The following is a 112655-nucleotide window of genomic DNA, read 5'->3' as shown; positions in this document are numbered from 1 at the left end:
GTCGCGTCGAGGGGGTGCGCCCCGGGTGCGCCGTCGCGGTGCGTCTGGACGCGGGCCACTCACGCGAGACGTTCGCCGTCGCCGTCGAGTCCAACGCCTGGCAGGACCCGGTGGAGGTGCGCCGCATCGAGCACCAGGTCGCCCGTGAGGTGGTGGCCGAGGTCGACATGCGGCCGCGCAACGTGGTGGTCCTCGGGCCGGGCACCATCCCGAAGACGCCGTCGGGCAAGCTGCGCCGGTCGCACTCCGCCACGCTCGTCACGTAGGCCTTGCCGCGTCGGTCTCGCCGCGTTGAGTGTGCGGCCAGGGCGGCGACACGCCGTGGCAGTCCGCCCTGAGCGCGCACCCGTGGGTGTTCACCAGGCGTGGACGCGGTTCTGCGCCGGCTCCAGCCCGAGTTCGATGAGCAACTCGGTCGCGTCCGCGGCCTGCTCGCAAATGGTGGGCACCTCGCCGCGCTCGGCGGGGGAGAAGTTCTCCAACACGAACGCCGCCGGGTCCTTGCGTCCCGGCGGGCGGCCGATCCCGATGCGGACCCGCTGAAACTCCTTGGTGCCGAGCGCGGCCGCCACCGAGCGCAGCCCGTTGTGGCCGCCCTCGCCGCCGCCGATCTTGAGCCGGATGCGGCCGAAGTCAAGGTCGAGGTCGTCGTGGATGACGACGATGTCCTCCGGGGCCACCGAGTAGAACTTTGCCAGCGGCCCGACCTGGCGGCCGGATTCATTCATGTAGCAGCGCGGCTTGGCCACCAACACCGGATGCCCGGCCAGCCGGCCGCTGACCACCTCGGCGCCGGAACGCTTGTGCACCTTGAACTTTGAGCCGAGCCGGTCGGCGAGCAGGTCGGCGACCATGAACCCGATGTTGTGCCGGGTCCGGGCGTAGTTGTCTCCGGGGTTGCCCAGGCCGACCACCAGCAACGGCTCGGCCACGTTTCGATCCGCCTACTCGGACTCGCCCGCGGCGGCCTCGGCCTCGCCGGCTTCCTCTTCCGCCGGGGCTTCTTCGCGCTCGGCGACCTCGCCCGCGCCCTCTTCCTCGAGTTCCTCGGCGGTCGGCGCCATCACCACGTTGACCACCAGCATTTCCGGGTCGGAGATCAGGTTGACGCCCCGCGGCAGGGTGATCCGGCCGGCGGTGAACTGGGTGCCCGGTTCGGCGTCCTCGACCGACACGGTGACGTGCTCGGGAATCGACAAGGCCTCGGCCTCGATCTCGATGGTGTTGGTTTCCTGGGTGACCAGGGTGCCGGGTGCGGCGTCGCCCTCGACGACGACGGTGACCTCCACGACGACCTTCTCGCCGCGGCGCACGACCAGCAGGTCGGCGTGCTGAATGGTGCGACGGATCGGGTGGATGTCGAGCGCCTTGGTCAGGGCCAGCTGTTCCTTGCCGTCGATGTCCAGGGTCAGCACCGCGTTGGTGCCCGCGTGCCGCAGCACCGCGGCGAAGTCGTGGCCGGGCAATTCCAGGTGTTGCGGGGCGGCGCCGTGGCCGTAGAGGACGGCGGGAATCTTGCCTTCGCGGCGGGCCCGGCGGGACGCGCCCTTGCCGGTCTCGGTTCGTACCGTGGCGGTGAGTTGGTTGCCTGCGGACTTGGCCATCGTGTCGCTCCTGTGTGCTCTTCAGTGTGGGGCACGGCCAGGATCGCGACAGTTCGTCGGTCTCCGTCGATAACGGTGCTGGCTGGCCAGCCACCCTCGCCGTGACGCCCGGTCAGGTTAGCGCATCCGCACCTCAGAGCGGAAATTTGGCGCCGGCGAGCTGCTCGGACAGCTCCCACAGCGCCGCCGCCATCCCCGGGTCCTGCGCCCGCCGGCTGCGCGCCACGGGTTGGCTGCGGCCGAACTGGCCGAATCGCGGCCCGACGAACGTGTTGCCGGGCAGGTCCTGCGACGCCGCGTATAGCGTCTGCCGCGCGCCGAAGTCGGCGTTGGTGGCGACCACCCGGGTGATCGCCGACATCATCGCGTCGCCCAGCTTGCGCCCGGAGGCCCCCTGCAGGTTGGTGTGCGAGTAGCCGGGGTGGGCGGCCAGCGCGCGCAGCCTGGAACCGGCCGAATCCAGGCGTCGCTGCAGCTCGCTGGTGAACAGCAGGTTGGCGAGCTTGGACTGGCTGTATGCCAGCCAGGGCGAGTAGCGCCGCGTCTTCCAGTTCAGGTCATCGAGACTGATCCGGCCCGCCCAGTGCGCCATCGACGACACGGTGACCACCCGATCGGTGAGTTTGGGCAGCAACAGGTTGGTGAGCGCGAAATGCCCGAGGTGGTTGGTGCCGATCTGGCTCTCGAAGCCGTCGACCGTCTGCGCGTAGGGGGCGGCCATGATGCCCGCGTTGTTGATCAGCACGTCGACCTTGTCGACGCCCTCGGCGAATTCGCGCACCGACGACAGATCCTGCAAATCGAGTGAGCGCACCTCGACCGGGCCGGTCTGGGAGCCCCTGATCTGCAGCGCGGCCTTCTCACCCTTGCGGATGTCGCGGACCGCCATGACGAGCGTGGCGCCCCGCCGCGCCAACTCTCGGGCGGTCACCGCGCCCAGGCCGCTGTTGGCCCCGGTGACGATGACGGTGCGCCCGGCGAACGAGGGCAGGTCTGCGGCGGTCCAGTTCGTCATGGCTGACGAGCCTATCGGCACGCTCCCAGCACGCCGAGATTGCCGCCAGGGCTGCGGTTCGGCCGCCGACTACGACCATGACGGCAATCTCGCTGAACACGAACCGCCGCTACTTCGCGGCGACGACGAACCCTCGCATGATCGCCTCGATGTCGGAGGACTGCTCGACCGCCTGGTTGGCCAGGCCGGTGATGGTGAGCTGAACCAGGTATCGCTGGCGGGCGGGCGGCGAGCCGGTGGCGATGACGATCCGGTTGAAGCTGTGCAGCCGCGTGCCATCCAAGTCGTAGCTGCCCTGGATCATCGACGAGGGGAAGCCGTTGTACGGCGTCGTCGAGGCGTCGAGCTGCTTGAAATTTTCGAACAGCTGGGCGTCGTCGTTGCCGTGCTGGATCACCTGGGCGGGATCGAAATCACCGTTCAGCTTGAACACCACAAGCCTGGCCGTCGGATACTTGCCGCCCTTGGACAGCATCAGCGTCTCCGGGGCGATGTGCGGATTGCTCGCCGCCGACCACCCCGGGGGCGTCGGGATCGACACCGTCAGGTCGGGCAGGTTGCCGGGCGCCACTTGCTGGCCGGTGACGCCGATGTTCTGCAGATACTGCGACAGGGGCACCGGTTTTGCGACCCTCGTCGTGGTGGTCGTGGTTGCCGACGTCGTCGACCAGATCGATTGGTAGTCAGGCGTTTTCGGGCCGCATGCCACCGCGGGCAGTGTCAGCGCAATGGCCGCGGCCGCACACGCACGTCTCACAGAATCTCGCGGACGGCGTCGACCGGGCGAGCCAGCCGGGCGCCCTTCGGCGTGACGACGAACGGCCGCTCGATCAGGATCGGATGTTCGACCATGGCGTCGAGTAGCTGGTCGTCGGTCGCGTCGGCGAGGTTGAGTTCGGCGTACAGCGGTTCCCGCTTGCGCACAGCGGTCCGCACGTCGATCCCGGCGTCGTTGATCATCTGCACAAGTTTTTCGCGCGATGGCGGGTTCTTCAGGTACTCGATAATCGTCGGCTCAAACCCGTTGTCCCGCAACAAGTCCAGCGTCTTGCGGGAGGTGCTGCACTTGGGGTTGTGGTAGATGACGGTATCGGCCATCTACGCGTCCCCGTCGAACAGCCCCGTCACCGAACCGTTTTCGAAGACGGCGCGAATGGTGCTGGCCAGTAGCGGCGCGATGGACAAGACCGTGAGCTGGGGGAAACGCTTCTCCTCGCCGATCGGCAGCGTATTCGTGACGATCACCTCGCGGGCGCCGCAGGCGGCCAGCCGCTCGGCCGCCGGATCGGACAGCACGCCGTGGGTGGCCGCGATGACCACGTCGGCGGCCCCGTCTTCGCGCAACAGATTCACAGCGCCGGCGATGGTGCCGCCGGTGTCGATCATGTCGTCGATCAGCACACACGTGCGGCCTTCGACTTCGCCGACGACGCGGTTGGACACCACCTGGTTGGGCACCCGTGGGTCGCGGGTCTTGTGGATGAAGGCCAGCGGGACGCCGCCCAACGCGTCGGCCCATTTCTCGGCGATGCGCACCCGGCCGGAGTCGGGGGAGACCACCACCATGTTGCCGTCCGGATAGTTGTCCTTGATGTAGCCGGTCAGCAGGTTCTGGGCGCGCATGTGGTCGACGGGCCCGTCGAAGAAGCCCTGGATCTGATCGGTGTGCAGGTCGACCGTCACGATCCGGTCGGCGCCGGCGGTCTTGAGCAGGTCGGCGACCAGCCGCGCCGAAATCGGTTCGCGGCCGCGGTGCTTCTTGTCCTGCCGGGCGTAGGGATAGAAGGGGATGACCGCGGTGATCCGCTTGGCGCTGCCCCGCTTGAGGGCGTCGATCATGATCAGCTGTTCCATCAGCCAGTTGTTGACCGGCGCCGGATTGGATTGCAGGACGAAGGCGTCACAGCCGCGCACCGACTCCTGGAACCGCACGAAGATCTCGCCGTTGGCGAACTCCCGCGCCGTCTGAGCTGTGACGTGGACGTCGAGCTCCTTTGCCACCTGCTCGGCCAACTCCGGGTGCGCGCGGCCCGAGAACAGCATCAGGTTTTTTCGGTTGTCGGTCCAGTCGTGGCTCACCGCACTGCCCTCGTTTGGGATCGAAATGGAAGCCTCATCGTACGTAGCGAATCGTACGGAAACGCGGCCGGGTTACCAGGGACCAAATTCACGGTGTCTGTCCGGGCCCGGGTTGGTCTTCGGTCTTTTCGAGAGCCTTTTCGGCGGCTTCCGCGGCCGCGCTGCCCGGCCGTTTGCGCTGCACCCAGCCTTCGATGTTGCGTTGCGGACCCGCGGATACCGCCAGCGCGCCCGGCGGGACGTCTTCGCGGACCACGGTGCCCGCGCCGGTGTACGCCCCGTCGCCGACCGTCACCGGGGCGACGAACATGGTGTCCGACCCGGTGCGCACGTGCGAGCCGACCGTGGTGCGCGACTTGTTGGCGCCGTCGTAGTTGACGAAGACGCTGGACGCCCCGATGTTGCTGTGTTCGCCGATGTCGGCGTCGCCGACGTAGGTCAGGTGCGGGACCTTGGTGCCGGTGCCGATCGTGGAGTTCTTGGTCTCGACGAACGCCCCGAGCTTGCCGTCGTCGCCCAGCACCGTGCCGGGCCGCAGGTAGGTGTAGGGGCCGACCGTGGCGCCCGCACCGATGGACGACGACGTGCCGTGGGTGCGGATCACCGATGCGCCGTCGCCGACGGTGACGTCGGTCAGCGTGGTGTCCGGGCCGACGACGCAGTGGCCGCCGAGTTGGGTGCGCCCGAGCAACTGGGTGCCGGGGTGGATGACGGTGTCGCGGCCGATCGTGACGTCGATGTCGATCCAGGTGGTTGCGGGGTCGACGATGGTCACCCCGGCCAGCTGATGGGCGGCGATGATCCGGCGGTTGAGTTCGGCGCCCAGTTGTGCCAGCTGGACGCGGTTGTTCACGCCGGTCACCAGGGCGCTGTCGTCGACGTGCCGGGCGTGGATGGCCTCCCCGTCCCCGCGCAGGATGGCGATGACGTCGGTCAGGTAGAACTCCTGCTGAGCGTTGTTGGAGCTCAACCGGCTCAGCGCCGAGCGCAGCGCGTCGACGTCGAAGGCGTAGACCCCGGCGTTGACCTCACAAATTCCCCGCTGAGAGGGCGTCGCGTCGGCATGTTCCACGATCGCGGTGACCTCGTTGTCCTGGGTGCGCAGGATGCGGCCGTAGCCGGTGGGGTCGGCGAGCGTCGTGGTGAGCACGGTCGCGGCCGCCGACCCCGCGTTGTGCGTCGCGATCAGGTCGGCCACGGTGTCGGCGTCAAGCAGTGGCGTATCGCCGGAGGTGACGACGACCACGCCGGCGTAGTCCTCGGGCAACGCGGACAGGCCGCACCGGACGGCGTGGCCGGTGCCCAGCGGCCGGTCCTGAAGGGCGACGCCGATGGGACGTCCCAGAGCGTCGGCCGATTCGGCGACCACCGGCGCGATGCGCTGGTGATCATGGCCGAGCACCACGACCAGGTGTTGCGGCGCGACCTTGGTGATCGCGTGCAGCAGGTGGGACAACATGCTGCGGCCGGCGATCGTGTGCAGCACCTTGGGGGTGTCCGACCGCATCCGGGTGCCGGGCCCGGCCGCGAGCACCAGGACCGCGGTATCACCACGAGACGCCACGAGATCTCCTTTCGGCGCGAGCGACCGTGTCGGTACGCCGACACGCCGTCAAGCGTGTCATTCTGCGGACGCTCGCGGCAAAGGGCCACGCTTTCTGGGGCCCATTTTTGGGGCTCCGTCGCCAGGACTCGAACCTGAACTCTCAGAACCAAAATCTGATGTGCTGCCGATTACACCACGACGGATCGCAAGCCCCGTCGGCCCGCGCCACCAAGAGACTTTAGACGGTCTGCGGGGCGATCGCGGCGCCGTGGGAAAGACGGGCGGTTCGGTGCCGGCGAAGCTATACGCTGATTGACGTGGCTGTTCTCGATAAGGAGCCGGACAAGGAGGTCCGCGCGCCGCGCGCGCGGATGACCGGCAGCGAACGCCGACAACAACTCATCGGCATCGCGCGCTCGCTGTTCGCCGAACGCGGTTACGAGGGCACCTCGATCGAAGAGATCGCGCTGCGCGCCAACGTGTCCAAACCCGTCGTCTACGAGCATTTCGGGGGCAAGGAGGGCCTGTATGCCGTCGTCGTCGACCGGGAGATGTCGGCGTTGTTGGACGGCATCACGTCGTCGCTGACCAACAACCGGTCCCGGGTGCGGGTCGAGCGGGTCGCGTTGGCGTTGCTCACCTACGTCGAGGAACGCACCGATGGCTTTCGGATCATGATCCGGGACTCGCCGGCCGCGATCAGCTCGGGCACCTACTCAAGCCTGCTCAACGACGCCGTCAGCCAGGTCAGCTCGATCCTGGCCGGCGACTTCGCTCGTCGGGGCCTGGATCCGGACCTGGCGCCGCTCTACGCCCAGGCGCTGGTGGGCTCGGTGTCGATGACGGCGCAGTGGTGGCTCGACACCCGCGAGCCCAAGAAGGAAGTGGTCGCTGCGCACCTGGTCAACCTGATGTGGAACGGCCTGACCCACCTGGAGGCCGACCCCCGGCTGCAGGACGAGTAGCCCGGGGTGTGCTCGCGAGCGTAATCACACTGCGAAATCTGGCGAGATTTTTCGCAGTGCGGTTACGCTCGGCGCCGCGCCGTTAGCCGGTATCGCGGGCCAGCAGGTCGGCGATCGTCTCGCGGCGCACCAGTTCGCGGGTGCGGCCGTCCCTGACGCCGACCACGGCCGGCCGGCCGATCATGTTGTAGTTCGACGCCATGCTGTGGTGGTAGGCGCCGGTGCACGCCACGGCCAGCAGGTCGCCGGGGTGCAGGTCGGCGGGCAGGTCGATGTCGCGGGCGATCTCGTCGCCGGATTCGCAGTGCCGGCCGGCCACGGTGACGCGCTGCTTGAGGCCCAGCGCATGCCGGTTCGCCAACGCGACGGTGTAGCGGGCGCCGTATAGCGATACCCGAGGGTTGTCGCTCATTCCGCCATCGACGGCGACGAAGGTGCGGCCGCCGCATTGCGTCTTCACCGAGCACACGCGATACAGGGTGACGCCGGCCCGGCCGCTGATGGCCCTGCCGGGCTCGACCACGACCTTGGGTCGCGGGAAATGCTCGGCGGCGCAGGCCTCGTCCAGCGCGTCGTCGATGACGCGGGCGAGTTCGTCGAGGTCGAGCTCGGGATCGCCGGGAACGTAGGGGATGGCGTGCCCACCACCGAGGTTGAGCTCGGTGAGGATGACGCCGTGCCGGGCCCGGATGTCGGCCATGGCGGCGACCAGCCGGTGAGTCGCTTCGCCGTAGAGGGCGGGGTCGGTGACCTGCGAGCCGATGTGGCAATGCAGGCCGACCAGGTCGAGGATGGGATGCGCCAGCACCCGATTCACCGCCTCGGCGGTCTGGTCACCGGCGAGGGTGAACCCGAACTTCTGGTCGCTGATGCCGGTGGTGACCGCGCGGTGCCCGTGGATGTCGATGTCCGGTGTGACGCGGACGAGCACGGGCTGGCGCCGGCGGGCCAGGCCCGCGAGGTAGGCGATCTCCATGCACGAATCCACCACGATCCGACCGACCCCGACGCGCAACGCAGCGCGCAACTCCTCGGGCGACTTCGCGTTACCGTGCATGATGATCCGCGCCGGGTCGACCCCCCCGGCAAGGGCGACGGCCAGCTCACCGCCCGAGCAGACGTCGATACCGAGACCCTCTTCGCGGGCCCAGCGGGCGACCGCGGTGGTCAGCAGCGACTTTCCGGCGTAGACCACCTGAACGTCGCGCAGCGCCTTGCGATAGCGGCGGGCGCGGCGCCGGAAGTCGGTTTCGTCGACGACGTAGGCCGGCGTGCCGAACTCGTCGGCGATGTCGGCCAGTGGTACACCGCCGACGCGGAGCCGGCCCTCCTCGTCGGGGTGGGCGGTGATGGGCCAGATCGCGGGGTCGAACCGCGGGGGCGCCGCGTGGCCCAGGGACGGCAGGATGTCCAGCAATGTCATGAAACCAACGTGCGCCCGCAGCGGGTCGGGTGCCGCTTTCCTTACGAAGCCTTGACGTCTCCGGGCTCAATATTGACGAATCTTGGCGCCCCTAGAATGGATTCATCATGACCGCACCGGGGCCTGCTCGCCCAGAATCCCCGATCGCGGGGCTCGTTGAATTGGCGCTCACCGCGCCGACCTTCCAGCAACTGATCGACGACGCGGCCGAGCGCCCGGCCGAGCTTCACCTGGTGGGTCCAGCCGGCGCGCGGCTTTTCGTCGCCGGCGCGCTGGCGCGGTTGGGCCCTCTGCTGGTAGTCACCGCGACCGGGCGTGAAGCCGATGACCTGACCGCTGAACTGCGCGGCGTCTTCGGCGATGCCGTGGCGGCCTTTCCGTCCTGGGAGACGCTGCCGCACGAGCGGCTCTCGCCGGGCGTCGACACCGTCGGCGCCCGGTTGACCGTGCTGCGCAGGCTGGCTAATCCCGACGATGCACGGCTGGGCCCGCCGCTGCGGGTGGTGGTGACCGCGGTGCGCTCGCTGCTGCAGCCGATGACGCCGCAGCTGGGCCTGATCGAGCCGATCACGTTGAGCGTCGGCCGGGAGATCGCCTTCTCCGACGTCGTCGCCAGGCTGGTCGAGCTGGCCTACACCCGGGTCGACATGGTGGGCCGGCGCGGCGAGTTCGCCGTGCGCGGGGGCATCCTCGACGTCTTCCCGCCGACCGCCGAGCACCCGGTGCGCGTCGAGTTCTGGGGCGACGAGGTCAGCGAGATGCGGATGTTCGCCGTCGCCGACCAGCGCTCGATACCCGAGATCGAGATACAGACGGTGATCGCGGTGCCCTGCCGCGAGCTGCTGCTCACCGACGACGTGCGGGAGCGGGCCGCCGCCCTGGCCGCCCGGCATTCCACGGGCGAGCCCGCCATCACCGGCAGCGTCACCGACATGCTGGCCAAGCTGGCCGAGGGCATCGCGGTCGACGGCATGGAGGCGCTGCTGCCGGTGCTGCGGCCCGGCGAACACGTGCTGCTGACCGACCAGCTGGCCGAGGGCACGCCCGTGCTGCTGTGTGACCCCGAAAAGGTGCGCACCCGGGCCGCCGACCTGATCAAGACGGGCAGCGAATTCCTGGAGGCGTCGTGGTCAGTCGCCGCGCTGGGCACCGACGCGCCCGTCGACGTCGCGCAGTTCGGCGGATCGGGGTTCGCCGAACTCGACGACGTGCGCGCCGCGGCGGCCCGCGGCGGTCACCCGTGGTGGACGCTGAGTCAGCTCTCCGACGAGTCGGCCGTGGAACTGGACGTGCGGGCGGCGCCGTCGGCCCGCGGGCACCAACACGACATCGACGGCATCTTCGCGATGCTGCGTGCGCACGTCTCGACCGGTGGTTGCGCCGCGGTGGTCGCCCCCGGCGCCGGGACCGCCCACCGGGTCGTCGAGCGGCTCGCCGACTCCGACACCCCCGCCGCCATGCTGGAACCGGGCGCGACTCCGAAACCGGGTGTGGTCGGGGTGCTCAAGGGCCCGCTGCACGACGGTGTCATCGTCCCCGGCGCCAACCTGGTCGTCATCACCGAGACCGACCTGACCGGGAGCCGGGCCACGGCCGTCGAAGGCAAGCGGCTGGCGGCCAAGCGGCGCAACACCGTCGATCCGCTGGCGCTGACGGCCGGCGACCTGGTGGTGCACGACCAGCACGGCATCGGGCGGTTCGTCGAGATGACCGAGCGCACCGTCGGCGGCGCCCGGCGCGAATACCTGGTGCTGGAGTACGCGTCCAGCAAGCGCGGCGGCGGTTCGGACAAGCTGTACGTCCCGATGGACTCGCTCGACCAGCTGTCCCGCTACGTCGGCGGGCAGGCGCCGGCGCTGAGCAAGCTCGGCGGCAGCGACTGGGCCAACACCAAGACCAAGGCCCGCCGCGCCGTCCGCGAGATCGCCGGCGAACTCGTCGCGCTGTATGCAAAACGGCAGGCGAGCGCCGGGCACGCCTTCGCGCCGGACACCCCGTGGCAGGCCGAAATGGAGGACGCCTTCGGCTTCACCGAGACCGTCGACCAGCTCACCGCGATCCAAGAGGTCAAGGCCGACATGGAGAAACCGATCCCGATGGACAGGGTGATCTGCGGCGACGTGGGGTACGGCAAGACCGAGATCGCGGTGCGGGCGGCGTTCAAGGCGGTCCAGGACGGCAAGCAGGTCGCCGTGCTGGTGCCCACCACGCTGCTGGCCGACCAACACCTGCAGACGTTCACCGACCGGATGGCCGGCTTCCCGGTGACCGTCAAGGGGCTCTCCCGGTTCACCGACAACGCCGAGTCGCGCGCCGTGATCGAGGGCCTGGCCGACGGGTCGGTGGACATCGTGATCGGCACGCACCGGCTGCTGCAGACCGGGGTGCGCTGGAAGGACCTGGGCCTGGTGGTGGTCGACGAGGAGCAGCGCTTCGGCGTCGAGCACAAGGAGCACATCAAGTCGCTGCGCACCCACGTCGACGTGCTGACCATGAGCGCCACCCCCATCCCGCGCACCCTGGAGATGAGCCTGGCCGGGATCCGCGAGATGTCGACGATCCTAACGCCGCCCGAGGAGCGGTATCCCGTGCTGACCTACGTCGGACCGCACGACGACAAGCAGGTCGCGGCGGCCCTGCGGCGCGAGCTGCTGCGCGACGGGCAGGCCTTCTACGTGCACAACCGGGTCAGCTCCATCGACCGGGCGGCGGCCCGCGTCCGCGAGCTGGTGCCCGAGGCGCGGGTGGTCGTCGCGCACGGCCAGATGCCCGAGGAGCGGCTGGAACGCACCGTGCAGGGGTTCTGGAACCGCGAATACGACATCCTGGTGTGCACCACGATCGTGGAGACCGGGCTGGACATCTCCAACGCCAACACGCTGATCGTCGAGCGCGCCGACACCTTCGGCCTGTCCCAGCTGCACCAGCTGCGGGGCCGGGTCGGGCGCAGCCGCGAGCGCGGTTACGCCTACTTCCTGTATCCGCCGCACGCCCCGCTGACCGAGACGGCCTACGACCGGCTGGCGACCATCGCGCAGAACAACGAGCTGGGCGCGGGGATGGCGGTCGCGCTGAAGGACCTGGAGATCCGCGGCGCCGGCAACGTGTTGGGCGTCGAGCAGTCCGGGCACGTCGCCGGCGTCGGGTTCGACCTGTACGTGCGGCTGGTGGGCGAGGCCGTCGAGGCCTACCGCGCGGCCGCCGACGGCCAAACCGTGACCACGCCCGAGGAGCCCAAGGACGTGCGCATCGACCTGCCGGTGGACGCGCACCTGCCGCCGGACTACATCGGCAGCGACCGGCTGCGGCTGGAGGCCTACCGGCGGCTGGCGGCGGCGGCGGACGATGCGGCCGTCGACGCCGTGGTGGAGGAACTCGTCGACCGCTACGGCGCGCTGCCCGAACCGGCGCTGCGCCTGGTGGCGGTGGCGCGGTTGCGGCTGCTGTGCCGCGCCGCCGGCATCACCGAGGTATCGGCCCCGTCGGCGGCGACCGTGCGGCTCTCGCCGATGACGCTGCCCGACTCGGCGCAGGTGCGGCTCAAGCGGATGTATCCGGCCGCGAGCTACCGCGCCACCACCTCGACCGTGCAGGTTCCCATCCCGCGGGCCGGCGGCGTCGGGGCGGCGCGCATCCGCGATGTCGAGTTGGTGCAGATGGTGGCCAATCTGGTGACGGCGCTGCAAGGTAAGCCCCAGACCGATATTGGTATAACGGGGTCGTCACCCGCACCGATGGCCAGTGAGGAGCGGCAAGCGCGATGATCCGCGCCGGCGACGATGCAGTGGGGGCACGCCCCCAAAGGGAGGGACCCCCACCCGCTTGCGGGGGACGAAGCGATGAGAAGGAGCGACGCCTATGATCGTCGTCTTGTTCGACCCGCGTCGCCCGTCGCTGGTGCCGGTGGAGGCCATCGAACACTTGGCCGGAGAGGTGCAGTACACCGAGGAGATGCCCGTCGCGGTGCCGTGGTCGCTGCCCGCGGCGCGTCCGGTGCACTCCGGCGACGACGCGCCGGTGCTGCTGTCGTCGGATCCCGACCATCCGGCCGTCACCGCCCGGCTGGCTGCGGGCGCCCGGTTGATCTCCGCGCCGGAGACGCCGCGCGGCGAACGACTGGTCGACGTGGTCGCGATGATGGACAAACTGCGCACCGCCGGACCGTGGGAGAGCGAGCAAACCCACGACTCGTTGCGCAGGTTCCTGCTGGAGGAAACGTACGAGCTGTTGGACGCGGTCCGCAGCGGCAGCGCCGACCAGCTGCGTGAAGAACTCGGCGACGTGCTGCTGCAGGTGCTCTTCCACGCGCGCATCGCAGAGGACGCCCCGCAGCTGCCCTTCACCATCGACGACGTCGCCGTCACGCTGATGCGGAAGCTGGGCAATCGGGTCCCCGGTGTGCTTGCGGGCCAGACCATTTCGCTTCAGGAGCAGTTAGCGCAATGGGAAGAACGCAAGGCGGCCGAGAAGTCGCGAAAGTCGGTGATGGACGACGTGCACACCGGACAGCCGGCATTGGCGTTGGCGCAGAAGGTGATTCAGCGCGCCGAGAAGGCGGGCCTGCCCGCCGACCTCATCCCCGGCGAGATCACCTCCATCTCCGTGGCGGCCGACGGTGACGCGGAAGGCGCGTTGCGCTCGGCGGTTCTGGAGTTCGTGGACACGGTCCGCGAAGTCGAGCGGGCGATCGCCGCGACGCGCCGCGGCGTCGGTGTCCCGGAGGAGTTCGACGTGGCCCCCCTCGGGGAGATCACGGAAGACGAGTGGCGTGAGCACTGGCCATCGGGCGAGGCGCCCGATGCGTCCTCGGCGGGCGCCGTGGCCGACGACGCCTGAGCGCCAACGCGCGCAGCTAATGAAAATCAACTGAATACCTGCGTCGGGGCCCCGATGCGACCGGGCTGCTGCGCAACCCATGGGACGATGGTTGCGGAAGTTGGTGCAGGGGAGTTTGAGGAGCTTTAACCAGCATGGTGTCGCCGAGGCGTTGGCTGCGCGCGGGCGCCGTGATCGGCGCGACCGCGATGCTGATGGCCTCCAGTTGCACGTGGCAGCTCAGCCTCTTCATCCCGGAGGGTGTCCCGCCGCCGGCGGGGGCCCCGGTGCCGCCGGTGGACACGCACGCCAGCGGCCGCCCCGCGGACCAGCTGCGGGCCTGGGCCGAAGAGCGGTCGGCGGGGTTGGAGATTCCGGTCATCGCGCTGGAGGCGTACGCGTACGCGGCCCGGGTCGCCGAGGTCGAGAACCCCAAGTGCCATATCGCGTGGACCACGTTGGCGGGCATCGGGCAGGTCGAAAGCCACCACGGCACCTACCGCGGCGCGCGGCTGTCGCCCAACGGGGACGTGAGCCCCCCGATTCGCGGTGTTCGCCTGGACGGTAGCGGCGGCACCCTGCGCATCGTCGACAGCGAGGAACAGGCGACGGACGACGACGGGGTGGTGCGGGCCATGGGGCCGATGCAGTTCATCCCGGAGACGTGGCGGTTGTACGGTGTCGACGCCCACAACGACGGCCGCCTCAGCCCGGACAACATCGACGATGCGGCGCTCGCGGCGGCGGGTTACCTGTGTTGGCGGGGAAAGGATCTGGCGACACCTCGCGGGTGGATCACCGCGCTGCGGGCCTACAACAACTCGGGCGTGTACGCGCGGGCGGTGCGCGACTGGGCGACCGCTTATGCGGCGGGTCACCCGCTGTAGCAGGATGTATCAGGCTTTACGCTAACGGCGGCCCGAGGCCCAGCCAGGAACACAAGGAGAGACTCAGTGCCGATTATCGAGCAGGTCGGGGCCCGCGAGATCCTCGATTCCCGCGGTAACCCGACGGTCGAGGTCGAGATCGCCCTGATCGACGGGACGTTTGCCCGGGCGGCGGTGCCTTCCGGCGCGTCGACCGGTGAGCACGAGGCCGTCGAGTTGCGCGACGGCGGTGAGCGTTACGGCGGCAAAGGCGTACACAAGGCCGTGCAGGCGGTCCTCGACGAGATCGGCCCGGCGGTGATCGGCCTGGCCGCCGACGACCAGCGATTGGTGGACCAGGCGCTGGTGGACCTGGACGGCACCCCCGACAAGTCCCGGCTGGGCGGCAACGCGATCCTGGGCGTGTCGCTGGCCGTCGCCAAGGCCGCCGCCGATTCCGCCGAGCTGCCGCTGTTCCGCTACATCGGCGGGCCGAACGCGCACATCCTGCCGGTGCCGATGATGAACATCCTCAATGGCGGAGCCCATGCCGACACCGCCGTCGACATCCAGGAATTCATGGTGGCGCCGATCGGCGCCCCCAGCTTCAGCGAGGCGCTGCGCTGGGGCGCCGAGGTGTACCACTCGCTCAAGTCGGTGCTGAAGAAGCAGGGTCTCTCCACCGGCCTGGGGGATGAGGGCGGTTTCGCGCCCGACGTGGCCGGCACCACCGCGGCCCTGGACCTGATCGGCCAGGCCATCGAGTCGGCCGGTTTCAAGCTCGGCGTTGACGTGGCGCTGGCCCTGGATGCGGCGGCCACCGAGTTCTATAAAGACGGCACCGGATACACCTTCGAGGGCAGCACCCGCACGGCCGAGCAGATGGCGGAGTTCTATGCCGGACTGCTCGGCTCCTACCCGCTGGTGTCCATCGAAGACCCGCTGTCCGAGGACGATTGGGACGGCTGGGCGGCACTGACGGCGTCGATCGGCGACCGCGTGCAGATCGTCGGCGACGACATCTTCGTCACCAATCCCGAGCGCCTCGAAGAGGGCATCGAGAAGGGCGTCGCAAACGCGTTGCTGGTCAAGGTGAATCAGATCGGCACGCTGACCGAGACGCTCGACGCCGTCGCGCTCGCCCACCACAGCGGGTACCGCACGATGATGAGCCATCGCAGCGGCGAGACCGAGGACACCACGATCGCCGACCTGGCAGTGGCCGTCGGCAGCGGGCAGATCAAGACCGGCGCGCCGGCCCGCAGCGAGCGCGTCGCCAAGTACAACCAGCTGCTGCGCATCGAGGAGGCGCTCGGCGACGCCGCCCGTTACGCCGGCGATCTGGCGTTCCCGCGCTATACGCCGGAGGCCAAATAGCTTGCCCGCCAAGCCGGATCCGAAACGGCGCACCCCGGCATCGCGTCCGGGGAAGGCCGGTGATCCGGTTCGGCGCCGCCGCACGGCCAAGCCCTCTTCCAAGCCGTCTGGCACCGCGAAGAAGGCCGGCCCCCGGTCGGCTGCCGAGCATGTCGTCGAGCCCATCACGCGGCAGGCGGCCGAATCGCTCGAACAGCGGTCGGAGCAGCGGTTGGGTTTCACCGCGCGGCGGGCGGCGGTGCTGGCCGCGGTTGTCTGCGTGCTGACGCTGACCATCGCCGGCCCGGTACGCACCTACTTTGCGCAGCGCACCGAGATGAATCAGTTGATGGCAAGCGAGGCCGCCCTACGCCGTCAGATCGCCGACCTCGAGCAGAGGAAGGCCAAACTCGCTGACCCGGCCTACATCGCGGCGCAGGCCCGCGAGCGGCTCGGCTTCGTGAAGCCGGGCGACATCCCGTTCCAGGTTCAGCTTCCGGCCACGGCGGCGACTCCGTCCGAGCCGGGGGGCCAGGCGGCGAAGCCCGCCAGCACCGATCCGTGGTACACGTCGCTGTGGCACACCATCGCCGACGCGCCGCACCTGCCGCCGGCCAATGTGCCCCCGCCCGAACCTGGGCCCGCCGGCCCCGTTCCGCCGCCGAGCCCCACGGCGCCCGGTGGTTGATCGTGCCGACCTGGAGGCCGTGGCGCGTCAGCTCGGCCGTGAGCCGCGCGGCGTGCTCGAGATCGCCTACCGCTGCCCCAACGGTGAGCCGGGCGTGGTGAAGACCGCGCCGAGACTTCCTGACGGAACGCCGTTTCCGACGTTGTACTACCTGACACATCCGGTGCTGACCGCGGCCGCCAGCAGGCTGGAAGCGACCGGATTGATGCGCGAGATGTCCGAGCGGTTGCGGCATGACCCCGAATTGGCGGCCGCGTATCGGCGCGCCCATGAGTCGTACCTAGCCGAACGGGACGCGATCGAGCCGCTGGGGACGACGTTTTCCGGTGGCGGAATGCCGGACCGGGTGAAGTGTCTGCACGTGCTGATCGCGCATTCGCTGGCCAAGGGGCCGGGCTGCAACCCCCTCGGCGATGAGGCGCTGGCGATCCTGGCCCCCGAGCCCGCAATGGCCGGCATTCTGGTGGCCGGGCAATGGTGAGCCGGCTCGCCGGAATCGACTGCGGGACAAACTCGATTCGCTTGCTGATCGCCGACGTGCGCGACGGTCGGCTGCGCGACGTGCATCGGGAGACGCGGATCGTGCGGCTGGGCCAGGGTGTGGATGCGGCGGGTGAGTTCGCGCCGGAGGCGATCGCCCGGACCCGCGATGCGCTTGCCGACTACTCCGTCTTGCTGAAGCGGCACGGCGTCGAGCGGGTGCGGATGGTGGCCACGTCGGCGGCTCGTGACGTCGCCAACCGTGATGTCTTCTTTGCGATGACGGCCGAGGTGCTGGGCGCGGTGTTGCCCGGCGCGGTGGCGGAGGTGATCACCGGCGCAGAGGAGGCCTCGCTTTCGTTTCGTGGAGCCGTCGGCGAATTAGATTCCGCGGTGGGGCCTTTCGTCGTCGTTGACCTGGGTGGCGGCTCTACGGAGATCGTTGTCGGTGCGGATGCGGTGGTGGCGAGCTATTCGGCCGACATCGGCTGCGTGCGGCTGACCGAGCGTTGCCTGCACTCGGACCCGCCGACGCCCGACGAAGTGGAGGCGGCCCGCGGGGTGGTCCGCGAGCGCCTCGGCGTCGCGCTGGGCGTGGTGCCCGTGGAGGCGGCGCGAACCTGGGTCGGGCTGGCCGGAACGATGACGACGCTGTCCGCGCTGGCCCACAACATGACGGCGTATGACTCTGCGGCCATTCACCTTTCGCGCGTTTCCTGCAGCGACCTGCTGGCGGTGTGTGAGCGGCTGATCGCCATGCCGCGATCCGAGCGCGCGGCGCTGCCGCCGATGCACGAGGGGCGAGCCGACGTGATCGGCGGCGGCGCGATCGTGGTCGAGGAGTTGGCACGCGAGCTGCGTGCCCGGGCCGGTATCGATGAGTTGACGGTCAGCGAACACGACATCCTGGACGGCATCGTGCTGTCGATCGCCGGTTAAGTCACAGGGGTCACACCCGTCTCCGCGCCGGAGGAATCGACGATGTGCCCGCCTCACAGCGACAAGTGCGGGTGTCGGACCGGTATGCGATGGTGCGGCAATGAACCTTCAGGGAATCGAGCTGCGTTACGTGCTGACGATGCACCTTGCCCACAATGGGCCGGCGACCATTGCCGAAATGATCGAAGCCCTTACCGAACAGGGCTTTCAGATCCGCGGCAGGGCATCGAAGGTCATCTCGGACGCCCTGCGTTGGGAGATCGGCCGAGAGAGGGTGCGCCGCGTTGGCCGCGGCCGATACGGGCCAAGGGGCATCCCGCGCTCCACCGAGCACCGAATCCATCAGCGCGTGCTGGCGCTGCGTGAGGCGGCGCGTTGTCGCTGTGAGGCGGGCACATCGTCGATTCCTCGGGCGCAGGGGCGCAAGTGACAGATGTGACTATGCCCGTAGCCGCCCGCCGCGCGCCGCTGACTGGCGCCACCGCCGCGCACGACTGTGCGCTCAGGGCTTCCGGTGTGCAGTGAGGGCGGGGATTCGGCGGCCGGCGGGCAAAATTCGCGTCGTGGCCGCACACTCGAGGCGTTCCGCGCCGGAGAAACTCACGCCTCGAAGCGATAACCCATGCCCGATTCGGTCAACAAGTGCTTGGGGTGTGACGGGTCGTCCTCGAGCTTGCGTCGCAGCTGCGCCAAATACACGCGCAGATAATGCGTTTCGGTGGCATACGCCGGGCCCCATACCTCCTTGAGCAGCTCTTCGCGGCCGACCAGCTTTCCGCGATTGCGGACCAGCATTTCGAGCATCCCCCACTCCGTCGGGGTGAGGTGGACTTCGGCACCGTTCTTGGTGACCTTCTTCGCGGCCAGATCGACGGTGAAGGCATCCGTCTCGATCACCGGATGCTCCAGCTCGGACGCCGCGGTATTGCGGCGCACCGCCGCCCGCAGCCGGGCCAGAAACTCGTCCATGCCAAAGGGTTTCGTGACATAGTCGTCGGCCCCGGCGTCGAGCGCCTCGACCTTGTCCGACGAATCGGTGCGCGCCGACAACACGATCACCGGCGCGGTGAGCCAACCCCGCAACCCGGCCAGCACCTCGATGCCCGAGATGTCGGGCAGGCCCAGGTCGAGGATCACCACGTCGGGTTTGTGCTCGGCGGCGGCGCGCAGCGCGCCGGCCCCGCTCGACGCGGTGATCACCTCGTAGCCCCGCACGGACAGGTTGATGCGCAGCGCCCGCAGGATCTGCGGCTCGTCGTCGATCACCAACACCCGTGTCATTGCGCACCATTCGGTTCTGGCGCAGCCAATTCCACCACCACGGTGAGTCCACCGCCCGGGGTGTCACCGGCCGAGATGGCGCCGCCCATGGCTTCGACGAAGCCGCGCGCTACCGACATGCCCAGGCCCACCCCCGTGGTGTTGTCCTGATCGCCGAGGCGCTGAAACGCTTCGAAGATCTGCTCCTCGGTGCCGTGCGGGATTCCGGGTCCCTCGTCGATGACGTTGATCAGGACGCGATCACCCACGCGTCCCGCGTTGACCCGAACGACACAGTCGGGCGCGTACCGCAGCGCGTTGTCGATCAGATTGGCCAGGACCCGTTCCAGTAGCCCGGCGTCGGCCAGCACCACGGCGTCACCGACATCAACCTTGACCCGGTCGATGGCGGACCGGTAGAAGCCGGTGGCGCCCTTGCCGATGCTGATCAGCGCCCGTTGCACCGTCTCCTCCAGATACACCCGGCGCAGGTCCGGGCGCACCACACCGGCGGCCAGCCTCGACGAGTCGAGCAGGTTACCCACCAGCGCGGTCAGCTGGTCTATCGACTCCTCGATGGTCGCCAGCAACTCCGCCGTGTCGGCGGCGGAAAAGGCGACGTCCTCGGCACGCAGGCTCGACACCGCGACCTTGGCCGCCGCCAGCGGGGTACGCAGGTCGTGGCTGACCGCTGACAACAGCGAACGCCGCAGCTCGTCGGCCCGCACGATCGCCTCGGCCCGGCCGGCTTCCTCGGCCAGCTCGCGCTGCCGGATCAGGCCCGCGGCCTGCTTGGCCACCGCACTGAGCACCCGCCGGTCGCGCGCCGAAAGCTTCCTGCCCGCCAACAGCATCCAGAACTCGTCGTCACCGACCTCGATCGCGGTGTCGGCGGAATCGACGGCGACACAGGGGTTTCTGCCCACGCAGGCGACGACCTCGCCCTTGTTGCCCACGGCGCGATCCTCCTCGCTGGGCTCGCGCAGCATGCTGACCGCGCGCTGCGAGTAGGTCTCGCGCACCCGCTCGAGCAGCGTCTCGGGGTCGGCGCCGCGCAGCACCGAGCCGGCGAACAGCGTCAGCAGCTCGGCCTCCTGGGAGGCGCGCCGGGCCTCCCGGGTGCGCTTGGCCGCGCCGTCGACCAGCACCGCGACCGCGACCGCGACGATGAGCAGCACCAGTTCGGTGATGGCGCTGCTGGGTTCGGCGATGGTGAAGCTGTGCCGCGGGTCGGTAAGGAAGTAGTTCAGCAGCAGCCCGGACAGCACCGCCGAAAGCGCCGCCGGGGCTACGCCTCCGAGCAGACCCACCAGCAGCACCCCGACGAAGAACAAGGCGCTCTCGCCGCCGGTATCCAAATACGGGTCCAGCAAGGCGACCGTGAGCCCGCAGATGGCCGACGGGACGATGAACGCCGCCAGCCAGGACGCCACCCGTCGCTCGTTGGGCGCCAGTGACGCCGCGCGAAAACCGCGTTTGGATTCCTCGTGGGTCACCAGGTGCACGTCGATCTTGCCCGACTGTTCGACGATCCTCGCGCCGATGCCCTCCTCGAAGACCCGCGCCCACCGCGAGTGCCGCGAGGTACCGATCACCAGCTGGGTGGCGTTCATCTCACGGGCGAAATCCAGTAGGGCAGTGGGCACGTCGTCACCGACCACGGTATGCAAGGACGCGTCGAGGCTGCTTGCCAACTCGCGGATCTTCGCCATCCGCGCCTCCGAAAGGCCGGCCAGCCCGTCACCGCGGATGACGTGCACCACCATCAGCTCGGCGCTGGACTTCGACGCGATACGGGATGCCCGCCGCACCAACGTCTCCGACTCCGGCCCGCCGGTGACCGCCACCACGACCCGCTCGCGGGCCTCCCACATGTCGGTGATCTTGTTCTCGGCGCGGTACTTGGCCAGCGCGGTATCGACCTGATCGGCCAGCCAAAGCAGCGCCAGTTCCCTTAGCGCGGTAAGGTTTCCGCGGCGGAAGTAATTCGACAGCGCGGCGTCGATGCGCTCGGCGGCATAGACGTTGCCGTGGGAAAGCCTGCGGCGCAACGCCTCCGGCGTGATGTCGATCAGCTCGACCTGCGAAGCCTGCCGGACGATGGAATCCGGAATCGTCTCCCTTTGTTCGATGCCCGTGATCTGGGCAACGACGTCATTGAGGCTTTCCAGGTGCTGGACGTTGACGGTCGAGATCACCGTGATCCCGGCGTCGAGCAATTCCTCGACGTCCTGCCAGCGCTTGGCGTTCTTGCTGCCCGGTGTGTTGGTGTGCGCGAGTTCGTCGACCAAGACGACCTGCGGCCGACGCGCGAGGACGGCCGGCACATCGAGTTCGGGAAAGGTGCCGCCGCGATATTCGATGTAGCGCGGCGGAATGAACTCGATGCCCTCAAGCAGCTCAGCGGTTTTCGCCCTGCCGTGGGTCTCGATCACGCCGGCCACGAGGTCGGTACCGCGTTCCAGCCGGCGATGCGCCTCGCCGAGCATCGCGTATGTCTTGCCCACCCCGGGAGCCGCGCCGAGGTAGATCCGCAGCTCGCCGCGTTTGGGACGGTGGTCGATGACGCTCACGTCAACCATCATCCCCCTATCGCGCTAGCTCGAGACTGGATATTTGTGGTCGAGTTGCAAGTTCAGTTGCAACACGTTCACGCACGGCTCCCCGAAAAACCCGAGGGTGCGGCCGCTCGTGTACTGAGCTACCACCGCACGTATCTGATCGGGGCTGACGTGGCGGGCCTTGGCCACCCTGGGGACCTGGATCGCGGCATAGGCAGGCGAGATATTCGGGTCCAGGCCGCTGCCGCTGGCGGTGACGGCGTCGGCGGGCACGGCGGGGTCGGTTGGTGCCGCGCCGCGGATTGGCACGATCTGGCCTATCGAGTAATCCTCGCCGTACTTGGCGCACTGGACCCGCACCCCCTCGTAGAGGGTGAGGAACGGCGCCGGTGTCGTCTGGCACGGCTCGTTGACGCTGACCACCCGGGTGGGATGGATGACGTTTCCGCGCGCGTCGCGCGGTCCGATCACCGACAGCACCGCACCCACACCGCCGCCGGTGCAGAATGGTCGCGACCCGTCCACACCCTCCAGCTGGCCGATTGCTGCGCTGCGCGTGCAAACTTGCGTCAGCAGGCTCGGTTTGAAGCCCGCGTCCGTAGCGGACCTGCCGCTCGCCAATTGCGATGGATCGGCGGGTGTGTCGACGACGCTTTCCGGCCCGAGGTTGCTCGCGCTCGACGCCAGCGGGTCGTAACCGCTACCGGCCGCCGAGGGCCGGCTCTGGAAATACCGCGGCAACGGGTTGCCGTCCTTGTCGGTGAACAGCTGACCGATCAGTCGGCTGCCGACCGGTTTGCCGTTGGCGGTGAGGATTGACCCTTCGGCCTTATCGTGCAGTCCCGGTATCTGCGCCACCAGCCAGATGAGCAGCGGGTAGGCGAGGCCGGTGATCAAGGTGAGCACCAGCAGCGCGCGCAGGGCCGCCCAGTGCAGGCGAACGAAATTCGAGAAGCTCATGTCAGGACATCCCGGGGACGAATTGAACGATCAGGTCGATCAGCTTGATTCCGACGAACGGGGCGACGATCCCGCCGAGTCCATAGACGTAGAGGTTGCGGCTCAACAGTTTTGACGCGCTACTCGGCGTGTAACGCACGCCGCGCAGCGACAACGGGATCAGGGCCACGATGACGATCGCGTTGAAGATCACCGCTGACAAGATCGCCGACTCCGGGCTGTGCAGCCGCATGATGTTAATCGTGTCCAGCCCGGGGAACAGCGCAACGAACATGGCCGGGATGATCGCGAAATACTTTGCGATGTCGTTGGCGATCGAGAAGGTGGTCAACGCGCCACGCGTGATCAGCAGCTGCTTGCCGATCTCCACGATCTCGATGAGCTTGGTGGGGTCGGAGTCGAGGTCCACCATGTTGCCGGCCTCTTTGGCGGCCGAGGTACCGGTGTTCATCGCCACGCCGACATCCGCCTGAGCCAGAGCCGGGGCGTCATTGGTGCCGTCGCCGGTCATCGCGACCAGCTTGCCGCCCTCTTGCTCCCGCTTGATCAGCTCGAGTTTGTCCTCGGGCGTGGCCTCGGCGAGGAAGTCGTCGACGCCCGCCTCGTCGGCAATCGCCCTGGCGGTCAACGGGTTGTCGCCGGTGATCATCACCGTCCGGATGCCCATCCGCCGCATCTCGTCGAACCGGTCGCGCATGCCCTGTTTGACGACGTCTTTGAGGTGGATGACGCCTAACACCGCCGCCTCGCCGTCGCGGCTTTCCCCGACGACCAGCGGGGTGCCGCCTGCGGCGGAGATGCCGTCGACGAGCTCGCCGAGCTGCTGGGGCACCTTGCCGCCCTGGCGACGCACCCATTCCGCCACCGAGCTGGCCGCGCCCTTGCGCAGCAGGTGCCCGTTGAGGTCGACACCCGACATCCGGGTGGCCGCGGAGAATTCCACCCAGTGGGCGTGTGCGAGTTCGCCGGGTGTCCGCGCGCGCAGCCCGAAGTGTTGTTTGGCGTATACGACGATCGAGCGGCCCTCGGGTGTTTCGTCGGCGAGGCTGGACAATTGCGCGGCGTCGGCCAGTTGCTCGTTGGTCACGCCGTCGAGGGGGACGAAGGCGGCGGCCTGCCGGTTGCCCAAAGTGATTGTGCCCGTCTTGTCCAGCAGCAAGGTGTTGACGTCGCCGGCGGCTTCCACGGCGCGCCCGGACATCGCGAGCACGTTGCGCTGAACCAGCCGGTCCATCCCAGCGATGCCGATGGCCGAGAGCAGCGCGCCAATCGTTGTGGGGATCAGGCAAACGAGCAGTGACACCATCACGATGCCGGTGACACCGTTTGTGTTGAGCGCCTGGGTGTCTGGAACGCCCGGATTGTTCATCTTGGAATAGATCGCCAGCGGCTGCAGGGTCGCGACGGCGAAGACGAAGATGATCGTCAAGGCGGCCAACAGGATGTTGAGGGCGATCTCGTTGGGCGTCTTCTGCCGGTTGGCGCCCTCGACGAGCGCGATCATCCGGTCGATGAAGCTCTCCCCGGGCTTCTGCGTGATCCGCACGACGATCCGGTCGCTCAGCACCGTGGTGCCGCCGGTGACTGCCGAGCGGTCACCGCCGGACTCGCGGATTACCGGGGCGGATTCGCCGGTAATAGCCGATTCATCCACGGACGCAATGCCTTCGATGACGTCGCCGTCACCCGGTATCACCTGCCCGGCTTCCACCACGACGACGTCGCCCCGTTGCAGGAGCGGCGCGGCGACCTGTTCCTCCACGGCCGGCGCACCGGGCCTGTAGTCCTTGAGCCGTCGTGCCAGGGTCTGGCTTTTGGCCCGGCGCAGCGTTTCGGCCTGGGCCTTGCCCCGGCCTTCGGCGACCGCCTCAGCGAGGTTCGCGAACAGCACGGTCAGCCACAGCCAGACCACGATCAACCACGCGAACCAGGTCGGGTTGATGATCGCCAGCGCGGTGCTCCAGGTGGCGCCGATCTCGACGATGAACATCACCGGGTTTCGCCACAAGGTATGCGGGTTGAGTTTGCGCAGCGCATCCGGCGTCGACTTCCACAACATCTTCGGATCGAGCAAGCCGCCCTGCACCCGCTTCGTGCTGCCGTGCGCCGTCGGCTGGGTCTCCTCAGCCGGGTCGGCGGTGGACGCGGTCATCAGTGGATTCCTTCAGCGAGAGGCCCGAGCGCGAGCATGGGCAAGAATGTGAGAGCGACGAGAATGAGCGTGACACCGGCAACCATCCCGACGAACTGTGGCCGGTGGGTGGGCAAAGTGCCTGCCGATTCGGGCGTGGTGCCCTGCTTTGCCAGTGAGCCGGCCAGCGCGAGGACGAGCACGATCGGCAGGAACCTGCCGAAGACCATGGCCAGCCCGAGTGCGGTGTTGTACCAGTTGGTGTTGACGCTGATCCCGGCGAAGGCCGACCCGTTGTTGTTGGCCGCGGAGGTGAACGCGTACAGCACTTCCGACAGCCCGTGCGGACCGGTATTGAGCATCCCGGCACGCTCGCCCGGCAACGCCATCGCGATCGCGGTGCCGGTCAACACGATCAGCGGAGTGACCAGGAAATAGCTTGCGGCGAGCTTGATTTCGCGCGGGTTGATCTTCTTGCCGAGATATTCCGGGGTACGGCCGACCATCAGGCCCGCGACGAACACGGTGATTACCGCGAGGATCAGCATGCCGTACAGACCTGAGCCGGTGCCGCCAGGCGCGACCTCGCCGAGCTGCATGTTGAACATGGTGATCATGCCCCCGAGGCTGGTGTAAGAGTCGTGGAACGAGTCGACGGCGCCGGTGGAGGTGAGCGTTGTCGAATCGGCAAACACCGCCGAGTTGGCGACGCCGAAGCGCTGCTCTACCCCCTCCATGGCCGCACCGACCGCGGTCGGCACCGTCCCGTGGTGCTGCAACTGGAACCACATCATGAACGACACGCTGATGGCGTACAGCGTCGCCATGATCGACGCGATCGCATAGCCCTGCTTGGTGCTGCCCACCATGCGCCCGAACGTGCGCGGCAGCGAGAAGCTGATCACGAGGAGCAGGAAGATCTCCACCCAGTTCGTCCACGTCGTCGGGTTCTCAAAGGGGTGAGCGGAGTTCGCGTTGTAGAACCCGCCGCCGTTGGTGCCGAGCTCCTTGATGACCTCCTGGCTGGCCACCGGGCCGCCGGTGATCGTCTGCTGGGTGCCGTTAAGCGTGGTGACTACCTGGTCGTTCAGGTGGAAGTTCTGGATCGCCCCACCCGCGACCAGCACGATCGCGCCGATGACAGCGATCGGCAGCAGGATGCGCAGCGTGCCGCGGACCAGATCGACCCAGAAGTTGCCCAGATCGCCGGTGCGCTTGCGGACGAAGCCGCGCACCAGCGCGACCGCCACCGCCATGCCGACGGCCGCCGAAACGAAGTTCTGCACAGCCAGGCCGGCCATCTGCACCAGGTGGCCCTGTGTTGATTCACCGGAGTAGGCCTGCCAGTTGGTGTTGGTGACGAAGCTGACGGCGGTGTTCCAGGCCAGCCCGGGTGTCATCTGCGTGGCCGGATCGTGCAGATGTAGCGGCAGCTTGCCCTGCACGAGCTGGAACACGAATAGGAAGAGGATGCTGATCGACGAGAAGGCCAATACACTTCGGGCGTAGGCGCCCCAGGTCTGCTCCGAGCGGGAATCAACACCGATCAGCCGATACACGGCACGCTCGACGTAGCCGTCCTTCTCCGACGTGTAGACCCGATACATGTAGTCGCCCAAGGGCACATGGACCGCCACCAGCGCTACCACGAGAAGGCCGAGGAAGATCAACCCGGCGGCTGTCGTGTTCATCAGAACCGCTCCGGGAACAGCAGAGCGCAGCCGAGAAAGAGCGCGAGAAGGACGGAAAGCACCAAGCCGACGACGTTTTCGTAGTTCACAGCCGTTCGACCAGTTTCTGCGCGAAGCCGAGCACGGCGAAGATCGCCACCGTGAGCACGATGTACACCAACACGCCCATCTTGTCTCCGTTCCGGGCCGATCACGTGCATACGAAACGGCCTCGTCGAGTTAGCCACGGCGCGGCCGCTTCAGGCAAGGTCAGCTTGAAAATAGCTGGTACCCGGGGCCTAGGGCCTTTGGTTGACAGTTTTATGACGGCGTCGCGGTGCACCTTTACGGTTTCTTGACGCCCCGCCGCGGCGGGCGAACCTATGCGGCGTCGGCGCCCGGGCCGTCGATCATCGGGATACGGACCCGGAAAACCGTTCTGCCCTCCGTGGATTCGGCGGTGACGGAGCCGTGGTGGGCCTTCACGATCGAACTGACGATGGCCAGCCCCAGACCGGTGCCCGTGCTGTTGATCCTGGAGTTGTGCGCCCGGGCGAACCGTTCGAACAACCGAGGTAAAAGCTCCGGTTCGATGCCCGGGCCGTCGTCGGCGACGGTCAGTTCGACCCACGGCGCCTCGGGGCCCTCGCGGTGGCACGTGATGCCAGTGGTGACGGTGACGCCGGGCGGGGTGTGCACCCGGGCGTTGTTGAGCAGGTTGCTGACGAGTTGGTGTAGCCGGTCTTGGTCCCCGCGGACCCACACCGATTCCTCGGGCAGGTTCTTCACCCAATGGTGCGTCGGCGCCGCGACCGCCGCGTCGTTCACGGCGTTGACGACGAGCTCGGCCAGGTCGACGTCCTCGCTCTGCAGGTCTTGTCCTTCGCCCAGGCGGGAGAGCAGCAGCAGCTCGTCGACAAGCAATGTCATGCGCCGCGCTTCGGACTCGATGCGGGCCAGCGCGTATTCGGTGGTCGGCGGCAGCTCCGAACTGTCCTGGCGGGTGAGTTCGGCGTAGCCCTGAATCGCAGCCAGCGGTGTTCGCAGTTCGTGACTGGCGTCGGTGATGAATTGCCGCATCCGCAGATCGGATTCGGCGCGCTGCGCCAGCGCAGTATCGACGTTGTCCAGCAACCGGTTCAGGGTGTGGCCGACGATGCCGACCTCGTTTTGCTGGTTGGTGTCGCGCGGCCGCACCCGGACGCTGATGCGGTGGTCGTCGTCGGTAAGCGGCATGGCGGCGACCTCCGCCGCGACCCCGGCCAGCCGGCGCAATGGTCGAAGTGTGTAGCCGACAAACCAAACGGTGAGCCCGGCGGTGACCACCAAAGCCGCCGCGATGAGCAGGGTGGTGGTGACCTGCTTGCGGGCGATGATTCGGTCGGCGAGGTTCAGCGACACCCCGGCGATCAGCACGTCCGACCTGTCGACGTGGCGGCTGTCGAGCCGGTAGGACCCGAGGCTGCCGAGATTTTCGGTCCGTGGCGGCCCGTCGGTCCATGACTGGGCTTCGATGGCGCGGACCACGTCGGCCGGTGCCGGTCGTGCTTCGGCTTCCGAGAAAACCGCCGACCCGACGACGGCGCCGTTGTGCAGCACCACGATGAGATTCCCCGGCGTTTGATCGGTGAACTGCAGCATCGCCTGGTCCAGCGGCTTAGCGCCGGAGACCGAATTACGTTCGGTGTCAAGGTATTTGGAGTATGAATGGCCCAGCGCATCCAAGGACCCGCCGACGGCGGCGTCGCTCATCGAGGTGACGTAACCGCGCAGGCTCAGCACGGATACGATTCCGACCGTCATCAGCACCACGCTGACCACCACCAGTACGCCCAACAGCAACTGACGGCGTAACGAACGGGGCAGCCACCGCGGAAGATCCCCGGACAGGGCGTCCCGGTCTTGACTCATCCCGGGGGCCGCAGCATGTATCCAACACCGCGCACGGTGTGAATCATCGGTTCCCGGTCGGAGTCGATCTTCTTCCTGAGATAGGAGATGTACAGATCCACAATGCTCGTGCGCCCGGCGAAGTCGTAGTTCCAGACGCGGTCGAGGATCTCGCTGCGGCTCAGTGCGCGGCGGGGATTGCGCATGAGGAAGCGCAGCAGTTCGAACTCGGTTGAGGAAAGCGATATCTGGGTGCCGTCGCGGATCACTTCACGGCTGGCGGTGTCGAGCCTCAGGTCGCCGACAGTGAGGGTTTCGTCGGACGGCGGTGTCTGCTGGCCGGAACGGCGCAGCAACCCGCGCAGCCGTGCGACGAGCTCTTCGAGGCTGAACGGTTTGGTCATGTAGTCGTCGGCGCCGGCGGTGAGGCCGGTCACCCGGTCCATCACCGAGTCCCGCGCCGTGAGGAAGAGCGTCGGGGTGTAGGTGTCGGATTGGCGGACGCGCTCCAGGATTCGCAGGCCGTCCACGTCGGGAAGCATGATGTCGAGCACGAGCACGTCGGGGTTGATCTTGTCGAACTTGGCCATGGCCTCGCGCCCGTTGTGGGCGATGTCGACAACCCAGCCCTCGTAGTGCAGCGCCATCTTCACTAGGTTGGTCAGCGCCGGCTCGTCGTCGACCAGGAGCACCCTGATCGGTGATCCATCGGCTCGGTAAATCCTGGGTAGCTGCCCGAGGATGGCCTGGCGGGGCCGCTGGCCACCCGCGTATCCCGTCATTGCGGTCATGTTCCTACATTCTGGCAAGCCACACACCGAACAGTCACGAACCTCATAGAGTTCTCAAATGTAGGCGGCCGGGCCCGTGTCAACACATCTCACTCAAATATGAGTTTGATATGTGTCGCACCGGATCGCTTGCGATGGGCGCGTTTGCCAAGATCGCCGGGCGGCGCAGCCGTTAGTTGATTACCTCGCCCAACTTCCAGGCGATACGTCCCAAGCCGGCGCGCAAGACCGTATTCGGTTGATTTGCAGGGGGCTGCATTTCGGCGGACTCGGCTGAAATTGAAATGAGTACGCTCAACGCGGGGGACGACGGAGTACCGAGTCGCGTTACCGAAACCGTTTGGTTGCAATGGTTTTCGTTGCTGAGCGCGTAAGCGCAACGCCTGAAACGGTGGCCGGCGCAGCAACCGCGGGCATCGCTGCCGGTCCTGATCCCGGCCTCGGCAAATTCAACTAGCAAAAGGAAAGAAATGGATTTTGGCGCGTTGCCGCCGGAAGTCAACTCCGGCCGGATGTATCTGGGACCCGGGCCCGCGACGCTGCTGGCCGCCTCGGCCGGATGGGAGTCGCTGGCCCTCGAGCTGAACTCGGCCGCCAGCGGCTACGAATCGGTGATCACCACCCTGACGGCGGAATGGATCGGCCCGGCCTCGATGTCGATGTCCGCCGCGGTCGCGCCCTACGTGGGCTGGCTGCAGGCCACCGCCGAGCTGTGCGAGCAGTCGGCGGTACAGGCCACCTCCGCCGCGGCGGCCTACGAAGCGGCGTACGCGATGACGGTCCCGCCGCCGCTCATCGCGGCCAACCGTGCTCAGCTCATGACATTGGTCGCGACCAACTTCCTGGGCCAGAACACGCCGGCGATCATGGCCACCGAGGCGCAGTACAGCGAGATGTGGGCCCAGGACGCCACCGCGATGTACACCTATGCCGCCAGCTCGGCTTCCGCCTCAACTTTCAGCACCTTCGCCCCGCCGCCCCACACGACCAATCCGACCGGGATCGCCGGGCAAGCGGGCGCGGTGACCCAGGCGACCGCCGCCCACGCCGCCGGCAACGCCCAGACGGCCTCGGCGCAGGTGATGTCCTCGACGCCGCAGGCGCTGCAGAGCCTGTCGACCCCCGGATCGACTTCGGGCCTGTCGCAGGCCGCGATGGGCACCGAGGCGTCGCTCGGGTCGTCGGGAGCGACAGCCCCGCTCAGCGCGCTGTCCAGCCTCACCGGCACCAGCAGGGGCGCCACCAAGAGCGCCAGCACCGGTGCGGGGGCGGCGTCTGGCCTGGCGGGCGCCCTCGGTGGCGCCGCCGGGGCCGGCGATGCGGCCGGCCTGTTTTCCGACGCGGCCGGCCTGGGCTCCGATGCCGCGGGTTTCGGTGCCGACGGCGGTGGCGTCGGTATAGACCTATACGGGCTGGGGCTCGATTATCGAGGCCTGAACCTCGATTACCAGGGCCTGGCCCTCGATATGGAGGGCGCGGGTTCGATCCTCGGGGCGGAGGGACTGCACGGCATCCAGGTCCCGCAAGCTTTGGGTGGTCTGGGCCTGGGAAACATCGGGTCGCTGGGAGGTTTAGGCGAGGGTGCGTCGGCGAGCCTGGGTCAGGGAGCCTCGCTCGGGACCTTGTCGGTGCCGCCGGGCTGGGCAAACGCGGCGTCGTCGCTTACGCCGCTGCCCGCCGCCCACGCCATGCCGGGCGGGTGGGGTGCGACGCCGACGCCGTCGCCGGCCACAGGTATCTCGAAGCTGCCGCTGGGCGGCATGGTCGGGCGCGAGGCGGACGGCGCGGTTCATCGGGTCGGGTTCCGTCCCTCCCTTATCCCGCGTTCGCCGGTGGCCGGCTGATCGGCGCCGAAGCCACAAGAAGGGTCCGCACACCGTGGTGTGCGGACCCTTCGAGTGAGGACGCGGTGTCAGGCCCAGCTGGACCCAACGGCGCTGTCGGTGCTGGCCATGTTGTTGCCGGCGCTCTGCACCTTCTGACCGTGGGCGTTGGCCTGCTCGTAGATCACCTGGAAGTTGCGACCCAACTGGGTGATGAACTCCTGGCAGGCCACCGACCCGGCACCGCCCCAGAAGTCACCCGCAGCAAGCACATCGCGAATGATGGCCTGGTGCTCAGCCTCCAAAGACGCGGCCTGGGCGCGGATCAAGGCACCGTGGGCGTCGACATCGCCGAACTGGTAGTTAATGGTCATTGCTTAGCTCCTTAAAAGTGTTGGACAGCAGTGGTTTTCGGCCGCTAGCTGCTCAGGATCTGCTGCGAGGCCTGCTCTTGCTGCTCGTAGTTGTTGGCGTCGCGGATCAGTCCGTCGCGCACTCCGTGGAGCATGTTGACGATGTTGCGGAAGGCCTGGTTGACCTGACCCATCGTGTCGTACGAGGTGGCCTGCGCCTGACCGCTCCAGCCGGAGCCGGCGATGTTCATCGAGGACGCCCACATCTTGCGGGCCTCGTCCTCGACCGTCTGGGCGTGCACCTCGAAGCGGCCCGCCATCGCCCGCATTTCGTGCGGGTCAGTCATAAACCGTGTCGCCATGTTTCCTTCTCCTTGTCGTTCAAGCCTTCAGTCCCGAAGTCTTAACAGTTGTAATTGATGCGGTGGTGGCCGCGTTATGGACAGATTACGGCCTACCGGTTAACTGATCGCCTCAAACGGGTGACACGCACCCCCTTATTTCTCGTACCGGTATTCCCGACATCAGACGACAACCTGCTTGGGCATGACGATCGGCTTGAAGCCGTACCGCGGCCCGGCACCATACGCCCCGGCGCCCTTGGCCGCCGCAGCCATGCCGGGCATGCCGGGCATCGCGGCGACCGGCTCCGCCTCGGCCGCGGCCGTCCAGCCCGAGCCCGCGAGCGGAGCGGTGGAGGAGGCCAGCGACGCGGGGGCGGCCGCATTCCAACCGGCGGGCACCGACAGTCCGCCGACCGCGGAGGCCTCGCCCAGGGCGGCCGACGCGCCCGCGCCCGACACCGAGCCCACCATGGTGCCCGGCACCATCCCACCGGCGAGCGGCGTGACGGAGTCGGCCAGCGCGAACGGGATCGACGGCACAGAGCCGAGGGTGTGCCCCAGCGACACCGCGTTCGGGATGGTGGCACACACCCACCATGCGGCCGTGTTGACGGCGCCGTTGATGCCGTTGAAGACGGACGGCGTGCCGAGGAAGTTGTCGATCGAGGACAGGATGCCGTCGGTCGTGAAGGGGAGGGTGGGCGCCGCGGCCGCCAAAGGCGCCGCATTGGAGATGGGCGCCAACGCCTGGACCGTGCCACCCGTCGAATCCGCGGCGAGCGCAACGCTGTCCGCGGCCGCGGCGGCCGCCGGGTTGGTAGTCGACGTCAGTGGTGTCACCGGCGTAAGGACCCCGGCCACCGCCGAGGCGGCCTGGTAAGCGGCCATCATGGCGGCATCCTGGGCCCACATCGCGGCGTAATCCGCTTCGGTCGCGGCAATCGCGGCCGAATTGACCCCCAGGAAGTTGGTCGCGACGAGTGTCGCCAGCAGCGTCCGGTTGGCCGCGATCACCGGCGGGGGCACGGTCGCGGCAAATGCCGCCTCGTAGGCGGCCGCCGAGGCCGTGGCTTGCGCGGCCGCCTGCTCGAGCGTCGTCGCCGTCTCGGTCAGGTAGGCGATGATCGGCTGGGCTGCGGCGGCCGCCGCCGCGGAACCGCCGCCGGTCCAGTTCTCGGTGGTCAGCAGCGAGATGATCGACTCCCACTGAGTTGCCGTGGCGCTCACCTCGGCGGCCAGGTTTGCGTACGCCGTCGCCGCGGCCATGAGCGGTGCGGCGCCGGCGCCGGCGTACATGAGCGAGGAGGTGATCTCCGGGGGAATTGCCGCAAAGTCAAGAACCATTTGTGTTTCCCGCTCCTTTGTCTTGTGGGATTGAAGTCTTTGAGGAAGTGGCCGCGGCCTAGACTGCCGTCGGCCTCGGCATGACGATCGGCTTGACGCCGTAGCGGGGAGCACCAAATCCGGCGCTGTTGCGCGCGGCCGCACCCATTCCCGGCATTCCAGGGATGACGGTTCCCGTGCCGGCCTGCGGCGCGGCGGCGGTCCAGCCCACTGTCTCGAGCGGCGCAGCGCTGGTGCCGACCACCGGGGTGGCCGAGCCGGCCCAACTCGGCGGGACCGAGAGCTTGCCGACCATGGTGGCCTGCCCCGCGGCGGCCATTGGCATCGCGCCAACGCCGGCCATGCCGCCACCGGCCATCGGCGCCGTCGTGTCGACGAGGCCCGCGGCGTCGGCGGCGGATCCGGCGGCATCGGCGGCGGAGGTGTCCAGCAGACCACCACCGGCCAGGCCGAGCAGGTTCGAGGTGGCGGACGCCCAGTTTCCGAAACCGATGTTTCCGATGTTGGCGCTGTTACCCGAGAGGCCGAAGATTCCGCCGAGCATGTTCGGGTTGGTGCCGTTGCCGGTGCTACCGAGGAGCCATGACAGGTAGTCGAGGGGAGTGTTCGAAGGCGTGGCGGCCGCGGCGGCGAGGGGAGAGGCGGCGAGGGGAGATGCGGCATTCGAAAGCGCCGCCTGGCTCGCGTTGATGGCCTCGGTGTCGCCGTAGCTGCCGGAGCTGATCCCCAGGGTTTGCGCGTAATTTTCCAGCAGCGCCTGCGCCTCGGCGGCAATCGCCTGGTACTGGGTGCCGTACGCCGAGAAGATCGCCGCCTGCTGCGCCGACACCGGGTCGGCGGCGGCGGGAGCGATGACCGTGGTCGCCGACGCGGCGCCCGCGTTCTGCGCCGCCAGGTTGGTGTTGATCCCCGACAGCAGCTGCTCGGCGGCGAGCATCTCTTCGGTCTGCGTTGTCAGAAATGCCATTGATTGCTCCTCATGTTGGAACGAGTCGACGTCCGTGCGTGGTCAACCTGTGTGTTCGCGTAACGGCCCCTGTGCGTTGGCGTAACACTAACGACCCACGAGTCCACGTTCCCGATCGAAAGCGCGAGCGTGACAGCCGTTTACGGCTTCTTAACGACGAGGGCGGCAGTTTTAACACTGTCCTGTCGGACGACATCGCGGTGTCATCTGTCATCTCTAGGAAAGACGTAGTTAAGACGCGCGGGCGCGGATCTTAACCGACGACCGTCCGCACCGCATGTTGGGCTTTTCGCTTGTTTTGAGCGGGTGCGGTCTCCCCGATTCAGCGCCCGCGCGCTACATTCGCCGCCGGGCCCCCATAGCCCAATTGGCAGAGGCAGCGGACTTAAAATCCGCCCAGTGTCGGTTCGAGTCCGACTGGGGGCACAGTAAAAAGGCCTCCCTCGTCGAGGCGTTGCGGCGCGCTGCCAAACCGGCCGCTACGTGACATAGGGCAGCCGTACCCGATCGCCTACTTCGCCGTTGGCGTCTCGGAGGGCCGGGGCGGCTAGGCCTTCGCGCAGCAGCCAGCGCGCAAGCTCGAGCGTCTGCGCGATCTCCTCGTCGGTGATGCGCAGGCCGTCCGGTTGCTGACGCAGCGCGATCACACCGTTCCAGGCGCCCCACAGGAAGTGCGTCAGCCGCATCGAGTCGACCGGTCGGGCCTCACCCGCGGCGACGGCCTTGTCGATCTGCCCGGCGAAGTTGTGCAGTAGCCGCCCCACCCGGTCGCGAATGCGGGCTTCGGTCTCATTGTCCCCGGAAAGCGGTTCTGCCCCCGGGCTGCGGTAGGCCAGGAAATGGAAGGCGCCGGGGTGGTCGAGGTGGAAGCGTAGGTACGCGTCACCGCCGGCGAGCACCCGCTGCAGCGGGCTCAGCGACGGATCATCGCTGCGCGCCATGTATTCGGTGAACAGCTCGAGCGCGCGGTCGACCAGCTGCAGGTACAACCCGCGTTTGCCCTCGAAGTGTCCGTAGATGGAACCGACCGACACGTCGGCCAACTCCGCAATCTCCTCGATCCGGGCGCCGCTGTACCCGTCACGGCTGAATACCACCTCGGCGGCGTCGAGGATCGCGCCTCGGGTGCGGGCCCGGCGCCGGCCGGCACGGGCCATGGCCGCCGTGGGCGGGGTCGAAAGCGGGTCGGCCGGCATCGTCCGAGGATAGGCCACCCACCTGAACTTTGTAAGTCGGTTCATAGACTGAAACTACTTACAATTTGCTTGACGATCTGGCATTCTCCTTCCATGCCTGAGCACACGGAAGTGGTTATCGTCGGCAGCCGCTGCGCCGGTTCGGCCGCCGCCATCGCGCTGGCGCGCAGGGGCCGCTCCGTCGTCGCGCTCGACGGCGCCGCCTTTCCGTCCGACACCCTGTCCACGCACCTGTTGTTCACCCACCACTGGGCCGAGGTGGAGCGCATCGGCGCCACCGACCGAGTGCTCGAACTCGGCGCCCCGCTGCACACCCACGCCGGACTCGGCGCGCCCGGCGTCGAGGCCGTCGGCCCATCGAGCACCTACGAGGGCTTCGCCGCCGGAGCGTGCATCCGCCGTCCCGGATTCGACCTCGCCCTGGTCGAGACCGCCCGCGCCGCCGGTGCCGAGGTTCGCGAACACGTCCGGGTCACCGATCTGATGCGCGATCGGTCGGGGCGCGTCTGCGGGGTGCGGTTTCGGCAGCGAGACGGCTCGACGGGCGCGATCACCGCGAAGTTGGTCATCGGCGCCGACGGGCGCCGGTCGACGGTCGCGCGCCTGGTCGGCACCCGTGTGCACCACACCTGGGACAACCAGCGCATGATGGCCTTCGCCTACTACGAGGACGCCCACCCCGAGAGCCGACACGTGGCCATGCAGTGGCGCTACGACGACGATCTGGTCACGGTATTCCCTTGCGACGGGGGCCAATTGGTGGCGCTGCAGATGCCGCCGGTGCGGCGCGCCGACGAGTACCGCGCGGACCGGTCGGCGGCCTTCGCGGCGACCATCCAACGCATTCCGCCGTATGCCGAACGGCTTCGCGGCTGTAGCCAGGTCAGCAAGGTCTTGGTCTCCTATCACCATCCGTCCTACTTTCGGCACTCCCACGGGCCGGGTTGGGCGCTGGCCGGCGACGCCGGGCACTTCAAGGATCCGGTTACCGCACAAGGCATTCGCGATGCCCTGCGCTTCGGCCGGCTGCTCGGCGAGGCCGCGGCGCCCTGCCTGGACGAGCCCGATAAGCTCGACCGCGCGCTGGCGGGATGGGAGTTCGACCGGGACGCGCAGTGCCTGGCGATGTACCAGTGGGCGAATGCGCTGGGCCGCGATGACACCGTTTCGCCGATCGAGTTCGCAGCCTACCGATGGTTCGCGGCCCGACCGGATCGGTTCACCCAAATCGCCGACGTCTTCAATCGAATTGCCGCACCGCAGCAGGTGTTCTCGCCCGGCAACGTGGTGCGTTGGACGGCCGCCGCCGCGCGCGATCCGGGCGTCGACAACCATGAATTGTGGCGGACACTGCGCCGCGACGTGCGCCGCGAGGTCGAGCGCATGGCCGAGCAACGCATGTTCGCTCACCGGCGGAAGGCGTCGTCGCGGCTGCCTATGACGCACGGGTCGCCCAGTGATCGAGAGAGGGTGGACATTCAGCCGGTGCCGTACTCCGATTAGCGCGACTACGGTTCGGTTCGAGTCCGACTGGGGCACTTCGTTTGCGTGACCCCAACGCCAATCGCGGCCGAGGCTAAATGTCGTACCCGGCTGCTTTGATGTGGTTATGTCCTTCACCGCAGCGCCTCCGCTGGCAGAAAACGTTCCGCGTCGTCTGGATGTGCTGTTCGAGGAGTTGGCGGAGTTGGCCGGTCAGCGCAACGCGATCGATGGGCGCATCGTGGAGATCGCCGCCGAAATGGACCGCGACGAGCTGTGCGGCGCCACGGGCGCGCGGTCGATCGCGGCGTTGGTGGCCTGGAAGACCGGCTCGTCGCTGGAAAACGCCCACACGATCACCGCCGTCGCGCGCCGGTTGCCGGAATTTCCCCGCTGCGCCCGGGACCTGCGCGAGGGTCGACTGTCGCTTGATCAGGTCGGTGTCATCGCCAGGCGGGCCGGTGAGGGTTCTGATGAGCACTATGCGCAGCTGGCCGCTCACGCCACGGTCAGTCAGCTGCGCACCGCGGTCAAGCTCGAGCCGCGACCCGAGCCCAAACCCGATCACCCGCAGCCGAATCCGCAGCCCTCGATCACCAAGACCACCACCGACGAGGAGTTCAGCTGCTACCGGGTCAGACTCCCGCACCCCGACGCGGCGAAGTTTGACGCGGCCTTGCGGTCTCATCACGAGGCGCTGATCGCCGAGTGGAAGCTCGATCACGACAAGGGTGGCCGCGTATCGGATCATCGGCCGCCGTTACCGACCACCGGCGAGGCGTTCCTGCGTCTGGTCGAGACCGGGTGGGACGCGGAGGTGGCCCGTCGGCCGCACGGGCAGCACACCACCGTCGTGGTGCATCTGGACGTGAAGCAGCGGATCGCCGCGCTGCATCTGGGCCCCCTGCTGTCGGAGGCCGAACGCCGATATTTGACCTGTGATGCCACAGCTGAAGTGTGGTTCGAACGCGACGGCCAGGTCATCGGCGCCGGGCGGACGAGCCGGGTGATCAACCGGCGCCTTCGTCGTGCGCTTGAGCATCGCTACCCCACGTGTGCGGTTCCCGGTTGCGCCGCCACCCGCGGTCTGCACGCCCATCACATCAGGCATTGGGAAGACGGCGGCCCCACCGAGCTGGCCAACCTCGTCCTGGTCTGTCCGTATCACCACCGGCTGCACCATCGGGGCGTCATCACCATCACCGGGCCCGCACACGAGCTCACCGTCACCGACAGCGCCGGTCGCCAACTGGGCGCGGGGTCGCTCGCCCGCCCACCCAAGCAACCCCCGCCCGCGGTAGCCCCTTATCCGGGACCCACCGGAGAGCGCGCCGACTGGTGGTGGTACGACCCCTTCCAACCCCAACCACCACCGGCCAACAACTAGGTCGATCACCGGTGTCAGTTACTCAAACCTGTTGCAGCACATGAAGATTCATTGACTACACCGGTCGGCAGTCAGTGACCGCGCCAAAACCGAGCTGGACCCCGCCCTCGGTCAAATATGCCGCGGTGCCATCGGATTCGCCGCAAAATAGGGTCACGCAGCGCCGCTACATCGACGGTGGTGGTGGGTCTTGGCTGCCGCCTCGGCCGCCGGAGCGCTGTTCGGGACCCGAACCTGATCCTCGTTGTGACCGACGACGGACTCCGGCGACCCGTTTGGGGAGCTCGCGGGCCCTAAAATCCGTCAAATGGCCCGGCCGCTGTGCGAACAATCGAATCCGGGTCATCCTCTGTCTGAGGAAGAGCCTTTCTCCCCTGTCTGGCGGGCCTTCTTCAGGCGCAGGATCAGGCCGTCAACAACGTCTAGGAGGACACCAGTGTTGAAGCGAGCCATTGTGGGCGCTGCGGTGGCTGTTATCGTCGCCGGTTGCTCGCCCCAGACACATACCGGCGGTAGCGGCACCACCACTACGACGACGTCTCATGCCCAGGCCGTGCGGGGATGGGTCGAACTGACCAAGGACCACATGCAGGACCTGGGGATCGCCATGGGCAAGGCCACTTTTGCCGTCGGTGAACATGACTACGCCGCTCTGGGGGCGGCCTGCCGCGAGGGCCATGACGCGGCAAGTTACCTGCAGGGCCACATGCCTTCTCCCGACAAAGAACTCACCGACGCGCTGCAAGCCAGCCTGGACGACTTCGACGCCGCGTCCCACTTCTGCGTCGCCGCGGTCGACGACAAGGATGCCAACGAGGCTCGCCACGCCAGTGAGTTCATGAACTCTGCCGAGGGGCATCTCACGACCGCCACCGCCATCCGCGATCGCATCGTCAACGGACCTTCGTAGGTCCATTTAGAGCGGACGCGGCGGCGGCCTCGGGCCGCCGGTGCCGGAAAGCGACGAAGGGTCCGATGCGGGAGGACCTTGGCCCCTACCTCGCATTAGGGGGCAGGGTCGACAGTGAGACACACGAGTTCCCGACGACCTAGAGAGGGCGAGAAATGAATCGCGAAGTGAGCAAATTCTTCTGCGGAGCGTTCGCCGGAATCGCCTACGCGCACGCCGGCTACGCCATTGCCGCATCGGCAGGCATCGTCGACGAGCCCATGTTCCTCGGGAGGAAATGGGGCGTCGGATTCATGTGGACGGAAGCCGTTGTCTACACCGCGATCAGCGCGGCCCTCGGGTATGCGGGCTGGCGTCGCCAACCCGTCAAGCTGCACGAGGCGGGCGCGCCCGAGACAGACGGGCAGGGTAAGCCCACTGCGACCGCGGCGCAGCTACCTCTCTCAAGGTCGGTTTGATCGGGTCGCCAAAGGAGCTTGACCGCTACGGAAAAGGAGGCCACGCCAGATGAGCGTCCGTCCCGGGAAGCGGTCGGCGGTCTGTGCGGTCCTGCTGTCCATCGTCATGCTGCTTTCCTCGGCGTCAGCGTCAGCAGATCCGGTCGACGATGCGTTCATCGCGTCCCTGGTCAACTACGGGATCGAAGTCCGGGACAGCGACACCGCGATCGCGATGGCCCACCGCGTCTGCACGGGATTCGACAACCACGCGAACGCCAGCGTTCTGGCGCTGAAGGTGAAGCGCGACACCGATCTCACGATGAAGGAATCCAGCTATTTCGTCGGCCTGTCCGTGGCCGCCTACTGCCCGCAGTACCGGGGGCAGATCGACAGTTCGCTGATCTGGCTGATCCCGGGGCCCCCGCTGATGTGAGCGCGGGCGCTGTCCGCCAGGCCGAATGGCGCCAGGCACAGTAAGTTGGTCGCGACCGCCACCACGAAGGAGTTGCGCCGAAGTGACCGACGATCCGCGGGGCGACGGCGTCTCCCGTCAATACGACCGCTGGGAGTATCCGCCCCCGGTAACCGATCTCGCGGCGTGGAGCAAGAACCACTGGGATTGGTTCGACCCCTTCTGGGCACACCGGGTCTTGTGGCCGAACCGGGAGTACAAGCCGGACCTCGACATCCTCATCGCCGGTTGCGGCACCTTTCAGGCCGCCCTTTTCGCATTCATGAACCGCGACGCCACTGTAGTCGCGATCGACGTGAGCAGGTCTGCGCTGAAGCACCACCAGTATCTGAAAGACAAGCACGGCCTGGACAACCTGGAACTGCACCTGTTGCCCATCGAAGAGGTGGCGACGCTTTCCCGCGACTTCGACCTCATCGTGTCCACCGGCGTCTTGCACCATACGGCGGATCCGCTGGCCGGGATGACAGCGCTGGGCGCGTGCTTGCGCACCGACGGGGCGCTGGGCGTCATGCTCTACGCGAAGTACGGGCGGATCGGGGTCGACATGCTCGAGTCGGTGTTCGCCGACCTCGGATTGGCGCAGGACGCCGCGTCGGTCCACATGGTCAAAGAGGCGATCGCGGTGCTACCCGCGGATCACCCTGTGCGCACCTACCTGAAGGGCGCGCGCGATCTGGTGTCCGACGGCGCCCTGGTCGACACCTTCCTGCACAGTCGCCAGCGAAGCTACACCGTCGAGGAATGCCTGGACCTGGTCGGCGCTGCCGGACTGGCCTTCCAGGGCTGGTTTCACAAGACGCCGTACTACCCGCACGACTTCGTCGCGCCCGCGAGCCAGTTCCAGGCGAGGCTGAACGAACTGCCCGACGTCAAACTCTGGTCAGTGATGGAACGCCTGCAGCCGGCGAACGCCACCCACTTCTTCATGGCCTGCCGCCCCGAACGTCCCAAAGAGCATTACACGATCGACTTCTCGACGCCCGCAGCGCTCGACTACGTCCCGCTGCTGCGGACGGCCTGCCTGCTGTCCGGGGACGACATCCACCTGCCCGGCACGAAACTGAAGCTCAACCCGGCTCAGCTGCCCTTCGTTCAGCGGGTCGACGGCCGTCGCACGCTTGGGGAGATCATCGAGCATGTCGCGCGGCGCGACCGGACCGGGCCCGAAAACGGCGATCTGGTAAAGGATTTCGGGCGCAAGCTGTTCGAGTCGCTGTGGCGGCTCGACTTTCTGGCGATGGCACTGGACGACCGCTAGCGGTTCACGAGGTTTCCGAGCTGCCGCTGGTGTCGGCTTTTGCCGCCAGAAGACCCTGGCGCAATGCCGAAATGGCATGTGCGGCCCGGTTCGCCGTGGCGGTATATCCCTCCAAATCCGCAGCGCTCTCGGCGTTTTCCGCGAGAGTGCGGGACAGGCGCGCCGTGTCCTTCAGGTTGCGGATCGCTGCCCAGATTGCTTCTTCGAGTTCGTCGCCGTAAGCGACCAGCAGCGCCTGGGCCGTCCACGCATGGCCCACCTGGCACCGGTACGTGTCGCCCACCGACATCAGGGTGCCGTTGCAGCTCGGGCACGTGTACCCAGTCGGGGGACCCAGATCTTCCACGCCGACGGACGCGGCGAACCGGCTGTCCATCGCGATCTGGTTCTCCAGCTCGAGTTGCCCGTCGGGGTCGGCCGCCGGCTCTTCGATCTCCCGGTCGGCCAGCTGCGCGAGCAGGCCACCGATCTCCTTCGCCGACGCCGTGTGGTCGGCCACGCCGGCTTTGATGGCGTTCTGCGGCAGATCGGGAAACAGCGCGTCCGTCGGTTCCTGAACCACGGTGATTCCTCCCTTGGCCTTGATGGCGCGCAGCCCGGCCACGCCGTCGTCGAGCAGTCCCGACATCAGGACCCCGATCGCGCGTGGGCCATAGTCGAGCGCGACGGACCGGAAAAGCGCGTCGATTCCCGGTCGGCGACCGCTCTCCCACGGCCCATCCGAGAGCGCCACCCGGTGGTCGTGGGCAAGCAGATGGTGGTCGGGCACGGCGGCGTATATCCGTCCGGCCTCCAGTACCGCGCCGTCGACCGCAGCGACCGCCCGCAGCGGGCCGCTTCGGTCGAGGATGTGCGCCAGCAGGGAAGGCGCCCCCCGGCTCATGTGGATGACGATCATGACGGCGAACGGGAAGTCCGGCGGCATACCCGCCGCCAGTTCGCTCAGTGCTTCGATGCCTCCGGCGGACGTGCCGATCGCCACCACGCCTTCAGCCGGCGTTGCCGTGCGCTGCATGGCTTCAAGACTGGCCCTGGACCGGGGTCGGCGCCAAGGGTCATAAGCCCTCTTGGTGGCGCCGCGGACCAAATTTTCGCCCCGCCGCCGACGTCGCGGAAAGCCGCCACTCATACACTGGCCCATCGTGGGCATGCTGTTTGGTCTTGCGCCGTGGATCGTTTATTGGGTGCTCGTCGGTAACGTCCCGTTCCCCGCCGCCGCGCTGGCCGGGCTGGCGCTCGCGACCATCGCGCTGGTCATCGGGAGTCTCGCCGACAAGCCGGAGCGGACGCTCGAATCCGGTTCTGCCGCAGTGTTTGTGGTGCTGACCGGGCTGACTTTCGCGCGGGATGAGTGGTTCGCCCAGCGGTGGATTCTGCCGCTGAGCACCGCCGGGTTCCTCGTGGTGGCGCTGGCCGGCATGCTGATCGGCAAGCCGTTCGTGCGCGCGTTCGCCGCCGCGGAACAACCCGCCGACGTGGTCAAGACCGAGCTATTCGGCCGGGTCGTGGGCGTTCTGAGTTGGCTCTGGGTGGCGACCGCGGCCGGCATGACGGTGTCGTCGGCGATTCCGCCGATCGTGCGGCGTGACACGACGATTTTGGACACCAGGACTCCGGTGTCGTACGTGTGTTACTGGATCATTCCGTTCACGCTGCTGGGCCTGGCGGCGGTGGCGTCGCGGTTCCTGCCCCAACGGATGCTGGTCGGTATCGACGACGTCGAGCGGGAAACCTCGTTCGTGGCTTACGACGAGGCCACCATCGACGAGCTGTACTTCCTCGCCCAGGAACACGCGAACCGGGAGGTCGGCCCCGGCAAGGAGGCCTACAACGTGAAGGTCGGGGGCATGGGCACCCCGTTGACCGGGGATGAGTCGCGCAAGTCGTGGCCCTCGACGTACAAGGTGCGCGACAAGCGGCGATGAACGCGCAGGGAGCCCCGAAAGGAGTCGCGATGAACGCGGTCACCCCCGACGCCATCCGTGCGGAAACGATCACCATCACCGGCCACGGCGGCGACGAGATCGAGGCATACCGCGCTATGCCGCTCGCCGAGGGATCGCGCGGCGGAGTCGTGTGGATCCATCACATGCCCGGCTACGACCGGGAGACCAAGGAGTTCGTCCGGCGGCTCGCCGTCATGGGCTACCACGCGGTGGTCCCCAACCTCTATTCGCGCGAGGCCCCCGGTGCGTCCCCCGACGACGCCGCGGCGGCGGCGCGCGCCGCCGGCTGGGTGCCCGACGAGCGGCTGGTCGGCGATGTCGCGGGCGCTGTCGAGCACCTGCGTTCCCTGCGGGGCGCCAACGGGAAGTTCGGTGTCATCGGGCACTGCTCGGGCGGGCGGCACGCGTACCTGGCGGCGTGTTCGCTGCCGTTCGACGCCGCGGTGGACTGCTACGGCGCCTTCGTGGTCGAGGATGCGCCCGAGGGCATGCCCAAGGCCATGAAGCCGATCCTGCACCTGGCCTCGAACCTCAGTTGCCCGCTGCTCGGCCTGTTCGGGCTCGACGACCGCTTCCCGGCGCCGGCCGCGGTGGCCGCTCTGGACGAGGAGCTGACCAAGCTGAACAAGCCGCACGAGTTCCACTCCTACGAGGGAGCGGGGCACTCGTTCTTCTCCGTCGATCGGCCCGCTTACCGGCCGGAGGCGGCGGTGGACGGCTGGCGGCGCATCGACGACTTCTTCGCCACTCACCTGAAAGGCTAGGTTCGCCGGCCATGTGCACCTATCTCACCGAACACGTCGAAATCGAGGGCAGCGGCAAGGGCGCCACGGGATGGTTCCGCGCCGGCCGGGCGACGGTGTACGTCGATCACCCGGTCCACGCGCCCTACGGCCACACGGTCAACATCGACGTCATCAACCCCGAGCTCGGGCCGTCGGCGCGGGTGGCGCTGGAGCTCACCGAGGAGAGCGCCCTGGCGCTGGCCGACGCCATCCGGACGGCGATCGCCCACGCACCGGCCGGGCTGGCCGCCAAGGATCAGAGGTGACCGCCGAACGCGACTACCCCCAAATGGCCGCCGCGCGCGGCAGGGTCGAGCCCGCGCCGCGCCGGGTGCGTGGCTATCTGGGGGACGCGCTCGTCTTCGACACCACAGCCGCCCTCTACGTGTGGGAGGTCCCGTACTACCCGCAGTACTACATCCCGTTGGCGGATGTCCGCGCGGAGTTCTTGTGCGACGAGAACCATCCGCAGACAGTGCAATTCGGCCCGTCGCGGCTGCACGGCCTACTGGGTACCGGTGAGGCTCTCCCGTCCGCCGCGCGGGTGTTCGACGCCGACGGCGACGGCCCGGTGGCCGGGACTGTGCGATTCGAATGGAATGCCTTGCGGTGGTTCGAGGAAGACGAGCCGATCTACGGCCACCCACGCAATCCCTACTCGCGGGTTGACGCGCTGCGCTCACACCGGCACGTCCGGATCGAGCTGGATGGGATTACGCTGGCGGACACCAAATCTCCTGTTCTGCTCTTCGAAACCGGTTTGCCCACAAGGTATTACATTGACCCCACCGATATCGCCTTCGAACATCTGGAACCAAGCGTGACGCAGACGCTGTGCCCGTACAAGGGCGTGACGTCGGGATACTGGTCGGCGCGGGTCGGCCAGGCCTTGCATCCGGACCTGGCCTGGACGTACCACTACCCGCTGCCGGCGGTCGGCCAGATCGCCGGTCTGGTGGCGTTTTACAACGAGAAGGTGGACATCGTCGTCGACGGCGCCACCTTGCCCCGGCCGCGGACCCAGTTCAGCTAGCGGCCAAGGTGTGATGTTTGCCTCTTCGCGCGCTCGACCCTGAGAGTTTCTTATCCTGGGCATCCGGACGGCGCTGACCGGGGACGTTAGCGGTGAATGCGAAATCCGCGGGATGCGCGTTTGCATCGTTTTCGCTGAGGGTAAGCGACTGCGATACAGCGTAATTGAAAGCCTGAGCAGAACCTGAGTGCGGGGGAGTGACGTAGCTAACGTCAGCGGATTTCGAACCGCGTAGACGCGATTTCCGGCCGGTAGACTCGCAAAAACCAGTCGCGTCAGCGCCTTTCGGTGCTGAGATCCGGAGGATCCGGCGGCCAAATTGTCGCGTAAGTCCTGGCGACTGTGCCTCCGCGCCGACAACACAGCAAAGGCGGTACAGCGTGAGCGGTCTGAACGAGCACAAGGCCTTCCAGGACGACCGAGATGGGCAAGTCTTCCGATTCGACGACGCTTCGGTGGTCCAGATTCCGGTGCGGAACGGTCCGATCAGCGATATCGGCATCAACCACGACGGCAGCCGGCTGGTGGTTGCCAACCACGGCGGCGACACAGTCTCGATCATCGACACCGATGCGCGGCGGGTGTTGCAGACCGTCGCCGGCCTGCACGAACCGTTCGCCATCGCCGTGAGCGGTGGGGACGCCCCGCGCGCCTATGTCAGCACCGCGACCACGGCGTACGACTCCATCGACGTCGTAGACCTGGCCACGAACGCGCGCATCGCAACCCATCCGCTGGCCCGGAGCGTGAGCGATCTGACCGTGAGCGCCGACGGCAGGTTCGTCTACGCCAGCCGGAACGGCGCCCGCGGCGCCGACGTCACGGTCGTGGACACCACCACCGACGACTTCGAGGTGATCGACCTCGCCACCGCGCCCGGAACCACCGCGGACCGCGTTCGCATCAGCCCCGACGGGCGGCACCTTTACGCCGCCACCAACGGGCCGTCCGGCGGTGAACTGGTCGTCATCGAGACGCGCGCGCAGGCCGACGGCCGCGTCGGTGGCTGCTGCCACATCGTGGGCGCCTACGAGCTGGGCCTGCCGATTCGCGACGTCGCGCTCAGCGGCGACGGCGCCACGGCCTACGTGGCCAGTTGCGGCCCCGTCGTGGGCGCGGTGCTCGACGTCATCGACACCCGAACCCGCAAGATCACCGGCACGCGCAAGCTCAGCGAGCTTGCCGGTCCTCTCACCCGCTTGACGCTGAGTCGCGACGGCCGGCGCGCCTACCTGGTCAGCGACGACCGCGTCGCCGTGGTCTGCACGCGAACCCACGACGTCATGGGTGAAATCATGACCGGGAAGCACCCGTCCTGCGTGGTCGAAAGCCCCGACGGTCGATACCTCTACACCGCCGGCCACTCCGGTGTGGTGACCGTTACGCCGATCACCGCGGGCGGGGGACCGGCCGAGGCGTCGTGGACTCGGCTGCCCGAGCTGCCACAGCGGGAACCCGTACTCGCTTAGAGTGATTGCCGACGCCGGCGCCACCTCGGGCTTAGGGTGGAGGCTGCCGACGGCCCATCCCTGTCGGCCCGGGACGCGGCCACCCCGCGTCTGGGAAGGGTGACATCAGGCGACGCTGCGCGCGAGATCCAAAGGCGGTACCTCAATGGACAGCACGATGCAGGATTCTCCGTTGACGATCACCGCGATCATGCGGCACGGCTGCGGTGTGCACGGCGCGCGGACGGTCACCACCGCCACCGCTGACGGCTACCGGCGAATCAGCTACCGCGAAGTGGGGCAGGACGCCGCCCGGCTGGCCAACGGATTGCGCCGCCTCGGCATCAGCGCGGATCAGCGGGTAGCGACGTTCATGTGGAACAACGCCGAACACCTGGCGACCTACCTGGCGGTGCCGTCGATGGGCGCCGTGCTGCACACCCTCAACATCCGCCTGTTCGCCGAGCAGATCGCCTACGTCGCCAACGAAGCCGAAGACCAGGTGGTGCTGGTCGACGCGTCGCTGGCCAAGCTGCTCGCCCCCGTACTGGGCGACCTCAAGACCGTGCACACCGTCATCGTGGTCGGGGAGGGTGACACCGCCCCGTTCGAGGGGTCCGGCAAGGCCGTCCTCCGGTATGCCGACGTGCTGGCCGGCGAGTCGGCCGAATTCGACTGGCCGGAGCTCGACGAGAAGTCCGCGGCCGCAATGTGCTACACCAGCGGCACCACCGGCAACCCGAAAGGCGTGGTCTACAGCCACCGTTCGAGCTACCTGCACACGATGGCGGCCTGCACCGCCAACGGCATCGGCGTGGGTTCCGTCGACAGCGTGCTGCCGGTCGTGCCGATGTTCCACGCCAACGCATGGGGCCTGCCCTACGCGGCGCTGATGGCCGGCGCCGACCTGGTGCTGCCCGACTGTCACCTCGACGCGCGCTCGCTGATCCGCATGGTCGAGGACCTGCGACCGACCGTGGCGGGCGCTGTGCCCACCATCTGGAACGACGTCTTGCACCGCCTGGAGGAAGACCCCGACCACGACATGTCGTCACTGCGGCTGGTGGTCTGCGGCGGCTCGGCCGTTCCCGTTTCGCTGATGCGCACCTTCGACGAGAAGCACGGCGTGCAGGTCCGGCAGCTGTGGGGCATGACGGAAACGTCCCCGATGGCCACCATGGCGTGGCCGCCCCCGGGAACCCCCGAGGACCAGCACTGGGCGTTCCGCGCCACCCAGGGCCAGCCGGTCTGCGGCGTGGAAATGCGGATCGTCGACGACGACGGCCGGGTGCTGCCCAACGACGGCGAAGCCGTGGGCGAGGTCGAAGTCCGCGGCCCATGGATCGCCGGCTCGTACTACCTGACCGCCGACGACTCGAAGTTCGACTCCGGCTGGTTGCGCACGGGCGACGTGGGACGGCTCGACGAGCGGGGTTTCGTCACGCTGACCGACCGGGCCAAGGACGTCATCAAGTCCGGTGGGGAGTGGATCTCCTCGGTGGAGTTGGAGAACAACCTGATCGCACACCCACACGTGGTCGAGGCCGCGGTGGTCGGCGTACCCGACGAGCGGTGGCAGGAACGGCCGCTGGCCGTCGTGGTGGCCAAGGAAGGCGCGACGGTCAGCGCCGAGGACCTGCGAAAGTTCCTCGCGGAGAAGGTGGTTCGCTGGTGGCTGCCCGAGCGGTGGGCGTTCGTCGAGGAGATTCCGCGCACCAGCGTGGGCAAGTACGACAAGAAGGCCATCCGGGCGCGCTACGCTGAGCACGGCTACTGGGTGGTCGAGGCGCGCGACTGAATAGCCCAGGGCAGGAAGGAGTCTCATGGCGCAGCCGTGTGTCGTCGAGCAATCGCATGTGGTGCCCGTCGCGCCCGACACGGCGTTTCGCGGCACGCTGCCCGTCTCGCTCCCGGAGATCTTTGGCCGCTGGTATGGGCCGATCCCGCCGATCAAGGAGGTACGGGACCAGACCGGCGCCTGGGACGCGGCGGGCCAGAGCCGCACGATCGTCCTGGCCGGCGGCGGCAGCGCGCGCGAAGACCTGACCGATGTCGACCCGCCGCGGTCCTTCGGCTACCGGCTCACCCAAATCCACGGCCCGATGGCGCTGCTGGTCGAGTCGGTCACCGGCGAATGGACCTTCACCCCGGTCGACGGCGGCACCGAGATCACCTGGCGCTGGTCCATTTACCCGAAATCACCGCTGTCCGCGCCGGGCCTGCCGCTCTTCGGCATGCTGTGGAAGCGCTACGCGCATCGAGCGCTGCGGGACCTCGCCGAGGTGTTGACCCGCTGAGCCTGGGTACCGTCGAGGCCATGTGTCGACTATTCGGGCTGCATGCCGGGACGGACGTTTGCACCGCGACGTTTTGGTTGTTGGACGCCCCGGACAGCCTCGCCGAGCAGAGCAGGAGAAACCCCGACGGCACGGGCCTGGGCGTCTTCGACGAGCGCGGCCGGCCACGGCTGGACAAGCAGCCCATGGCGGCCTGGGCGGACGCCGCGTTCGCCACCGAGGCCCACGAGCTGAGCGGAACCACGTTCATCGCGCATGTGCGTTACGCGACGACCGGTTCGCTCGACGTCCGCAACACCCACCCGTTCCTGCAGGACGGCCGGATCTTTGCGCACAACGGCGTGCTGGAGGGGCTGGACGTCCTCGATGAACGGCTGCGCGAGGTCGGCGCCGACGATGTGGTGCTGGGCGACACCGATTCCGAGCGGGTGTTCGCGTTGATCACCGCCGCGATCCGAGCGCGCGACGGCGACGTGACCGCGGGCCTGGCCGATGCCATGAAATGGCTCGCGGCCAATGTGCCGATCTATGCGGTCAACGTGCTGCTGAGCACGGCGACCGACATGTGGGCGCTGCGGTATCCCGAAACCCATGAACTCTATGTCTTGGACCGATCCGACGACGCCCCCACGCGCGGGCCGAAGTTCGACATGCGCACCAAGCGAATTCACGCGCAATCGGAACACCTGTGCACCCGCCCGTCGGTGGTGTTCGCCACCGAACGCATGGACGACGACCTGCGCTGGCGGCTGCTCGAGCCCGGTCAGCTGGTCCACGTCGACGCCGCGCTGCAGGTCGACCAACATTTGATACTGCCCGGCCCGCCCGCGCACCTGCTGCGTCGCGCGGATCTGAGCGCGGCGGTGGAAGAATCGCAACACCTACTGCCGAGCGCCCGGCGGTAGCCCGTGACAACCAGACGAGCCCTTGTGCTGGCCGGTGGAGGAATAGCGGGAATAGCCTGGGAGACAGGCGTTTTGCGCGGCATCGCCGATGAGTCCCCGACGGCGGCCCGGCTGTTGCTGGACTCGGACGTGCTGGTGGGGACCTCCGCGGGCTCGGCGGTCGCCGCGCAGATCGGCAGCGGCAGCACGCTCGACGAGCTGTTCGAGCGGCAGGTCGCCGAATCGTCGGCCGAGATCGATTCCGGGGTCGACGTCGACGCCATCACCGAAATGTTCTTGGCGGCCTTGGCGGAGCCCTACGCCGACCCGACGGACAAGATGCGGCAGCAGATGCAGCGGATCGGTGCCGTGGCGCTGGCGACGAAAACCGTTCCGCCGCCGGTGCGCCGCCAGGTGATCGCGCGGCGCTTGCCGTCACACGACTGGCCCGACCGGGCGCTGCGGGTCACCGCGATCGACGTGGACACCGGAGAATTGGTGGTTTTCGACCGGCACTCCGGTGTCGACCTCGTCGACGCGGTGGCGGCAAGCTGCGCGGTGCCCGGGGCGTGGCCGCCGGTCGCGATCGCGGGCCGGCGCTACATGGACGGCGGGATCGCCAGCTCCGTCAACCTCGGTGTGGCCGCCGATTGCGATGCCGCGGTGGTGCTGGTGCCCTCGGGTGTGGACGCGCCTTCGCCGTTCGGCGCCGGGCCGGCCGTGGAGATCTCGTCGTTCGCCGGTGCGACATGCGCGGTGTTTGCCGACACCGGCTCGCTGGCGGCGTTCGGGCCCAACCCGTTGGATCCCGCGTGTCGCGTCGCCTCGGCACTGGCCGGACGCGAGCAGGGCCGCCGCGAGGCCCGGGCCGTTGCGCGGTTCCTGGGACTCTGACCGTTGCGGCGCTGCGGTTTTCAGCCTTCGGGTGCGGGCGGCGCGGCACTTTCGTTCTCGAAAGCGTCCAGGGCCTCGTCCGCCAGCGCCCGGCCGACGGCGATCACCTCCGCCGCCCGGTGAAACTCCAGGCCCCGGCACGTCGAGCGCGGGATCTCGATCAACAGGTCGGGCGGATAGACCGCCAGCGTATGGCGCGCCAGCGCGGCCTGGGCGATGTCGATCGTGCGATTCATCACCTCGAAGCTGCCCAGCTTCGGGACTTCGGGTGCGACATCGTCCAGTGCGCCCGCCGCATTGTCGTCGGCCGCGGGATCCTCGACGTCCGGCTCGTCCGACCAGCTGTCCGCCTCGGCGGTGGACCCGCCGAATCTGCCCAGGACGGCTCGCGCGGTCGGCCGATCGAGCAGCGAGCGGGCCGCGGCGGTGTCGAGCAGCGCGGAGGTGCTGCGCACCATGCGGTTCAGCCACTCGGCGGTCGTGCCGGCCTCCGTGCCGCGGGCGGCGATCGCCTCGCTGCCGCTGAGGCTCACCGCGATGGTCACGTCGGCGTTGACCGCCGAGAGCGGGGCCATCGGCAGCGGGTCCAGGATGCCGCCGTCGGCCAGCAGGCGCCCGTCGACTTCGTGTGGGGCGATCACGCCCGGTATGGCGATGGAGGCGCGGATCGCCTCGTCGACCGGACCGCGCTGGAACCACACCGACTTACCGGCCAGCATGTCGGTCGCGACCGCGGTGAAGGGGATGGGCAGCTGCTCGATGGTGACCGGGCCGAGGATGTCGCGCACCGTGTCCAGGATTTTCTCGGCCCGCATCACTCCGGCCGCGCTGATCGAGAAGTCCAGCAGCCGCAGGATGGTGCGCTGGGTCAGCGACTTCGCCCAGTCGGCGAACTCGTCGCGGTGCCCGGCCGCCTCCAACCCGCCGACCAGCGCGCCCATCGACGAGCCCGCGATCCCCACGATCTCGTAGTCACGGGCGCGCAGCGCCTCGATCACCCCGATGTGGGCGTACCCGCGGGCCCCGCCGCTGCCCAGCGCCAACGCCACCCGCGTCGGTGACGATCGGCGCGCACCAGCTCCGTCCGGCATCCCCTCATTTTGCGCGGCCGAACCCCCCGGCACCGGGCGGGTCGGCAGTTTTTCTAGCCGTGAATTCAATTGCGTGGGGGATACGAAAGCTCTAACCGCATTCGTCGTTGGCGGCGGCGCGCGCGGCGGTGATGAGGGCCGCCTGCCGGGCCGGCGTCAGATCCGCCCATCGGCTGTTCCAGCTGCCCGGAGTGCCCGACGGCGCGGCCTGGACCATCGCCAGATAGGGCTCGTAGTACGACCGACCGGTTCCGGGCTGGGCATCCATCCACAGCTTCGCGGCGTGACAGGCCTGGTAATACTCTTCCTCGGTCGCATCCGCCGGGACGTCGACCCTGGTCGTCACGCCGGCCGACGAGAGCCCGACGGCGCCCGGGGGCACCGCACTGGGGCCGCCGGGTATGCCCGCCGGCGCCGGCGAGGACGCGGGCTTACCGCCCGGCGTGCCGTGGTGGGAGCACCCCGTGGCCGCCACCAAGCCGGCCGCCGCGACGAGCGTGCCCCACAGCCGGGCTCGATCACCGCACCAGCGCACCAGCCCAATCTATGCAACACTGGCGGCCGTGATGGAGCGCTTCGGATTTTGCGAGTGTTGTCGGCCGTAACACGCCGCCGCCCGTCCCATCCGTTGTCTCTGGAGCTCTACCATGTCTTTGCCCCTCGCCCTTCCGGCCGCGCTGCGTCCGCGGACCCTCTCGTCCCCCTCGTCGGGACCGACCCGACTGCGGGTTCCCGACCTGTTGTACGCCACCGACCAGGCCGCCGACGACGTGCTGAGCGGGCGGTGCGACCACCTGCTGCCCCGGGGCGGGATACCGGAGTCGCGCCGCTGGTTCACCCGCATCCACGGCGACGAGGAGTTGGACGTCTGGCTGATCAGTTGGGTTCCCGGTCATCACACCGAACTGCATGACCACGGCGGGTCCCTCGGCGCCCTGACGGTCGTGTCCGGGTCGCTCAACGAGTTCCGCTGGGACGGCCGCGTCCTGCGGCAACGCCGGCTGGACGCCGGGGATCAGGCCGGATTCCCGCTGGGCTGGGTGCACGACGTAGTGTGGGCGCCCCGGCCCGTGACGCAGCTCGTCTCGGGGCCGGCGCGGCCTTCGCTCAGCGTGCACGCCTATTCGCCGCCGCTGACCGCGATGTCCTACTACGAGGTCAACGACCAAAATCGGTTGCGCCGCCAGCGCACCGAGCTAACCGACCAGCCGGAAGGACCGTGATGAGCCGCATCGACGTTGTGCTGAGATCCGCGCGGCGCCGCTATCGCCGCCTTTCCGCCGCCGAGGTGCCCGATGCGCTGCGGCGTGGGGCGGTGCTCGTCGACATCCGGCCGCAGGCCCAGCGCCTCAGAGAGGGTGAGATCCCCGGCGCGCTGGTGATCGAACGCAACGTCCTGGAGTGGCGCTGCGACCCGACCAGCGAGGCCAGGCTGCTCGAGGCCGTCGGTGACGACGTCGAATGGGTGATCGTGTGCTCGGAGGGTTACACCTCCAGCCTCGCGGCCGCGGCGCTGCTGGACATCGGCCTGCACCGCGCCACCGACGTCATCGGCGGATACCACGCCCTCGCGGGTGCCGGTGTGCTGGAACAGCTTTCGTGTGCCGGTTCGGTCAACCCCGGTCGCCGCTGGCTCTAGCTAGCCGGTGGAGGTGGCATCCGAATGCAGCAGTGGCCGCAGCCTGGCGGTCTTTTCCTGCGTCCAACCGGGCGGTGACAGCACGGCTGCCCAGGCGTCGGCCGCGTCGGCGACATAGTGGTGGCCGTGCCCCTCGGGCACGTCGACCGCCACCGCCATGTCCGCAGTGACTTGCAGGAACGTCACCACTGGGATCCAGCGGGTTTCGGGCAGCACGTCGTAGCCCCGCCGCTCCCGCAGCCAGTCCGGCTCGCCGAACAGCAGGTCGGGGGACCACCAGGCAATCGGATCCGAGGCGTGTTGCAGGTAGACCACCCGCGGGTGGTCCCAAGCGGAGTTGGGGCGCCCCAAATTCGTTGGGCGAGCGACGAATCGAACGTTCCTGCCGTCGTTGTAGACCGGCAGCCACTCCGGGGAACCGCGGTCGCGCGTCGACGTCAGGTCGGTCCAGATGGTGTTTTGGAACGTCGGTCCGCTGAACAAGGCGCCGTCGGTGCGGGCGAGGACGTTGTTGAGGCTCATGAACGGCGCCTCGCCGCCGAACGATCCCAGGCTTTCACCGAAGACGACGAGCTTGGGGCGTTGCCCTTCGGGCATCTGGCGGATCAGCCGGTCGACGGCCTCGAACAGCGCCTGCCCGGCGTGGCGGGCGTTCTCCTTGTCCACCAGGAAGGACAGCCAGCTCGGTAGGAACGAGTACTGCATGCTGACGATCGCGGTGTTGCCGTTGTACATGTACTCGAGCGCGTCGGCTTCCGCCTCGTTGATCCAGCCGGTGCCGGTGGTCGTCGCGACCGCGACGACCGCGCGTTGCAGCCCGCCGGTGCGCTGCAACTCGCGCGCCGCGAGTTCGGCGGTCTCCGTGATGCCGTGCGCGGAGTTCAGCCCGGCGTAGGCGCGGATCGGTTCGGTTGCCGGAGCGCCGTTGAACGCGGCCAGCTGGTTAGCTGTCGGGCCGGCTTCGACAAAGATGCGGCCTTGGTGGCCAAGGGATTCCCACGACACCAGCGACTCGGGACCGCCGGATCGCAGCGGGGTCTTGGGCGGCGCGGTGTCGGGGTTCATCTCGTTGTTCGCCGAGGCGAAGGTGTTGTTCATGGTGCGCATCGCGGACTTGAGCACCACGCCATTGAGCAGCGTGATGGCCAGCGCCACGAGCAGCACCACCACGATGGTCACCGAGAGGCGAAACGGCGCGACCCGGTCGAGTTCCCCCACCAGAAAACGGACCAGCCAGCGGATGAACTGGCCAACCTCGACCAGGGTGAACAAAACCACCAGCGACAGGCCCGCCGCCACCGGGTAGTCGTACCACTGCAGGTGCCGAACTCCCATCAGGTCGCGCACGTCGTCCTGCCAGACGTGGAACCAGATCGCCATGAGCACCATGCCGACCGCGCCGATCGGGATCAGCACCTTCCACGCCCAGCGCGGGGCCGGGGGGCTGTAATTCTTGGTGCGCATGTAGCGGACCAGCCACACGGTGAATACGCCCAGCCCGTAGCCGATGGCGCCCGAGATACCGCTGACCAGTCCCTGGAACAGGGCGCCGCGCGGCAGCAGTGACGGCGTCATGGAGAACCAGATGAAGACGAGGCCAATGGTGGTGCCGGTGAACGTGTAATGGCGTACCCACCAAGGCTTTTGGGTCAGCCGCGGCTCGCGAGTCTCGGGGCCGGCGTCGGGTTTGCCTTCCGGTTCGGCTTCGTCCTCGGGGGCGGTCGTCGCGGAACTCGGCTCGCTCATCGAGGCGTCCTATCGGTGGGTGAACTTGGGGGCCCGCTTCTCGACGAACGCCGTCATGCCTTCGGACTGGTCCTCGGTCGCGAAGGTGGAGTGGAAGAGCCGACGTTCGTAGAGAAGCCCTTCGGACAGCGTCGATTCAAACGCGCGGTTGACGGCCTCCTTGGCCATCCGGGCCGCCGACCGTGACATCTGGGAGATGGTGGTGGCCACGGCCTTGGCCTCGGTCAGCAGGTCGTCGGCCGGCACCACGCGCGAAACCAGGCCGCTGCGTTCAGCTTCGGTGGCGTCGATGGTGCGGCCCGTCAGGATGAGGTCCATGGCCTTGGCCTTGCCGATGGCGCGGGTGAGGCGCTGCGAACCACCCATGCCCGGCAGCACACCGAGTTTGATCTCCGGCTGGCCGAACTTCGCCGTGTCGGCGGCGATCAGCACGTCGCACATCATGGCGAGCTCGCAGCCGCCGCCGAGCGCGTGCCCCGCCACCGCGGCGATGGTCGGCGTGCGCACGGCGGCCAATTTGGCCCAGGGGGCGAAGAAGTCGGCGTCGAACGCGTCGGCGAAACTCAGGCCGGCCATCTCCTTGATGTCGGCGCCGGCGGCGAACGCCTTGGCCGAACCGGTGATGATGATCGCCCCGATGCCGGGATCGTTGTCGAACTGCGTTGCCGCAGTGGTGACTTCTTTCATCACCTGAGTATTCAGCGCGTTGAGCGCCTTCGGCCGGTTCAGGGTGATGATGCCGACGCGCTCGTCGCGCTCAACCAGGATGGTTTCGTAGCCAGTGTCCGTCATCCAAATCGCCTTTCTAGAAGGTCAAGTCGTCGTCGACCGGGGTGAAATACGCCTCGACGTCGGCCCGGGTCACCTGGGACAGTGTGGCCGGCGACCACTTTGGTTCGCGATCCTTGTCGATCAGCTGTGCGCGGATGCCCTCGACCAAGTCGTGAGACCGCAACGACGCCGACGACACCCGATAGTCCTGAACGAGCACGTCTTTCACCGTCTGAAGTTTGGCGGCGCGCCGGACGGCTTCCAGGGTCACCGACAACGAGATCGGCGACCGGGTGCCGATCAGGTCGGCCGCCTGTTCGGCCGGACCGGCGCCGTGCCCGCGAAGCGCCGCCACGATGTCTTCGACGGTGTCGCCCGCGTAGCATTCGTCGATCCAATCGCGCTGTGCGGCAAGGCCGCTCGGCGGTGGCTCGATGGCATGCTTGGCGAGGGCGCTCTGCACGCCGTCGGCGATGATCGCCCGGGTGAACGCCTCGAGGTCGTCGTGCGGCACGTAATGGTCGGCGAATCCCATCGCGATGGCGTCGGCTCCGGAGAACGGCGCTCCGGTCAGCGCGGCGTGCAGACCCAGCCCCCCGGGTGCCCGGGACAGCAGGAACGTCCCGCCCACGTCGGGAACGAAGCCGATGCCGACCTCGGGCATCGCGATCTTGGAGGTATCGGTCACCACGCGCGTGTTCGCGTGCGCGCTGACGCCGACGCCGCCGCCCATCACGATGCCGTCCATCAGCGCCACGTATGGCTTGGGGAAGTCCGCGATTTGGGCATTGAGCAGATACTCGTCGCGCCAGAACCGCCGCGCCTCGACCCCGTCCTTGCGCGCGCTGTGGTAGATGGAGACGACGTCGCCGCCGGCGCACAGCCCGCGCTCGCCGGCGCCCGAGAGCACCACCGCCCGCACCGCGTCGTCGTGCGCCCAGTCGGTGAGTGTGGCGCTCAGCGCCTCCACCATCTGCTGGTTCAGCGAGTTGATCGCCTTGGGGCGGTTGAGCGTGATCAGACCGACGTCGCCGTCGATTCGGGTCGAAACCTCATCGGATTCGTCGGTCACGCCTCAGCCTCCCATTGCCGGTCCGTCTCGACGAGAAATCTAGATCGTGACGACCGACGCGACACCCGCGGGTAAGGGTTATCTTTAACGCGACGACACCAGCAAAGGCTCCGAGCACAGCCACGTCGGCTGGGAACCCGGACGGCACGCTGATCGTTGAGATTGTGTTCGCACAGCTCGAAGCCAATAGAGAGGATCCGACGGTGCGGGAGACAAGCAACCCGGTATTTCGTACGCTGCCCAAGCAGCGGGGCGGATACGCGCAATTCGGCACGGGAGCGGCCCCCATGCAGGGCTACGGTGCCGACCCCTACGCGGCCCCCTATCAAGCTCCCTACCAGGAGACCAGGGCCGCGCGTCCGCTGACCATCGACGACGTCGTCACCAAGACCGGCATCACGCTGGCCGTGCTGGCGGTGTCCGCCGTGGTGTCCTACTTCCTGGTGGCGTCCAACCTCGCGCTGGCGATGCCGCTGACCATGATCGGCGCGCTCGGCGGCCTGGGGCTGGTGCTGGTCGCGACCTTCGGCCGCAAGCAGGACAGCCCGGCCATCGTGCTCAGCTACGCCGTCCTCGAGGGGCTCTTCCTGGGCGCGATCTCCTTCGTCTTCGCCAACTTCGCGGTCTCGCAAGCCAACGCGGGGTCGCTGATAGCGGAGGCGGTCCTGGGCACCTTCGGGGTGTTCTTCGGCATGCTCGTCGTCTACAAGACGGGGGCGATCCGGGTGACGCCCAAGTTCACCCGGATGCTGGTCGCCGCGCTGTTCGGCGTGCTGGCGCTGATGCTCGGCAATTTCGTGCTCGCGATGTTCCACGTCGGCGGCGGCACCGGCCTGGGCCTGCGCAGCGGCGGAACGATCGCGATCATCTTCTCGCTGGTGTGCATCGGGATCGCGGCGTTCAGCTTCCTGATCGACTTCGACGCGGCCGACCAGATGGTGCGCGCCGGGGCACCGGAAAAGGCGGCCTGGGGCATCGCCCTCGGCCTGACCGTGACCCTGGTCTGGCTCTACATCGAGATCCTGCGTCTGCTCAGTTACCTGCAGAACGACTAGTTGTGATGTCCAGGGACGTTGTCCTGTTTGGTATCGGTGAGCCTGTGTGACAGGTGAAGGCCTCCCGTTGTGAAGTGGAGCTGTCTAGGAACCGCTTCACAAACCAGGAGGCCTTCGTGTCCCACGCTAATGCTGCTTTGACCCCGCGTGCTCGGTTGAGGCTCGCTGAGCTGATCGTCGAGGGTGGCTGGACCTACGCCGAGGCCGCCAAGATGTTCATGGTCGCACCGCGAACTGCCAAGAAGTGGGCCGACCGCTTCCGCGCCGAAGGTGCGCTCGGGATGATTGACCGCAGCTCCCGGCCGCGGATCAGCCCCACCCGCACTGCGCCTGAGCTCGTGCGACAGATAGTCGGCGTGCGGTGGCGTCACCGGCTCGGGCCCGTGCAGATCGCCGGACGCTTGGGCATGCCGGCATCGACTGTGCACGCAGTGCTGACCCGTTGTCGGATCAACCGCCTGTCGGCCATCGATCGCGCTACCGGTGAGCCACTGCGCCGCTACGAGCACGCTCATCCCGGCGCGCTGATTCACGTCGATGTCACCAAGTTCGGCAACATTCCCGACGGCGGCGGCCACAAGTTCGTGAGCCGACAACAAAGTAAGCACAACGCGATACAGACGGCCCACCGCACCGGTAATCGCGGCGACTCCGCCAAGAATTGGCGTCCCAGGATCGGAACGGCATTCGTACACACCGTCATTGACGACCACTCCCGCATGGCCTACGCCGAGATTTGCACCAATGAGAAAGCTGCCACCGCGATCGGCGTGCTGCAGCGCGCGGTGGCCTGGTTCGCCGAGCGCGGCGTGACCGTTGAACGAGTGCTGTCCGACAACGGGTCTGCCTACAGGTCCAGCGCATGGCGCGACGCTTGCGCCGAACTGCGCATCACCCCTAAGCGGACCCGTCCCTACCGACCTCAGACCAACGGCAAGATTGAGCGATTCCACCGCACCCTCGCCGACGGCTGGGCCTACGCCCAGCTCTACGAGTCAACCGAACAGCGCGACACCGCACTGCCCGGCTGGCTGCATTTCTACAATCATCACCGAGCCCACTCCGCCATCGGAGGCCAGCCACCCGTGACACGACTGACCAACCTCCCTGGACATCACAACTAGTCCTCGTCAACGAAAAGACCGGCACGCCGATCGGCGTGCCGGTCTTTTCGTGCCGCCGAGGGTGCGCTGACGGCGGGCCCGCGGGCGACGGTGCTCGGTCAGCTCAGCCGCTCGATGATCATCGCCATACCCTGCCCGCCGCCGACGCACATGGTCTCCAGGCCGAACGTCTTGTCGTGTGTCTGCAGGTTGTTGATCAACGTGGTCGCGATCCGCGCGCCGGTCATGCCGAACGGGTGGCCCAGCGCGATCGCCCCGCCGGACACGTTCAGCTTGTCCTCGTCCATGCCCAGCTCGCGCGCCGAACCGAGCACCTGAACCGCGAAGGCCTCGTTGATCTCGTAGAGGTCGATGTCGTTGATCGACATCTTCGCCCGCGCCAGCGCCTTCTTGCACGCCTCGATCGGGCCCAGGCCCATGATCTCCGGGGAGAGGCCGCTGACCCCGGTGGACACGATGCGCGCCAGCGGGGTCAGGCCCAGTTCCTTGGCCTTGGTGTCGCTGGTGATCACCAGCGCGGCGGCACCGTCGTTCAGCGGGCAGGCGTTGCCGGCGGTGACGGTGCCGTTGGGCCGGAACACCGGCTTGAGCTCGGAGACCTTTTCGTAGGTGGTGCCCGGCCGGGGTCCGTCGTCGGTGCTCACGGTGCTGCCGTCCGGCAGGGTCACCGGGGAGATCTCGCGCTCGAAGAACCCGCTCTTGATCGCCTCCTCGGCCCGGTTCTGGCTGCGCACCCCCCAGCGGTCCTGGTCTTCCCTGCTGATGCCGGTCAGGATGGCCACGTTCTCGGCGGTCTGCCCCATCGCGATGTAGACGTCGGGCAGCTTGCCGTCGGCGCGGGGATCGTGCCACTCGTCGGCGCCCGCGGCCGCGGCCTGCGAACGCTCCTGGGCCTCGTCGAACAGGGGGTTCTTGGTGTCGGGCAACGAGTCGGAGTTGCCCTTGCCGAACCGGGACACGGTCTCCACACCCGCGGAGATGAACGCGTCACCCTCGCCCGCCTTGATGGCGTGGAAGGCCATCCGGGTGGTCTGCAGCGACGACGAGCAGTACCGGTTCACCGTGGTGCCCGGCAGGAAGTCGTAGCCGAGCTCGACGGCGACCACGCGCGCCATGTTGAAGCCGGACTCGCCGCCCGGCAGGCCGCAGCCCAGGATGAGGTCGTCGATCTGGTGCGGGTTGAGCGCGGGCACCTTGTCCAGCGCCGCGCGCACCATCTGGGCGGCCAGGTCGTCGGGCCGAATGGAGACCAGCGACCCCTTCATCGCGCGGCCGATCGGCGAGCGGGCGGCAGAGACAATGACGGCTTCAGGCATGACGGTTCCCTTCATCCGGGCGAGCTCGCTTTAAAGACCGGGTGGTGACTCCACGCCGACGGGCTAGGACAAATCTAGTCGTTGCCGACCGGCGGGCACGAAGACGGGGCGGGTCGCGGTCCCGGGCGCCGCCACAGCCGCGACATCACGCTGGTTCGGGTGTGGCGCTGACCGAGCACCGGCGCGGTCGTCGATGCCGCCAACTCCAGCGGCGGCAGGTCGACCTCCTCGCCCAGCGCTTCGCACAGCGCGCGCAGCAGCGCGTCCGCGGCGATCGCGTATGCCGGGGCGGACGGGTGGTAGCCGTCCGGGGAGAACATCACGTGGGGCGTGGACCGGAACTGCGGTGTCAGCAGCTGCGCCAGCGGTACCGGCATGCCGCCGGCGGCCCGAACCGACGCGGCTTGGGCGCGCGCAAGTTGCGAACAACGCTCGTGTGCGAGCGAGCGGAGCGGCTGCGGGATGGCGGTGATGACGCCCAGATCCGGGCAGGTGCCGGCGATCACCACCGCGCCGCGGGCCCGCAGTTTGCGAACGCTCATCCCGAGGCGCTGCGCCGACTGGCTGACGCCGTTGAGGGCAGTCACGTCGTTGGCGCCGACCATGATCACCGCCGCATCCGGCGGCGGTCCGGCCACGAACATCGCGTCGACCTGACCGCAAACGCCCTTCGACGTCGCGCCGACGATGGCCTTTGTGCTCAGCCGGATCCGCTGGCCGGTCTGCTCGGCGAGGCCCCGCGCGATCCGCACCCCCGGCACTTCCTCGGCGCTCATGCAGCCGTAACCGGCGGCGGTCGAGTCGCCGAAGATCATCAGGCTCAGATCGAACGGCACACCGCGGCGCCACCGTTCCACCGGCCCGCCGCCGCGGCTGTACACGCCGTCGGCGCGCGGCGGGATGTCCCATGATTTCGGAATGACGGTGCGCGCGTGCGTCGCCTGGCCGACAAGCAGGTTGCGCGCCCCCAGATAGGCGGTTCCCGTGGAGGCGAGTGCGCCCGCTGTGGCCAGGGCGATCGCCGAACGGCGGGGCACCCGCATGGTCACGGAACCATTTTAGATCGGCTCGGATGTTTGCGGGGTCGGCTGACGAACAATCCGATCACGGCGCAAATCGATTTGGTATCGAATCAGACTATTCAAACGTTGCTCTAAGTGTTGCCTGTCAAGCTAATTCCGGGGAGTTGGCTGAGCGGCTTGAGCAAAGGGCTGAACCGGACGCCTAGCCGCCTCGTCACATGCTGTATCGCACTACAAAGGCGTAGGAAGTGTTGAGCATGAGCGCACCCGGCAAGGTATCCGGCTCGCCCCGGAATGCCATCCGGCCAGACCAAGTCCTGAGGGCCCGTCGCGCCGAGACGCGCAAGTTCGCGATGAGCGATGGCGCGCCGGTCGAGGTTCTCGAATCCGGGCCCAGCGTTGCTGCGCGGGTGGCCAACCTGACCTCGCGGGTGACGATCCGGCCGGTTCTGTCCGTCGGCAGCCACGTCCCCAACTTCCCCTGGCCCTGGGGCCTGATCGACCTGGCAGCCCGGGTGGTGCTCCCGGTGACGGCCACCGTCCGCGAGACGGTGAGGTTGCCCAACGCCTCGGCGCAGCTGGTGCGCGCGCCCGGCGTGCTGCCCGCCGACGGCACCCGCCGGGTGGTCGTCTACTTCCACGGTGGGGCGTTCCTGACGTGCGGGGCGAACTCGCACGGCCGGCTGGTGGAGGCGCTGTCGAAGTTTGCTGATTCGCCGATCCTGGTGGTCAACTACCGCCTGCTGCCCAAGCACTCGATCGGGATGGCTCTCGACGATTGCCATGACGGATACCAGTGGCTGCGGCTGCGCGGATACCCGCCGGAGCAGATCGTGCTGGCCGGCGACTCCGCGGGCGGCTACCTGGCGCTGGCGCTGGCGCAACGCCTCCAAGAGGAAGGCGAGGAACCGGCGGCGCTGGTAGCGATCTCGCCGCTGCTGCAGCTGGCAAAGGAATACAAGCAGGCACATCCCAACATCAACACCGACGCGATGTTCTCGTCCCGGGCGTTCGACGCGCTGGCCGAGCTGGTTGCTAGCGCGGCCGAGAAACGCAAAGTCGCGGGCGAGCCCGAGGAGATCTACGAGCCGTTGGAGCACATCAAGCCGGGCCTGCCGCGGACGCTGATCCACGTCTCGGGATCCGAGGTGTTGCTGCACGACGCACGGCTGGCGGCGAGCCGGTTGGCCGCGGTCGGCGTGCCGGCCGAGGTGCGGGTCTGGCCCGGGCAGATTCACGACTTCCAGCTCGCCGCGCCGATGGTGCCGGAGGCGGTTCGCTCGCTGCGCCAGATCGGCGAATACATCCGCGAGGCCACCGGGTAGCGCAACCGCTGCCGTCCGCCAAAGGGAAGCACATCGTGCAGCCCCGGAAGCTGCCTGACACGATGAACGCATGCGGATCGCCCAGCACATCAGTGAACTCATCGGCGGCACGCCGCTGGTTCGCCTGAATTCCGTCGTTCCCGACGGCGCCGGCACTGTGGCGGCCAAGGTCGAGTACCTCAACCCCGGCGGCAGCTCGAAGGACCGGATCGCGGTGCGGATGATCGACGCCGCCGAGGCGGCCGGGCTCCTCAAGCCCGGCGGCACCATCGTCGAGCCGACGTCCGGCAACACCGGCGTCGGCCTGGCGCTGGTGGCCCAGCAGCGTGGCTACAAATGCGTGTTCGTCTGCCCCGACAAGGTCGGCGAGGACAAACGCAACGTGCTGCTCGCCTACGGCGCCGAGGTGGTGGTCTGCCCGACGGCGGTGCCGCCGGAGCACCCGGACAGCTACTACAGCGTCTCCGACCGGCTGACCCGGGAGATCGACGGCGCCTGGAAGCCCGATCAGTACGCCAACCCGGAAGGCCCGGCCAGTCACTACGCCACCACCGGCCCGGAGATCTGGGCCGACACCGACGGCAAGGTCACGCACTTCGTCGCCGGCATCGGCACCGGCGGCACGATCACCGGCGCGGGCCGCTACCTCAAAGAGGTGTCGCGCGGTGCGGTGCGGATCATCGGCGCCGACCCCGAGGGCTCGGTGTATTCCGGGGGAACCGGGCGGCCCTACCTGGTCGAGGGTGTCGGCGAGGATTTCTGGCCTGCCGCGTACGACCGCACGGTGCCCGACGAGATCATCGCGGTGTCCGACTCGGACTCCTTCAACATGACCAGGCGGCTGGCCCGCGAGGAGGCGATGCTCGTCGGCGGGTCGTGCGGGATGGCGGTGGTGGCCGCGCTGAAGGTGGCGGAGGAGGCCGGACCCGACGCGCTCGTCGTGGTCTTGCTGCCCGACGGCGGGCGCGGCTACCTGGCGAAGATCTTCAACGACGCCTGGATGTCTTCCTACGGGTTCCTGCGCAGCCGTCTCGACGGGTCGACCGAACAGGCCAGGGTGGGTGACGTGCTGCGGCGCAAGTCGGGCGAACTGCCCGACCTGGTGCACACCCATCCGTCCGAGACGGTCCGCGACGCCATCGGCATCCTGCGCGAGTACGGGGTTTCCCAGATGCCCGTGGTCGGGGCCGAGCCGCCGGTGATGGCCGGCGAGGTGGCCGGCAGCGTCTCCGAGCGCGAGCTGCTGTCGGCCGTCTTCGAGGGCCGGGCGAAGCTGGCCGACGCGGTGTCACTGCACATGAGCCCGCCGCTGCCGATGATCGGCGCGGGAGAGTTGGTCAGCGCGGCCGGCAAGGCGCTGCGCGACTGGGATGCGTTGATGGTGGTCGAGGAGGGCAAACCGGTTGGGGTCATCACCCGGTATGACCTGCTGGGCTTCCTCTCGGAGGGGCCGCGACGACGCTAGCGGGGAGGCGGTTCGGCGTGCGCCGCGTTCTCGCCCGGCCGCTGCGCGCTCAGGTACTGTAATGCCGCCTGGTTCAGCTGGTCCGCAGTGGAAGGGTTGCTCATGACGGATCAACCGCCGCCCGGCGGCGCCTACCCGCCACCTCCCTCGTCGCCCGGGTCACCCGGTGGGCAGGAGACCCCGTCCGCTCCGCCGCCACCGCCCGGCGGTTCCTACCCGCCGCCGCCCCCGCCCGGCGGCTCCTACCCGCCGCCCCCGCCGTCCTCCGGTGGGTACGCGCCGCCACCTCCCGGACCGGCGATCCGCACGTTGCCGACGGAGTCCTACACGCCGTGGCTCACCCGGTTCGTGGCGTTCATCATCGACATCCTCCCGTACGCGGTCGTGCACGGTATCGGCACCGGGATCCTGGTCGCCACGCAGCAGACGGCGTGCGTTACCGACGTCACGCAGTACGCCGTCAACCAATACTGCGCGACGCAGAACTCGACCATCGGCATGGCCGCGCAGTGGTTGGCGTCGCTGGTGGGGCTGTTCTACCTGATTTGGAACTACGGCTACCGCCAGGGCACCACGGGGTCGAGCGTCGGCAAGTCGGTGATGAAGTTCAAGGTGGTCAGCGAGGTCACCGGCCAGCCCATCGGGTTCGGAATGTCCGTCGTGCGTTCCCTCGCGCACTTCGTCGACGCGATCATCTGCTTCATCGGTTTCCTTTTCCCGCTGTGGGATTCGAAGCGACAAACGCTGGCCGACAAGATCATGACGACGGTCTGCCTGCCGCTCGACGGAACCGAGCCACAGCCGGGCTGGTCCGGGTGACCGAGGTGGCCGTCGCCTAGGCTGATCGTCGATGAGCGCCGACCGCACCGGACACTTCACCGGACTCGCCACCAAAGCGATTCACGCCGGCTACCGGCCGGACCCGGCGACCGGGGCGGTCAACGCCCCGATCTACGCCAGCAGCACGTTCGCCCAAGACGGCGTCGGCGCGCTGCGCGGCGGGTTCGAATACGCGCGCACCGGAAACCCGACGCGCTCGGCGCTGGAGGCCTCGCTCGCGGCCGTCGAAGAGGGCGGCTACGGGCGGGCGTTCGGGTCGGGCATGGCCGCCGCCGACTGCGCCCTGCGGGCGATGCTGCGGCCCGGCGACCACGTGATCATCCCCACTGACGCCTACGGTGGCACCTTCCGGCTGATCGACAAGGTGTTCACGCGGTGGGGCGTGCACTACACGCCGGTGGCGCTGTCAGACCTGGACGCCGTCCGCGCTGCGATCACGCCGCACACCCGCCTGATCTGGGTGGAAACACCGACCAACCCGCTGCTGTCCATCGCCGACATCGCGGCCCTCGCCGAACTGGGCAAACAAACGTCGCTAAAGGTGTTGGTGGACAACACGTTTGCCTCGCCGGCGCTGCAGCAGCCGCTGACGCTTGGCGCCGATGTGGTGCTGCATTCGACCACGAAATACATCGGTGGCCACTCCGACGTGGTGGGCGGCGCGTTGATCACCAACGACGCGGAGCTGGACGGGGCGTTCGCGTTCCTGCAGAACGGCGCCGGCGCGGTGCCCGGCCCGTTCGACGCCTACCTGACCATGCGCGGGCTGAAGACCCTGGTGCTGCGGATGCAGCGACACAGCGAAAACGCTTGGGCCGTCGCGCAATTCCTCGCCGGGCACCCGGCTGTGAGCACCGTGCTGTACCCCGGCCTGCCGAGTCACCCCGGGCACGAGGTCGCCGCGCGGCAGATGCGCGGGTTCGGCGGCATGGTGTCGGTGCGCATGCGGGGCGGCAGGCAAGCCGCCCGGGATCTGTGCGGCGGCACCGAGGTGTTCATCCTGGCCGAATCGCTCGGCGGCGTCGAGTCGCTGATCGAGTACCCGAGCGCCATGACGCACGCGTCGACGGCCGGTTCGCAACTGGAAGTGCCCGACGACCTGGTGCGGCTGTCGGTCGGCATCGAAGACGTCGCCGACCTGCTGGCCGACCTCGACCAGGCGCTCGGCTAGTACGCCGGGCAGGCTAGGAGTGGTAGGGCTCCGCGCTGACCAGCGTGACCTCGACGGTGTTGCCGTTGGGCACGACATAGCTGCGGGTCTCGCCGACCTTGGCGTCGATCAGGGCGCCGCCCAGCGGTGAGTTGGGCGAATACACCTCGAGCTTGCCGTCGTTGACGCCCTCCTGGCGGGTGGCGATCAAGAACGTCTCGGTGTCCGACTTGTCGCCGTTGTAGTAGACCTTCACCACCGAGCCGGGCAATGCGACGCCGGACTGCTTGGGCGCTTCGCCGACCTTGGCATTGTTGAGCAGGTCCTGCAGCTGACGAATGCGGGCCTCCTGCTGGCCCTGCTCTTCGCGGGCGGCGTGGTATCCGCCGTTCTCGCGCAGATCGCCTTCTTCACGGCGGTCGTTGATTTCCGCGGCGATGACCGGACGGTTCGCGATCAACTGATCGAGCTCCGCCTTCAGCCGGTCATGTGACTCCTGGGTCAGCCACGTCACCGAAGTGTCCGTCATCTCGTCGTGCTCCTCGTGTTGTTGTTCCGCGTAACCGCGTAAGCCTGTTAAACCCCACCGCCGGGAGTATCCGGGTTCTCTCCCCGTGTGCCGCCGATCCGTTCTGCTCACGGCCTTAATGCAGCAATACACGGTCCCATCAGGAACCGTGCATTCACCCATGTTACCACCGCGCAAACAATTGATGACCCCAAATTCGCAGTTCGGATGTTGTCACGACGGCCGCAGATAGGCGGGCACGTCGGTGCCGCACCCGTAGATGTCGGCCATGACCGGCGGTTTGCTGGACTTCACCGTGGTGGTCAGCTGCACCGTGGCCGCCGCGGACGGTCCGACCAGCACCTCCCGCCTGCCCGTCTCGCTGCCGTCCCTGGCCCGGACCCGCACGATGCAGTCCACCGGCCGTGACGGGTCGGATCGCGTCACGCTGATCGTTACCGACGCCGTCTCGTCGTCGAGCACCCGATAGCCGGAAAGCGTCCCGCTCACGGCGCTGGTGCCCAGCCGCTGGTAGCCGACGACGGCGATCACCAGGCCCGCCGCCGCCACCAGCGCACCCAGGCCGATGACCACCCAGCGCCGCGGCACCCGCGGGCGCCCGGTCCGCCCGTAGCGGGCCCGCGGCGGGGAAGGGAAAGTCTCGGTCATGCCTGGGTATGCCTGAACGGTCGGCTGCCGGACACCGGCCGGCAGCATGCAACGATCTGAAGAACTGGAATTATAGGTTCGTAACCCGCGACCAGTGAACCGACAAGGGGGCACGTGAGCGAACTGCGGTTGATGGCGGTGCACGCCCACCCCGACGACGAGTCCAGCAAGGGCGCGGCCACCCTCGCCCGCTACGCCGACGAGGGCCACCGGGTGCTGGTGGTGACGCTGACCGGCGGCGAGCGCGGCGAAATTCTCAACCCGGCGATGGATCTGCCGGAGGTGCACGGCCACATCGCCGAGATCCGCCGCGACGAGATGGCGAAGGCCGCCGAGATCCTCGGTGTCGAGCACACTTGGCTGGGCTTCGTCGACTCCGGGCTGCCCCAAGGGGACCCGCCGCCCCCGTTGCCCGAAGGGTGCTTCGCGCTGGTGCCGCTGGAGGAGTCGGTCGAGTCCCTGGTGCGCGTGGTCCGCGAGTTTCGCCCCCACGTGATCACCACGTACGACGAGAACGGCGGCTACCCGCATCCGGATCACATTCGCTGTCACCAGGTTTCGGTCGGCGCCTTCGAGGCCGCCGGAGACTATCGGCGGTTCCCGGACGCGGGCGAGCCGTGGACGGTGTCCAAGCTCTACTACATCCACGGTTTCCTGCGGGCTCGGATGCAGTTGCTGCACGACGAGGCTCTCAAACACGGTCACGAACCGCCGTTCAAGAAGTGGCTCGAGCATTGGGACGCTTCGCACGATCCGTTCGAGTCCCGGGTGACGACGCGCGTCGAGTGCTCGGCGTATTTCAGCCAACGCGACGACGCGCTGCGGGCGCATACCACCCAGATCGACCCGGACCACGATTTCTTCGCCGCCCCCATCGAATGGCAGCAGCGGCTGTGGCCGACGGAGGAGTTCGAGCTGGCGCGTTCGCGGGTCCCCGTCCGGCTTCCCGAGGAGGACCTGTTCGTCGGAATCGAGGGTGACGGGTGAACCACCTCTATCTGATGGCGAGTGCGTTGGCCGACGGCACGCCGCAGCACACCGGGCCCGACTTCGGCAAGGCCAGCCCGATCGCGCTGCTGATCGTCGTGCTGCTGTTGATCGCCACGCTGTTGCTGCTGCGATCGATGAACCGGCAGCTGAAGAAGGTGCCCGAGTCGTTCGACCCCAAGCACCCCGAGCCCGATCAGGCCGCCGACGAGGGCACCGACGCGGTCGACGAGGCCGACGGAAACTCGCCGGGCCAGGGGAACGGACCGCAGCGGCCACCGGGACCCGGCGATGAGCCCGGCTGACGCTGCCACGACGAACACCCTCGGGCTGGCCACCAGCCCGTACTTGCGCCAGCACGCCGACAACCCGGTGCACTGGCAGCAGTGGGGCCCGCAGGCGCTGGCGGCCGCGGCACAGCGCGACGTACCGATCCTGCTGTCCATCGGCTACGCCGCCTGCCACTGGTGCCACGTCATGGCCCACGAATCGTTCGAGGACGACGAGGTGGCCGCCGCCATGAACGCCGGGTTCGTCTGCGTCAAGGTCGACCGGGAGGAACGCCCGGACCTCGACGCCGTCTACATGAACGCCACGGTCGCGCTGACCGGACACGGCGGCTGGCCGATGACGTGTTTCCTGACGCCCGACGGCCGGCCCTTCTTCTGCGGTACCTACTACCCGAAAGACGGTTTCCTCCAACTACTTTCGGCGGTGTCCGCCACCTGGCGGCAGCGCCGCGGCGAGGTGGAGGAGGCGTCGGATGCCATCGCGGGCGAGCTGCGCGCGATGTCGGCCGGGCTGCCTGGCGGGGGGCCGGACGTCGCGCCGGCGCTGTGTGACCGCGCGGTCGCCGCGGTGCTCGACGACGCGGACACGGTGCACGGCGGCTTCGGCGGCGCCCCCAAATTCCCGCCGTCGGCGATTCTGGAGGCGCTGCTGCGCAACTACGAGCGCACCGGGTCGGCGGCGGCGCTTCAGGGGGTCGCGCGCACCGGCAGCGCGATGGCCCGCGGCGGCATCTACGACCAGCTCGCCGGCGGGTTTGCCCGCTACAGCGTCGACAACGCTTGGGTGGTACCGCATTTCGAGAAGATGCTGTACGACAATGCGTTGCTGCTGCGCGCCTACGCGCACTGGGCCCGCCGGACCGGGGATGAGTTCGCGCGGCGAATCGCCGCGCAGACCGCGCGTTTTCTGCTCGACGATCTGGCCGACGGCGCCATGTTCACCTCGTCGCTGGACGCCGACGCCGACGGCCGCGAGGGTTCGACCTACGTCTGGACGCCCGAGCAGCTCACCGAGGTGCTGGGCCCCGACGACGGCGCTTGGGCCGCAACCGTTTTCGCGGTCACCGCGAGCGGGACATTCGAACACGGGACCTCGGTGCTGCAACTGCCGGCCGACCCCGACGACCCGCAACGATTCGAGCGGGTCCGGGCCGCCCTGCTTGCCGCCCGGCTCACCCGTACCCAGCCCGGGCGCGACGACAAGGTCGTCACGTCCTGGAACGGCCTGGCGATCACCGCGCTGGCCGAGGCCGGCGTGGCCATGGACGCGCCCGAGCTGGCAAAAGCCGCGCGGGACTGCGCGGCCGCGCTGCTGGGCTCGCACCTCGTCGACGGGCGGCTGCGGCGCGCCAGCCTGGGCGGGGTGGTCGGCGACAGCGCCGCCATCCTCGAGGACCACGCGATGCTGGCCACCGGCCTGCTCGCGCTCTATCAGCTGGACGCCGACGACCGGTGGCTGACGGCGGCAACCGACCTGCTCGACACCGCGTTGCGGCACTTCGCCGACGCGCGGCGGCCCGGTCGCTGGTTCGACACCGCCGATGACGCCGAGGCGTTGATGCTGCGGCCAGCCGACCCGCTGGACGGGGCGACCCCGTCGGGCGCATCGTCCATCACCGAGGCGCTGCTGACCGCGGCGCACCTGGTCGACGGTGATCGCGCGGAGCGGTACCTGCGGGCGGCGTCCGACGCGCTGCGCGAGCACTCGCTGCTGCTGGAGCGCGCGCCGCGGTCGGCCGGCCACTGGCTGGCCGTGGCGGAGGCCGCGGTTCGCGGACCGCTGCAGATCGCGGTCGCCTGCGATCCGTCGCGGTCGCCGCTGTTGGCCGCTGCGCGACGGCTGGCACCCGGCGGGGCGATCGTCGTGGGCGGGGCAAAAGACTCGTCGGCGCTGCTGGCCGGCCGGGACCGGGTGGCCGGCGCCGACGCCGCTTACGTGTGCCGCGGCCGGGTATGCGACTTGCCGGTCGCCACCGCCGAAGACCTCGCGGAGGCGTTGGCGGCGCCACGGTAGCGTGACGTTTCATGCCGAGCGCTGAACACATCACCGACACGGTCAACCGTTACATCGAACTGGTCGCCAAGGGCGGCTCCGACGAGTTGGTCGAGCTGTACGCCGATGACGCCACCGTCGAGGATCCCGTCGGCGGTGAGGTGCACATCGGCCGCCAGGCGATCCACCGCTTCTACTCGGCGCTCGACAATGGGCAGCGCGAATGCGAGCTGGTGACGCTGCGGGTCGCCGGCAACGAGGCGGCCTTCCATTTCCGCCTCACGATCGTCGCGGGGGAACACCGGATGGTGATCGAGCCGATCGACGTGATGGCGTTCGACGAGGACGGCAAGGTCGCCCACATGAAGGCCTACTGGTCAGCGGCCGACGTCACGCACTCCTAGCCGCTCAGTGCACCAGCCACGCCTGGTCACCGACGTAGAACACCGCGAACCACATCGCGATGTAGTGCAGGATCGCCGCGACCGCGGTGAACGCGTGGAAAAACTCGTGATAGCCGAACGTCCTGGGCCACGGGTCGGGCCAACGGAGCCCGTAGAAAATCCCGCCGGCGCTGTAGAGCACGCCGCCGACGGCTAGCAGCACCATTGCGGCCACGCCGGCCTTGTGCAGGATGGTCGGGCAGTACCACACGGCCACCCACCCCAGCAGCAGGTATAGCGGCACACCCAGCCAGCGCGGGGCCGACGGCCAGCACACCTTCAGCAGGATGCCCGCCAACGCGCCGCCCCACACGATCCACAGCACCTCCACGCCGGTCTGCTGTGGCATGGCCAGGCGCGCGAACGGCGTGTAGCTGCCGGCGATGAACACGAAGATCATCGAGTGATCGAGCCGCTTCATGCGATTTCGCGCCGCCTCCGACGCCCACTGCACCCGGTGATAGGTGGCGCTGACGGCGAACATCGCCACCGTGGCCGCCGCATAGACCAGCGTTGAATGACCGGCGCGCGGCGAGGAGGCCGCCCACGACACCGACACCAGCGTCGCGCCGGTGATGATCGCCAGCCACGCGGAGATGAAGTGGATCCAGCCGCGCATGCGCGGCTTGGCCAGCGCATGGGCGGTCCCCTCGACAAGCTGTTCGACGGTGTTGCCGGGGGTGATGGCCTCGGAATTGGCGGACGTGCTCGTCTGGCTGCTCATGTCTCCTGTGGCCTCGTCTTGCAGGTCGGGGAATTGCCAGTGGCTGCTTCACACCAACATTAATCGGGAACCGTCACGGCATGGTCTCCGTTCGCGGTGACATCGCCGGAATCGCAGGGGGCATTTGGTGTAACTCACAGTAGGCTGAATCTCCGTGGAAATTATCCCGCCGCGTCTCAAAGAGCCGCTGTATCGCGTCTACGAGCTGCGGCTGCGGCAGGGCCTGGCCTCCTCCAAATCCCATCTGCCCCGCCACATCGCCGTCCTGTGCGACGGCAACCGGCGCTGGGCGCGCGACGCCGGCTACACCGACGTCAGCTACGGCTACCGCATGGGTGCGCTGAAGATCGCCGAGATGCTGCGCTGGTGCCAGGAAGCCGGCATCGAAATGACCACGGTGTACCTGCTGTCCACCGAGAATCTGCAACGCGACCCCGACGAGCTGGCCGGACTCATCGAGATCATCACCGATGTCGTCGAAGAGATCTGCGCGCCGGCCAACCGCTGGAGTGTGCGCACCGTCGGCGATCTCGAACTGCTCGGCGAGGAGCCGGCCCGGCGGCTGCGCGGCGCGGTGGAGTCGACGCCCGTCGTGGCGCCGTTCCACGTCAACGTCGCCGTGGGTTACGGCGGCCGCCGCGAGATCGTCGACGCGGTGCGGGCGTTGCTGAGCAAGGAGCTCGCCAACGGCGCGTCCGCCGAGGAGCTCATCGACGCGGTCACCGTCGACGCCATCTCCGAAAACCTTTACACCTCTGGGCAACCCGATCCCGACCTGGTCATCCGCACGTCGGGCGAGCAACGCCTGTCGGGTTTCCTGCTGTGGCAGAGCGCGTATTCGGAGATGTGGTTCACGGAGGCGCACTGGCCCGCGTTCCGCCGGGTCGATTTCCTACGCGCGCTGCGTGACTACAGCCAGCGGCACCGCAGGTACGGCAAGTAGCGGCGCGGCGTAGCCGGGCGCTGGGGCTACCTCCCGCTTGCGGGGGACGGGTCGGCACGAAGCGGGGAAGTGACAAACTAGGTGCATGGCTGCGCTGTCGGCGGTGGTGTTCACGCTGAGCGGGTGGCTCGGGTTGTACCTGCTGGCCCGCGATCCGCGGAAGCCGGTGCTGGTGCTGGCGGCGATCGGGCTGTGCGGCTTCGCCTTCGTGGTGGGGCTGGATGCCGTGCGGACCGCCAGCCCCGCGTACGCGCAGCTGCTCAGTCGCGTTGAGATCTACCTGGTGACCATCCCCGGCATCGCGTGGTTCGCGGTGCTCCTCGAACTGTCCCGGCCCGGCGACGGCTCCAGGGCGCGCACCCGCGAGGTGTTGCTGGTGGCGGGGGTCGCGGCGCTGACTCTGTTCGGGGCGATGCTGGCCGGCAGCGTCGATGGGCCGCTGCGGGCGGGCCACTGGGTGATGTTCGCAGTGATCTCGGTATCTACCTTCGGCGCGATGGCCGTGGCGTTGCGGCAGCCGCGCCGGCCGCGGTCGGCCGTCGGGCTCGCCGTCGTCGCCACCCTGTTCTTCGCGCTGGGCAATGCCATCCTGATCATTCCGCTGGGCCTGGTGCCCAGCTGGGTGGCGCTCGCGTCGACGAGTCTCGACGTCCTCTCGCTCGGCATCGCCGTCGCACTGTGGGACGCGTTCGACGAGGGCCAGGCATTGCGCGCCGACATGCTCCGCTCGTTCGCCGGTTCGGTGGTGGTGGCGGTGTTGTTCGGCGGCCAGGCGTTGATCGGGCTGGCGCTGACCCGCGATGACGTCGCCGCGCAGACCGCGCTAACCGTGCTGCTGTTCACCAGCCTGGCTGTCGCGATCGCCGTGCAGGTGCTCGCGGATCCGCTGGCCGGGGTGCTCGACCGGCTGGCATTCTCGAAATCGCCTGCGCTGCGGGAGGATCGGGCGGCGCTGCGGAACACCGGCGCGGCGCTGCCGTTGCGGTCGGTGGACCCGCTTGGCCACGTCGACGACGTCACGTTCACCAGGCTCACCCGCCGCGCCCTGGGGCACTACGCCGACCTGAGCAAACTGGTCGCCAGCCCGTTGACCGCCCTGCCCGTCATCGACGAGCGGCTCGCCGCCCGGGGCGCACCCGACCACCCGCTGGAGCGGGCCAACGAACTCAAGGCGGTTCTCGCCGAAGCCATCGGGCGGCTCAAACCCCGCGACGCCGGCGATTTCGGCACCACCGAGCAATGGCGCCACTACAACTCGCTGTATTTCCCCTACGTTGTCGGCGTGCGCGCCTACGCGCAGAACGCCACCGCCGCCGGATTGGATCCGACCGCCCGCCGGGCCTGGCAGTGGTTGGTCACCGAGGTGCCGCAGCGCTCGCTGCACAACTGGCAGAACGCCGCCGCCCGGCTGATCGCCGCCGATCTGCGCGGGCGGGTCCCGGTGGCCCAGCGACTAGCCCGGAATCTGTGACTGCTGGGACGCCTGAACACCAGACTGGCGTCTGTCGAATAACAATCGAGATTCGGACCCGCAAACGGGAATAGCCGAGCGAACCCGCTGGTCTTTTTATCCGTGGCAGTGGTTGGCAGTGCCACGAGTCGATATGGCAGTGCGCCGGAGGCACGCTGATGTTCGACCCAATTCGCCGACGCGAGGAGTAATCACATGACGTATGCATCTGGCGCATCCGGTCTGGCAACCCGACCCCTGTACGACGCGACCGACTCGCTGTTGCGGTTCGCCATGCGCGCCGACGCCACGTTGACGGGCCTGTGCGGTTTGGCCATCGCCGTTTTCGCCGACCCGCTTGCGTCGCTGACGGGCCTGACGTCGCTGCAGGAGTACGGCCTCGGCGCCTTCTTCGTGCTCGGCGGATTGGTCGTGTTCCTTCTAGCGGCGGCGCCGAACCTGCGCCGCGTGGGAACCGGTGTCGTCGTGGCCAATGTGGTCTTCACGCTGGGCGCGATCGTGGCCGCCGAAGCGCTGCCGTTGTCCGCGACCGGGATTGCCGCCATGCTGGCCGCCGGCGTGTACACCGCGGCGTTCGCCGGACTGCAGTACCTGGGGCTGCGTCGTCTACCGGCGGCGTGACCGCCGCGTTCGCTGCTCAGAGCTTGCGCAGCCGTAGCCGGTTGATGGAATGGTCGGCGTCCTTGCGCAGCACCAGGGTGGCCCGGGGCCGGGTCGGCAGGATGTTCTCGACCAGGTTGGGGCGGTTGATCGACCGCCAGATCTCGCGCGCGGCGGCGACGGCCTTGGTGTCGTTGAGGGCCGAGTAGTGGTGGAAGTGTGACTCCGGGTCGGCGAAGGCGGTGCCGCGCAGCGACAAGAATCGCGATACGTACCACTGCTCGATGTCTTCGATCCGGGCGTCCACATACAGCGAGAAGTCGAACAGGTCCGACACCATCAGGGTGGGACCGGTCTGCAGGACGTTGAGGCCCTCCAGGATCAAGATGTCGGGGTGGCGGACGATGTGCTTGGCCCCGGGGATGATGTCGTATTTCAGGTGCGAGTAGACGGGCGCGCACGCGTAGTCTGAGCCGGATTTGACCGACGTCACGAACCGCATCAGCGCCCGGCGGTTATAGCTTTCCGGGAAACCCTTGCGGTGCATCAGGTTTCGCCGATCGAGTTCGGCGTTCGGGTAGAGGAAGCCGTCGGTGGTCACCAGGTCGACCCTGGGGTGGTGATCCCAGCGGGCCAGCAGGGCCTGCAGCACGCGGGCGGTGGTTGATTTGCCCACCGCGACGCTGCCGGCAACGCCGATGACGAACGGCACCGGCCGGTCGGGGTTTTGTTGCGGCTCGCCGAGGAACTCCGCCGTGGCGGCAAACAACCGCTGGCGAGCGGCGACCTGAAGGTGGATCAACCGGGACAGCGGCAGGTAGACCTCTTCCACCTCGAGCAGGTCGATCTGCTCGCCAAGACCGCGCAGGCCAACCAATTCCTCTTCGGTGAGGGCCAGCGGCGTCGACATGCGAAGCGCGCGCCATTGCTTTCGGTCGAACTCCACATAGGGGCTCGGCTCGCTAAGCCGTGGCATAGAGCAAGTGTCGCAGGGGCGGACGCGCGCCCGACGGCTGGGCTGGCTAAACCTTCGCTGGATAGACTGGCGCCCGTGACTGCTGCACCCGACGCCCGCCCGTCCACCTCCGTGATGTCCGCCCCGCTCGCCGAGGTCGACCCCGACATCGCCGAGCTGCTCGGCAAGGAGCTGGGTCGCCAGCGCGACACCCTGGAGATGATCGCGTCGGAGAACTTCGTGCCGCGCTCGGTGCTGCAGGCCCAGGGCAGCGTCCTGACCAACAAGTACGCCGAGGGGCTGCCCGGGAGGCGCTACTACGGCGGCTGCGAGTACGTCGACGTGGTGGAGAACATCGCCCGCGACCGCGCCAAGGCCCTGTTCGGCGCGGACTTCGCCAACGTGCAGCCGCACTCGGGCGCCCAGGCCAATGAGGCGGTGCTGCATGCGCTGATGACGCCGGGGGAGCGGCTGCTGGGCCTCGACCTCGCCAACGGCGGCCACCTGACGCACGGGATGAAGCTGAACTTCTCCGGCACGTTGTACGACGCCGGTTTCTACGGGGTGGATCCCACGACGCACCTGGTGGACATGGACGCGGTGCGGGCCAAGGCCCTCGAGTTCCGTCCCAGGGTCATCATCGCCGGGTGGTCGGCCTACCCGCGGGTGCTCGACTTCGCGGCGTTCCGGTCGATCGCCGACGAGGTCGACGCCAAGCTCTGGGTGGACATGGCGCACTTCGCGGGCCTGGTCGCCACGGGCCTGCACCCCTCGCCGGTGCCGGCCGCCGACGTGGTGTCCACGACGGTGCACAAGACGCTCGGCGGCCCGCGTTCGGGCCTGATCCTCGGCAAGCAGGAGTACGCCAAGTCGACGAACTCGGCGGTGTTCCCGGGTCAGCAGGGCGGACCGCTCATGCACGTCATCGCGGCCAAGGCCGTCGCCCTCAAGATCGCCGGCACACCGGAGTTCGCCGACCGTCAGCGCCGCACGCTGTCGGGCGCCCGCATCATCGCCGATCGGCTGTTGGGCGCCGATGTCGCCAAGGCGGGCGTGTCGGTGGTCAGCGGCGGAACCGACGTCCACCTGGTGCTGGTGGACCTGCGCGACTCCCCGCTGGACGGCAAGGCCGCCGAGGACCTGTTGCACGAGATCGGCATCACGGTCAACCGCAACGCGGTCCCCAACGACCCGCGGCCGCCGATGGTGACATCGGGCCTGCGGGTGGGCACGCCGGCGCTGGCGACCCGCGGCTTCGGGGATGCGGAGTTCACCGAGGTCGCCGACGTCATCGCCACCGCGCTGGCGGCCGGCACCGCGGCGGACCTGTCCGCGTTGCGGCAGCGGGTGACGCGGCTGGCCCGCGATTTCCCGCTGTATGAGGGTCTCGAGGAGTGGACGCTGGTCGACCGCTAACCGGCCAAAAGGACCAAAGTCACCAGTTCCCGCGACACGGGCCGGGCGATTTCACGAACCTGTGTACGCGGGTTACAGTAACCGCATGGCACAGAAACCTGTAGCTAACGCGCTGACCCTGGAACTCGAGCCGGTGTGCGAGGCCAACATGGACCGCCACCTCAACACCGAGGAACTTTGGTTCGCTCACGACTACGTGCCGTTCGACCGCGGCGAGAACTTCGCGTTCCTCGGCGGACGGGACTGGGACCCGTCCGACGCGACGCTGCCCCGGCCGTACACGGACGCCTGCGAGATCCTGCTGCTGCTCAAGGACAACCTCGCCGGGCATCACCGTGAACTGGTAGAGCACTTCATCCTCGAAGACTGGTGGGGCCGCTGGCTGGGCCGGTGGACCGCGGAGGAGCACCTGCACGCCATCGCGCTGCGCGAGTACCTCGTGGTGACCCGCGAGGTCGACCCGACCGCCAACGAGGAGGCCCGGGTCCAGCACGTCATGAAGGGCTACCGCGCGGACACGTACACGCAGGTGGAAACCCTGGTGTACATGGCGTTCAGCGAGCGCACGTACGCCGTCTTCTGCGAGAACCTGGCGGCGAAGCTCGAGGAGCCCATCCTGGCCGGGCTCATCGACCGGATCGCGCGCGACGAGCGGCGGCACGAACTCTTCTTCTCCAACCTCGTCGAGCGCTGCCTCTCCTACACCCGCGACGAGACCATCGCGGCGATCGCCGCCCGCGCGGCTGACCTGCAAGTGCCCGGCGCTGACATCGAGCCCTATCGCGACAAGCTGCGCAACGTCGCCGCGGCGGGCATCTTCGACGAACAGCAGCTGCGGCAGGCGATCTCGGATCGCATCACCGCATGGGGTGTGGCCGACGAGCCCGCCCTCAAGCCGTTCGTCATCGGCTAGCCGATCTTCGCGCCCGGCGCTCGTCGTCGGCGCGCCTGCGCTGCCGCGAAGCGGCGACGAGAGTAGCGTCGATCCCGATGGTCAGCGTCATGCTCTGCTGCCAGGGCGGCACCTCCCGTCATCACAACGGAAGGACCGGCCCCGGTCCTGGTGTCGCAGTTCCCGCCGACATGCCCGTGCGGGTCCGCGCGGGCTCATCCCGCTCGAGGAGCGCTACGTGACCGAAATCCGGACCTACGTGATCGACACCTCCGTGCTGCTGTCCGACCCCTGGGCGTGCAGCCGGTTCGCCGAGCACGAGGTGGTGGTCCCGCTGGTGGTGATCAGCGAACTGGAGGCAAAACGGCATCACCACGAGCTGGGCTGGTTCGCCCGTCAGGCGTTGCGCCTGTTCGACGATCTGCGGCTCGTGCACGGACGGCTTGATCAGCCGATTCCTGTTGGGACACAAGGCGGTTCGCTTCACGTAGAGCTCAATCACACGGATCCCGCGGTGCTGCCCGCCGGTTTCCGCAGCGACAACAACGACTGCCGCATCTTGAGTTGCGCCGCCAACCTCGCCGCCGAAGGCAAGCGAGTTACGTTGGTCAGCAAGGACATTCCGCTTCGCGTCAAGGCCGCCGCGGTCGGGCTGGCCGCCGACGAGTATCACGCGCAAGACGTGGTGGCCTCCGGGTGGTCGGGCATGCGCGAGATGGAGACCGCCGCCGATGACATCGACGCGCTGTTCGCCGAAGGCGAGATCGATCTGGCTGAAGCCCGAGACCTACCTTGCCACACCGGGATTCGGCTGCTAGGCGGCAGCTCGCATGCGCTAGGCCGGGTCAACGCGGACAAGCGCGTCCAGCTGGTTCGCGGCGACCGTGAGGCATTCGGCCTGCGGGGCCGGTCCGCCGAGCAGCGGGTGGCGCTCGATCTGCTGCTCGACGAGTCCGTGGGCATCGTGTCCCTGGGGGGCAAAGCCGGCACCGGCAAGTCGGCGCTGGCGCTGTGCGCGGGCCTGGAGGCCGTGCTGGAACGGCGGACCCAGCGCAAGGTGGTGGTCTTCCGCCCGCTGTACGCCGTGGGCGGCCAGGAGCTGGGTTATTTGCCCGGCAGCGAGAGCGAGAAGATGGGCCCCTGGGCGCAGGCGGTCTTCGACACGCTCGAGGGCCTGGCCAGTCCGGCCGTCCTGGAGGAGGTGCTCTCCCGGGGCATGCTCGAGGTGCTGCCGCTGACCCACATCCGGGGCCGGTCGCTGCATGACTCGTTCGTCATCGTCGACGAGGCGCAGTCCCTGGAACGCAACGTGTTGCTGACGGTGCTGTCCAGGCTGGGCGCCGGGTCGCGGGTGGTGCTGACGCACGACATCGCCCAGCGCGACAACCTGCGGGTCGGCCGGCACGACGGGGTCGCCGCGGTCATCGAGAAGCTCAAAGGACACCCGCTGTTCGCCCACATCACCCTGTTGCGCAGCGAGCGGTCGCCGATCGCGGCCCTGGTCACCGAGATGCTCGAGGAAATCGGCTTACCGCAGTGACGGCGCCCGGCATCGGGTGGGCATCCTGGGCTTTCGGTGTGCGGCCAAGGCGGAAAAACCGTTCGGATCCCGCCCTGACTGCACGCTCGAAGCCCTGACGGCACCCTCGACGGCCCGATCGCGCACTTGAGGCCAGGTACGCTCGCAACGTGCCGAAAAGACCCGACAGCCAGGCCTGGCGCTATTGGCGCATGGTTGTCGGTGTCGCCGCGGCCGCTGCGGTGCTGGTCATCGGCGGGCTGACCGGTCATGTGACGCGCGCCGACAACCTCAGCTGCTCGGTGGTCAAGTGTGTCGCGCTGACATTCGACGACGGGCCGAGCCCGTTCGACGAGCGACTGCTGCAGATCCTGAAGGACAACGACGCGAAGGCGACCTTCTTCCTGATCGGCAACAAGGTGGCGGCCAATCCGGCGGGTGCCAAGCGGATCGCCGATGCGGGGATGGAGATCGGCAGCCACACATGGGAACACCCCAACATGACGACGATTCCAGCGGACGACGTCGCCCCGCAATTCGCCAAGGCCAACGACGCGATCACCGCCGCCACCGGGCGGACGCCGACGTTGTATCGCCCCGCGGGCGGACTGTCCACCGATGCGGTCCGGCAGACCGCGGCCAAGTTCGGGCTGGCCGAAATCCTCTGGGATGTCATCCCTTTCGACTGGGCGAACGACTCGAACACGGCGGCCACCCGGTACATGCTGATGACGCACATCAAGCCGGGTTCGGTGGTGTTGTTTCATGACACCTACTCGAGCACGGTCGATCTGGTCTACCAGTTCCTCCCGGTGCTCAAGGCCAACGGCTACCGGATGGTGACGGTCAGCGAGCTGCTCGGCCGGCGGGCGCCCGGCAGCAGCTACGGCAGCCGGGAGAACGGGCCACCCGCCAACCAACTCCGCGACATCCCGGCCGGTGACATCCCGTCGCTGCCTAACACTCCGTCGCCCAAGCCGATGCCCAACTTCCCGATCACCGACATCCCGGGTCAGAACTCGGGCGGGCCGAACAACGGTGCCTAGCGCAAGCTTGCGGACACGCGCGGCCGACTGGGTTTCCAGCCGGCGCCCGCCACCCGCGGCGGTGCAACGAAAGTCCGCCCGCCGGTTGGTGATTCAGTACGGGGCCTGGCTGGCGCTGTCCTACGTGCTGGCCGTCCTCGAAGCGGCCGCCATCTTGGTCCCCCTGCGGGGCCATACCTCCATCGGGGCCAACGCCGACTTCGCCAAAACCAACACGGCGGCGGTGACGGTGCTCATCGTGCTGGGCATCGCGGGTGTCGCGGCGGCCGGGATGCTGAGCGCGGCCCCGACGCTGCGCTGGTACGCGGACGGCACCGAACCCGACCAGCAGCAGCGGGAAGCCGCGATGAAGCTGCCCGGCCGGCAGTCGGTGATCCTGTTCGGGGCCTGGGCCGTCAGCGGCACCATCTTCATGTTGCTGAATCTGGGCGGCGGGGCGCAGCTGCTCCTGCCCATCACGCTCGGGGTGCTGCTCGGCGGACCGGCCGCCGCCGGCACGGCGATGCTGCTGTCGCAGCGCATCCTGCGCCCCATCATGCGCGCCGCCACGCTGGGCGGTGAGCCGCGGATGGCCGTGCCCGGCGTCTATGCGCGACTGGTCCTGCTGTGGTTTTTGTGCAGCGCGTTTCCCATCGGGGTGATCGCGACTCTGGTTGTGCTTCGCTCGTACGGGTGGCTGATCGACAAGTCCGCGTCGCTGGACGTGCCGATCCTGGTGGTGTCGCTGGCGGCGCTGGTGCTCGGGCTGCCGACGATGATCTTGACGTCGCGATCAATTTCCGATCCGCTGTGCGAGGTCGTCGACGCCATGGCGGAGGTCGAGCACGGCCACATCGGAACCTACGTCGGGGCGTACGAGCGCTCGCAAATCGGCCGCCTGCAAACGGGTTTCAACCGGATGGTGGCCGGCCTGGCCGAGCGTGACCGGCTGCGCGACCTATTCGGGCGCCACGTCGGAGCGGATGTCGCCCAGCGCGCCATCAAAGAGGGTGCATCGCTGTCGGGCGATGTGGTGGAGGCGGCGGTTCTCTACATCGACCTGGTGGGTTCGACGCAGCTGGCGGAAAGCCGTCCCCCGCAAGAGGTCGCCAAAATTCTCAACGATTTCTTTCGCATCGTCGTCAAAGCCGTCGATGAACACCAGGGGCTGATCAACAAATTCGCCGGGGATGCCGCGCTGGCGGTCTTCGGGGTGCCGCTGCCGGCCAACGACCCGGCGTCGGCGGCCCTGGCGACCGCCCGCGCCCTGGGCACCCAACTGCGCCGGCTGCCGGTCGATTTCGGCATCGGCGTCTCGGCGGGCCGCGTCTTCGCCGGCAACATCGGCGCCGAAAATCGGTACGAATACACGGTGATCGGCGACGCGGTCAACGAGGCCGCACGGCTGGCCGATCTCGCCAAGACCGCCGACCGGCGGATCCTGTGCGCGGCGGCGGCCATCGAGCGGGCCGACGAATCCGAGGCAACGCTATGGGCCGAATGCTATTCCACCGTCTTGCGGGGACGATCCGAAGCGACCCACGTCTCGGCGCCGGCGCCCCCGGCCGGCTAGGCCAGGGGCGCCGGGTCAGGACTTGCTGACCTTCAGCGCGGCGATGATCCGGCCGATGATGTCCGCCGACGCGGCGTCGCCGATGGGTGTGCTGCCGATGAAGACGGTGACGGGCTTGGTGTCGACGGCGATCACGGTGACGGAGTCGCCCTTGACGTTGCGGGTAGGGTCGGCGATTGTGACGTCGGCGTCGGCGCGGGCGGCCTTCGTTCCGTCGACGGTGATCGACGACGTCTTGGTCGGGCCGAGCGTGGGCGACGCGTTCGCATAACCTGGGCCGTTGGCGATGCACTGCAACAACTTCGACGCCTGAGCGGTGACGTCCATGCTGGCGACGAAGTTCGTGACGCCGACCTCGGCCGTCATCATCCACTGGCTGGCCCCCGGGACGTCCTGGGCGACGCCCACGGCGCCGATCAGGTTCGGGTTCTGGTCGTCGGAGAACACCTGCCAGTTGGGGGGCACCGCGGCGGCCGGGAACGACAGCTTGCCGGCGGTGATCGCGTCGGTCCGGGGGATGTCACCGCCGGACACATTCGGGGTGCAATCGGTGGCGGTCTGCGCGCTCTTCGGCTGGCTGGCCGTGGTGCTCGTCGACGAGGGCGCCGCGGTCGACGGCTGGCCGTGGTTGCCGCCGCGCATCACCATCAGGGTCGCCACCAGCGCGATGACGGCCAGGACGACGAGGCCACCGATGATCAGCCAGGGCAGCTTCGAGCCGGGTCCGCCCGGTGGCGGTCCGGGCGGATAGGGGCCGGGCGGGAATTGCTGTCCCGCTTGCGGGTACGGCGGCGGGTACTGGTAGGGGCCGCTCGGCGGGTACGGGTACTGACCGCCACCCTGCGGCTGGCCGGCCTGCGGCTGGCCGCCCCAATAAGGGTCCTGCCCGTACGGATTTCCGTACGGCCCCGGACCGTAGGGACCGCCTGGAGGAGCCGTCATCGCTGCATCACCCCGCCTACTTCTCCGGCTTGACCTTGGCCATCGCCAAGACGTCCAGGCGGCGGTCCAGTTCTTCCTCCGAGAGCTTGTCGCCTATCAGGCCGCGGTCGATCACGGTCTGGCGAATCGTCTTGCGCTCCTTGAGGGCTTGCTTGGCCACCGCGGCGGCCTCCTCGTAGCCGATCGCCGAGTTCAAAGGCGTCACGATCGACGGCGACGACTCGGCCAGCTCACGCAGGTGGTCGACGTTGGCGACCAGGCCGACGATGCACCGCTCGGCGAACAGCCTCGACACGTTGGTCAGCAGCTTGAAGGACTCGAGGATGTTGCGGGCCATCATCGGGATATAGACGTTGAGCTCGAAGGCACCCGACAAGCCGCCGACGGCGACCGCGGCGTCGTTGCCGATCACCTGCGCGGCCACCTGCGTAACCGCCTCCGGAAGAACGGGATTCACCTTGCCGGGCATGATCGAGCTGCCCGGCTGCAGGTCCGGCAACTGGATCTCGGCCAGGCCGGTCAGCGGACCCGATCCCATCCAGCGGATGTCGTTGGCGATCTTGGTCAGTGACACCGCGATGGTGCGCAGCGCGCCGGAGGCCTCGACCAGACCGTCGCGCGCCGCCTGAGCTTCGAAAGAGTTGGTGGCCGTGCGCAATTCGCTCAGACCGGTGGAGGCGATCAACGTCTCGACCACCTTGACGCCGAAACCGTCGGGAGCGTTGAGGCCGGTGCCCACCGCGGTTCCGCCGATCGCCAGCTCGCCCAGCCGCGGCAGCGTGGCGCGCACCCGCTCGATCCCGGCCTCGATCTGGCGGGCGTAGCCGCTGAACTCCTGTCCGAGGGTCACCGGAACGGCATCCATCAGGTGGGTGCGGCCCGACTTGACCACCGTGTGCCACTCGCGGGCCTTGCTCGACAGCGCTTCGTGCAGCACCTCGAGCGCCGGGATCAGGTGACGCACCGCGGCCTCGGTGGCCGCGATATGGGTCGCGGTCGGGAAGGTGTCGTTGGACGACTGCGACATGTTCACGTCGTCGTTGGGGTGCACCGTGACACCGTTTCGGGCCGCGATGCTCGCGATCACCTCGTTGGTGTTCATGTTGGAGCTGGTCCCCGACCCGGTCTGGAAGACATCGATGGGGAATTGGTCGTCGTGCTGGCCGTCGGCGATCTCGGCCGCGGCGGCGATGATCGCGTCCGCCTTCTCCGGTGCCAGCAGCCCGAGATCCTTGTTGACTTGCGCGCAGGCGCCCTTCAGCAGGCCCAGCGCGCGGATCTGGGTGCGCTCCAGGCCCCGGCCCGAGATCGGAAAGTTCTCCACGGCGCGCTGGGTTTGGGCGCGCCACAACGCCTTTGCGGGCACCCGGACCTCGCCCATGGTGTCGTGCTCGATGCGGTATTCGGTATCGGCGGCGCTTTCGGCCATAGGTAGCAGTCCTCGCTGAGTTTCGGTCAGGGCAGGGGATAGGCGGCAGTGCTGTCGCCGGTGAAGTCGATGGAGGAGTACTCGTTGAGCTTCGAGAGCCGGTGGTAGGCCTCGATCATGCGCACGGTGCCCGACTTCGACCGCATCACGATCGACTGCGTGGTGCAGCCGCCGGGGTAGTACTGCACGCCCTTGAGCAGGTCGCCGTTGGTGACCCCGGTGGCGCAGAAGAAGACGTTCTCGCCGGACACCAGATCCTCGGTGGTCAGCACCCGATCGACGTCGTGGCCGGCGTCGATCGCCTTTTGGCGTTCCTCGTCGTCCTTCGGTGCCAGCTGCGCCTGGATGGCACCGCCCATGCACCGGATCGCGGCGGCGGCGATGATGCCTTCCGGGGTACCGCCGATCCCGGCCAGCATGTCGGTGCCCGACTGGGGCCGGCAGGCCGAGATGGCGCCGGCGACGTCGCCGTCGGTGATCAGGCGGATACGGGCCCCGGTCGCCCGAACATCGTGAATCAGCTGTGCGTGCCGTGGCCGGTCCAGGATGCACACGGTCATGTCGCGCACAGACAGCGCCTTCACCTTGGCGACGGCCTTGATGTTCTCGGCGATGGGCGCGGTGATGTCGAGCACGTTGGCGGCCTCGGGCCCGACGGCGATCTTGTTCATGTAGAACACGGCCGACGGGTCGAACATCGCGCCGCGGTCGGCCACCGCCAGCACCGAGATGGCATTGGGCATGCCCTTGCTCATCAGTGTGGTGCCGTCGATCGGGTCGACGGCGAAGTCGCACTCCGGCCCGTCGCCGTTGCCGACCTCCTCGCCGTTGTAGAGCATCGGCGCGTGGTCCTTCTCGCCCTCGCCGATGACCACCACGCCGCGCATGGAGACCGTGTTGACTAGCTCGCGCATCGCGTCGACGGCCGCGCCGTCGCCGCCCTCTTTGTCGCCGCGGCCCACCCAGCGGCCGGCGGCCATTGCCCCGGCCTCGGTCACGCGGACCAGTTCCAATGCCAGGTTGCGATCTGGAGCTTCACCGCGCGGCCGTGCCTGCGCTGAGCCTCGGCCGGCGCCGGCGGCCGGGCGGTTGCCCTCAACTGTCATGGTTGCTGATTGTCCCAGAAGCGGATCGGTCTGCTGGAACTGGGATACTTGGGGGATGACCGAAGAGCCGCCGCTGAATGCCAGCTCGGACGCCTATGTAGCCGGCGAACCTGCCCCGGCGGCCGGGCCGGCTGCCAGGCCGGCCAAGCCGCGGTTGCTGCAGGACGGCCGCGACATGTTCTGGTCGCTGATGCCGCTGGTGCTCGGCTGCATTCTGCTCGCCGGCGTGGTGGGCATGTGCTCGTTCCAGCCCGGCAGCCACCAGGGCGCGGTCCCGTCCTACGACGCGGCGGCGGCCCTGCGGGCCGATGCCGCGACCCTCGGCTTTCCCATCCGGCTGCCCAAGCTGCCCGCCGGCTGGCAGGCCAACTCCGGGAGCCGCGGCGGGATCCAGGGCGGCCGCACCGGCCCCCCCACCGGTCAACGGCTGAACGCGGCCACCTCGGTCGTCGGCTACATCAGCCCGACCGGGATGTACCTGAGCCTGACGCAGAGCAACGCCGACGAGGACAAACTGGTGAGCTCGATCCATTCGTCGGCGTATCCGGCCGGAACGGTCGACGTGGCCGGGACCAACTGGATCGTCTACCACGGCGCCGGCCAAAGCGGGGCGGACGCCGAACCGGTGTGGACCACCCGGCTCACCGGCCCGTCCGGGGCCGCCCAAATCGCGATAACCGGTGCCGGCGACACCGATCAGTTCCGTACGCTGGCTTTGGCGACGCAATCGCAGCCACCCTTACCCGCGCGCTGAAGGAAGGCCGAGCGTGACTGCACCGCAAGCGGATCTGTCCGGATGGTCGATGGCGCCGTTCACCGGTGGCGGCTACACCCACGACGTCTACCGCAAGGGCAGCGGCCCCGGAGTGGTGCTGATTCCCGAGATCCCCGGGATCCATCCCGGTGTGCTGGCCCTGGGCAATCACCTGGTGGACAACGGTTTCACCGTCGCGATGCCGTCGCTGTTCGGTGAGCCGGGCAAGCCGGTGACCGTCGGATACACGCTGGCCACCATCAGCAGGGCTTGTGTGGCAAGGGAATTCGCGGCGTTCGCGACGAACAAGCAGCGGCCGGTGTCGCTGTTTTTGCGCGCGCTGGCCCGCGACCTCAATGCGTCGACGCCGGGCAAGGGCGTCGGCGTGATCGGTCAATGCTTCACGGGCGGTTTCGCGCTGGCCGTCGCCGTCGACGACGCCGTCCTGGCTCCCGTGCTCTCGCAGCCGTCGGTACCGTTGCCGTTGGGTCGCGCGCGGCGTCGGGATCCCGGTCTGAGCGAATCCGAACTGGCCACGGTGGCCGATCGCTGCGCCAACGAGGGCCTCTGCGCGATGGGCCTGCGGTTCAGCGAGGACAGCGTCGTGCCCCGCGAACGGTTCGCGGTGCTCAAGGAGCGACTCGGTGACGCGTTCGAGGTCATCGAGATCGACTCCGGCCCGGGAAATGTGGGCGGTTTCGCCAAGCGGGCGCACTCCGTGCTGACCGACGAGGTCCGCGAAGTCGACGGCCAGCCGGCTTACGAGGCCCGCAAGCGGGTAGTCGAGTTCCTCACGCAGCGTCTTGGCTAGGGAAGCGCGACACGCATGACGACGACGACCAAAGACCGGGTGGTCGAAACCACCTTCGGCCCCGTCCGGGGCTCGGTCGAGGGCCGCGTCAGCGCGTGGAAGGGCGTCCGGTACGCCGCCCCGCCCGTCGGTGACCTGCGCTTCCGGGTCCCACAGCCGCCGGAGAGGTGGACCGAGGTCGCCGACGCCACCTCCTTCGGCCCCGCCTGCCCCCAGCCGGTCTTCCGCAACATGCCCCTCGATCTGGGCGCGCCGCAGGGCGAGGACTGCCTGCGGCTGAACATCTGGGCGTCGGCGGACACCGAACCCGGGGAGGCAAAGCCAGTGATGGTGTGGCTGCACGGCGGCGCCTACGTCCTGGGATCCGGCAGCCAGGTGCTCTACGATGGCCGCCGGTTGGTCGGCGGTGGCGACGTCATCGTGGTGACGGTCAACTACCGGCTCGGCGCGCTGGGCTTTGTCGACCTGTCGTCGTTGGATACCGGCCGGCGGCGTTTCGACTCCAACGTCGGGCTGCACGACGTCCTGGCCGCCCTGCGCTGGGTGCGCGAGAACATCGCCGCGTTCGGCGGCGATCCCGGCCGGGTCACGGTGTTCGGTGAGTCCGCCGGCGCCGGCATCGTCACGACACTGCTCGCCGTCCCGGCGGCCGGGGGCCTGTTCTCGGCCGCGATCGCCCAAAGCTCCCCGGCCACCTCGGTTTACGACCGCGACCGGGGCCGCCGGGTCGCGGCCAGCCTGCTCGAGAAGCTGGGCATCGCCGAGTCCGACGCGCAGCGGTTGCGCGAGGTGCCCAACGCCGCGATCCTGTCCGCTTCCCAGCAGGTGTTCGACGAAGTGCCCGTGCGCAACCCGGGCACGCTCGCGTTCGTCCCGATCGTCGACCGCGACCTGCTGCACGACTACCCGGTCAAGGTGGCGCAGGAGGGCGGCTCGCATCCGGTCCCGTTGATCATCGGGACCAACAAGCATGAGGCGGCGCTGTTCCGGCTGATGCGCTCGCCGCTGATGCCGATCACACCGCACGCGATCACGTCGATGTTTTCCCAGATCGCCGCCGAGCAGCCGGACCTGCAATTGCCGACGCCGGAGGAGATCGGTTCGGCGTACTCGCATTCCCGCCTGCGCCGCAAGGCGCGCAGCATGAGCATCGCGACCGACGTGGGGTTCCGGATGCCCTCGGTCTGGCTGGCCGAGGGGCACAGCGCGGTGGCGCCGGTGTATCTCTATCGGTTCGACTACTCGACCCCGTTGCTGAAGGTGGCGCTGGTCAGGGCCGCCCACGCGACCGAATTGCCATACGTCTGGGGCACTCTCGGGGCGCCGAAGGATCCCACGTTGAAACTGGGCGGCAGCAAAACCGCCAAGGCGGTCTCCAAGAGGATGCGGACCCGCTGGATCAACTTCGCCGCGCGGTCGCAGCCCGCGGGCCCGGACGGCGAGCCGGAGTGGAGGCCCTACCGGCAGGCCGACCGCGCCTGCCTCATCATCGACGGGCGCGACACGGTCGCCCGCGATGTGGATGCGAATATCCTGGCGGCCTGGGGCAGCCAGATGGTGGGCTTCCGGTAGCCGCGGGTCTCATTCGGCGACTGACCGCGCGGCGCCCGACTTTGCCCGCCGGCGAAACCAATTGCGGTGGAAGGGTTGTGACTCGCCCGGTGGTGGTTCGGGCGTGGCCAGTCCGGCCCCCTTGAACACCACCAGATACACCTCGACGGTGGTGACGATGAGAATCATCAAGACCGGGCCGATGACGATGCCCCAGGGGCCGAACATGGCGATGCCGGCGAACACGGACAGCAGCATGAGCGCCGGATTCAGCCGCGCGTCACGCGGAACGAGGATGGGGCGCAGGAAGTTGTCGATGTTGGTGACCGCGACGAGGTGCCAGAGCACGACAAACACGCCGCCGGCGATGTTGCCGTAGAAGATCATCCCGATGCCGAACGGTATGGTCACGATCCCGCCGCCCAGCGGAATGATCGACAACGCGGTCAGCAGGACCGCGAAGATGAAGAAGCCGTGGTGGAAGCCGGCGACATAGATGGACGCGGCGCCCGCGACGCCCTGGCAGAGCGCTATCACGAACTGACCGCTGACGGTGCCGCGCACCATCGCTCCGGCCCTGCCCAGGTACAGATCCGTGACCTCGTCGCCGAGGGGGTTGAGCTCGGCGATCAATTTTCGTACCCGCTCGCGGTGCACCAACAGCGCCACGAACACGTACAGAAAGATGATGGCCGACGTGACGGCGCCGGCGAGACCGCCGACGGCGCCCTGCAGGAAGTGCAGGGCCCATTCACCGACATTGCGGCCCACCGTGACCATCGCCTTGCGCAGCGTTTCCGTGGTTATCATCATGTGCGCGAAGGGAACCCGAGACAGCAGCTCGTTCACCGCGTGTAGGGCACGGTTGCCAAGCTCGCTCAGGTCTGTCGACTTCACCCACTCGGTGATGCTGTCGATCATGCGCGAGATCTGGACGATCGCCAGCATCACCAAGAGCGTGACTGGCACGATGACGATCAGCAGAGCGGACAACAGGGTGCAGGTCGCCGCCAAGCCGGTGCCCAGCCGCCGGTTGAGCCGATTGAACAGCGGTGTGAATAGGTAGGCCCCGACCGCCGCCACGACGATCAACACGAAGTAGTCGCGCAGAAAGTAGGCACCGAACAGCAGGGCGATCGCCGTCAGTATCGCCAGGGCGCGCTTTTGGTTGAGCGTGAATTCGGTATTCATGCAACCGGGCCGCCCTCCGCGTCGTCGTCGCTGAGGGAACCTTAGCCCCGGGGCTGTGTTTTCGTCAGCGTCCGCCGAGCAGGTTTACTTCCTCTCGCCGACCGTCGGCTTCGAGGCCCCCACCTCCGCTTGAGTTTTCATCCGCTGGAACATGTCGACGTAGTACGGCAGGCATTCCGACAACGCTTGCTCGGTGGTGAACAGGGGTTCGTAGCCGAGATCGCGGCGCGCCTTGGCGATGGAGAAGTAGTTGTCCAGATAAAGCCGCTCGACGGCCAGCGGTTCGAGCAGCGGCGCGGGTATGCCGAAGCGGAAGTGCAGCCGCTGCCAACCGGTCATCGCCACGCGGACCATGGGGCCGTTCACCCGCACCCGGGGCCAGCTCACGCCGCAGGCCTCGACCACCGGCCGGGCGAACTCGAACATGTTGATCGGTTCGTCGTCGTTGATGAAGTACGCCTGACCGGGCGCGGTACCGCCGGGGACAAGGTGCTGGGCGGCCAGGATGAAACCGTGAATCAGGTTGTGCACGTATGAGTTATCCAGCCGCGCCGATTTGCGGCCGATGAGCACCTTGACGTGGCCGGCGATCACGCTTTCGAACAGCTTGCGGAACATCGTCTGGTCGCCGCGGCCCCAGATCCCGCTGGGCCGGATCGCGCATGTCAGCATGCCGCCAATACCGTTCTGCGACAGGACGAACCGCTCGGCGATGACCTTGGTCTCGCTATACAGGTCGTTGAACCGGTCGGTGTAGGGCAGCGTCTCGTCCCCGCCGGGGATGTTCTGGCCGCCCATCACCACGCTGTTGGACGAGGTGTAGACGAATCGCTTCACTCCGGCCGCCTGCCCGGCGTGCACCAGGTTCTCGGTTCCGCCGACGTTGACCGCGAAGCTGCGTTGCCGGTACGCGTCGGTCACCGACGCACCGCCCATCAGGTCGATGATCGCCGCGGTGTGGAAGACGGTGTCGATGCCGTCCACCGCCCGGGCGCACACCGCCGTGTCGGTGATGTCCCCCTCGAGCACCTCCAGGTTGGGGTGCTGGGCAAGCGGTGACGGCGCACGGTCGAACGACCGCACCCAATACCCGCGCTCCAGCAGGGTGGTGACCAGGTTGGCGCCGACGAATCCGGAGCCGCCGGTGACCAGGACGCGGCCCAGTTCGGTGGTCAGTGCTGCATCAGCCATGGGCCGAAGCATAACTGAAACGTGTTCCAATTTCGAAAAACGTCATAGCTTAGGCCGCCGCAGTCAGGCTTCGTCCGCCTGGCCGGAGGCAAGCGCATCCTCGATGCGCTTGCGGGCTCCAGCTAAGTGCTCTTCACATCTTTTGGCCAGTTGTTCGCCCCTTTCCCACAATTTCAGCGACTCATCGAGATCCAGGCCGCCCTGCTCCAGCAGGCGCACGACTTCGATCAGTTCGTCGCGGCACGCTTCGTACCCGAGCTGACTAATGGGCGTAATTGACTGTTCGTCTCCGCTAGGCGCCATCGGTCCGCCCTTCGCTCACCGCTGCGATCGCGCCGTCGGCAACCCGCACCCGCAGCCGGCTACCCGCGGGCGCGTCGGCGACCGACCGCAGCACCACCGGCGGCCCGGAGCCCGGCACCGCCTGCACCACCGCATAGCCGCGGGCCAGCGTGGCGGCCGGGCCTAGCGTCGCGAGCCGCGCGCTGAGGTGACCGACGCGTTCGGTCTCGGCCGCGGCCAGCCGGGTGACGTCGCGGCGAATCGCCGAGCGGGCGCGGTGAATCTCGTCGGCGCGCGCCGTCAGGGCCGCCAGCGGCTCGGCGAGCACCGGCCGGCTGCGCAGCTGGGCCAGCGCGCGTTGTTCGCGCGACACCCAATTGCGCAGCGCCTGCGCGCTGCGCCGACGAAAGTCGTCGATCAGGCGTTGCTCGGCGGCGGTGTCGGGAACCACCTTCTTGGCCGCGTCGGTGGGGGTGGCGGCACGCAGGTCGGCGACCAGGTCGCACAGCGGATTGTCGGGTTCGTGACCGACCGCGCTGATCACCGGGGTGCGGCACGCCGCGATGGCGCGGCACAGCGTCTCGTCGGAGAACGGCAACAGGTCCTCCACGCTGCCGCCGCCGCGGGCCACCACGATGACGTCGACCTCCGCGTGGCGGTCGAGTTCGGACAGCGCTTCGACGATCTGCGCCACCGCGTTGGGCCCCTGGACCGCGGTGTTGCGCACCGCGAAACGGACCCCGGGCCAGCGTCCGGTCGCCACCGTCGTGACGTCGCGTTCGGCGGCACTGGCCCGACCCGTGATCAGGCCGATCATGTTGGGCAGGAATGGAATTGGTCGCTTGAGCCGGAGGTCGAAGAGTCCCTCGGCGTCCAGCAGGCGGCGCAGCCGATCGATGCGGGCCAGCAGCTCGCCCACGCCAACGGCGCGAATCTCGCTGAGCCGCAACGAGAATGTGCCCCGACCGGTGTAGAACGAGGGCTTGCCGCAGACCACCACCTGCGTGCCCTCGGCCAATTTCACCGGAGCGTTGGCCACCAGGTCGCGCGAACAGGTCACGGTCAGCGACATGTCGGCCGCCGGGTCGCGCAACACCATGAACACCGTCTTGGAGTCGGGCCGCGCGCTGATCTGGGCGAGCTGCCCCTCGACCCACACCGTGCCGAGTTTGTCGATCCAGCCCGCGACCCGAATGGCCACCGCGCGCACCGGAAATGGGTTTTCGGCGGAGTTCGGTTCGGACTGTGCGGCCGGCGTCACTTCGCGTTCGCGCGGGTGATCCTGTTGGCCAGCAGCGTCTGAAAAGGCGCGCGGGCCTTGGTGGCCTGCTCGTAGGCCAGCAGGGCTTCGAGTTCGTCGACGCTCAGCGATTGCAGCCGGGCCCGCAGCTGCGCCAGGGTCAGGGCCGCATAGTCCAGCTCGGCCACCACCGACGGTTGCGGAGCCGCCGGGGCGTCCGTCGATTTCCGGCCCTGTTTCAACGGGGCGGCATCGGAGGCGGCGTCGGCCAGGGAGTACAACGCGAACCGTCCCTCGGTTCGGCGGTCGTTCTCGCCGATGCCGGCGTCGGCGGGGCCGGGCGCTTCGACGGCGTCGGGCAGGTCCTCGTCGAAGGTTGCCCATTCCGGCTGCTCGTCCTTCGGGGGGAAGATGGCCTCCAGGGTGCTGTCGCCCTTGATCACCAGCTCGGCCAGGTTCTGCTGAAAAACCATCACAAGGTGCGCCGCCTGACTGGCCAACGTCATCGGGTACATCAGGATGGTTTTCGGCAGCTTCAGCGTCTCCTCGACGGCGACTGTCGCCGCGCCGACCAGCAGCCGAACTCCGTAGGGTGCGTGAGCCATGTGACCAAGACTGCCTCAAGCCGCGGCTAACTCCAAGCTCGCCGGCGCGAGCTGGCGACCCCGTGTCGGCGGAACGTACCCTGGGTGTCATGCCGCCGACTGTCGACATGGGAATTCCCGGTGCGTCCAGCTCGGTAGCCAGCGATCCCGTCCGCAAGCGAGTGCTTCTGGCCGAGCCGCGTGGCTACTGCGCGGGCGTGGACCGGGCCGTCGAGACGGTCGAACGCGCGCTGGAAAAGCACGGTGCGCCGGTGTACGTGCGCCACGAGATCGTGCACAACCGGCACGTGGTGAACACCCTGGAGAAGGCCGGCGCGGTGTTCGTCGAGGAGACCGACGAAGTGCCCGAGGGATCGATCGTGGTGTTCTCCGCGCACGGGGTGGCGCCGACGGTGTACGCCGCCGCCGCCGAACGCAACCTGCACACCATCGACGCCACCTGTCCGCTGGTGACCAAGGTGCACAACGAGGCCAGGCGATTCGCCCGCAACGACTACGACATCCTGCTGATCGGTCACGAGGGGCACGAGGAGGTCATTGGAACCTCCGGCGAAGCGCCCGACCACGTCCAGCTCGTGGACGGGGTCGCCGCGGTGGACCACGTGACGGTCCGGGACGAGAACAAGGTGGTGTGGCTGTCGCAGACCACGCTGTCCGTCGACGAGACCATGGAAATTGTCGAGCGGCTGCGGCAACGGTTCCCGAAGCTGCAGGATCCGCCCAGCGACGACATTTGTTACGCGACCCAGAACCGGCAGGTGGCCGTCAAGGCGATGGCCCCCGAGTGCCAGCTGGTGATCGTCGTCGGCTCCCGGAACTCCTCGAACTCGGTGCGCCTGGTCGAGGTCGCACTGGGCGCCGGCGCCGCGGCCGCCCACCTCGTCGACTGGGCCGACGATATCGACCCCGCCTGGTTCGAAGGGGTGACCACCGTGGGCGTGACCTCCGGTGCGTCCGTCCCCGAGGTGTTGGTGCGCGGCGTGCTCGAGCGGCTCGCCGACCACGGCTACGACGTGGTGCAACCCGTCACCACGGCACAGGAGACCCTGGTGTTCGCGCTGCCGCGCGAGATCCGCTCACTACCCTGATCCTGCCGGGCGGCGCTCAGACGTCGTATTCCCAGGATTCCATCGGCGGTCGCTGGGACCGGCCATACGCCCGAGAGCGGTTCCGGCGCTCGGCTGCCGGGTCGCCCGGTGAGGCGGACCCCCGGTAGCGGACCTGCGAGATGGGGTGATGCGTCCCGTTGTTGCCGTTCGGGGCGGGACGGCGTCGGCGCGGCTCGTAGGCCGGCTCGTAGCTGTCGTAGCGGCCGAAGCGCGGCGGGTCGTACGAGTCCCCGTAGCGGTCTGGGCCATCGAAACGGCTGCTGCGCGGCCTTGGCTGCTCGAAGGGCTGCTCGTAAGGGCGCTCGTAGGGGCTGCGGCGGGTGCGCGGCTCGCGGCGGCCTTCCCGGGGCGATTGGCCGCGCGGGGCGGGATCGGCCTCCGGCCGGGGGCGGCGCCGCGACCGGCCGGGCGGTTCCGCGGTGTCGTGATCCCGGGCGGTCGCCGAGCCTCTCCGATTCGAGCGCCGCTCGCCCGGTTCGTCCCCGTCTTGCCGGGTATGCCGGGAATGCGCTCGGGCGGGGCGGGCGGCGGTCCGATCGCTGCGCGCCGTCCGGCGGGCCCGCGGCGCGGAACCGGCCCCGCGGCCGCGCCGCTCCTTGGCGGGCGTTGCCTCGTCGGCGTCGTCTCCGGATTCCGGGCCCAGAATCGCCCGCAGTTTGGCGACGAGGCCGCCGATGACGGACTTGACGTCGGTGGGCTCCGCGTCGCCGGAGGTGTCCGGCGCCGCGGCCGTCCGCTGCGCCATCCCGAAATACCACCTGGCCAACCCGATCAGCAGCACGACGCCGGCGGTTCCCAGCATCAGCGGGAAGCGCTCGATGAGCGGATAGCCGCAGTTGATCAGCAGATCCTTGAGATGGCCAACCTTGCCATCGTGAAACAACCAGTAGGCGCCGGGCACCGCGAAGAAAAGTATCAGCGGGGGCTGGATGATCGCGGTGAACAGCCCGTCCTGGCGCACCGCGAGCACGGCCGCCACGCAGCCGGCTATATAGAAGCCGGCGAAGACATGGGTCAGCTCCTTGTGGCCGGCGTCGATTCCATAACCGATCGCCGTGGCGGTGACGGCGAGTAGCAGGGCGGCATACCACGGCACACCTGGGATATCTGGGTGGATCGAGCGGTGGGAGGCCTCCACCCTCGACGTTGCCCGCTGTCCTGACACATGTCGACCGTACCGGCAATGGGCCGAAAGGCCCGTAAATACCTCGTAGCGATCCCGTGGCGTGCCACGTGGCGGAGCCGGTGAGGCGCACGAAAGCTCCTACAGCGGCCGACCCCCTAGACTTGGGTCCCTGTGAGCCTGAGCCTGGGAATCGTGGGTCTGCCCAACGTCGGTAAGTCGACTCTGTTCAACGCGCTGACCCGCAATAACGTGGTGGCGGCCAACTACCCTTTCGCGACGATCGAACCGAACGAGGGTGTCGTTCCGCTCCCGGATCCCCGACTGGACAAGCTGGCCGAGCTTTTTTCATCCGAGCGCATCGTGCCGGCGCCGGTGACGTTCGTCGACATCGCCGGCCTCGTCAAGGGAGCGTCCGAGGGGGCCGGGCTCGGCAACAAGTTCCTGGCCCACATCCGCGAATGCGACGCCATCTGTCAGGTGGTCCGGGTGTTTTCCGACGACGACGTGACCCACGTGGCCGGGCAGGTGGATCCCAAATCCGACATCGAGGTCGTCGAGACCGAGCTGATCCTGGCCGACCTGCAGACCCTGGAGCGCGCCCTGCCGCGGCTGGAGAAGGAGGCCCGCACCAGCAAGGAGCGCAGGCCGGTGTACGACGCGGCGGTGGCCGCCCAGGAGACGTTGAATTGCGGCAAGACGCTGTTCGGCGCCGGGGTGGATGCGTCACTGCTGCGGGAGCTGAACCTGTTGACCACCAAGCCCTTTCTGTATGTCTTCAACGCCGACGAGGCGGTGCTGACCGACGCGGCGCGGATCGCCGAACTGCGGCAGCTGGTGGCGCCCGCCGACGCGGTGTTCCTGGACGCGGCCATCGAGGCCGAGCTGAACGAGCTCGACGATGAATCGGCCGCCGAACTGCTGGCGTCGATCGGGCAGACCGAACGCGGGCTCGACGCACTGGCCCGCGCCGGCTTCCACACCCTCAAGCTGCAGACGTTCCTCACCGCCGGCCCAAAAGAGGCGCGCGCGTGGGTGATTCACCAGGGTGACACCGCGCCGAAGGCCGCCGGGGTGATCCACACCGACTTCGAAAAGGGCTTCATCAGGGCCGAGATCGTGTCCTACGACGACCTGATCGCCGCCGGCTCCATGGCGGCGGCCAAGGCGGCCGGCAAAGTCCGGATGGAGGGCAAGGACTACGTCATGGCCGACGGCGACGTGGTGGAGTTCCGCTTCAACGTCTAGATGTACGCGGATCCGCCGAACGTGAGGGCTGTGCACGCCATCGACGGAATTTTCGTGCGTAGGGCTCACACTTGCGGCGCCGCGGCCTAGCGGGCGGGTCGCGGCTCGACCATGCTGGTCGGATGGCGACTGTCGAGCGAACGAGACGGTGGATCCGCCGGGGCACCGGCATTCTGGTGGCTTGCGGACTGGGGCTGCTTGGCGGCCCGGCCCAGGCGGCACCGGCCCCGACCTTTCATTGGTGCCCGGGCAATCCATGGGACCCGAGCTGGGGCAACGTCTACAACTGGGATTGGAATCAATGCCACGACTGGCAGGGTCCGGCGGGCCAGAGTTTCCCGGCCGGTGCCGGCCCATGGGGTCCGCCGCCGGCATGGGCGCCGCCGCCACCACTTCCACCGTCGTGGGCACCCGGAGCCCAGTTGATGTGGAACCCGACCGGCGCAGGCAATTGGGGGTTCTGGAACAACGGGATCTGGACCCCGGTCTAGTCGATCGCGCCTCCTTGTCGGTGGTGCTCCGTAGCATGCCCTCGTCGCACGAGCGTGCACGTCACCGCAGTCGGGAGGGTCCCATGGAGTTCGTTTCCACCCGCATCATCACCGCCGACGTCAACCGGCTGGTCGATTTCTATGAGACGGTCACCCAGGTCCCGGCGGTATGGGGCAACGAGCTTTTCGCCGAGATTCCGACTCCTGTTGGCACGCTGGCCATCGGCAGCGACAAGACCGTGCCGCTGTTTGGGGCTGGATCTGCCGAACCCGCGGCCAACCGCAGCGCGATCGTGGAGTTCATGGTCGATGACGTCGACGCGGAATACGAGCGGCTGTACGAGCGCGTCGCCGAGGTCGTGACAACACCGACCACCATGCCGTGGGGCAATCGCGCACTCCTGCTTCGGGACCCGGACGGCAACCTCGTCAACCTGTTCACTCCGATCACCGACGAGGCCCGCGCCAAGTTCGGAATCTGACTGTCGGGTGGGCACGTCGATGGGGCATGGGGTTTCGGCCAAGGATGCCTCCGCGCCGAAGCGCCCGGGCGCGGCGGGCCGGCGCGGCGTTAAGGTAAGTCGTGGTCGCTCGCTTGACGAGCGCGAGGAGGCGCTCAAAGAGCGCGAGGTCGAAGTCAGAAGGTGCGGTGGTTGGCTGATCGACGAGATCATCTCGCCGACCAGCGGGACGAGATCGCGGACGATCGCGAGCGACTAGCAGACGAACGCGAGGGCAATGCCGAAGAGCGTGACCGGGACCGACGCCGCCGCCTGGACGAAGAAGCGAACCGCAAGACGGCCACGGCCCAGCGAGAGCAGGCCGACATCGACCGGGAGATGGCGGATACCGAACGCGGGCCCGACTACAACTGAGCCCGCGCAGACGTTTGCTGGTAGCGCGACCTAACGCTTTACCGGATTTACTGTAAGTGCGGCGAAGACCATTATCCGGTTCGCGAATGACCTAGGCCACAAATTTTTGCGAACAATAACTGCTATTGCTAGCGTCGCCGGCCATGGTAGTACTAGCAACATTGATGTCATTGATTAATCAGGTTTCCGGGACGCCTTACATTCCCGGTGGGGATTCTCCCGCCGGGACGGATTGCTCGGGACTCGTTTCCTGGGTTGCCAACGCAGCATCGGACAGGCCGGTCTTCGGCAACCGATTCAACACGGGCAATGAAGAGGCGGCATTGTTGGCGCGCGGTTTTCAATATGGGACCGCTCCCAATGCCCTCGTGATCGGGTGGAACGGCGGCCACACGGCAGCGACCCTGCCGGACGGAACCCCGGTGGCCAGCGGTGAGCGCGGTGGCGTGCGCATTGGTGGCGCCGGCGCCTACCAGGCCGGGTTTACGCACCACATGTTCCTGCCGATGCCGCCGGAAGGCGAGGGCGTTCTTCCCCTGCCGCCGGATGCGCCCCCGCCGCCGGATGCGCCGCCGCCACCGGATGCGCCGCCCGTCCTGGTCGACGCCGCCGCACCCGCGCCGCCCGTCCTGGTCGACGCCGCCGCACCCGCGCCGCCCGAAGCTCCGGGCCCGCCGGCGCCCGAACTGCCGCCGCCCGGTGATCCCGGAATTGCGAATCCCTAACGAATTGAATTCGCGAAGGCCTCAATCATTGCTTGGCTATTAGACATCTATAGGACACGTTAATGGAGCAGGCCCCAATGCGAAGTGAAATACTACCGGTCACGCAAAGTTTGTGATCCAGGCCACTTCGTGCGGCCGGTCAGCGGTTCGCGATTAGTGTGGAATCAATGCGACAGTGCGCCCCGGGCGTCGATTAGGACGCCCGGGGCACACTTTGCTGGCAAGGCGGTGACACGGGCGGATATGCTGGCGCTGCTCGCCCTGATCGAGCGGGCTTAACTTCGGCAGCGAGCTAGGCGGGTACCGGCCATGATCTTCATCGTCGTCAAGTTCGAGACCAAGCCCGAGTGGACGGACCGCTGGCCCCAACTCGTCGCCTCGTTCACCGCCGCCACCCGCGCGGAGGACGGCAACCTGTGGTTCGAGTGGTCGCGCAGCCTGGACAACCCGGCGGAGTACGTGTTGGTGGAGGCGTTCCGTGACGACGAGGCGGGCGCCCTCCACGTCAACAGCGATCACTTCAAGCGGGCGATGCAAGAGCTGTCGCAGGCCCTGACATCCACCCCGAAGATCATCAACCAGACGATCGACGCGACGGGATGGTCGGAATTGGAGGAGATGTCGGTCGGCTAGCCGACTTCGCTTACCGTCACGGCGATTTCGCTGCCCAGTTGGTAGCCCGGCGCCAGTGGAAGCGTGTCGCCACTCCAGAACTTGCCCGGGTCGAACCAGTTCGCGTTCTTGTCCGTGTTGAGCAGTCCCATTTCCTCGTAGGTGATCGCCACTGTCTCCGCGCAATAGGCCGTGGAAAGGCTCATCTTGCGTTCCTCCCGGCGGCGCCGGTTCTGCTCGCGAACCTTGCTGTCCACCACCGGGATTCCCCGCACCCAGTCGTAAAGGGTCGGGATCCGGCCGCGAAACCAGCGTCCGGTCAGCCGAGCTGTGGTGGGAAACGCGGTGCCGTCCATCCGCGCGATGACCCGCAGAAGCTTGTTTTCCTGGTCGCGGGTGGGGTGGGGCGTCAGCTGACGCAGCCAGCACCGCTGCTGGTAACGCTGAGTCCACTGGACGACGGCCTGGCGCAGATCGTTGAGCTGGACGCCCCGGTGATTGCTGCCGGTCCACATATCGACGAGCTTGTCGCCCAACTCGGCATGCCAGATCAACGGCGGCAGATCGTCGATGGCCACCGTCATGCCGACGTGATTCACCGGTGCGTTCGTCAACGTCTGAATCGCGCGGTCGGGGCCGGAGCGGCCACGAAACAGCCAAAGATCGCCGGTGCGAGTCTCGTTCAGCGCTTGGTCGAGGGTCAGCATCATGAACCGCCAAGTACTTCGCGCGCGACGTTGCGCGCGGTCGCGGCGGCGGGATAGCCGGCGTAGCCCGTCATGTGGTAGATCACCTCTTCGAGCTCCGCGATGCTCAGCCCGTTGCGCAGCGCGATCGGGAAGTGGAATTTCAGCTCCTCGGCGGCGCGCAGGGCGATGAGCGCGCCGAGCGTCACCAGGCTGCGCGAACGGCGATCCAGGCCCGGTCGCGTCCACAACGCGCCGAAGACGTGGTCGAGGCCCAAGTCGCCGAGTTCGTCGGCGATACCGCCGTCGCGCATGGTGGTGGCCTCATCGGGGATCAGGCCGGGCAGCATGTCCTTGAACACGTTCAGCCCTTCGGTGCGTGCGTCAGCCATTGGCGATGCCTTTCAATCGGGTTCACGAGAGATCTGGTAGTCGATGTAGGCGTCCCAGTCGTCAACGCGGCGGCGCAACTCGTCGACGACATGCGGATGGGTGGGCACGAAGAATCGGTTGCGCAGGATCGCGTCGGCGACCAGCTCGCCGACTACCGTGGGATCGAGCAACTCGAACTGTTCGCCGGGGGTGCGCAGCGGTGCGCCGCCGCCGAAGCTCGGCACCGCCGCCGCGATATTGGTCAGCACCGGTCCCGGACACAGCAGTGTCACACCAATGTTCTTGGGACGCAGATAGATTGCGAGACCCTCACTGATCTGCACGAGGGCCGCCTTGGTGGCCGCATACGGCAGCCGGTCGTAGGAATAGGTGAAAAGTCCGGCGAGAGAGGCGGTGTTGACCAGATGTCCGCTGCCTTGGCCGAGCAGCAGGGGCAGGAAGGCCGCGTTGCTGCGCACCACCGACATCAGGTTGATGTCCAGGATGCGTTGCCACTCGCTGAGCGGAATATCTTGCGGCAGGCCGTTCGTCAGCACGCCGACGTTGTTGACGACGATGTCGACCCGGCCGAACCGCTGCAGCGCCGCGTCGCGAATGCCTTCGAAGGCGCCCGATTCCGAGACGTCCGCGTGCCGCGGCAGGGGGCCGCGGCCGCCGTGGTTCAGCTCGTCGACGATGGTGCGAAGACCGTCATCGTCCACGTCGACGGCGACGATGTGCGCGCCCCGGTCGGAAAGCGCGCGCGCGATCGCGCGGCCGATGCCGCTGGCCGCCCCGGTGATGACGGCGACCTTGTCGCGAAGGGTGTCCATGACGCGTCGATGCCTGTTTTCAGTTGCAAGAGCACACAAGTTAATCACAGCGCGAATACGCTGTGTTCATGCGCAACGTGTGGAAGTGGATTGGCCTGGCCGGCGTCGCCGGCGTCGTCGCCGGGGGCGCGTTGGTGGTTCGCGACGAACGAAAACGACGCGCCTACACGGCCGACGAGGTGCGGTCCCGCCTGCACGAAAGGCTGGCCGAATACGAAGCACAGACCTCTCAGCCCGCAGCCGGGTCCGGAGAGGCATCGACCGCGAACAACCGGTAGCTCCCCGAGAAGCCTTTCAACTCCACCTCGCGGCCCTCGTCGACCCGGACGTCGTCACAGTCGGAAAGGGCGTCTCGCACCGCTTGACTCACCAAGATCTCGCCGCCGGCGGCCTGAGCCGCCACCCGCGCCGCCATCGCGACGTTGCGGCCGAACAGATCATCACCGCGGCGCACCGAGCGACCCATGTGGATGCCGATCCGAACCCGAATCTCCTGGTGCCGCTTGCGTTTTGCGTCCCTGCGTAGCGCGCGCTGCAGGTCGATGCCGCACCGCACCGCTTGGTCGGCGCGGGCGAAGGCGATCATGAAGCCGTCGCCCTGGCTCTTGACCACGTGCCCGGACCATCGCCGCACGAGGTCTGACACCAGCTTGTCGTGTGCCGCGATGAGCTTGACCCAGGCGCGGTCACCGATGCGTTCGTTGAGGGCGGTCGATTCCTCGATGTCGGAGAACAGGATCACCACGCGGCCGTCCGGCGTGACCCGCGCCAGGTCGGGCCGCTCCACCTCGGCCCAGTCGGCGAGGTCTTCGATCGAACTGCGTACGGCCGCACCGAAGCCCTCTTTGCGCACCACGTTTGCGGTGTTCCAGACGGTCTTGAGGGCCTCGCGGCCGCCCGATAGCAGCCAATTGCGGGCGTCGGCCCGGTGTCGCAGCTCGTCGATCTCCTGGCGGCTGCGCAGCAGCAACCGTGAGAGCACGGCGAGCGCGCCGGCTTCGATCACGGCGACACCGGCCAGGACGTAGACCGTGATATGCAGCACGTCGCCCACGCAAGCATCCTGTCAAGGCGCCGATGGTTCGAGGTTGTCGGGCCTGTGCGCGGTGTCTAGTGTTAGGTCCGACCGCCGCGGGTAGTGAGTCTGGAAGAGCCGATCGGATGACTTTCGGAGGTGCGGGCTTGGCTGACGGCGGTGGCAACTCGTCGAACAAGCTGGTGATATTCGGCATCACCGGCGATCTGGCGCGCAAGATGACGTATCGCGCCTTGTACCGGCTCGAGGCGCGAGAGTTGCTCGACATCCCGATCATCGGCGTGGCCAGTGACGACATCCCCCTCGAGAAGTTGGTGGAGCGGGCTCGAGAGGCCATCAAGGCGTCCGGTGAGAAGTTCGACGACGCGGTGTTCGACCGGCTCGCGGGCCGGCTGTCCTATCTGCACGGCGACGTCACCGACGAAAAGCTGTACGGCCAGCTCGCCAAGAAGATCGGCCCGGACTGCCGGCCGCTGTACTACCTGGAAATGCCGCCGTCACTGTTCGCGCCGATCGTGGAGAGCCTCGCCAAGGCCGAGCTGCTGGACCGCGCACGCGTCGCGGTGGAAAAGCCGTTCGGCCACAACCTGGCCTCGGCGCGCGACCTGAATGCCCGGCTGCGCGCGGTGCTCGACGAGGACCAGATCCTGCGGGTGGACCACTTCCTGGGCAAGCAACCCGTCGAGGAGCTGCAGTACCTGCGCTTCGCGAACAACGGCCTGGCCAAGTTGTGGGACCGCGAGAGCATTTCGGAAATCCACATCACCATGGCCGAGGATTTCGGCATCGAGGATCGCGGCAAGTTCTACGACGCGGTGGGCGCCCTGCGGGACGTCGTGCAAAACCATCTGCTCCAAGTGCTCGCCCTGGTCGCCATGGAGCCCCCGGTCGGTCCCAGCGCCGACGACCTGAACGACAAGAAGGCCGAGGTGTTCCGGGCCATGCCGGCGCTGGATCCCGAGCGTTGCGTACGCGGCCAGTACCGCGGCTACACCGACGTCGACGGCGTGGCGAAGGATTCGCAGACCGAGACCTACATCGCGCTGCGGACCGAGATCGACAACTGGCGCTGGGCCGGTGTGCCGATCTTCTTGCGCGCCGGAAAGGCGCTGCCGGAGAGGGTCACCGAGGTCCGGATGTTCCTGCACCACGTTCCTGGATTTTCGTTTCTGCCTAACCGCCGGCCGCCCGAGCCCAACCAGATCGTGCTGCGCATCGATCCCGATCCCGGCATGCGGCTGCAGCTGTCCGCCCAAGTCCGCGACGAATGGCACGACGTCCACCTGGACTCCTCATTCGCCGAAGACCTCGGGGAAGCCGTGCGGCCCTATGAGCGGCTCCTCTACGCCGCGCTCACCGGGGACCGGCAGCTGTTCGCCCGGGAGGACGCCATCGAGGAGACGTGGCGCATCGTGCAGCCGGTGCTGGACAAGCCGGGCCGGATCCACCCCTACGACCAGGGCTCGTGGGGACCCGAGGCCGCGCAGTCGCTGCTGCATGGTCATCGCAGCTGGCAAGAGCCGTGGCTGCCCAAGCGCACGTCGTCACAGTAAGGAGATCGGGGAGAGATGCAGCTCGGGATGATCGGACTGGGCCGGATGGGCGCGAACATCGTCCGCCGCGTGGCCAAGGACGGACACGAATGCGTGGTCTACGACCACAACCCGGACGCGGTGAAGGCGATGGCGGGGGAGGAGAGGACCACCGGTGCGTCGTCGCTGCGGGAGCTAGCCGAAAAGCTGACCGCTCCGCGGGTGGTCTGGGTGATGGTGCCGGCGGGGACGATCACGACGGGGGTGATCGAGGAGCTGGCCAAGACGCTGGACTCCGGCGACATCGTCATCGACGGCGGCAACTCCTATTACCGCGACGACCTCAAGCACGCAAAAACCCTGTCCGACAAGGGCATTCATTTGCTCGATTGCGGCACCAGCGGCGGGGTGTGGGGCCGGGAGCGCGGCTACTGCTTGATGATCGGTGGCCATGAGGAGGCGTTCAAACACGCCGAGCCGATCTTCGCCACCGTCGCGCCCGGGGTGGACGCGGCGCCGCGCACGCCCGGTCGCGAGGGCGAGGTCGCGCAGCCGGAGAGGGGCTACTTGCATTGCGGAGGTTCCGGGGCCGGCCACTTCGTCAAGATGGTGCACAACGGCATCGAGTACGGGATGATGGCCTCGCTCGCCGAGGGGCTGAACATCTTGCGCGGGGCCGACATTGGCAAGCAGGTGCAACAGGGCGACGCCGAAACCGCGCCGCTGTCCAACCCGGAGTTCTACCAGTACACCTTCGACATTCCCGACGTGGCCGAGGTGTGGCGCCGGGGCAGCGTCATCGGGTCGTGGCTGCTGGACCTGACCGCGATCGCGCTGCACGAGTCGCCCGACCTCGAGGAGTTCTCGGGTCGGGTCTCCGACTCTGGGGAGGGCCGCTGGACCTCCATCGCGGCGATCGACGAGGGGGTTCCCACGCCGGTGCTGACCACCGCGCTGCAGTCCCGCTTCGCCTCGCGCTCGCTCGATGACTTCGCGAACAAGGCGCTGTCGGCGATGCGCAAGCAGTTCGGCGGGCACGCCGAGAAGCCGGCGAACTAGCTTCGGTCCACCATCGGGACTAGTGGCGATCGCGAGCGCGGCGTAGCCGGGCGAAGCGGGTCGCCACCATCGGGACTAGTGGCGATCGCGAGCGCGGCGTAGCCGGGCGAAGCGGGTCGCCACCATCGGGACTAGTGCCGCTTGACGAACTTCACCACGGCCTCGCTGAACGCGTCGTTGTCGTCGCCGGCCGCGGTGTGCCCGGCGTTGGACAGCTCGACGAACTCCGCGCGCGGCACGGTGGCCAGGAAATGCCGGACGCCTTCGGGGCTGACGACGTCGGACAGCTTCCCGCGGATCAGCAGGACGGGGATCGACAGGTTCTTGGCGGCCTGCTCGAAGTTCTCGGTGCGCAACTCGGGGTCGTCGCCGGGCTTGGTCATGAACGCCGGGTCCCAGTGCCAATACCAGCGGCCGTCGCGGAGGCGCAGGTTCTTCTTCAGCCCCTCGGGGCTGCGCGGCTTGTCTCGGTACGGCAGATAGGCGGCGACGGCATCGGCGGCCTCCTCAAGCGAGTCGAACCCGTCGAGGCCGCTGATCATGAAATCGCGGATGCGGGCGCTGCCGCCCTTCTCGAACCGGGGCACGACGTCGACGAGGACCAATCGGGTCACCCGCGCGGGCCCGGCCCGATGGGCGGCGAGGATGCCGGTCAACCCGCCCATGCTCGCCCCGATGATCATCACCGGCCGGCCCATCGCCTCGATCACCTGCAGGACGTCGGCGGCCAGGGTCTCGACGTCGTAATCGGCATTGGGCGCGCGATCGCTGTCACCGTGGCCGCGGCTGTCCAGCGCCACGACGTGCAGGCCCTCGTCGGCGAGGATTTGGCCGGTGTTCTTCCACGAATGCCGGTTCTGGCCGCCACCGTGCAGCATCAGGACGCTCGGCCGTCCCGCGCCGTCGGTCCCGCGGTTCCACTCGTCGGCGATCAGGGTGATCCCGCCGACGCCGGAAAACTCGACCGTCTGGGGGACGCTGGTGACGGCACTCATGCGACCTGACGTTACATAGTGCGTATAAGCACCGTTCGCTGGGGCGACGACGCGATGAGTTTTCGCCATCGCCGGGGTCTATCACTGACGACATCAACGAGCCAATAAGGAGGCCGCGGCCCATGCCATCGATCACCCCGTCGTTGTGGTTCGACCACGATCTGGAGGAGGCGGCCAGGTTCTACACCTCGATATTCCCGAACTCGCACATCGAGGGCTTCAACAGAACCACCGAGGCCGGGCCCGGCGAACCGGGCACCGTCCTGTCCGGCAGCTTTGTGCTGGACGGCACCCGATTCATCGGCATCAACGGCGGCCCGCATTTCCAGTTCAGCGAAGCGGTGTCCTTCACCATCCACTGCAGGGACCAGGACGAGGTCGACTACTACTGGGAGCGGTTGACCGACCGCGGCGAGGAATCGCAATGCGGCTGGTGCAAAGACCGCTTCGGGCTGAGCTGGCAGATCATCCCGGACCGACTGTATGAGTTGATCGGCGATCCCGACCGGGCGCGCGCGGCGGCGGCCACCCAAGCGATGTACGGCATGCGAAAGATCGTCATCGCCGACCTCGACCGGGCAGCCGCGCGGCTATAGCGAAACTCCCTGCCGCAGCTGCATTTTGACCGCTTGTGGCATGCGGTCGGTGCGTCATGGGCGCGCACGCGTTAGGTTGGTCCGTGCGGACACGCCGAGCAGGGAGTGAACATGGGTGAACCTGGCTGGATCGACGTGCCCAGCCCTGCTGGGGACCTGAAGGCAATCACCTGGGGGTCCCGCGATGCCCCCATCGCTTTGTGCCTGCACGGCTTCCCCGACACTCCCTACGGGTTTCGCAAGATCGCTCCCCGGCTCGTCGGGGCGGGGTGGCGGGTGGTGGCGCCCTTCATGCGGGGATACGCGCCGTCGTCGATTCCGGCCGACGGCAGCTATCACATCGGCGCGCTGATGGACGACGCCTTGCGGGTGCGCTCGGCGGCCGGCGGCACCGACGACGACGTGGTGATCGGCCACGACTGGGGAGCGATCGCCACCACCGGTTTGGCCGCCATGCCCGACAGTCCGTTCACCAAGGCGGTGATCATGTCGGTGCCGCCGTCGGCGGCCTTCCGTCGCCGGGGCGGCGCGGCCGAGCGCGGGCGCCTGGTCGGCCATCTGGCGCGGCAGCTCCTCCGCAGCTGGTACATCATGTACTTCCAGTTGCCCTCGCTGCCAGAGCATTCGGCGTCCTGGGTGGTGCCGCTGCTGTGGCGGCGGTGGTCGCCGGGCTATCACGCCGACGAGGATCTGCGCCACGTCGACGCGGCGATCGGGACACCGGAGAGCTGGCGCGCGGCGCTGGGACCCTACCGCGCCACGATCCGCAACACCCCGCCGCCCGCGCAGTACGCCAAACTGAACGAGCTGTGGACCCAGGAGCCCGTGTGGCCGTGCCTGTACCTGCACGGCCGCGAGGACGGCTGCATGACACCGGCTTTCGCCCGCTGGGCAGAGAAGGTGCTGCCGCCGGGCAGCGAGGTGGCCATCGTGGAGCACGCGGGGCACTTCCTGCAGCTCGAACAGCCCGACAAGGTCGCCGACCTGGTGCTCGGTTTCATCGGCTCACCCGGCTGAGATGGTGGCGGTCCGGATGGCGGCCGTCGATGCGCAGTTCTACTGGATGTCGGCCAAGATTCCCAACGACGAGTTCTTGCTCTACGCGTTCGACGGTGAGCCCGGGGATTACCCGGCCGCCGTCGAGCAGGTCTGCCGGCGGGCGCGCGCCTGCCCGGAGCTGACGACTCGGGTCCGTGATCGCGGTCCGCTGGCCTACCCGCAGTGGGTACCGGCGGCCGTCACGTCCGGCCAGGTGGTCCGTCATGACCTCGACGACCAGACCTGGGCCGGCTGCCTGGCGGCCGTCGTCGCCCTCGCTGGCGACCAGCTCGACGTTCGCCGGATGCCCTGGCGGCTGCACGTCTTCACCCCGGTGCAGGGCATCCCCAACGTCGGCGGACCGGGGAGCGTGGCGGTCATGCAGGTCGCGCACGCGCTGGCCGACGGGGCGCGGGCATCGGCGATGGCGGGCTGGCTGTTCGGCCGGCCGGATCGCGTGCCCGGGGTGCAACGGTTACGGGCCGGGTGCTTGCCGTGGCGGGCGGCGCGGGCGGCCCGTGCCCATCGCCGGCTGGAGCGCGACATCCACGCCGGACTGCTGGCCCCCGCGCCCGGGCCCCGGCCGCTGCTGCCCACGAACGCCCGCCCCGGTCCGGCCCGCTCGGTGCGCACGCTGGTGCGACACCGCAAGCAGGTGCGCGGCCCGACGGTCACCGTGGGCGCGCTGACGGCAATATCCGCGGCGCTGTCCGAGCTGCTGGGCGATGCCGCGGACACGCTGGGCGCCGAGGTCCCGGTGGCCAAACCTGGTGCGCCGCACGCGTACAACCACTTCGGGAACGTCACGGTGGGCCTGTATCCAAGGCTGGGGTGGGAAGCGCGCGCCGAGCGGATCGCGACGGAGTTGGCCAACGGCCGGCGGCGCTTCGCGCATTCGGCGACGCGCCACGCCGACCGGGCTTTCGCCGCGGTGCCCGCGGTGCTATTGCGTTGGGGGGTCGCCCAATTCGACTACGATGTCCGGCCGGCCCGGGTGTCCGGCAATACCGTGGTGTCCAGCGTTAACCGCGGCCCGGCCGACCTGAGCTTCGGCGGCACCCGGGTGGTGTTGACCGCCGGCTACCCGGCGTTGTCGCCGGTGATGGGGCTGACGCACGGCGTGCACGGCATCGGCGACACCATCGCGATCAGTGTGCACGCGGCCGAGTCGGCCGTACCCGACATCGACGCTTATGTGCGGCTACTCGACGCGGTGTTGTAGCTACTACGCATCGCCGGATCGGGCCGCTTCTTCTCGCGTGAGGCCGACGGCCAAGATCAGCTCCTCGTGCAGCTCGAACCACACCGTGTGGTAGGAGTCGATGAGCGGCCGGGTCAGCCACGCGGTCTCGCCTTCTCGCACTTTGCCCAGGGCCGCAACCAATTTCGCCGGGTACACGTTCAGTCGGGGGAGCTGCGCCGCGACCGACTCGATGATGGGCAGCACCCGCGCATGCACATCATCGAGGCGGGCCAGCACCGCGGCGTCGTATTCCGCGTCATCGTGCGGGTTGGGGGTGCCGCCGGGGCCGCCCTTCAGCTGCCAATCCGTGACCAGGGATTTGAAATCGGCATTGACGGGCCGAAAGTCGTCGTAGGCGGCGGCCAGCACCGCCCGGTCGGCGCCGCTGCGTTCCTCGTCGAGGAGCGCAGCGAGCCGCTCGCGCCCGGCGGGGGTGATCCGCACGGTCGCACCGTCGACCAGTAGGCCTGCCGCGGTCAGCCGTCCGACGATGGTCGTCACGTCGGCAATGTCCTCGTTCAGTGTCCCGGCAAGCTCGGCGGGACACAGCCGGCCCTTCAGCCGAACCGCTTGCAACACCGCCAATTCGGTCATGACGTGGTCTCACCCGCGAGCCGCAGCGCGGTCAGCATGACGATAAGAGGGGTGGTCGAGACGACGTCGGTGTGTCCGCGTTTCATCGCCTCCGCCACCGCGTCCTCCGTGGCGTCGTCCAGCCGCAGGTGGCCGCCGGAGGTGTGGGCACGCAGCGGGCTGAGCGTTCGCGCGATGTCGGCCAGCTCCCGCAGTTCGGGCGTATCGCTTTCCGACCATGCGGAGAGGTTCAGGTTGCCCTCGCGCACTTCGCCTTCGGCGCCGTCGACGGTGATCAACCTGCCGGCCAGGGATGCGGCGACTCCGTGTCCGCACCCCACTACGGCCACCCGGCCGAGTTCGCGGCTGACCACTGCCGCGTGGCTGGCCGCCCCTCCGACCTCGGTGACGATGCCTTGCGCGGCAAGCATGCCGGAGACATCTTCCGGCCGGGTGTGGTCGCGCACCAGGATCACCGACTCGCCTCGCTCCGCGGCATCGAGCGCCTCGTCGACGTCGGTGTATGCCCTACCCGACGCGACGCCCGGGCATGCCGGCAATCCCCTGGCCAGAAGATTTGCCGCCAAACGTATTTCGGGCTGCAACGCCGGTAACAGTAGGGTCTGTACGTGTGCCGGGGTCACCCGTCGCAGCGTCTCGGCGTCGTCGATGAGCCCCTCGTGCCGCAGCTGTAACGCGAGGCGCACCGCTGCCTGCGCCGACCGCTCCGCGCCCCGCGTCTGCAGCAGCCAGAGTTTGCCGTCTTCGACGGTGAACTCGATCTCTTGAACGTCGGACCCGAGGCGCTCCAATTTGTGGGCGGTGTCCATCAACTCGTCGTAGACAGCCGGCTGCTCGTCGCGCAGGGCGGTGACCGGCTCGACGTCGACCGATCCGGACACCACGTCGTCCCCCTGTCCTCCGGGCAGCCATTCGCCGAACGGTGCGCGATCGCCGGTGACGGGGTTGCGCGAAACGAGAACGCCCGCACCCGAATCGGAGCCGTAATTGCCGAACACCATCGCCTGCACGACGACCGCCGTGCCGCTCTGATCGTCGGCGCCGCCGGAATGGGCGCGGTAGGCGACCGCACGGGGTGAGTTCCACGAGGCGAACACCGCCTCGATGCCGGCGCGTAGCTGCGCATAGGGGTCGGCGGGCGGCGATTCGTGGTCGTCCAACCCAACGATGCGCCGGTACATGCGGTCGAACCGCTGGCGCGTGTCGCGCGCGAACGCTGTGTCGGCCGCGGCCAGCGCTTGCTCGACATCATCGTTCATGCCGAGGTCCAAGATCGTGTCCATCATCCCCGGCATCGACTGGGTGGCCCCCGAGCGCACGCTGACCAGCAGGGGACGCGGACCCCGACCGAACGAGCGCGAAGTCTGCGCCTCCAGCCAGCTCATCCGGTCCAGCACGTCGTCCCAGATCGCGTCGATCGTTGACCCGGGGTCGGCGAGGTACCGCAGCCCCACCTCGGTGGTGATGCAGAAGGCGGGCGGCACCGGCAGGCCGTGACGGCGCATCACCTCGATGCCGTGGCCCTTGTTGCCCAGCAGCGCCCGCGGATGACTCGCTGTGCCGTCGAGTAACACCACGGAATGCCCGTCAGGCGAGGCCCCGGACGCGCCACAGGGAGCGCCGCTGCCTCGTGCGATACGAGCCGTGGTGCACCCCCTTGTGATCAGCGGCTGATTGGCCGACGTCGGAACGTCCGCAATGTTCCCACACGCAGCACGGGAGTTAGCTGCTCGGCGGTCCTGTTATCCGGTCCGCCCCATGATCTAGGTTTGCAGGTATGACTCCCTACGACGTCGGACTATTGATCCTGCGGCTGGTGTTGGGCGTGACGTTGGCCGCGCATGGCTACAACAAGTTCTTCGGTGGTGGTCGCATCCCGGGCACCGCGCGCTGGTTCGAAAGCATCGGCATGAAGCCGGGCAAGTTCCACGCCACCGTGGCCGCCACGACCGAGATGGCCGCCGGGCTGGGCCTGGCCGCCGGGCTGCTCACCCCGATCCCTGCGGCGGGCTTCGTGTCGTTGATGCTGGTCGCGGCCTGGACCGTGCATCGCCCCAACGGCTTCTTCATCGTCAAGGAGGGCTGGGAATACAACCTGGTCCTGGCGGCCAGCGCGGTCGCCGTGGCCACCCTGGGCGCCGGCAAGCTCAGCCTGGACTACGTCGTGTTCGGGCACAGCTGGATGGACGGTTGGCGCGGCCTGCTGATCTCGGTCGTGCTCGGCCTCGCCGGCGCGATCGGCCAGCTGGTGATCTTCTACCGGCCGCCGGCTAAGCAGGCTGGTTAGCTAGGGTCGTCAGTCCGCTAGGCGACCGCGGCGGTCTCGGCTTCCCGGACTTCGGCCGCCGCACGCTCGCCGGAGCGGATCGCGCCGTCGATCCACCCGCACATGACGGCCGAGCTTTCCGTCCCGGCCCAGTGGATGCGACCGCACGGCTCGCGCAGGGTGTAACCGAATTCGGTGAGCACGCCGGTCGGGGCGTGGCTGATCATCCCGCCGCCGGAGTAGCGCTCGATGGTCCAGTTCTGCTCGTGGTACTCCTGCGGCGTTCTCGCCTTCTCGCCGAATCGGTCGACCAGCTCGCCGACGATCGCCGCCTTCCGCTCGGCCTCGTTGAGCTTCGTCAGCCGACGCGCCGCGGGCCCCTCGGTGATGACGCACATGACGCCCGGGTCGCCGGTGTCCGTGCAGGCGTCGATGGTCAGGGTGGCCAGGGTCCCTGGTGCGGCCGACTGACCCGACAGCCCGTCGGCACGCCAGAAGGCCTCGTCGTAGATGATCGACGTCTTGATGACGGCGCCGCTGGGCATGCGCTGGTGCAGAAGTGCGCGATCCACCGGCAGCATCGGCTCGTAGACGATCGAGGAGGCGATCGCCAGCGGGATCGCCACGATGACCCGCCGCGCGCGCACCGTCAGGTCGGCCGCCGTCACCGTCACACCGTCGTCGTCCTGGGCGATCTGCCGGACCGGTTGCGAAAGGTGCACCGCGTCACCCAGTTCGGTGGTCATGCGGCCGTAGATGGCGCCCATCCCGCCGACCGGGCGGGCGTCCTGGGAGCCGCCCTTGCCCGAGATCGCGAACGTCAGTCCGCCCGCGGACGCCGTCTGCAACAACCCCCACAGCAACGACGTCTCTGACGCCGCCGAGGTGTAGAGGCCGGCAAAGGCCATGTCCAGCATCTCGCGGGCCTGCTTGGACATGGTGTTCTGTTCGATCCATTCCCCGACGCTGATGCGGTCCCACTCGTCCGCCTGCTTGGCGTCCCAGGGCGCTTCCCGCGGAAGCGTTTTGGCCATCTTCTCGATCGACAACAAACCGACGCCGAGGTTGGCGACGGCCCACGGGCTCATCGTCCAGGGGATAGTGCCGCCGTAGCGGTGCTTCTTGCCGTCGACGATCATCATGGCGTCGCCGTCGTGGTACTGCTTGTATTCGGCCACCCCGAACTCGTCC

The 112655-nt window shown here is 68.2% G+C and carries 113 protein-coding genes, 2 tRNA genes and 1 pseudogene (2 of these 116 only partly in view); 65 read left to right on the top strand and 51 right to left on the bottom strand.

Features of this window, described 5'->3' with window-relative positions:
- A protein-coding gene (locus KXD96_RS23825) for a fatty acyl-AMP ligase (RefSeq protein ID WP_260740646.1) crosses the window boundary here: on the top strand, positions 1–266 show its final stretch. The gene continues 1369 nt to the left of window position 1, outside the view; only the last 266 of its 1635 coding nucleotides appear in the window; its start codon lies off the left edge, out of view; its stop codon occupies positions 264–266.
- Positions 267–356: 90 nt separating this feature from the next.
- Here KXD96_RS23825 and pth read toward each other — a convergent pair whose 3' ends face one another.
- The 8 genes from pth to KXD96_RS23785 all read right to left on the bottom strand — a co-directional run bounded on the left by pth (position 357) and on the right by KXD96_RS23785 (position 6447).
- The gene (gene pth, locus KXD96_RS23820) at positions 357–932 is read right to left on the bottom strand and encodes an aminoacyl-tRNA hydrolase (RefSeq protein WP_260740644.1); all 576 of its coding nucleotides are present in this window, start codon (positions 930–932) and stop codon (positions 357–359) included.
- 12 nt (positions 933–944) lie between these two features.
- Positions 945–1604, bottom strand: coding sequence for a 50S ribosomal protein L25/general stress protein Ctc (locus KXD96_RS23815; protein WP_260740642.1), 660 nt, complete (start codon positions 1602–1604; stop codon positions 945–947).
- A gap of 133 nt (positions 1605–1737) precedes the next feature.
- Positions 1738–2619 (bottom strand): oxidoreductase, encoded by an 882-nt coding sequence (locus tag KXD96_RS23810; RefSeq protein ID WP_260740640.1) that lies wholly within the window; start codon positions 2617–2619, stop codon positions 1738–1740.
- 109 nt (positions 2620–2728) lie between these two features.
- The gene (locus KXD96_RS23805; protein WP_260740637.1) at positions 2729–3376 is read right to left on the bottom strand and encodes an LpqN/LpqT family lipoprotein; all 648 of its coding nucleotides are present in this window, start codon (positions 3374–3376) and stop codon (positions 2729–2731) included.
- On the bottom strand, positions 3373–3717 hold the full coding sequence (arsC, locus tag KXD96_RS23800; protein WP_260740632.1) for an arsenate reductase (glutaredoxin): 345 nt from the start codon (positions 3715–3717) through the stop codon (positions 3373–3375). Before arsC ends, KXD96_RS23805 begins: the two co-directional genes overlap by 4 nt.
- Positions 3718–4698, bottom strand: coding sequence for a ribose-phosphate diphosphokinase (locus tag KXD96_RS23795; protein WP_260740629.1), 981 nt, complete (start codon positions 4696–4698; stop codon positions 3718–3720).
- 88 nt (positions 4699–4786) lie between these two features.
- Complete coding sequence (gene glmU, locus KXD96_RS23790; protein ID WP_396878890.1) at positions 4787–6205, bottom strand: bifunctional UDP-N-acetylglucosamine diphosphorylase/glucosamine-1-phosphate N-acetyltransferase GlmU; 1419 nt, start codon at positions 6203–6205, stop codon at positions 4787–4789.
- A gap of 170 nt (positions 6206–6375) precedes the next feature.
- Positions 6376–6447, bottom strand: a tRNA-Gln gene (locus tag KXD96_RS23785).
- Between the two features lie 168 nt (positions 6448–6615).
- Between KXD96_RS23785 and KXD96_RS23780 the strand changes: the two genes are divergently transcribed.
- Positions 6616–7209: a TetR/AcrR family transcriptional regulator gene (locus KXD96_RS23780; protein ID WP_003877537.1), complete on the top strand. Its 594-nt coding sequence runs from the start codon at positions 6616–6618 to the stop codon at positions 7207–7209.
- 82 nt (positions 7210–7291) lie between these two features.
- On the opposite strand, the gene lysA is transcribed toward KXD96_RS23780, so the two are convergent.
- Positions 7292–8632, bottom strand: a complete 1341-nt coding sequence (gene lysA / locus KXD96_RS23775; RefSeq protein ID WP_260740624.1) for a diaminopimelate decarboxylase — start codon at positions 8630–8632, stop codon at positions 7292–7294.
- A gap of 107 nt (positions 8633–8739) precedes the next feature.
- Between lysA and mfd the strand changes: the two genes are divergently transcribed.
- From mfd to KXD96_RS23735, 9 genes and pseudogenes are all read left to right on the top strand, one after another.
- A complete protein-coding gene (gene mfd, locus KXD96_RS23770; RefSeq protein ID WP_260740623.1) occupies positions 8740–12396 on the top strand; it encodes a transcription-repair coupling factor in 3657 nt (1218 codons plus the stop codon).
- Between the two features lie 2 nt (positions 12397–12398).
- Positions 12399–12494 (top strand): annotated as a pseudogene (locus KXD96_RS28830) (hypothetical protein); the annotation flags it as partial.
- Positions 12491–13468 (top strand): nucleoside triphosphate pyrophosphohydrolase, encoded by a 978-nt coding sequence (locus tag KXD96_RS23765; RefSeq protein ID WP_260740621.1) that lies wholly within the window; start codon positions 12491–12493, stop codon positions 13466–13468. The pseudogene KXD96_RS28830 and the gene KXD96_RS23765, both read left to right, overlap by 4 nt.
- 137 nt (positions 13469–13605) lie before the next feature.
- Positions 13606–14334, top strand: coding sequence for a lytic transglycosylase domain-containing protein (locus KXD96_RS23760; protein ID WP_260745524.1), 729 nt, complete (start codon positions 13606–13608; stop codon positions 14332–14334).
- Positions 14335–14400: 66 nt separating this feature from the next.
- Positions 14401–15690 (top strand): phosphopyruvate hydratase, encoded by a 1290-nt coding sequence (gene eno, locus KXD96_RS23755; RefSeq protein ID WP_260740620.1) that lies wholly within the window; start codon positions 14401–14403, stop codon positions 15688–15690.
- 1 nt (position 15691) lies between these two features.
- Positions 15692–16357, top strand: coding sequence for a septum formation initiator family protein (locus KXD96_RS23750; protein ID WP_260740618.1), 666 nt, complete (start codon positions 15692–15694; stop codon positions 16355–16357).
- Complete coding sequence (locus KXD96_RS23745; RefSeq protein ID WP_260740615.1) at positions 16350–16838, top strand: DUF501 domain-containing protein; 489 nt, start codon at positions 16350–16352, stop codon at positions 16836–16838. Before KXD96_RS23750 ends, KXD96_RS23745 begins: the two co-directional genes overlap by 8 nt.
- Positions 16832–17776, top strand: coding sequence for a Ppx/GppA phosphatase family protein (locus KXD96_RS23740; RefSeq protein WP_260740613.1), 945 nt, complete (start codon positions 16832–16834; stop codon positions 17774–17776). The genes KXD96_RS23745 and KXD96_RS23740 overlap by 7 nt, the downstream gene beginning before the upstream one ends.
- Before the next feature lie 100 nt (positions 17777–17876).
- Entirely contained in the window at positions 17877–18206 is a 330-nt protein-coding gene (locus tag KXD96_RS23735; protein ID WP_260740611.1) for a hypothetical protein, read from the top strand.
- A gap of 170 nt (positions 18207–18376) precedes the next feature.
- Here KXD96_RS23735 and KXD96_RS23730 read toward each other — a convergent pair whose 3' ends face one another.
- The 8 genes from KXD96_RS23730 to KXD96_RS23700 all read right to left on the bottom strand — a co-directional run bounded on the left by KXD96_RS23730 (position 18377) and on the right by KXD96_RS23700 (position 29039).
- Positions 18377–19057: a response regulator gene (locus KXD96_RS23730; RefSeq protein WP_260740609.1), complete on the bottom strand. Its 681-nt coding sequence runs from the start codon at positions 19055–19057 to the stop codon at positions 18377–18379.
- Positions 19054–21621: a sensor histidine kinase KdpD gene (locus tag KXD96_RS23725; protein WP_260740606.1), complete on the bottom strand. Its 2568-nt coding sequence runs from the start codon at positions 21619–21621 to the stop codon at positions 19054–19056. The genes KXD96_RS23730 and KXD96_RS23725 overlap by 4 nt, the downstream gene beginning before the upstream one ends.
- A gap of 12 nt (positions 21622–21633) precedes the next feature.
- Positions 21634–22557, bottom strand: a complete 924-nt coding sequence (locus KXD96_RS23720; protein WP_260740603.1) for a potassium-transporting ATPase subunit C — start codon at positions 22555–22557, stop codon at positions 21634–21636.
- A 1-nt stretch (position 22558) separates the two neighbouring features.
- On the bottom strand, positions 22559–24709 hold the full coding sequence (gene kdpB / locus KXD96_RS23715) for a potassium-transporting ATPase subunit KdpB (RefSeq protein ID WP_260740601.1): 2151 nt from the start codon (positions 24707–24709) through the stop codon (positions 22559–22561).
- The gene (gene kdpA / locus KXD96_RS23710) at positions 24709–26379 is read right to left on the bottom strand and encodes a potassium-transporting ATPase subunit KdpA (protein ID WP_260740599.1); all 1671 of its coding nucleotides are present in this window, start codon (positions 26377–26379) and stop codon (positions 24709–24711) included. The genes kdpB and kdpA overlap by 1 nt, the downstream gene beginning before the upstream one ends.
- Positions 26380–26464: 85 nt before the next feature.
- Positions 26465–26548: a potassium ABC transporter ATPase gene (locus KXD96_RS28665; protein WP_313901670.1), complete on the bottom strand. Its 84-nt coding sequence runs from the start codon at positions 26546–26548 to the stop codon at positions 26465–26467.
- Between the two features lie 191 nt (positions 26549–26739).
- Positions 26740–28269, bottom strand: coding sequence for a cell wall metabolism sensor histidine kinase WalK (locus tag KXD96_RS23705; RefSeq protein WP_260740598.1), 1530 nt, complete (start codon positions 28267–28269; stop codon positions 26740–26742).
- The gene (locus KXD96_RS23700) at positions 28266–29039 is read right to left on the bottom strand and encodes a response regulator transcription factor (protein ID WP_260740595.1); all 774 of its coding nucleotides are present in this window, start codon (positions 29037–29039) and stop codon (positions 28266–28268) included. The genes KXD96_RS23705 and KXD96_RS23700 overlap by 4 nt, the downstream gene beginning before the upstream one ends.
- 470 nt (positions 29040–29509) lie before the next feature.
- Between KXD96_RS23700 and KXD96_RS23695 the strand changes: the two genes are divergently transcribed.
- Complete coding sequence (locus KXD96_RS23695) at positions 29510–30883, top strand: PPE family protein (RefSeq protein ID WP_260740591.1); 1374 nt, start codon at positions 29510–29512, stop codon at positions 30881–30883.
- Positions 30884–30951: 68 nt separating this feature from the next.
- Here the strand turns inward: KXD96_RS23695 and KXD96_RS23690 are convergent, their stop codons facing one another.
- The 4 genes from KXD96_RS23690 to KXD96_RS23675 form a co-directional block, all read right to left on the bottom strand.
- The gene (locus KXD96_RS23690; RefSeq protein ID WP_260737568.1) at positions 30952–31236 is read right to left on the bottom strand and encodes a WXG100 family type VII secretion target; all 285 of its coding nucleotides are present in this window, start codon (positions 31234–31236) and stop codon (positions 30952–30954) included.
- 44 nt (positions 31237–31280) lie between these two features.
- Complete coding sequence (locus tag KXD96_RS23685; protein WP_007168951.1) at positions 31281–31577, bottom strand: WXG100 family type VII secretion target; 297 nt, start codon at positions 31575–31577, stop codon at positions 31281–31283.
- A gap of 162 nt (positions 31578–31739) precedes the next feature.
- Positions 31740–32903 carry a PPE family protein gene (locus KXD96_RS23680; RefSeq protein WP_260740589.1) on the bottom strand — a complete coding sequence of 388 codons (1164 nt, stop codon included), beginning with the start codon at positions 32901–32903 and terminating at the stop codon, positions 31740–31742.
- A 58-nt stretch (positions 32904–32961) separates the two neighbouring features.
- On the bottom strand, positions 32962–33870 hold the full coding sequence (locus KXD96_RS23675; protein WP_260740586.1) for a PPE family protein, SVP subgroup: 909 nt from the start codon (positions 33868–33870) through the stop codon (positions 32962–32964).
- A gap of 352 nt (positions 33871–34222) precedes the next feature.
- Between KXD96_RS23675 and KXD96_RS23670 the strand changes: the two genes are divergently transcribed.
- Positions 34223–34296 (top strand) — tRNA-Leu (locus KXD96_RS23670).
- Between the two features lie 53 nt (positions 34297–34349).
- Here KXD96_RS23670 and KXD96_RS23665 read toward each other — a convergent pair.
- A complete protein-coding gene (locus KXD96_RS23665; protein WP_260740583.1) occupies positions 34350–35066 on the bottom strand; it encodes a TetR/AcrR family transcriptional regulator in 717 nt (238 codons plus the stop codon).
- A 93-nt stretch (positions 35067–35159) separates the two neighbouring features.
- Here KXD96_RS23665 and KXD96_RS23660 point away from each other — a divergent pair, with 93 nt between their 5' ends.
- The 6 genes from KXD96_RS23660 to KXD96_RS23635 all read left to right on the top strand — a co-directional run bounded on the left by KXD96_RS23660 (position 35160) and on the right by KXD96_RS23635 (position 41018).
- Complete coding sequence (locus KXD96_RS23660) at positions 35160–36569, top strand: NAD(P)/FAD-dependent oxidoreductase (RefSeq protein ID WP_260740581.1); 1410 nt, start codon at positions 35160–35162, stop codon at positions 36567–36569.
- A gap of 106 nt (positions 36570–36675) precedes the next feature.
- Positions 36676–37935 carry an HNH endonuclease signature motif containing protein gene (locus KXD96_RS23655; protein ID WP_260740579.1) on the top strand — a complete coding sequence of 420 codons (1260 nt, stop codon included), beginning with the start codon at positions 36676–36678 and terminating at the stop codon, positions 37933–37935.
- Positions 37936–38371: 436 nt separating this feature from the next.
- Positions 38372–38845, top strand: a complete 474-nt coding sequence (locus KXD96_RS23650) for a hypothetical protein (RefSeq protein ID WP_260740576.1) — start codon at positions 38372–38374, stop codon at positions 38843–38845.
- Positions 38846–39012: 167 nt separating this feature from the next.
- The gene (locus tag KXD96_RS23645) at positions 39013–39303 is read left to right on the top strand and encodes a hypothetical protein (protein WP_260740574.1); all 291 of its coding nucleotides are present in this window, start codon (positions 39013–39015) and stop codon (positions 39301–39303) included.
- A 49-nt stretch (positions 39304–39352) separates the two neighbouring features.
- Positions 39353–39718, top strand: a complete 366-nt coding sequence (locus tag KXD96_RS23640) for a DUF732 domain-containing protein (protein ID WP_260740572.1) — start codon at positions 39353–39355, stop codon at positions 39716–39718.
- Between the two features lie 82 nt (positions 39719–39800).
- A complete protein-coding gene (locus tag KXD96_RS23635) occupies positions 39801–41018 on the top strand; it encodes a methyltransferase (protein ID WP_260740571.1) in 1218 nt (405 codons plus the stop codon).
- Between the two features lie 4 nt (positions 41019–41022).
- Here KXD96_RS23635 and KXD96_RS23630 read toward each other — a convergent pair whose 3' ends face one another.
- The gene (locus KXD96_RS23630) at positions 41023–42033 is read right to left on the bottom strand and encodes a chemotaxis protein CheB (RefSeq protein WP_260740569.1); all 1011 of its coding nucleotides are present in this window, start codon (positions 42031–42033) and stop codon (positions 41023–41025) included.
- A gap of 127 nt (positions 42034–42160) precedes the next feature.
- Between KXD96_RS23630 and KXD96_RS23625 the strand changes: the two genes are divergently transcribed.
- The 9 genes from KXD96_RS23625 to KXD96_RS23585 all read left to right on the top strand — a co-directional run bounded on the left by KXD96_RS23625 (position 42161) and on the right by KXD96_RS23585 (position 50305).
- A complete protein-coding gene (locus tag KXD96_RS23625; RefSeq protein ID WP_260740568.1) occupies positions 42161–42943 on the top strand; it encodes a hypothetical protein in 783 nt (260 codons plus the stop codon).
- 29 nt (positions 42944–42972) lie between these two features.
- Positions 42973–43728: a dienelactone hydrolase family protein gene (locus KXD96_RS23620; RefSeq protein ID WP_260740565.1), complete on the top strand. Its 756-nt coding sequence runs from the start codon at positions 42973–42975 to the stop codon at positions 43726–43728.
- Between the two features lie 11 nt (positions 43729–43739).
- Positions 43740–44015 carry a DUF6295 family protein gene (locus KXD96_RS23615; protein ID WP_260740564.1) on the top strand — a complete coding sequence of 92 codons (276 nt, stop codon included), beginning with the start codon at positions 43740–43742 and terminating at the stop codon, positions 44013–44015.
- A 23-nt stretch (positions 44016–44038) separates the two neighbouring features.
- Complete coding sequence (locus KXD96_RS23610; protein WP_260745523.1) at positions 44039–44782, top strand: DUF427 domain-containing protein; 744 nt, start codon at positions 44039–44041, stop codon at positions 44780–44782.
- 380 nt (positions 44783–45162) lie between these two features.
- Positions 45163–46251 carry a YncE family protein gene (locus KXD96_RS23605; protein ID WP_260740562.1) on the top strand — a complete coding sequence of 363 codons (1089 nt, stop codon included), beginning with the start codon at positions 45163–45165 and terminating at the stop codon, positions 46249–46251.
- 145 nt (positions 46252–46396) lie between these two features.
- Entirely contained in the window at positions 46397–48028 is a 1632-nt protein-coding gene (locus KXD96_RS23600; protein ID WP_260740560.1) for a long-chain fatty acid--CoA ligase, read from the top strand.
- Positions 48029–48053: 25 nt separating this feature from the next.
- A complete protein-coding gene (locus KXD96_RS23595; protein WP_260740558.1) occupies positions 48054–48527 on the top strand; it encodes an SRPBCC family protein in 474 nt (157 codons plus the stop codon).
- Between the two features lie 20 nt (positions 48528–48547).
- Positions 48548–49432: a class II glutamine amidotransferase gene (locus KXD96_RS23590; RefSeq protein ID WP_260740557.1), complete on the top strand. Its 885-nt coding sequence runs from the start codon at positions 48548–48550 to the stop codon at positions 49430–49432.
- A gap of 3 nt (positions 49433–49435) precedes the next feature.
- Entirely contained in the window at positions 49436–50305 is an 870-nt protein-coding gene (locus tag KXD96_RS23585; protein ID WP_260740556.1) for a patatin-like phospholipase family protein, read from the top strand.
- Between the two features lie 20 nt (positions 50306–50325).
- On the opposite strand, the gene KXD96_RS23580 is transcribed toward KXD96_RS23585, so the two are convergent.
- Positions 50326–51396: a patatin-like phospholipase family protein gene (locus KXD96_RS23580; protein ID WP_260740553.1), complete on the bottom strand. Its 1071-nt coding sequence runs from the start codon at positions 51394–51396 to the stop codon at positions 50326–50328.
- A gap of 91 nt (positions 51397–51487) precedes the next feature.
- Positions 51488–51931: a lipoprotein LpqV gene (locus KXD96_RS23575; RefSeq protein WP_260740550.1), complete on the bottom strand. Its 444-nt coding sequence runs from the start codon at positions 51929–51931 to the stop codon at positions 51488–51490.
- Between the two features lie 112 nt (positions 51932–52043).
- On the opposite strand from KXD96_RS23575, the gene KXD96_RS23570 reads away from it, so the two are divergent.
- Positions 52044–52619: a cysteine dioxygenase family protein gene (locus KXD96_RS23570; RefSeq protein WP_260740548.1), complete on the top strand. Its 576-nt coding sequence runs from the start codon at positions 52044–52046 to the stop codon at positions 52617–52619.
- A complete protein-coding gene (locus tag KXD96_RS23565; RefSeq protein ID WP_260740545.1) occupies positions 52619–53035 on the top strand; it encodes a rhodanese-like domain-containing protein in 417 nt (138 codons plus the stop codon). The genes KXD96_RS23570 and KXD96_RS23565 overlap by 1 nt, the downstream gene beginning before the upstream one ends.
- Here KXD96_RS23565 and KXD96_RS23560 read toward each other — a convergent pair whose 3' ends face one another.
- From KXD96_RS23560 to KXD96_RS23550, 3 genes are read right to left on the bottom strand one after another with little or no spacing between them, the layout of a single operon-like run.
- Positions 53036–54781 (bottom strand): alpha/beta-hydrolase family protein, encoded by a 1746-nt coding sequence (locus KXD96_RS23560; RefSeq protein ID WP_260740544.1) that lies wholly within the window; start codon positions 54779–54781, stop codon positions 53036–53038.
- A 9-nt stretch (positions 54782–54790) separates the two neighbouring features.
- Positions 54791–55573 (bottom strand): enoyl-CoA hydratase, encoded by a 783-nt coding sequence (locus KXD96_RS23555; protein WP_260740542.1) that lies wholly within the window; start codon positions 55571–55573, stop codon positions 54791–54793.
- A gap of 13 nt (positions 55574–55586) precedes the next feature.
- Complete coding sequence (locus KXD96_RS23550; protein WP_260740540.1) at positions 55587–56624, bottom strand: enoyl-CoA hydratase/isomerase family protein; 1038 nt, start codon at positions 56622–56624, stop codon at positions 55587–55589.
- 203 nt (positions 56625–56827) lie between these two features.
- Here KXD96_RS23550 and KXD96_RS23545 point away from each other — a divergent pair, with 203 nt between their 5' ends.
- Entirely contained in the window at positions 56828–57679 is an 852-nt protein-coding gene (locus KXD96_RS23545) for a Bax inhibitor-1/YccA family protein (protein ID WP_260740538.1), read from the top strand.
- 116 nt (positions 57680–57795) lie between these two features.
- Positions 57796–58803: an IS481 family transposase gene (locus tag KXD96_RS23540; protein WP_260740536.1), complete on the top strand. Its 1008-nt coding sequence runs from the start codon at positions 57796–57798 to the stop codon at positions 58801–58803.
- Between the two features lie 98 nt (positions 58804–58901).
- On the opposite strand, the gene KXD96_RS23535 is transcribed toward KXD96_RS23540, so the two are convergent.
- Positions 58902–60119, bottom strand: coding sequence for an acetyl-CoA C-acetyltransferase (locus KXD96_RS23535; RefSeq protein ID WP_260740535.1), 1218 nt, complete (start codon positions 60117–60119; stop codon positions 58902–58904).
- Between the two features lie 74 nt (positions 60120–60193).
- Positions 60194–61156 (bottom strand): SGNH/GDSL hydrolase family protein, encoded by a 963-nt coding sequence (locus KXD96_RS23530; RefSeq protein WP_260745522.1) that lies wholly within the window; start codon positions 61154–61156, stop codon positions 60194–60196.
- Between the two features lie 242 nt (positions 61157–61398).
- Here KXD96_RS23530 and KXD96_RS23525 point away from each other — a divergent pair, with 242 nt between their 5' ends.
- The 4 genes from KXD96_RS23525 (at position 61399) to KXD96_RS23510 (ending at position 65942) form a co-directional block, all read left to right on the top strand.
- On the top strand, positions 61399–62466 hold the full coding sequence (locus KXD96_RS23525; protein WP_260740533.1) for an alpha/beta hydrolase fold domain-containing protein: 1068 nt from the start codon (positions 61399–61401) through the stop codon (positions 62464–62466).
- A gap of 70 nt (positions 62467–62536) precedes the next feature.
- Positions 62537–63931 (top strand): cystathionine beta-synthase, encoded by a 1395-nt coding sequence (locus tag KXD96_RS23520; RefSeq protein ID WP_260740531.1) that lies wholly within the window; start codon positions 62537–62539, stop codon positions 63929–63931.
- A gap of 102 nt (positions 63932–64033) precedes the next feature.
- Positions 64034–64750, top strand: coding sequence for an RDD family protein (locus KXD96_RS23515; protein WP_260740529.1), 717 nt, complete (start codon positions 64034–64036; stop codon positions 64748–64750).
- 31 nt (positions 64751–64781) lie between these two features.
- A complete protein-coding gene (locus KXD96_RS23510) occupies positions 64782–65942 on the top strand; it encodes a cystathionine gamma-synthase (RefSeq protein WP_260740528.1) in 1161 nt (386 codons plus the stop codon).
- A gap of 13 nt (positions 65943–65955) precedes the next feature.
- On the opposite strand, the gene greA is transcribed toward KXD96_RS23510, so the two are convergent.
- Together greA and KXD96_RS23500 are read right to left on the bottom strand one after the other, a co-directional pair.
- On the bottom strand, positions 65956–66450 hold the full coding sequence (gene greA / locus KXD96_RS23505; protein WP_007168983.1) for a transcription elongation factor GreA: 495 nt from the start codon (positions 66448–66450) through the stop codon (positions 65956–65958).
- A gap of 213 nt (positions 66451–66663) precedes the next feature.
- A complete protein-coding gene (locus KXD96_RS23500; protein ID WP_260740466.1) occupies positions 66664–67098 on the bottom strand; it encodes a DUF4307 domain-containing protein in 435 nt (144 codons plus the stop codon).
- A gap of 114 nt (positions 67099–67212) precedes the next feature.
- On the opposite strand from KXD96_RS23500, the gene mca reads away from it, so the two are divergent.
- From mca to KXD96_RS23480, 4 genes are read left to right on the top strand one after another with little or no spacing between them, the layout of a single operon-like run.
- Complete coding sequence (mca, locus tag KXD96_RS23495; RefSeq protein WP_260740461.1) at positions 67213–68085, top strand: mycothiol conjugate amidase Mca; 873 nt, start codon at positions 67213–67215, stop codon at positions 68083–68085.
- The gene (locus tag KXD96_RS23490) at positions 68082–68390 is read left to right on the top strand and encodes a hypothetical protein (RefSeq protein ID WP_260740460.1); all 309 of its coding nucleotides are present in this window, start codon (positions 68082–68084) and stop codon (positions 68388–68390) included. Before mca ends, KXD96_RS23490 begins: the two co-directional genes overlap by 4 nt.
- The gene (locus KXD96_RS23485) at positions 68377–70389 is read left to right on the top strand and encodes a thioredoxin domain-containing protein (RefSeq protein WP_260740458.1); all 2013 of its coding nucleotides are present in this window, start codon (positions 68377–68379) and stop codon (positions 70387–70389) included. The genes KXD96_RS23490 and KXD96_RS23485 overlap by 14 nt, the downstream gene beginning before the upstream one ends.
- A gap of 11 nt (positions 70390–70400) precedes the next feature.
- Entirely contained in the window at positions 70401–70772 is a 372-nt protein-coding gene (locus tag KXD96_RS23480) for a nuclear transport factor 2 family protein (RefSeq protein ID WP_260740457.1), read from the top strand.
- A 4-nt stretch (positions 70773–70776) separates the two neighbouring features.
- Here the strand turns inward: KXD96_RS23480 and KXD96_RS23475 are convergent, their stop codons facing one another.
- Positions 70777–71535 (bottom strand): hemolysin III family protein, encoded by a 759-nt coding sequence (locus KXD96_RS23475; protein ID WP_260740456.1) that lies wholly within the window; start codon positions 71533–71535, stop codon positions 70777–70779.
- 154 nt (positions 71536–71689) lie between these two features.
- On the opposite strand from KXD96_RS23475, the gene KXD96_RS23470 reads away from it, so the two are divergent.
- The 3 genes from KXD96_RS23470 to KXD96_RS23460 all read left to right on the top strand — a co-directional run bounded on the left by KXD96_RS23470 (position 71690) and on the right by KXD96_RS23460 (position 74570).
- On the top strand, positions 71690–72478 hold the full coding sequence (locus tag KXD96_RS23470; RefSeq protein WP_260740453.1) for a (2Z,6E)-farnesyl diphosphate synthase: 789 nt from the start codon (positions 71690–71692) through the stop codon (positions 72476–72478).
- An 85-nt stretch (positions 72479–72563) separates the two neighbouring features.
- On the top strand, positions 72564–73949 hold the full coding sequence (locus KXD96_RS23465) for a hypothetical protein (protein WP_260740450.1): 1386 nt from the start codon (positions 72564–72566) through the stop codon (positions 73947–73949).
- Between the two features lie 195 nt (positions 73950–74144).
- Positions 74145–74570 carry a hypothetical protein gene (locus tag KXD96_RS23460; RefSeq protein ID WP_260740448.1) on the top strand — a complete coding sequence of 142 codons (426 nt, stop codon included), beginning with the start codon at positions 74145–74147 and terminating at the stop codon, positions 74568–74570.
- 16 nt (positions 74571–74586) lie between these two features.
- On the opposite strand, the gene coaA is transcribed toward KXD96_RS23460, so the two are convergent.
- On the bottom strand, positions 74587–75525 hold the full coding sequence (gene coaA / locus KXD96_RS23455; RefSeq protein WP_260740445.1) for a type I pantothenate kinase: 939 nt from the start codon (positions 75523–75525) through the stop codon (positions 74587–74589).
- Between the two features lie 114 nt (positions 75526–75639).
- On the opposite strand from coaA, the gene glyA reads away from it, so the two are divergent.
- From glyA to KXD96_RS23430, 5 genes are all read left to right on the top strand, one after another.
- Positions 75640–76920, top strand: coding sequence for a serine hydroxymethyltransferase (glyA, locus tag KXD96_RS23450; protein ID WP_260745521.1), 1281 nt, complete (start codon positions 75640–75642; stop codon positions 76918–76920).
- A gap of 85 nt (positions 76921–77005) precedes the next feature.
- Positions 77006–77833 (top strand): acyl-ACP desaturase, encoded by an 828-nt coding sequence (locus KXD96_RS23445; protein ID WP_260740442.1) that lies wholly within the window; start codon positions 77006–77008, stop codon positions 77831–77833.
- A 217-nt stretch (positions 77834–78050) separates the two neighbouring features.
- Positions 78051–79352, top strand: coding sequence for a PhoH family protein (locus KXD96_RS23440; protein ID WP_260740439.1), 1302 nt, complete (start codon positions 78051–78053; stop codon positions 79350–79352).
- A 149-nt stretch (positions 79353–79501) separates the two neighbouring features.
- Positions 79502–80377 (top strand): polysaccharide deacetylase family protein, encoded by an 876-nt coding sequence (locus KXD96_RS23435; RefSeq protein WP_260740436.1) that lies wholly within the window; start codon positions 79502–79504, stop codon positions 80375–80377.
- A 109-nt stretch (positions 80378–80486) separates the two neighbouring features.
- Positions 80487–81929: an adenylate/guanylate cyclase domain-containing protein gene (locus tag KXD96_RS23430; protein WP_260745520.1), complete on the top strand. Its 1443-nt coding sequence runs from the start codon at positions 80487–80489 to the stop codon at positions 81927–81929.
- Positions 81930–81944: 15 nt separating this feature from the next.
- Here KXD96_RS23430 and KXD96_RS23425 read toward each other — a convergent pair whose 3' ends face one another.
- The 3 genes from KXD96_RS23425 to glpX are packed head-to-tail and all read right to left on the bottom strand — an operon-like array spanning position 81945 to position 85406.
- Positions 81945–82871 (bottom strand): hypothetical protein, encoded by a 927-nt coding sequence (locus tag KXD96_RS23425; protein ID WP_260740434.1) that lies wholly within the window; start codon positions 82869–82871, stop codon positions 81945–81947.
- A 16-nt stretch (positions 82872–82887) separates the two neighbouring features.
- Entirely contained in the window at positions 82888–84300 is a 1413-nt protein-coding gene (locus tag KXD96_RS23420; RefSeq protein ID WP_260740431.1) for a class II fumarate hydratase, read from the bottom strand.
- 26 nt (positions 84301–84326) lie between these two features.
- Complete coding sequence (glpX, locus tag KXD96_RS23415; RefSeq protein WP_260740429.1) at positions 84327–85406, bottom strand: class II fructose-bisphosphatase; 1080 nt, start codon at positions 85404–85406, stop codon at positions 84327–84329.
- A gap of 55 nt (positions 85407–85461) precedes the next feature.
- On the opposite strand from glpX, the gene KXD96_RS23410 reads away from it, so the two are divergent.
- From KXD96_RS23410 to KXD96_RS23400, 3 genes are read left to right on the top strand one after another with little or no spacing between them, the layout of a single operon-like run.
- Positions 85462–86160, top strand: a complete 699-nt coding sequence (locus KXD96_RS23410) for a DUF4245 domain-containing protein (protein ID WP_260740427.1) — start codon at positions 85462–85464, stop codon at positions 86158–86160.
- A 13-nt stretch (positions 86161–86173) separates the two neighbouring features.
- Complete coding sequence (locus KXD96_RS23405; protein ID WP_260740425.1) at positions 86174–86971, top strand: dienelactone hydrolase family protein; 798 nt, start codon at positions 86174–86176, stop codon at positions 86969–86971.
- A 15-nt stretch (positions 86972–86986) separates the two neighbouring features.
- Entirely contained in the window at positions 86987–88543 is a 1557-nt protein-coding gene (locus KXD96_RS23400; protein ID WP_260740421.1) for a carboxylesterase/lipase family protein, read from the top strand.
- A gap of 9 nt (positions 88544–88552) precedes the next feature.
- Here KXD96_RS23400 and KXD96_RS23395 read toward each other — a convergent pair whose 3' ends face one another.
- From KXD96_RS23395 to KXD96_RS23375, 5 genes are all read right to left on the bottom strand, one after another.
- The gene (locus KXD96_RS23395; RefSeq protein WP_313901595.1) at positions 88553–89713 is read right to left on the bottom strand and encodes an AI-2E family transporter; all 1161 of its coding nucleotides are present in this window, start codon (positions 89711–89713) and stop codon (positions 88553–88555) included.
- Positions 89714–89797: 84 nt separating this feature from the next.
- Positions 89798–90916: an NAD-dependent epimerase/dehydratase family protein gene (locus KXD96_RS23390; protein WP_260740418.1), complete on the bottom strand. Its 1119-nt coding sequence runs from the start codon at positions 90914–90916 to the stop codon at positions 89798–89800.
- 51 nt (positions 90917–90967) lie between these two features.
- On the bottom strand, positions 90968–91207 hold the full coding sequence (locus KXD96_RS23385; protein WP_260740416.1) for an exodeoxyribonuclease VII small subunit: 240 nt from the start codon (positions 91205–91207) through the stop codon (positions 90968–90970).
- Positions 91197–92447, bottom strand: a complete 1251-nt coding sequence (gene xseA / locus KXD96_RS23380; RefSeq protein ID WP_260740414.1) for an exodeoxyribonuclease VII large subunit — start codon at positions 92445–92447, stop codon at positions 91197–91199. Before xseA ends, KXD96_RS23385 begins: the two co-directional genes overlap by 11 nt.
- Positions 92444–93031: a lipid droplet-associated protein gene (locus tag KXD96_RS23375; RefSeq protein WP_260740411.1), complete on the bottom strand. Its 588-nt coding sequence runs from the start codon at positions 93029–93031 to the stop codon at positions 92444–92446. The genes xseA and KXD96_RS23375 overlap by 4 nt, the downstream gene beginning before the upstream one ends.
- Before the next feature lie 89 nt (positions 93032–93120).
- Here KXD96_RS23375 and KXD96_RS23370 point away from each other — a divergent pair, with 89 nt between their 5' ends.
- Positions 93121–94119: a 4-hydroxy-3-methylbut-2-enyl diphosphate reductase gene (locus KXD96_RS23370; RefSeq protein ID WP_260740409.1), complete on the top strand. Its 999-nt coding sequence runs from the start codon at positions 93121–93123 to the stop codon at positions 94117–94119.
- 16 nt (positions 94120–94135) lie between these two features.
- Here KXD96_RS23370 and KXD96_RS23365 read toward each other — a convergent pair whose 3' ends face one another.
- The gene (locus KXD96_RS23365; protein WP_260740407.1) at positions 94136–95305 is read right to left on the bottom strand and encodes a DUF6542 domain-containing protein; all 1170 of its coding nucleotides are present in this window, start codon (positions 95303–95305) and stop codon (positions 94136–94138) included.
- 132 nt (positions 95306–95437) lie between these two features.
- Here KXD96_RS23365 and ychF point away from each other — a divergent pair, with 132 nt between their 5' ends.
- The 6 genes from ychF to KXD96_RS23335 all read left to right on the top strand — a co-directional run bounded on the left by ychF (position 95438) and on the right by KXD96_RS23335 (position 99235).
- Positions 95438–96511, top strand: a complete 1074-nt coding sequence (ychF, locus tag KXD96_RS23360; protein WP_260740403.1) for a redox-regulated ATPase YchF — start codon at positions 95438–95440, stop codon at positions 96509–96511.
- A 122-nt stretch (positions 96512–96633) separates the two neighbouring features.
- Positions 96634–97002 (top strand): hypothetical protein, encoded by a 369-nt coding sequence (locus KXD96_RS23355; protein ID WP_260740401.1) that lies wholly within the window; start codon positions 96634–96636, stop codon positions 97000–97002.
- An 83-nt stretch (positions 97003–97085) separates the two neighbouring features.
- The gene (locus KXD96_RS23350) at positions 97086–97484 is read left to right on the top strand and encodes a VOC family protein (RefSeq protein ID WP_260740400.1); all 399 of its coding nucleotides are present in this window, start codon (positions 97086–97088) and stop codon (positions 97482–97484) included.
- Between the two features lie 171 nt (positions 97485–97655).
- Positions 97656–97877 (top strand): hypothetical protein, encoded by a 222-nt coding sequence (locus KXD96_RS23345; protein ID WP_260740397.1) that lies wholly within the window; start codon positions 97656–97658, stop codon positions 97875–97877.
- Positions 97878–98020: 143 nt separating this feature from the next.
- A complete protein-coding gene (locus KXD96_RS23340) occupies positions 98021–98602 on the top strand; it encodes a C40 family peptidase (RefSeq protein ID WP_260740395.1) in 582 nt (193 codons plus the stop codon).
- A gap of 309 nt (positions 98603–98911) precedes the next feature.
- Positions 98912–99235 (top strand): putative quinol monooxygenase, encoded by a 324-nt coding sequence (locus KXD96_RS23335; RefSeq protein ID WP_260740392.1) that lies wholly within the window; start codon positions 98912–98914, stop codon positions 99233–99235.
- Here the strand turns inward: KXD96_RS23335 and KXD96_RS23330 are convergent.
- Genes KXD96_RS23330 through KXD96_RS23320 form a run of 3 tightly spaced genes read right to left on the bottom strand, consistent with a single transcriptional unit; the run spans position 99232 to position 101105 of the window.
- The gene (locus tag KXD96_RS23330) at positions 99232–99921 is read right to left on the bottom strand and encodes a chloramphenicol phosphotransferase CPT family protein (protein WP_260745519.1); all 690 of its coding nucleotides are present in this window, start codon (positions 99919–99921) and stop codon (positions 99232–99234) included. The genes KXD96_RS23335 and KXD96_RS23330 overlap by 4 nt on opposite strands.
- Complete coding sequence (locus KXD96_RS23325) at positions 99921–100292, bottom strand: carboxymuconolactone decarboxylase family protein (protein ID WP_260740390.1); 372 nt, start codon at positions 100290–100292, stop codon at positions 99921–99923. The genes KXD96_RS23330 and KXD96_RS23325 overlap by 1 nt, the downstream gene beginning before the upstream one ends.
- A gap of 12 nt (positions 100293–100304) precedes the next feature.
- Positions 100305–101105: an SDR family oxidoreductase gene (locus KXD96_RS23320; RefSeq protein WP_260740387.1), complete on the bottom strand. Its 801-nt coding sequence runs from the start codon at positions 101103–101105 to the stop codon at positions 100305–100307.
- A gap of 68 nt (positions 101106–101173) precedes the next feature.
- Between KXD96_RS23320 and KXD96_RS23315 the strand changes: the two genes are divergently transcribed.
- The gene (locus tag KXD96_RS23315) at positions 101174–101383 is read left to right on the top strand and encodes a hypothetical protein (RefSeq protein ID WP_260740386.1); all 210 of its coding nucleotides are present in this window, start codon (positions 101174–101176) and stop codon (positions 101381–101383) included.
- Here KXD96_RS23315 and KXD96_RS23310 read toward each other — a convergent pair.
- Positions 101335–102159, bottom strand: a complete 825-nt coding sequence (locus KXD96_RS23310; protein WP_260740384.1) for an adenylate/guanylate cyclase domain-containing protein — start codon at positions 102157–102159, stop codon at positions 101335–101337. The genes KXD96_RS23315 and KXD96_RS23310 overlap by 49 nt on opposite strands.
- 128 nt (positions 102160–102287) lie before the next feature.
- On the opposite strand from KXD96_RS23310, the gene KXD96_RS23305 reads away from it, so the two are divergent.
- Both KXD96_RS23305 and gnd read left to right on the top strand, forming a co-directional pair.
- The gene (locus KXD96_RS23305) at positions 102288–103694 is read left to right on the top strand and encodes a glucose-6-phosphate dehydrogenase (protein ID WP_260740382.1); all 1407 of its coding nucleotides are present in this window, start codon (positions 102288–102290) and stop codon (positions 103692–103694) included.
- A 15-nt stretch (positions 103695–103709) separates the two neighbouring features.
- Complete coding sequence (gene gnd, locus KXD96_RS23300; protein ID WP_260740379.1) at positions 103710–104732, top strand: phosphogluconate dehydrogenase (NAD(+)-dependent, decarboxylating); 1023 nt, start codon at positions 103710–103712, stop codon at positions 104730–104732.
- 131 nt (positions 104733–104863) lie between these two features.
- Here gnd and KXD96_RS23295 read toward each other — a convergent pair whose 3' ends face one another.
- Positions 104864–105727 (bottom strand): alpha/beta fold hydrolase, encoded by an 864-nt coding sequence (locus KXD96_RS23295; RefSeq protein ID WP_260740377.1) that lies wholly within the window; start codon positions 105725–105727, stop codon positions 104864–104866.
- A 122-nt stretch (positions 105728–105849) separates the two neighbouring features.
- Here KXD96_RS23295 and KXD96_RS23290 point away from each other — a divergent pair, with 122 nt between their 5' ends.
- From KXD96_RS23290 to KXD96_RS23280, 3 genes are all read left to right on the top strand, one after another.
- Positions 105850–106323: a VOC family protein gene (locus KXD96_RS23290; RefSeq protein WP_260740375.1), complete on the top strand. Its 474-nt coding sequence runs from the start codon at positions 105850–105852 to the stop codon at positions 106321–106323.
- A gap of 111 nt (positions 106324–106434) precedes the next feature.
- Positions 106435–107340, top strand: a complete 906-nt coding sequence (locus KXD96_RS23285; protein WP_260740372.1) for an alpha/beta fold hydrolase — start codon at positions 106435–106437, stop codon at positions 107338–107340.
- A gap of 1 nt (position 107341) precedes the next feature.
- A complete protein-coding gene (locus KXD96_RS23280) occupies positions 107342–108583 on the top strand; it encodes a WS/DGAT domain-containing protein (protein WP_260740371.1) in 1242 nt (413 codons plus the stop codon).
- A 3-nt stretch (positions 108584–108586) separates the two neighbouring features.
- On the opposite strand, the gene KXD96_RS23275 is transcribed toward KXD96_RS23280, so the two are convergent.
- A complete protein-coding gene (locus KXD96_RS23275; RefSeq protein ID WP_260740368.1) occupies positions 108587–109198 on the bottom strand; it encodes a MarR family transcriptional regulator in 612 nt (203 codons plus the stop codon).
- Positions 109195–110835, bottom strand: a complete 1641-nt coding sequence (locus tag KXD96_RS23270; RefSeq protein WP_260745518.1) for a pyruvate, phosphate dikinase — start codon at positions 110833–110835, stop codon at positions 109195–109197. The genes KXD96_RS23275 and KXD96_RS23270 overlap by 4 nt, the downstream gene beginning before the upstream one ends.
- A 140-nt stretch (positions 110836–110975) precedes the next feature.
- Between KXD96_RS23270 and KXD96_RS23265 the strand changes: the two genes are divergently transcribed.
- Positions 110976–111485, top strand: coding sequence for a DoxX family protein (locus tag KXD96_RS23265; protein ID WP_260740365.1), 510 nt, complete (start codon positions 110976–110978; stop codon positions 111483–111485).
- A 17-nt stretch (positions 111486–111502) separates the two neighbouring features.
- On the opposite strand, the gene KXD96_RS23260 is transcribed toward KXD96_RS23265, so the two are convergent.
- Positions 111503–112655, bottom strand: the 3' portion of a protein-coding gene (locus tag KXD96_RS23260; protein WP_260740363.1) for an FAD-dependent oxidoreductase. The gene runs 212 nt beyond the window's last position; only the last 1153 of its 1365 coding nucleotides appear in the window; its start codon lies off the right edge, out of view; it ends in the stop codon at positions 111503–111505.

Origin of the sequence: Mycobacterium sp. SMC-2 (assembly GCF_025263485.1) — a bacterium.
Classification (GTDB): Bacteria; Actinomycetota; Actinomycetes; order Mycobacteriales; family Mycobacteriaceae; genus Mycobacterium.
Note: the sequence above shows the minus strand (reverse complement) of the source record. Positions and strands in the feature narration are given on the sequence as shown.

Excerpts from the sequence above, each read along its gene's own strand:
- KXD96_RS23815 (WP_260740642.1), bottom strand. The coding sequence starts at position 1,604 with ATGGCCAAGTCCGCAGGCAACCAACTCACCGCCACGGTACGAACCGAG.
- KXD96_RS23810 (WP_260740640.1), bottom strand. The coding sequence starts at position 2,619 with ATGACGAACTGGACCGCCGCAGACCTGCCCTCGTTCGCCGGGCGCACC.
- arsC (WP_260740632.1), bottom strand. The coding sequence starts at position 3,717 with ATGGCCGATACCGTCATCTACCACAACCCCAAGTGCAGCACCTCCCGC.
- glmU (WP_396878890.1), bottom strand. The coding sequence starts at position 6,205 with ATGCGGTCGGACACCCCCAAGGTGCTGCACACGATCGCCGGCCGCAGC.
- KXD96_RS23780 (WP_003877537.1), top strand. The coding sequence starts at position 6,616 with ATGACCGGCAGCGAACGCCGACAACAACTCATCGGCATCGCGCGCTCG.
- lysA (WP_260740624.1), bottom strand. The coding sequence starts at position 8,632 with ATGACATTGCTGGACATCCTGCCGTCCCTGGGCCACGCGGCGCCCCCG.
- mfd (WP_260740623.1), top strand. The coding sequence starts at position 8,740 with ATGACCGCACCGGGGCCTGCTCGCCCAGAATCCCCGATCGCGGGGCTC.
- KXD96_RS23765 (WP_260740621.1), top strand. The coding sequence starts at position 12,491 with ATGATCGTCGTCTTGTTCGACCCGCGTCGCCCGTCGCTGGTGCCGGTG.
- KXD96_RS23740 (WP_260740613.1), top strand. The coding sequence starts at position 16,832 with ATGGTGAGCCGGCTCGCCGGAATCGACTGCGGGACAAACTCGATTCGC.
- KXD96_RS23735 (WP_260740611.1), top strand. The coding sequence starts at position 17,877 with ATGAACCTTCAGGGAATCGAGCTGCGTTACGTGCTGACGATGCACCTT.
- KXD96_RS23730 (WP_260740609.1), bottom strand. The coding sequence starts at position 19,057 with ATGACACGGGTGTTGGTGATCGACGACGAGCCGCAGATCCTGCGGGCG.
- KXD96_RS23725 (WP_260740606.1), bottom strand. The coding sequence starts at position 21,621 with ATGATGGTTGACGTGAGCGTCATCGACCACCGTCCCAAACGCGGCGAG.
- KXD96_RS23720 (WP_260740603.1), bottom strand. The coding sequence starts at position 22,557 with ATGAGCTTCTCGAATTTCGTTCGCCTGCACTGGGCGGCCCTGCGCGCG.
- kdpB (WP_260740601.1), bottom strand. The coding sequence starts at position 24,709 with ATGACCGCGTCCACCGCCGACCCGGCTGAGGAGACCCAGCCGACGGCG.
- kdpA (WP_260740599.1), bottom strand. The coding sequence starts at position 26,379 with ATGAACACGACAGCCGCCGGGTTGATCTTCCTCGGCCTTCTCGTGGTA.
- KXD96_RS28665 (WP_313901670.1), bottom strand. The coding sequence starts at position 26,548 with ATGGGCGTGTTGGTGTACATCGTGCTCACGGTGGCGATCTTCGCCGTG.
- KXD96_RS23705 (WP_260740598.1), bottom strand. The coding sequence starts at position 28,269 with ATGAGTCAAGACCGGGACGCCCTGTCCGGGGATCTTCCGCGGTGGCTG.
- KXD96_RS23700 (WP_260740595.1), bottom strand. The coding sequence starts at position 29,039 with ATGACCGCAATGACGGGATACGCGGGTGGCCAGCGGCCCCGCCAGGCC.
- KXD96_RS23695 (WP_260740591.1), top strand. The coding sequence starts at position 29,510 with ATGGATTTTGGCGCGTTGCCGCCGGAAGTCAACTCCGGCCGGATGTAT.
- KXD96_RS23690 (WP_260737568.1), bottom strand. The coding sequence starts at position 31,236 with ATGACCATTAACTACCAGTTCGGCGATGTCGACGCCCACGGTGCCTTG.
- KXD96_RS23685 (WP_007168951.1), bottom strand. The coding sequence starts at position 31,577 with ATGGCGACACGGTTTATGACTGACCCGCACGAAATGCGGGCGATGGCG.
- KXD96_RS23680 (WP_260740589.1), bottom strand. The coding sequence starts at position 32,903 with ATGGTTCTTGACTTTGCGGCAATTCCCCCGGAGATCACCTCCTCGCTC.
- KXD96_RS23675 (WP_260740586.1), bottom strand. The coding sequence starts at position 33,870 with ATGGCATTTCTGACAACGCAGACCGAAGAGATGCTCGCCGCCGAGCAG.
- KXD96_RS23665 (WP_260740583.1), bottom strand. The coding sequence starts at position 35,066 with ATGCCGGCCGACCCGCTTTCGACCCCGCCCACGGCGGCCATGGCCCGT.
- KXD96_RS23660 (WP_260740581.1), top strand. The coding sequence starts at position 35,160 with ATGCCTGAGCACACGGAAGTGGTTATCGTCGGCAGCCGCTGCGCCGGT.
- KXD96_RS23655 (WP_260740579.1), top strand. The coding sequence starts at position 36,676 with ATGTCCTTCACCGCAGCGCCTCCGCTGGCAGAAAACGTTCCGCGTCGT.
- KXD96_RS23640 (WP_260740572.1), top strand. The coding sequence starts at position 39,353 with ATGAGCGTCCGTCCCGGGAAGCGGTCGGCGGTCTGTGCGGTCCTGCTG.
- KXD96_RS23630 (WP_260740569.1), bottom strand. The coding sequence starts at position 42,033 with ATGCAGCGCACGGCAACGCCGGCTGAAGGCGTGGTGGCGATCGGCACG.
- KXD96_RS23620 (WP_260740565.1), top strand. The coding sequence starts at position 42,973 with ATGAACGCGGTCACCCCCGACGCCATCCGTGCGGAAACGATCACCATC.
- KXD96_RS23615 (WP_260740564.1), top strand. The coding sequence starts at position 43,740 with ATGTGCACCTATCTCACCGAACACGTCGAAATCGAGGGCAGCGGCAAG.
- KXD96_RS23610 (WP_260745523.1), top strand. The coding sequence starts at position 44,039 with ATGGCCGCCGCGCGCGGCAGGGTCGAGCCCGCGCCGCGCCGGGTGCGT.
- KXD96_RS23600 (WP_260740560.1), top strand. The coding sequence starts at position 46,397 with ATGGACAGCACGATGCAGGATTCTCCGTTGACGATCACCGCGATCATG.
- KXD96_RS23595 (WP_260740558.1), top strand. The coding sequence starts at position 48,054 with ATGGCGCAGCCGTGTGTCGTCGAGCAATCGCATGTGGTGCCCGTCGCG.
- KXD96_RS23590 (WP_260740557.1), top strand. The coding sequence starts at position 48,548 with ATGTGTCGACTATTCGGGCTGCATGCCGGGACGGACGTTTGCACCGCG.
- KXD96_RS23580 (WP_260740553.1), bottom strand. The coding sequence starts at position 51,396 with ATGCCGGACGGAGCTGGTGCGCGCCGATCGTCACCGACGCGGGTGGCG.
- KXD96_RS23570 (WP_260740548.1), top strand. The coding sequence starts at position 52,044 with ATGTCTTTGCCCCTCGCCCTTCCGGCCGCGCTGCGTCCGCGGACCCTC.
- KXD96_RS23565 (WP_260740545.1), top strand. The coding sequence starts at position 52,619 with ATGAGCCGCATCGACGTTGTGCTGAGATCCGCGCGGCGCCGCTATCGC.
- KXD96_RS23560 (WP_260740544.1), bottom strand. The coding sequence starts at position 54,781 with ATGAGCGAGCCGAGTTCCGCGACGACCGCCCCCGAGGACGAAGCCGAA.
- KXD96_RS23555 (WP_260740542.1), bottom strand. The coding sequence starts at position 55,573 with ATGACGGACACTGGCTACGAAACCATCCTGGTTGAGCGCGACGAGCGC.
- KXD96_RS23535 (WP_260740535.1), bottom strand. The coding sequence starts at position 60,119 with ATGCCTGAAGCCGTCATTGTCTCTGCCGCCCGCTCGCCGATCGGCCGC.
- KXD96_RS23525 (WP_260740533.1), top strand. The coding sequence starts at position 61,399 with ATGAGCGCACCCGGCAAGGTATCCGGCTCGCCCCGGAATGCCATCCGG.
- KXD96_RS23520 (WP_260740531.1), top strand. The coding sequence starts at position 62,537 with ATGCGGATCGCCCAGCACATCAGTGAACTCATCGGCGGCACGCCGCTG.
- KXD96_RS23515 (WP_260740529.1), top strand. The coding sequence starts at position 64,034 with ATGACGGATCAACCGCCGCCCGGCGGCGCCTACCCGCCACCTCCCTCG.
- KXD96_RS23510 (WP_260740528.1), top strand. The coding sequence starts at position 64,782 with ATGAGCGCCGACCGCACCGGACACTTCACCGGACTCGCCACCAAAGCG.
- greA (WP_007168983.1), bottom strand. The coding sequence starts at position 66,450 with ATGACGGACACTTCGGTGACGTGGCTGACCCAGGAGTCACATGACCGG.
- KXD96_RS23500 (WP_260740466.1), bottom strand. The coding sequence starts at position 67,098 with ATGACCGAGACTTTCCCTTCCCCGCCGCGGGCCCGCTACGGGCGGACC.
- KXD96_RS23485 (WP_260740458.1), top strand. The coding sequence starts at position 68,377 with ATGAGCCCGGCTGACGCTGCCACGACGAACACCCTCGGGCTGGCCACC.
- KXD96_RS23480 (WP_260740457.1), top strand. The coding sequence starts at position 70,401 with ATGCCGAGCGCTGAACACATCACCGACACGGTCAACCGTTACATCGAA.
- KXD96_RS23475 (WP_260740456.1), bottom strand. The coding sequence starts at position 71,535 with ATGAGCAGCCAGACGAGCACGTCCGCCAATTCCGAGGCCATCACCCCC.
- KXD96_RS23465 (WP_260740450.1), top strand. The coding sequence starts at position 72,564 with ATGGCTGCGCTGTCGGCGGTGGTGTTCACGCTGAGCGGGTGGCTCGGG.
- KXD96_RS23460 (WP_260740448.1), top strand. The coding sequence starts at position 74,145 with ATGACGTATGCATCTGGCGCATCCGGTCTGGCAACCCGACCCCTGTAC.
- coaA (WP_260740445.1), bottom strand. The coding sequence starts at position 75,525 with ATGCCACGGCTTAGCGAGCCGAGCCCCTATGTGGAGTTCGACCGAAAG.
- glyA (WP_260745521.1), top strand. The coding sequence starts at position 75,640 with ATGTCCGCCCCGCTCGCCGAGGTCGACCCCGACATCGCCGAGCTGCTC.
- KXD96_RS23445 (WP_260740442.1), top strand. The coding sequence starts at position 77,006 with ATGGCACAGAAACCTGTAGCTAACGCGCTGACCCTGGAACTCGAGCCG.
- KXD96_RS23425 (WP_260740434.1), bottom strand. The coding sequence starts at position 82,871 with ATGACGGCTCCTCCAGGCGGTCCCTACGGTCCGGGGCCGTACGGAAAT.
- KXD96_RS23420 (WP_260740431.1), bottom strand. The coding sequence starts at position 84,300 with ATGGCCGAAAGCGCCGCCGATACCGAATACCGCATCGAGCACGACACC.
- glpX (WP_260740429.1), bottom strand. The coding sequence starts at position 85,406 with ATGACAGTTGAGGGCAACCGCCCGGCCGCCGGCGCCGGCCGAGGCTCA.
- KXD96_RS23410 (WP_260740427.1), top strand. The coding sequence starts at position 85,462 with ATGACCGAAGAGCCGCCGCTGAATGCCAGCTCGGACGCCTATGTAGCC.
- KXD96_RS23400 (WP_260740421.1), top strand. The coding sequence starts at position 86,987 with ATGACGACGACGACCAAAGACCGGGTGGTCGAAACCACCTTCGGCCCC.
- KXD96_RS23395 (WP_313901595.1), bottom strand. The coding sequence starts at position 89,713 with ATGAATACCGAATTCACGCTCAACCAAAAGCGCGCCCTGGCGATACTG.
- KXD96_RS23390 (WP_260740418.1), bottom strand. The coding sequence starts at position 90,916 with ATGCTTCGGCCCATGGCTGATGCAGCACTGACCACCGAACTGGGCCGC.
- KXD96_RS23385 (WP_260740416.1), bottom strand. The coding sequence starts at position 91,207 with ATGGCGCCTAGCGGAGACGAACAGTCAATTACGCCCATTAGTCAGCTC.
- KXD96_RS23375 (WP_260740411.1), bottom strand. The coding sequence starts at position 93,031 with ATGGCTCACGCACCCTACGGAGTTCGGCTGCTGGTCGGCGCGGCGACA.
- KXD96_RS23370 (WP_260740409.1), top strand. The coding sequence starts at position 93,121 with ATGCCGCCGACTGTCGACATGGGAATTCCCGGTGCGTCCAGCTCGGTA.
- KXD96_RS23355 (WP_260740401.1), top strand. The coding sequence starts at position 96,634 with ATGGCGACTGTCGAGCGAACGAGACGGTGGATCCGCCGGGGCACCGGC.
- KXD96_RS23350 (WP_260740400.1), top strand. The coding sequence starts at position 97,086 with ATGGAGTTCGTTTCCACCCGCATCATCACCGCCGACGTCAACCGGCTG.
- KXD96_RS23340 (WP_260740395.1), top strand. The coding sequence starts at position 98,021 with ATGGTAGTACTAGCAACATTGATGTCATTGATTAATCAGGTTTCCGGG.
- KXD96_RS23335 (WP_260740392.1), top strand. The coding sequence starts at position 98,912 with ATGATCTTCATCGTCGTCAAGTTCGAGACCAAGCCCGAGTGGACGGAC.
- KXD96_RS23330 (WP_260745519.1), bottom strand. The coding sequence starts at position 99,921 with ATGCTGACCCTCGACCAAGCGCTGAACGAGACTCGCACCGGCGATCTT.
- KXD96_RS23325 (WP_260740390.1), bottom strand. The coding sequence starts at position 100,292 with ATGGCTGACGCACGCACCGAAGGGCTGAACGTGTTCAAGGACATGCTG.
- KXD96_RS23320 (WP_260740387.1), bottom strand. The coding sequence starts at position 101,105 with ATGGACACCCTTCGCGACAAGGTCGCCGTCATCACCGGGGCGGCCAGC.
- KXD96_RS23315 (WP_260740386.1), top strand. The coding sequence starts at position 101,174 with ATGCGCAACGTGTGGAAGTGGATTGGCCTGGCCGGCGTCGCCGGCGTC.
- gnd (WP_260740379.1), top strand. The coding sequence starts at position 103,710 with ATGCAGCTCGGGATGATCGGACTGGGCCGGATGGGCGCGAACATCGTC.
- KXD96_RS23295 (WP_260740377.1), bottom strand. The coding sequence starts at position 105,727 with ATGAGTGCCGTCACCAGCGTCCCCCAGACGGTCGAGTTTTCCGGCGTC.
- KXD96_RS23290 (WP_260740375.1), top strand. The coding sequence starts at position 105,850 with ATGCCATCGATCACCCCGTCGTTGTGGTTCGACCACGATCTGGAGGAG.
- KXD96_RS23285 (WP_260740372.1), top strand. The coding sequence starts at position 106,435 with ATGGGTGAACCTGGCTGGATCGACGTGCCCAGCCCTGCTGGGGACCTG.
- KXD96_RS23280 (WP_260740371.1), top strand. The coding sequence starts at position 107,342 with ATGGTGGCGGTCCGGATGGCGGCCGTCGATGCGCAGTTCTACTGGATG.
- KXD96_RS23275 (WP_260740368.1), bottom strand. The coding sequence starts at position 109,198 with ATGACCGAATTGGCGGTGTTGCAAGCGGTTCGGCTGAAGGGCCGGCTG.
- KXD96_RS23265 (WP_260740365.1), top strand. The coding sequence starts at position 110,976 with ATGACTCCCTACGACGTCGGACTATTGATCCTGCGGCTGGTGTTGGGC.